This window comes from Exiguobacterium sp. s183 (assembly GCF_018617655.1).
Classification (GTDB): Bacteria; Bacillota; Bacilli; order Exiguobacteriales; family Exiguobacteriaceae; genus Exiguobacterium; species Exiguobacterium aestuarii_A.
In genome coordinates this window covers 229,981-343,379 of the sequence record NZ_JACSKN010000001.1, presented here as the reverse complement: position 1 = coordinate 343,379, position 113,399 = coordinate 229,981, and the positions used below count along the sequence as shown (strand labels likewise).

Sequence of the window (113,399 nt, the reverse complement as noted above, 5' to 3'; positions counted from 1 at the left end):
GTATGAATGACTCGCTCCACTTTGACACCGCGAACCTCCTCGATGTCCGCCCGCGTGACCGGCTGCTTATAAGCGATAATGACGAGCGTTTCCATCGCCGCGCGTGAAAGTGCCTGCTCCGCCATCGTCCCGACATATTTTTGAATGTAGGGAGACACATCTGGAACGGTCACAAGTTTGTACACACCTGCCGATTCCATGAGTTGGAACGGTCGGTTCGATGTTTTGAACGAAGCTTCTAACTTACTGAGCTGTTCTCGCGCAGCAGCCTCTGAAATGTCGAGCGTCTCTGCGAGCGCTCGGACTTCCATCCCTTCGTCCCCGACGACGAACAGCAATCCTTCGATAATCGTTTCATAGGACAGCAACCGCTTCATCCCCTTTCTTTGATGATTCGATGAACGAGATTTGAATGTCTTGGTCAAGTTGTTTCGTTTCGACGACCCGTAGCTTGATCAGCTCAAGAAGCGCCATAAACGTCACGACGAGATCTGAGACGTTCGGTTGTTCTACAAAGAAGGCGAAAAACGATGTCTGTCGCGTAGAAGAAACGTGTTCATGAAGTCTCGTCATCTGTTCCTCGAGCGTCCGCTCTTCACGTTTAATCGTCTTTTTGCGTCGTTCTTTCCAACGTTTCCGTTCAATCATTTTAGAATAGGCATGAAGAAGGTCTGAGAAGTTCAGCGGTCCATCGTACTTCGACACTTCCTCTGACATGTAGTTCGTCAAATCTTCTCCTGGTCGAGTATACAATTCAAGACGATGTTCTTCCTGTTCACGCATGAAAACGACTGCTTCTTTATATGCTTTGTATTCAATCAATTGACGAATGAGTCCCTCACGCGTCGGTTCTTCGCTGAAGTCTGGAACATCCTCATCCTCGACCTGAACAGGCGGTAACAACTGCTTGCTCTTTAACTGGAGCAACGTCGCCGCCATGACCAAGTATTCGCTGGCCACGTCGAGTTCAAATTTTTGCATCGTGCGAATATAGCCGACATACTGGTCAGTGACTTCTGCCACGGAAATGTCGACAATATCAATCTCCATTTTTCCGATCAAATGGAGCAACAGGTCGAGTGGACCTTCGAACGTATCGATTTTAACGTTATAGGCTTCCATAGAGACACCTGCCATTTTACATTTTTGCGCTTTAGTATAACATGTTTTATAAGACCGTGGACACGAAAGGAGAAAATTGATTCATGACCCCTTTTATTCATTATACGTTGCTTTTTGAATGTCATGCCGATTATTTCGAATGTCATGAGGTATTAGAAGAAGCGTGGCAGGCAGACGGACGTCGTCATCACGGCTATGCGGCACTGATCCAATACGCCGTCATTCACTATCATCTACGACGAGACAATCTCATCGGCGCGAAAAAGAGCTTGCGACTCTTACGTCGAAAGATGGACATCGCTTCCCCCTATTTGAATGAGCTCGGTCTGGATGTCGACTCCTTCATCGCACAGCTTGATGAATGGCCGTTAGCCACGAATCTCCCCTTACAACAGCATGTTCGTGACACGGTCGAATCACTAAAACCGACGTTCCCATCGACGGACCTGTCGTTCGAGGAATTGGTCCACAAGCATCTGCACCGTGACCGGAGTGAGGTCATCACAGAACGGGAGCTAGCACTTTTAAAAAGGCAACGTGCAAGAAGTTGACGTCAAGATTCAAGACGTCTCCTTTTCATAATCAATGATGATCTTTTTTAACTAAATCAGGCGAAAATTCTCCCTCCTCTAAGCGTCTCGGAGCGAAGCCCAGCGTTGGTGGGAGATGAATCGCCCGGTCTAACAGTCTTTTCCCCTGTGACAGATGTGACGAACAGAAGTTCGTGATCCCGTCAGATTTTCCCTCCCCCTCCACGGGTATCGGATGAGGAGGACACATCACGATCTTCTGAAGGGAGGAGGGACGGACATGCTGAAGGGCTATACATACAGGCTCCACCCGACGCCGGCACAGGCCGAGTTCCTGGTCCGGACGATCGGCTGCGCCCGGTTCATCTACAACAAGCTGCTCGAGGACCGCATCGCCATCCGCGAGGAGGCGAAAGCGGGGATCGTGACGAGACGGAAACCGGCGACACCCGCCTCCTACAAGCCCCTGTTCCCGTTCCTCGCCGAGGCGGACAGTCTCGCGCTCGCGAACGCGAAGCTGAACCTCGACACCGCGTTCGCGAAGTTCTTCGCCGGGACGGGCGGCTTCCCGGTCTTCAAATCGAGACGACGGTCGCGCGCCTCCTACACGACGAACAACCAGCACGGCACGATCCGCATCGAGGACGGCAAGGTGAGACTGCCTAAAATCGGCTTCGTGAAGTTCGAACAACATCGCCCGTTCGAGGGCGTCATCCGGTCGGCGACGGTCTCGATGACCAAGACAGGCAAGTTCTTCATCTCCATCCTCGTCAAACAGGACGATGAACCATGGATTCCAGCCGAGAACAAGGTCGGGATCGATCTCGGTTTGGAACATTTCGCCGTCATGACAAACGATGCGATGGTCTCGGAGAAGATCGACAACCCCCGACTCCTCCGGAAGTCCGAAGCGAAGGTCAAGAAGGCGCAACGGGCGCTGTCGCGAAAGAAGATCGGGAGCAAGAATCGTGAAAAGGCCAAATTACTTTTGGCGAAGAAACACGAAAAGATTGCCAACCAACGCAAGGACTTCCTTCACAAACTGTCGAGACGGATTGTTGACGAGAACCAAGTCATCGTCGTGGAGACATTGAAATCGAGCAACATAATGAAGAACCGACGCTTGGCCAAATCGGTTGGCGATGTCAGTTGGTACGAGTTCGTCCGGCAACTCGAGTACAAATCAAACTTCTACGGACGGACACTCATCAAGGCAGACCCTTGGTACGCATCCACTCAAATCTGCTCCACTTGCGGAGTAAAGGGCGAGAAGAAGGCGATGGATGTCCGTGAATGGACATGTGTCTGTGGCGCGCATCATGACCGTGACATCAACGCGAGCATCAACCTGTTGATGTTGGCCGACTGACAATCCTTCAGGGCAGGGACTGCCCGACGAGCTTGGTAAACAACCGTGGCTAGTAAGAGCACGGTCTTCGAAGCTCCCCCTTCAATTTGCGAAGCAAATAAGTGGCGAGTAGTTCACCTTCTTAAACGCCGTCACCCAACTCTCGAAATTGCTCCGATCATGTAAATATTCAGAAAGGGTTTCAAGTAAATCCATGCCAACTATCGTTTGTAAGCAGGACCAAACCAAACCACCTCGTCAGAAGCTGTCCAATCAAATCCATCTATATTTTCATACTGTTCCATCCACTGATATGCCCAGTCAGAAATTTCTTCTCGCGTTCGTTCTTGCCTGAGCACTTGCTCCAATCGATTGATTAGTTCATCGATTGTTACTCGATTCAAGAATCCACCTCATTTTACGAGTTTGTGATTTACTCCATGCAATATGCAAAACCCCCATAATCACAATCGTGATTACGGGGGTTTTTGTCATCAGACGACTAATTGATTCCATTTATCCAATAAATCGCCCGTCTTGCCTGTACCGGTTAACGTCAAATCAAGTGGAAGTACGTTTCTCACCTCGTCTAGAAGCTCGTAAGAACGTTTCTCGCCACGGAATGATGGCGACAGGGCGATATGGTCGATGACCATCGTCGTTCCTTGCTGCTCCATTCCAATGATGCCGACGAAGTCTTCACCGACTTTCCACAAATAGAGGAACTTCGACTCTTCCTCGTCATACGATCGGACGAGTTCAAGCAAGCTAAGCGGAGATTTGTCACTGCATGAGAATGCGAGTAGACCCATCGCCGTCTTTTCATAAGAACGTTTATATTTTACCAGCATCGCTGGGTTCACCACCTTTAGTCATTCAAGTTTCACGATGTGAAGACGTGAGAGACATGGTTCATTGTGCCATAACCTTCAGGCAAAAATCAATTCTCGTCCCAAACCTTCACTTCTGCCATCTTCGTTCCTTGACGAAGTTTGACGGCATGTTCAAGACCAGATGTCACTTTACCGAAAACTGTATGGACGCCATCCAAGTGTGGTTGTGGCTCATGGACGATGAAGAACTGTGAAGACCCTGTGTTACGTCCTGCGTGTGCCATCGAGAGTGATCCCGCTTCGTGTTTGTGTGGGAATGAAGTCGATGTCTCACATGGAATCGTATAACCAGCGCCACCCATTCCAGTACCATCCGGGCAACCGCCTTGGCTGACGAATCCAGGAATGACACGGTGGAATGTTAATCCGTTGTAGAACCCGCTGTTCGCAAGTTTTTCGAAGTTTTCGACCGTGATCGGTGCCTCGTTGTGGAATAAATCAAATTCAATCATTTCGCCATTTTCAAGTTTCATAGAACCTTTTTTCATGTTTCAAGCAACCCCTTTATTTGAATATGTATCCTGCTGTTTTACACTCACATTACCCATCTTATCAAAAAAACACGTCTGTCTCCACTTTTTTTGTGGAAACAGACGTTCTGCCTTATTGGATGACAGCGTGAACGAGTGGTCGAGCTTCTGGTTTCGTCGCACCGATTGTATACGCGTGATCTAAACGTTCGACAGCCGAAGACATGTCTTCCATGTTCGAGCGGAGTACGGCAATCACATCGCCCGCCTCGACACGGTCGCCAACTTTCTTCTCGAGCGTGATGCCTGCCGCGAAGTCGATTTTGTCTTCTTTCGTCGCACGACCTGCTCCGAGAAGCATCGCTGCGACACCGACTTCGTCTGCGATGATCGACTCGACATAACCCGCTTCTTTTGCGACGAATGTCGTCTCGTATGAAGCTTGTGGTAATTTTGTCACGTCATCGACGAGCGACGCGTCCCCACCTTGTGCTTCGACGAACTTACGGAACACCTCGAGGGCGTGACCGTCAGCAATTCGTTTTTCAAGGTCTGCATATGCTTCGTCAAACGTTGGATAGAAATCACCGAGGACAGCCATATGACCTGCAATCGTGAGCGCGATTGTTTTCAAGTCTTCTACTTCTTTACCTGAAAGAACTTCAATCGCTTCTTTTACTTCGTTCGCGTTCCCGATCTCAAAGCCGAGCGGTTGGTCCATGTCTGTGATGACAGCGACCGTCTTACGACCGACGTTCTTCCCGATTGCGACCATCTCTTCTGCGAGTGCTTTCGCATCATCGAACGACTTCATGAACGCACCTGAACCCGTCTTGACGTCGAGGACGATACTGTCAGCTCCAGCTGCAATCTTTTTCGACATGATTGAACTCGCGATGAGTGGAATCGACTCAACGGTAGCCGTCACATCACGTAGCGCATAAAGACGTTTGTCAGCTGGCGTCAAGTTCCCCGTCTGACCGATAATCGACATCTTAATATCGTTTACTTGTTTCGTGAATTGTTCTTCTGTCAATTCGACGTTAAAACCTGGGAACGATTCGAGTTTATCGATCGTACCACCCGTATGACCGAGACCACGGCCACTCATTTTCGCGACCGGGATCCCGATTGACGCGACGAGTGGTGCGACAATCAAGCTGATCTTGTCACCGACTCCGCCCGTTGAGTGCTTATCGACTTTCTTCCCTTCGATGTTCGAAAGATCGATCGTATCGCCAGACTTCACCATTTCCATCGTCAAGGCTGCTGTCTCGTTTTCAGTCATCCCGTTAAAATAGATGGCCATCGACAATGCCGACATCTGATAGTCAGGAATCGTTTCGTTCGTGAATCCTTCGACGACGAAGCGAATCTCCTCTTCGTTCAATTCTCCACCGTTACGTTTTTTCAAAATCAAATCGACCATACGCATAACTTTCGTCCTCCTAGAAATAAGTTACTTACATGCTTTTAATCGTGCCGCGCACGAGTGAAAGGAAGTCTTGACGAACACGTTCTGTCGTCTCGATGACTTCTTCATGGTTAAGTGGTTGATCTAAAATCCCTGCTGCCATGTTCGATACACACGAAATCCCGAGGACGCGCATATCCGAGTGACGCGCGACGATGACTTCTGGTACCGTCGACATCCCGACGACGTCACCACCGAGAAGACGTGCCATTTTCACTTCTGCTGGTGTCTCGTAAGTTGGACCTGTGTTCCCGAAGTAAACCCCTTTTTGGACAGTGAGTCCGAGGTCTGAAGCGACGCTTTCTGTCAATTTCACGAGTTCTTTATCGTACGCTTCTGACATATCTGGGAAGCGAGTTCCGAATTCACTCGCATTCTTCCCGATGAGTGGGCTTGTCCCGAAGAAGTTGATGTGATCCGTGATGATCATCAAATCACCAGGGTTGAACGACTCGTTACACGCGCCCGCTGCATTCGTGACGATGAGTGTCTCGACACCGATCAATTTGAGGACACGAACAGGGAACGTCACCTGTTCCATCGAGTATCCTTCATAGAAGTGGAACCGTCCTTGCATCGCGACGACGCGTTTTCCTTCAAGTTCCCCGAACACGAGTTGTCCCGCATGCCCTTCGACAGTTGATACTGGGAAGTGTGGAATCTCTTCATAAGGGATTGCAACCGGATTCTCAATTTCGTCCGCGAGGACTCCAAGGCCTGACCCGAGAATAAGTCCGATTTCTGGTGTAGCGCCCATACGCTCCTGCAAAAACGCTTTTGTTTCGTTCCAATTTACCATGAATATTGCCTCCTCAAATTTCGTTTAAGAAACTCTTTCCGTTTGATGGTGCCGCAACGTCAAAGTTGTCGGCCACTGTCGCACCGATATCTGCAAACGTACCTCGAATGCCTAAATCAACTGCTTTCGCTCCAGTGTGATGTACGATGAGCGGTACATATTCACGCGTGTGGTCTGTACCAGCATGTACTGGGTCATTCCCATGGTCTGCCGTGATGATGAGTAAGTCGTCTTCACGGAGACGCTCCATCACTTCAGGTAGACGAGCATCATATTCTTCAAGCGCGACGGCGTAGCCTTTCGGATCACGACGATGACCGAACAATGCGTCAAAGTCGACCAAGTTCAAGAAGCAAAGCCCTTCGAAATCTTCTTCGAGTGATTCGACCAACTTGTCCATTCCGTCCATATTCGATTTCGTACGGACCGCTTTCGTCACACCTTCACCGTCGTAGATATCACTGATTTTCCCGAGAGCGATGACATCTTTCCCAGCCTCTTCGAGCGTATTCATGACTGTCTTACCGAAAGGTTTGAGTGCGTAGTCATGACGATTTGCCGTACGTACCCATGCACCCGGTGTGCCGATGAACGGACGGGCGATAATGCGACCGAGCATATACGGGTCTTCACGTGTAATCTCACGCGCGTATTCACAAATCCGGTACAACTCGTCGATTGGCACAATCTCTTCGTGCGCGGCGATCTGTAGGACCGAATCTGCTGATGTATAAACGATGAGCGCGCCTGTCTCGACATGTTCTTCACCAAGCTCATCCAAGATGGCCGTACCTGATGCCGGCTTGTTTCCGATGATTTTTCGACCACTGAACTCTTCTAGACGATGAATCAAATCGTCCGGGAATTCTTCAAAAACGCGGAACGGCGTCTCGATATGAAGACCCATGATTTCCCAGTGCCCTGTCATCGTATCTTTACCAGCCGAGATTTCTTCCATACGACCATATGCACTTGGCGTCTCCGACACGTCGATTCCTTGAATCGGTTTAATGTTCGCGAGTCCGAGTTTTCCCATATTCGGCATGTTCAATCCGTTATGTTCACGAGCGATATGTCCGAGCGTATCGGCCCCTTTGTCACCGAACTGTTCAGCATCCGGTGCTTCACCGATACCGACCGAGTCCATGACCACTAAAAAAATACGTTTAAACTTCTTCACAAAAAATTCCTCCTTTTCAATGTCTAGGCACGAGGGTGATGCTTGCGATACACATCATGTAGCCGCGACTTATTGACGTGTGTATACACTTGCGTCGTCGCTAAATCCGCATGACCGAGCATTTGTTGAATGGCACGTAAGTCTGCGCCGTTCTCGAGCAAGTGTGTCGCAAAAGAATGACGGAGAACGTGAGGTGTGATCTCCTTATCAATTCCGGCAAGCTTGGCACGTCGTTTGATCATCTTCCAAAATCCTTGACGACTGAGCCGTCCACCTCTGCCGTTTAAAAAGAGCGCTTCGGTCTCTCTGCCGCCGAGTCCGTTTCGGGCTTGTTGAATATACCGCTCGACAAACCCTTGCGCGACCGACGAAACCGGAATGATTCGAGCGCGCTCGCCTTTCCCTTCACATTGTAGATACCCCAATTCGAACTGCAAATCATCCAAATCAAGACCTAAAAGTTCACTGACCCGCATTCCGGTCCCGTAAAGCAACTCGAGCATCGCACGGTCCCGAAGTGAGAGCGGGTCGGATGTCGGGACGCTATCTAAGAGACGCTCGACTTCCTGTTGCGACCAAGTATCCGGAAGTTGCTTTTCTGCTTTCGGCGTCTCTAGATACAGAGACGGATCAGTCGTCGTGACCCCGGTCATTTTTAGATGATGATGGAACATCCGGATTGAACTGACAGCTCGTCTCAAAGAAGACGAAGCACGTCCCGCCTGTGACAGTTCTTCGATATGCTTTACGATATGAGAACGTGTCACGTCGTTCCAATCTTTCACCCCCAACTGGTTTAAGGTCGATGCGTATTGCGTCAAATCGCTCGCATACGCCTGTCTCGTGTTGGCGGACATCCGCTTTTCAACCGTCATGTACTGAAGAAATGACTCGATATGCGAACGCATCATACCCTCCTCCTTCCTCGTTTCACCTGAATACGCTTACAGCATATCACTTATGTAAACTGTTGTGAAGATGTCTGACCTCATTTTTTAATCACTTTTTTGTGAACATAAAAGGTGATGTGTCATTGTTCTATTTTTTAATTTTTCTGGCATATTCCAATTCGGAACGATATACTACAAATGACTTATTAAAATATTTTAAAAAGTAGACTGGAGTGTGGTCGTGTTGAAAGATCCACAACATGAATTACTAGTTGATATCCGAAAGCAGATGGCTCTGTATAACGTATCGACAATCTCTGAATTGAGTAAAGTCACACACGTTTCATTCCCTACCATCAAAAAGATGATCGATGACATGATTGTACGTGGGGAAGTCATCGAACATGGTCAGAAGGCGCCAGAAGGTGGGCGCCCTGCAAAAAGTTATGGGTATAATCCTGAATTCCGTCACTGTTTGACGTTATATATCGAAGCGAGAGAGATTCGCTACCGCTTGATTGACTGTCAACATCAGATTGTAGAAGATGGAGTGTCCCTAATCACCGACAGTCATTTAGAAGCGTTAGGAGAACTAGTTGATCCGTTTATTGAGGACAAGACAAAAATCGGAGCGATTTCTGTCGGAGTCGCCGCTGCTGTTGACATGGGTCGGATTGTTTTCGCCCCAGAATACCCGTCGCTTGCGCACCTAGATTTAAAACACTGGTTGATGGAACGAACAAGACTTCCCGTCGTCATTGAAAATGATATGAATGCCGCCGTTTATGGATTTTCTAAACGAGATGAGACGACAACACATCAGTCCATCGTCTATCTCGGTCTCGGGAAGAATGGTCCTGGTGCTGGTATCTTGTTCGATGGACACGTCGCTCGTGGACAATCCGGGTTTAGTGGAGAAGTTTCATTTCTTCCGCTTTATGATGATGCATCGTTTTATGACCGTATTAAAGATAAGCCTTATGGACCAAACGTTCTGAAGAAAGAAGAAATTGATGCATTGGGACGTCTCGTCGCTACGTTTGCTGCGACACTCAACCCCCACGCATTTATTTTCTCAGATGTCGATCTCGTTCAAGAGGATTTGCTTCACATTAACCGTGCCTGCGAACGATACCTTCCCTCCCGTCACATTCCCGTCCTTCGAATCGGGCAATGGGAGGAAGATTATTTTTCGGGACTGGCCCGACTCGGCATTGAATTGACGCTCGAAACCATACAACGAGGTGACATATGACGATTTTATTATTGGCTGTAATTTATATCGCGTTTATCAGCCTCGGTCTCCCGGATGCCCTGCTCGGTGTCGGTTGGCCACTCATGCATCAAGAGTTTTCAGCCCCATTATCGATGGTCGGTTGGATTTTCATGACAATTGCTGGCGGAACGATTCTGTCGAGTATACTCAGCGGCAAACTATTAGAGCACTTTGACACGAAACAAGTCACATTCGGTTCAACGCTACTAACCGCGCTCTGTCTGTTCGGTTTCTATTGGGCGCCTTCAATTGGTTGGCTGTTCGCATTAGCCATTCCACTTGGTTTAGGGGCAGGTGCCGTCGATGCCGCACTGAATCATTACGTTGCAGAGCACTACGAAGCACATCATATGAATTGGTTACACTGTTTTTGGGGGATTGGCGCAACCGGTGGACCACTCGTCATGGCGGGAGTGTTGACGGAGAATGGATGGCGTGACGGCTATTTGATCATCGCTGCAGTTCAGTTCGGTTTGGCCCTCGTGTTATTGCTGTCCTTCCCACTCTGGAAACAGAAAGGTCAGTCAATTACACACCATCAAGAAACAGCCGTCACGACGCTCGAACGCAAGTGGCCACTTGGAATTTCTTATGCATTGGTCACGTTTTTACTTTATTGCGGGGTCGAAGCATTGATTGGCTTATGGACAAGTAGTTACCTCGTGCAGACGAAACAATTTTCGATCGCGACGGCTGCGGCATGGGTGTCAATCTATTACGGTAGTATCACGCTCGGGCGATTTGTGAGCGGGTTTCTCTCATTCCGATTCACAAACAAACAGATGATTCGGATGGGACAATCGCTTGCCCTTCTCGGTAGTATTTTCTTTTTCATCCCGACATCCGCGACGATGTTAGTCGGCTTGATATTGATTGGATTCGGATTGGCTCCGATTTATCCGAGTATGCTTCACGATACACCGAACCGGTTCGGGTCTGCCCAATCAAAACGATTGATGGGTTTCCAAATGGCATTCGCTTACACCGGAAGTACGTTTTTACCACCATTGTTTGGTTTGCTCGTCTCTCAAACGTCACTTGGCTTCCTGCCACTCGTGACAGTCATGATCATGATGGGGATGCTTTTTAGTACAGAGCGATTGAATCAAAGGATTAGACGAACAACATAGGAGGAGCCTACATGAGAATTGAGCATATTGCGCTTTGGGTCGAAAATCTTGAGAACATGCGCATGTTTTATGAGACCTACTTCGACGCCCAATCGAATGAGAAATATGAAAATCCATCGAAGCGATTTGAATCGTATTTTTTGACGTTTCCTGATTCAAGTTGCCGAATCGAATTGATCCACCGACCAGATCTTGTGAAGCATACGAAAGAAATGATCGGATATGCCCACATCGCCTTCTCACTCGGAAGTAAGCAAGCGGTAGATACGTTGACGGAGCGGCTTCGACTCGACGGATACACACACGTGGACGGCCCACGGACGACCGGGGACGGCTATTACGAAAGTGTCTGTCTCGACCCAGAAGGAAATAAAGTCGAGTTGACCATCTAATTTGAAAAGGAGCGAACAATATGATTCAGGCTATTTTACTTGATTTAGACGGAACGCTGTTGAATGACCTGAAATTGATTACCGAACAGACGAAGTGCACGCTCATGGCATTACAACGACAAGGTGTCAAAGTCGTTCTTGCCTCTGGCCGTCCGAAGCGCGGGATGTTGCCCTATGCCGAAGAGTTGAGACTAAACGAGTGCAACGGGCTGATCGTTTCTTCAAATGGAGCTTGTGTCACGGACGCTACGACAGGTGATACGTTGTTTGAACAAGCGATGCAAATCGAGGATGTTCGCTCGATTTTAAAGCATTTAGAGAATTTCGACGTCATTCCGATGATTAACGATGAAACCTATATGTATGTAAAAGATGTATTTGCCGGAATGATTGAGGTGAACGGACAACTCATTAACATCATCGAATACGAGTCGAGAGGCGGACGATTCCAACTACGCGAAGAGCCGAATTTAAGAGACATCATCGAGTTCCCTGTTCATAAAATCCTCGTCGCAGGTCAACCTGATTATTTACAAGAAGTCGCACCTGCCATGAAAGCCCCTTTTGACGATCGGGTCACGAGTATGTTCACGGCAGCGATGTATTACGAATTCACCGATTTAGGAATCGATAAAGCGAAAGCGCTTCGTCACGTCTTTGAAGAATTGTCGATTGACCGTGAACAGGTCATTGCTTTCGGAGATGGTCATAACGACCGTTCAATCATTGAGTACGCAGGAATCGGAATTGCCATGGGAAATGCAGTCGGGGCACTGATTGACATAGCGAGTGAAGTCACGACATCAAACAATGAAGACGGGATTTCAAGAGTTCTTGAACGATACATTACTCATTGAAAAAAGGACAGATGACCCGATTGGGCCGTCTGTCCTTCATCTTTTAACCGTTGATCACTGCTTTATGACCTTCGAGCGTGACGCCTTTTGCTTGGCATACTTTACAGATGCCGTGAAACGTCAAGCGATGGTCTTTAATGAGAAATTCGTATTTGCTCTCGACTTTTTTCTCGACATCGACGAGCAAATCTTCCATGATTTCTTCGACCGAGCCGCATTCGACACAGACGAGATGGTGGTGCGAATGATTCGCCCCTTCAGGACGCAAATCAAAGCGTGCGACCCCGTCACCGAAGTTGACTTTGTCGACAACACCGAGTTCAGTCAATAACTCAAGTGTGCGATACACCGTTGCGAGTCCGATCTCTGGTGCGATGCTCTTGACGAGCATAAAGACGTTCTCGGCACTCAAATGGTCACTCTCATTCTCAAGTAAGATGCGAACCGTCGATTCACGTTGCGGTGTCAATTTATATCCTTTGGCGCTCAATTGCTGTTTAATTCGTTCAATTCGCGTTTCCATAAGGCGCCCCCTCTTTACATAGTTCACTACACAAAGCATACCGAAGTTTTAATCAATTTTCAATTTAAAATCATTACTATGTAAGTTTACCATATAAAATTTCAGATTAGAATTATTTTAATCTAGACAATTGCCACCATTGTATCGCCATGATTGTCTTCGCATCGGTGATGACACCTCTGTCTAACAAATCAACCGCCTCTTCAAAAGAATATCGTTTCACGTTTAAAAACTCATCCTCGTCAAGATTCATTTCACCCGCTGATAATCCTTTCGCGACAAACACATCGACTCGCTCACTGCAGAAACCTGGGGCTCCGTAGAAAGAAAAAATCTTTTCGAGCGACTCCGCCGTATATCCGGTCTCTTCAGCTAACTCACGTTCGGCACTCGATACCGGTTCTTCCCCTTTTTCAAGTTTGCCTGCTGGGATTTCAAGCGACATCGATTCAAACGCTTTTCGATACTGCTCTACCATGACAATTTTGTCCGATTCATCGATGACGAGCACGGCAACAGCACCGTTGTGATAGACGAGTTCTCGCACAGACGTGTTTCCATTCGGAAGGGAGACGACATGCTTTTCCACATCGAAAATCTTACCTTCGTAGATGACTTCCCGCTCAATCGTTTTTTCTTCCATATGATTACTCCTCACTTTTCGATATACTCTGATTATGAGTCAAACCAACATTTCGAACAAGGAGGAATCCATATGAGTGAACTCGGACTCGGAACGATGTCCATTTTGAAACATGGAGAAATTGAGGCAAAGAAGATCCTCGAGACGGCCATTCAATCGGGGATTCGCCATATCGATACAGCAGATGTCTATGCACGACAAGCTGTCGAGCGCGTAATCGGGGAAACGTTAGGTCAGGAACGAAAACAACTCTTTTTAGCGAGTAAAGGTGGAAATGAACTGACTGAGGACGGGATGCGTTGGAATCCTGATCCGTCCTACTTAGAGGAAGCGTTACACGGATCGCTCGAGCGATTGCAAACCGATTATCTAGATTTATATTATATTCACGGTGGTACGCTCGAGGACGATCTCGACGCAACGATTGAATGGGCGCAAAAACAAAAGCGTGACGGTTTCATCCGACAAATCGGACTCTCGTCCATTCGACCGAACGTCATCAAACATTGGGTCGCTTCTGGAGCTCTCGATGTACTCATGACGCCGTATTCCCTTCTTGACCGACGACCAGAGACGCTTGATTTGTCGATTCCAATCGTTGGACGTGGTGTTCTTGCCAAAGGATTACTGACGGATGAATGGGAGACACGACTCGGGGATAAAGGATTTGAGGCGTGGCGAAAAGAGGAACTTGCCAGTGAATTGGCGATGATGCCTAATCCGATTCAGGCGTATGCACTCGAAGCCGCTAAGCGATTCTGTGACGTCGTTTTACCGGGTGCCTCTTCAGTGAAGCAATTGAACGAGACGATTCGCGCGTACGAGACTGAAACCGATGAAGAAGCGCTTGATCGACTACTCGCCCGTCTGCCAATCCATCCTTATACAAAACACGTGACCTGAACTATTTCAGGTCACGTGTTTTTCATTGCGCGTTTTAATCTGTTCGATTGCCCAGTCTGCCCATCCGGCATAGTTTTCCATCATCCGAATCGCATATTCACTCGTCAATAAATAACCGAGCGTATCTTCATCAGATTGATGTTCTTCCTGGAACATTCGAATTTGTTGGGCAACTTGTTCGTGATGGGCTTTTGTCTCTTCGATATATCGGACCGCTTCTTCGACTGGAAGCAATTGAAGCAAACTGACTCGCAAAAGGTTCTCATCTTTCATTTTTGGTTGAAACGATGTCGGTTGACGTAGCCAGTTGATCAACTCCTCACGTCCTTGGTCCGTGATCGAGTAGATTTTCTTATCAGGCAACTCCTGTTGCGAAATATGCTCCGCTGAGACGAGGTCATCTTCTTCCATCTTTAACAGTTCCCGATAAATCTGTGTATGGTGTGCGTTCCAAAAATGAATCATCTGCGCCTTGAACGTCGCGTTCAGGGCATACCCGGTCGCAGGCTGGTGGGTCAATAACCCGAGCAATGCGTGACGTAACGCCATATCCATCACCTTTTCCTTATCATGCTATTTTTATAAGTGTATCACATTCTTCTATGAATTCGAGAATGCCAATCTGTTGACGACTCGTTTAAAACCCGACAAAATAGATAGAAGAAAGGAGAGTTGTTTATGCAACCGATTCATTCATCACAACAATTTGATGAAGCCACAAAAGATCATGGAATGGTAGTCTTCACCACGTCATGGTGCCCGGACTGCAAACGTCTCGACATGTATGTCGACGAGCTCGTCAAAGACTATCCACAGTTTAACTGGCATGTCGTCGACCGCGACGAACTACCAGAATTATCTGATGCTCAAGAAGTTCGCGGCATCCCTTCACTTCTCTATTATAAAGACGGGGTAAAACAAGAACACCTCCACTCGGCAAACGCCAAGACGGAGATGCAAATCCGTTCATTCCTCGATACGATTCAAGCATAACCTGATTCCTGCAGACCTATCGGCTGCAGGATTTTTTTGTACACGCTTATGTCATCCTCGTCTATACTGTAAGAAATAACCAAACAGGAAAGGAGAATGATCATGATTCGAACTCGCCTTTTTACCGCACTTTGTTTCACTATCTTCATATTAATCGGCTGTACACAATCATCCACCTCATCACCTATACCACCGGATGATGAGAAAGTCATCATAAATCATGCAATTGAATATCTAAACAATATGGATTGGTTACCAATCGACGAAGATGGCAAACAGGCCACGATTCAATCTATCACAGTCGACGATCGTTTTGAATTAGTTGATTCAAGTTTTGAAGGAACACGGGCCTGGCTCGTCACGTTTCCTTCTGATTCACAGCGCACGGTCGAGATTCCACAAGTGCTCATTGAATCAAAATCGAAGGAAGTGATTGGGTATTTGCCAAGCGAATGACGCTTTAAACCTCCGACTACTTGTAGTGCCGAACATATCGCGAATCAATGAAACGCTTCACATAATACGGAAGTCGTCCATGCCAGGTGAACTGTCCAAATGTCAGCAAGGCACGACCTGGTGTCGTCAATAGTATATTCATCGATTGACGTCTTCGAAATGGTTGACTCGTCTCACCGAGTAAGCGCTTGGCGACAAAGCGCCCCGATCTGACAGCATCGACACCTCCATTTAAGCAGGATGCCATATCTCCTGTTATATATATATTTGTAAACTGATGATGACGTAAATATTCATCCGTCGCTATAAAATTGTCAGGTTTTGCAAGCTCGGATTCAGCCCACCATTCTACGGGAACAACGCCCGTCGCATCTAGCAGAAGCCCCTCCGATGCGTCATCTTGAAACTGTTGTTTCACGACCATAATGCCTGATTTCACTAGAAGACGTTCAATTTGTTTCTGTCTATGGAGCGGCACGTCTGGCAAAATCTTTTTCGCATACAGCGTCACGTCTTTCGTCTTTGCGCACGTAAACGCCATTTCTACACCGGCCTTGCCCCCACCGACAATCGTCACTACTGGACTCGAATCGATACGGCCAAGTAAAGCTTGTGACATCGGTTTAAGCGGTGTCCCAATGCCTCTACTCTTTGCACCAGTCGCCAGCACAAGTTGATCGTAGTGAAACAAGCCCTGTTCCGTTTGAACGGTTTGCTGATGAGGGTCAATTGAGATAACCCGTTCTGCGACCGGTTCAAGTCGTGGCAATTGGACTGTCGCGGAGTTCATGAGCCCGGCAATCACTTGTGGGAAGGCACCTGTATACACCGTCTGACGTCCTCCGATGAATTGAACTTCGTAATGCTCTCGAATCTCATCAAGACGGTCCAAAATTTCAAGCTGACCGTGACCGAGTCCTGCCAAAACCAATACTTGTTTCATCGCAAAATTCTCCGCGCCTCGATGAATCGTTGCGTGATTGTCATCACTTCAAGTACTAAAAAGATGAGCGCAATCACACCGACCCAGTTCGGGAAGAGAATCATCAATGTGAACAAGATGAAGCATTCCGTTCGTTCAATGATTCCAGGCTGATAATAAAATGTCTTCTCTGATCGCCTTGAACTACTTGCACCGACAGCCAAAAATAGCGTCATCGCAATGACAAATGATCCAATCAATATGAGAAAGATTGGCATGTATTCCGGATAGCGAAGTGCGAGGGCAATCACGACCGACAATTCGACGAACCGGTCCAAGACGAGATCGAGCACCGTTCCAAAACCAGTCGTTTTGGATTTTCGTGCCATCGTTCCATCCAAGACATCAAACAAACCAGATAGCCACAATAAGATAACGGCCGTCCAGTGCATGTCATTATAAATAAAGATTCCTGTCGAAACCCCTATGATTCCGCCTAAAATGGTTACTTCATTCGGTGTGAAGTTCCATTTGAGCAGTCGATTCGCCCCCCGTTCAATGACAGGTTGGACATAACGACTCCCGTACGTATCAAGCATGGTATTCCTCCTTTCGTTTGATTCGATACGTCAATCCGATTTGAAACCATTCATGCGTCGGTAACATGACCGACCTCCCATCCTCGAAATGATATTCTCCAAAGCACTGACCGAACCGATAAATTTTCTTCATCAATTGCACCGGTTCACCAATCGTTTCGGATATTTCCACCTCGGACAATGGTCGAAGTTTGCCATCGAGCATGACAAAGTCTCCGAATCCAGGTGCGGAGTCATATAACTCCTCTGCGGTCCCTGTCTGCGTCACCTTACCAGCTTCAAGCAGTGTCACTCGATCTGCCATGAGCATCGCCTCTTCTCGGTCATGGGTGACCAATACTGCCGTGAGGCCGAGCTCTTTGACTAAGTCACGGATGAAACGTTGCAAATCAAGTTTTAGCTTCGGATCAAGGTTTGTGAACGGTTCATCCAATAACAGAAGTTCCGGTTCTGCTGCTAGAGCCCGGGCAAGGCTCACGCGTTGCTGTTCTCCACCCGATAGTTCGTGTATTTCAGCATCGTACCGGTCAGCGAGGCGAACGACCTGTAACCAATGTTCTGCTTGTTTACGTGAACGCCCACGTGTCGCGAGTGTGACGTTCTCCCCTACCGTCAGATGTGGGAACAACAATGCAGTCTGCGATAGCATCGTGACGCGACGTTTATGGGCGGGAATGTTGTTTAAGGAGCGATGATTCCACCACACATCACCTCCATCAGCCGTCTCGAGACCTGCGATGATTCGGAGAATTGTCGATTTCCCTGAGCCGCTCACCCCGACGATTGCATGAATGTCATGAGGTGCGACTTTAAAATTGACACCATCTAATATGTGTCTTGATCCAAATTGTTTACGTAAATCGTGTACATTCAAACTCATTGTAGACGTCCTTTCAGCATACGCACCATCCACCGATTCCATCCGGAAAGCAAAAAATAGATGACTACGGGGAATAAAATGAGCATCCATGTGTTCGAGAGCGCGAGACTCCTATTGTTTCCCGCGTAAGATTGATACAATTCTGTCGTCACCGTCGGGATCAATCCTGCACCGATCAGCTGAATGAGTGCGAATTGACTGAGTAAAATGACGGTCGTGAATAACGCGATGGTCCGCATCATTCTCGAGAAGAGCGGATACAGTACATAGACGACTCGTCGACTCATCGGCAATAGTCGAGCCTGTTCTAAAAGTGGACGACCGATGACCGCCATTCCGTTATAAGCGAGACGGATTGAATATGGAATCGTCACGACGAGCAAGGCGATTATGACTCCGATATAAGTCCCGATTAGCCCAACTTCAGCTAAGATCAGATAAAGCCCAAACAAAGTGGCAAGCATCGGAATGAACAACGGTAAAAACACGAGCCATTCTATGACACTTTTCCATCTCGATTCTGTCCATAAGAGCCACCAGGCAAATGTCGTCGCTAGCCACACATTGATGCCAGATAGAATAATGGTTAATCCAATCGTATGAACAATGGACTCAACATTCCCGATTTCCATTGACGGAGCGACTAAAAATAAACTGACGAATGGGAATAGCGCAATAAGTAGGATGAATCCTTGACGAATCATCGCCTTACCCCCCGTTCAATCCGTCGTCGAACGGATGCGGTCATCACGTAAGACACAAATACACCGAATCCGACAAAACATGTCCAAAAAAGGGCGACGGCATACGGTTCTGTCGCCTCCAAATAGAGTCCCGTAGAGAGTCGTTCGTATGCGAGGACACCGATTAGTTTTGGATAGGTCACACCGAGCAGTGCCGGAACCTCATACGCAAATGAAATAAAAGCGATTAAGATCCAAGTCGAGTCGAGCAACGGTTTAATCAAGAACGGGAACTCTGCATGTTTGAATTGTGCAAAGGGAGAAAGTTGCAACGTTTTCGCCGTTTCTACGTAACCCCGATTCAATTGTTCGTACGTTCCAATCATCATTAAAAAGACAAACGGAGTCTCCTTCCATATGTATGTCAGGATAACCGTCACATAATCTCGCTCGTTCGACTCAATCCCCAAAAAACCATTGGACCCACTAAATAATAGCCAAAACAAATACGCCGCTGCGATGTGAGGAACGAACATCGGGATTTTCAAGATTGTCGATGTGAATCGCCATCGTTGATTTACAACCGTCCGTGCAACCCACGTTCCGAGGACGAGCGATACGATTGTCGACACACTGACGACATAAAGCGTAGTGAATAAACTATCTCGCCACGTTTCGTCTGTCAACAGTGCGCCCCAATCCGTCCCGAGCGCCTCCATTCCTAGAAAAAGGAGGGCAGCGAGCGGCAAAAAAGATACGAGAATCGTTAACGCGACACTACTTCGCAACACTCGGCCACTCCTCGCGTACGGCATCAATGATGTTCGGTCCATAATCTGGAATCGAGCGTTCGAGCAACTGTTCTGGATTTGGATACGTCACGCCGTCTCCTAGCTCTTCGAAGGCTTTTTGGTCGTTTGCATCAAGTTTTGTTAAATCGAGTGACGTCCCATCTCCCCAATAATCAGGACCTTGTTTCACGAGCTGAGCTTCTGGCGATAACAGTTCTTGAATGAGAACGAGCGCCCCATCTGGATTTGGTGAATTGAAGGGAATAGCCAAAAAGTGCGTCGAGGCAATCGAGTGATCTAAGAGAAGTGCACGTGTCTCTTTCGGGAAGATGCCTTCCTTCACTTCAGCTTCGGCTCGACGTTCATTGAAGCCCATCGTCATCCAAACTTCCCCTGATGCATAGAGTTGATCGAGTTGTTCAAGCGTCTTCGGATACGTCTGTCCTTCTTTCCATAAATTCGGGGACCACGCTTTCAAATCATCCCAGAACGTCTCTTCAACGGTCGCATTTTTGTTCAATTCATCACCGTAGCGCTCATATAAAAGATGGCGGACAAAAGCATTTCCAGTGAAATCTGTGACTTCAGGATACGTGAAACGACCTGGGTTGTCTTCGGTCCAGCGACGTAATTCCTCAAATGATTCTGGAGGATTGTCTACTTTCGCTGCATCGTAATGCAAGATAAACTGTACATTTCCCCAAGCGAGTTCCAAGTCATCTGTCGGTGTACCGGCATCTGATTGTTGAGCCGTTTCATTTAATAACGTGGCATTTGGGACACGCTCCATCAGTCCATCCCGAAGGAGTCCTGCTTCTTTCGCATTTCGGAAATTATCGCCGTTAATCCAGACGACGTCGATTGTTCCGACTTGTCTGTCCGCTTTTTTGTCGAGCGATAGCTGACGTACGAATTCTGCCGTATCCATCGCGACACGATTTAATTCGAGATCGTAAGATTCCTCAAGCCGGGGTGCCACATAGTCATCAATATAGCTATTGATTCCTTCATCCCCACCCCACATATATAGATTGACGGTCGATCCTTCCGCTGACTCAGCCGCATCTTCGAATGTGTCCGAAAACTCAACCGCCTCTTCATTCCCACATGCTGCAACGAAAGTGAGCATAAGCGTTGCGAGCAATACTCTCCATTTCTTCATCGTTCTCCCCCTTTTTTACTTTTTCTCAAATCCCCGTTTTGCGAGCATTTCGAACATATTTGGGCATATTGCATACACATTCGCACCGATATTCATCCACCACGGCGCATTGATCTCGCGTTTGCGCGTAAAACTCCCTTTGACAATCACGTCGGCTAATCGTTTCGGATCAAGCATGATTCCTTTAACGCTTTGGGCATATGTACCACTCTTATCGGCCCGATCAAAGAACGGCGTGGCAATCGGTCCCGGATTGACGGTCATGACATGGATGCCACGTGGCTTCAACTCGAGTCGCAGGGCGTTCGAAAACTGTAAAAGTGCCGCCTTCGATCCTGCGTACACGGCTGATTTCGGTGTCGGAACTTTTGCAGCTTGCGAACAAATGTTAATGATGACACCTCCACGTCCTAACACTCTGGCAGCGTTTCTCGATAACAACATCGGAGCGACGGCATTCACATGCATCGTTTCTTTCATCACATCGGTCGATTGATCAGTCACGAAATCAAATTCAGCCATTCCTGCGTTATTGACCCAAACGTCAAACTTCCCAAATCGCTCAATCACATCATCAACAAGAGCATCCGCCTTCGTGACGTCCGCGCGTATCCATTCTCCCTCACACATGGTCGCAATGGTTTTCAGACGTTCTTCATGTCTTCCAATCAATAACACGCTATATCCTTTTTCATAAAAAGAATGCGCCAATGCGGCACCGAGTCCGCTTGACGCACCTGTAATGACTACCCGTTTCATGACATCTCTTCTTTCTTTGTATAAATCCATTTTTGGTCATCTCGGCGTCTCTCGATGTCGCCACGCTCTTCGAGTAAACTGAGTCGTGCGAACACCTCGCTAAAGACGAGTGGCATACCACTTCGCATCTTTCTCCCATATAGTTTCATCGACCAATCAAAGACACTGAGTCCATCTTCCCATTCAGTGAGCAATTGTTCACTGCGCTCATACCGTTGTCGGATTCGACTCTCAATCAAATCGTTCGGATGATGAATCGGTTCACCATGTCCACTGACGACAAGTTTCAAATCGATTCCACGCAACTTTTTAAGTGAATCGATGTAGAGAATAACCGGTGAGGCAAACCCTTCATCCTCATACGGTTGTTCAATGAGTGGATTTGGTTCGACCTTATCAATCAAGTGATCTCCCGCAATCAAAACGCCTCCAGGACCGATCAATCCGAGCTGGTCACTCGCATGTCCCGGCAAATGAATCGTTTGCCACGCCCCGTCCGGTGTCACAGCTTGTCCGTCACTAAACGTCATGGTGACGGTCGTCGGCCCAATCCAACGTAATGCTTCCCGATAGTCTGGCAATTTTTCCACGAGTGGCGCCGGTGCTCCAAATGAGAGCGCCAATTCATGTAAAAAGTGGTTGCCCCTTTTTAGAAAATTCGGGGTTTGTTCTAAGTATCGAACGAGCTTCTCGTGCCCATACACCGGAATCGAGGCATCACGAAGTCGCCACGCCTGCCCCGCATGGTCGGCATGATGATGCGTCAAAAATAAAAAGTCGATGTCAGACAACGATAGTTCAAGCTCTTCAAGTTGCCGATTCAATGAAGTCCACGCTTCTTCCGTATCTGGTCCACAGTCGACCATAAAAAAGCGATTCTTATGTTCAACGATATATACGTTCACGTTTCCAACTTCGAACGGTGTCGGAATATCGAGTCTTGCCAGTTGGCTTGAAATCCAGTCCGCCACGTCATCACCACCCCTTCTTCCTGTCTTTCTCCATTATACCCGTCTGAAAGATGCGTTTTCAATCAAACAAAAAAGAGGGGGACATCTCCCCCTCACGAATGGTGAATATTATAAGTTGATAACCGTCACTTTATCGCGTGTCATCGTCTCGAGGCTACGCCCGATTCCTTGAACGCCAAGTCCCGATTGTTTCACGCCGATGAATGGGAAGTGGTCTGGACCACGTTCCGTACGTCCGTTCACTTGGACCGTACCGACTTCTAGCTTGTCAGCGACTGTAAAGGCGCTATTCACATTTTGAGTGAAGACACTCGCTTGAAGACCGAACTCAGATTCGTTCGTGAGTTCAATCATCTCTTCGAGTGATTTCACGCGGATGACAGGAAGGACTGGTCCGAACGGCTCTTCCCATGCGACACGCATGTCTGTCGTCACATGATCAAGTAATGTCGGATAAATAAGGTTTCCTTCACGCTCATTTCCATGAACGACCGTCGCCTTTTTGTTGACCGCATCGTCAATCAAACCTTGAACGTAATCTGTCGTTTTCGCATCGACTAAAGGAACGATGAAGCTGTTCTCTTCAGGCGAACCGACCGAGAGTTTCGCGACGCGTTCTTTCAACATGCCAACGAGCTCATCCGCTTGGTCTTCGAGGACGAAGACGCGTTTGATGGCTGTACAACGTTGACCTGAGTACGAGAATGCACCACTGACAATTTGATCTGCCGCAAGTGTCAAATCCGCATCCTCAAGGACGAGCGCCGGATCTTTCCCACCGAGTTCGAGCACGACCGGTACCATTGACGCTTGTTGTGACAAGTGTTGACCTGTACCTGTTCCACCTGTGAACGTGATCATGTCGATTCCTGGGTGAGACGTCAAATAATCTCCGATGACCGAACCGCGTCCTGTCACGAGATTCAAGAGACCTTTTGGAAGTCCTGCGTCATGAAGGGCTTCGACCATCTTGATTCCGCTGATTGCACCTTGAGTTGCTGGTTTGAAGACGACCGCATTACCTGTGACGAGAGCAGGTGCAATTTTTGCCGCTGCCAAGTTGACCGGGTAGTTGAACGGTGAAATCGCGAGCACGACACCAAGCGCCTCTTTCTTGATGATGGCCATCTTGTTTTTCGAACCACCAGGGAACGAATCACCTTGCATGAATCCACCATTGAAACGAATGCCTTCTTCCGCTGTGTAACGGATGATTTCAGCTGTACGAACGACTTCTTTTTTCGCATCGTTCAAGTTTTTCCCGACTTCTTGCATGATGATTTGACCGATCTCATCGACGCGTTCTTCGAGTTTCTCTGCCCATGCATACAACAATTCAGCGCGCTTGTTGACCGGAAGCGCCGCCCATTCTTGTTGTGCAAGTTTTGCGCCATGGATGGCTGCATCGACTTCATCGCGTGACATCGCCTGAACGCGACCTACGACTTCGTCTTTATATGGTGAAACGAGTTCAATCGTTTCCTGACTTGATGATTCCTGCCATTGACCATTTAATAAATATGGATATGTGTTCATACTCATCATCTCTATCTGCCTCCTGAGTAAGCTGTAATATCTCGTTGCCAACCCCATTGTATGCAGATTTTTTTGCATTGGACAACTATAACGATTCAGTTTATAAGATGTAAACGGTTACTATGAAACTTTTTGTGAATTCTGACGAGAGTTCAACAACTTTTCACTATAGATTTGATGATCTGAAACCGATAGTAAAGGAGAGAGTACGTGAAATAGGAGGGACAACCATTGAGCACTGATCATAATATTTTACTAGAGGCTGGAACGAACGAACTTGAAATCGTCATCTTCCAAGCTGGACCGTTTTTATTCGGTATCAACGTCATGAAAGTACGTGAAATCATCACGATGCTTCCATTGACACCTCTTCCGGGCACACCAGAGGCAATCATGGGACTGATTGAATTACGGGGCGAAGTCATGACCGTCATCGACCTTCCGATGGTCATCAATCATCCGCGTGAGGTCGGAAGTGACGATCGATTGATTGTCTGTGAGTTTAACGGGGAAAAATCAGTTCTTCGCGTCGACCAGGTGACGGAGATCAAACGCATCTCGTGGGAACAGATTGATACGCCTTCCGACCTTGCACGCGGCGTCCAAGGCATCACGAATGGTGTCGTCAAAACAGGTGACCAAATGATCATCTTACTTGATTATGAACGAATCGCACTCGAACTTTCTCGTAAAGACATTATGGCCCGCGAATCAGTCAAACGCCTCGGGGCTCGCGAACGTTCGAATAAAAACATTTGGATTGCTGAAGACTCTGAAATGCTCCGAACGCTCATCCTCGATACATTGGATGATGCCGGATACTTCAATACGACCATCTTCAACAATGGGAAAGAGGCGCTCGATGCGTTCGAACAAGATGGTGTAGAGTGTGACCTTCTCATCACGGACATCGAGATGCCACAGATGGATGGACTCCATTTGACAAAGCGTCTTCGAGAGATGGACCGCTATGCGTCCCTCCCAATCATCATCTTCTCGTCACTTATCTCAGACGACTTGAAGCATAAGGGTGAGGCCGTCGGGGCGAACGCTCAAATCACGAAACCTGAAATCGGGATTTTGATTGCGACACTCGACGAATTTGTAGGATAACAAAAAAGTTTGCGACTTCACGGTCGCAAACTTTTTTACGTCAACTGCTCAAAATGATGGTTCCATTCGACTAAAAAACGCTGACTATGCGACTCGATTGTCGCGAGTGTCTCATTTGCACCTTCAAGATGTGCATTCTCGCCTGCCACTTCAAGGTCATGAAAAAGAAGCGCTGTCTGTTCCAAGCCGACCGAATAGGACGCCCCTTTTAATAAATGGGCGAGTTGTTCGACCCGTGAATAGTCATTCGACTCGACAGCTGCTTGCAATTCAGGGTATTTTTCTTCGAATTGCTTAATATATGTGGTAGCAATTTTATTTAAAAAATCCATATTTCCATTTGCGATTTGGTGGAGCTCCGCTAATTTATCTTCATTGAACAGAGCGTCTTCGGGCATTTTTGTCAATATAACCCCTCCTCAATAAACGATTATCCAACCGTTCCCTCTCACTGTAACATGTTTTCTAGAGAAAACAAAAAATCTCCTGCTTTGGATTGCACTCTTCATTTTCGCTACCTATAATAAGATTGAGTTAAGGTAGGAGGAAGATGCATGCTGACGATTTACCGTACTGACGCATCAGGCCATGTGGATGAAATCGAAGACTTTGATAAAGGAAGCTGGATTCAACTCGTGAATCCGACAAAAGATGAGGCCGATCAAGTCATCGAGGCGTCCGGCATTCCAGAAGACTTTGTATATGACCCACTTGATATCGAAGAAAAACCGCGTTTTGAAAAAGATGATGAGGGTCTTCTCATGATCATTGACGTCCCGTACGTGGAGGAAGATGATACGGGGCGAACTTACAATACAATCCCGCTCGGTATCATCGTGACTGGACGACATTTCATCACCGTCTGCTCACGTGAGCTTGACGTCTTGAACTTGTTCGCAAACGGCAAAGCACGACTGTTCCGGACGAATTATCGAAGTCGTTTCGTCTTTCAGATTTTACATCGGGTGAGTATGACGTACTTACGATTCTTGCGACAAATCGACCGGAGAATGGACGAGCTTGAACAGGAACTACAACGTTCGATGCGAAATCAAGAGATCTTTCAATTGATGAACCTGCAAAAATCCCTCGTCTACTTCATGACCTCTTTGAAAGCGAACGATAGTGTCTTAGACCGAATCGTCAAGACACCAAGTTTGGAGAAACATGAAGAGGACGAAGAACTATTAGAAGATGTGTTCGTCGAACACCGCCAGGCCATGGAAATGGCGTCAATCTATAATGATATCATCAGCATTAAGATGGAAGCATTCGGATCAATCATTTCGAACAACGTCAACTTCGTCATGAAGTTCTTGGCGTCGATTACGATTGTACTCAGTATTCCAACGATGATTTCTGGAATCTTTGGGATGAACGTCCAAGTTCCTTGGGAAGGACAGCCGTTCGGATTCATCATGGCGATTACAATGATGATTGGATTTTCTGGTCTCGCCTTTTATATCCTATGGCGAAAGCGATATTTCTAAACGTACAAGAGCCTGACGCATCATACGTCAGGCTCTTTGTTATGAGATCTTGACCGTGACGAGACAAAGGTCATCCTCAATTTCAATTTTCGGGACGAGTTGCTCTGCAACGTGACGACTATAGTCGAGACCGTACGTGGAGACGTCCTTCTCAAGCCAGCGAATCCCATCGTCAATATCTTTGCTGTAACATTCCATGAGTCCATCCGTGTACATGTGAAGTGTCATGCCCGGAGCAATATCAACTTCTTTAGACTCATAATTTGGCTCTTCAAACATGCCAACAGGTACTCCCGTCGTCTCAAGACGACAATTGCCTTCTTCTGACGTCACAATGACTGGAGGATGCCCTGCATTCACATACTCAATTCGACGTTTCGTTGTATCGATATAGCAATACACCGCTGTAAAATAACTATGCATATCGTCACCCGAGAACAAGAACGTCATTTGACGATTCAACTCGGTCATCACGTCCACCGGATATTGAACATTTCCAACAAGTCCCGGAAGAATCGAGCGAATACCCATCGTAATGAGTGCCGAAGAGACCCCATGACCCATGACATCAAAGATGATGACACCATACCGATCCGGTGCGACCTGGAACCACGCATACATATCCCCTGCTAATTTTTTTGATGGAAGATAGAGAGCGCGCACGTCAATCTCTTCATTACTGATTGGTGGCGTGAGCGCACTTTGTTGGATTTTTTGCGCAAGATCCAAATCGTATTGGAGACGTGCCTCATAGATTTTCCGCTCATCGACGGCCGCTTTATAGCGAAGAGCAGAGCGGATACGTGCGAGCAACTCCGTCACCTTGATTGGTTTCGTCGTATAGTCTGACGCTCCTGCATCTAGTCCTTCAGCAATCTGCTTTTCATCTGTACGACCCGACACCATGATGACTGGCATTTCTTCGTAATCAGCCATCTGTCGAATTCGTTTACATGTCTCGATTCCAGAAATCCCAGGCATCTCGACATCCAACAGGACGAGATCATACAGCGATGCGGCTTGTGGGGCCATCAATAAATCGAGCGCTTCTTCTCCGCTCGAGACCGATATCGTCTCATAGTCGTGCTGGTGAAGCAGTTGCTCGAGAACGAGCGTATTGACCGGTTCGTCGTCCACAATCAAAATCGCCATGAATATCCCTTCCTTCTCTACGTAGTGTTCTACATCGTATTGTACCATATCTTTTCAATGTCACACGAAATTACCGTCTGTTCGTTCCAGTTGAAGAATCGACTCACTATTTGGCATACTGAAGAGAGAAAGTGAGGGGTTCTTATGGCCTGGATATTTGCCGTCAGCGGTTTAATTATTTTACTCGTCCTCATCGCATCCATCGTCGTCATTCAAAAAGGATATGCCTACAAAGATAACAAAGACGACATCGTTCTAGACTATGACGAAATCAATCGTCGCATCGAGGACGACCAGAAAAGAGAGAAGACTGACAAGACAGAAGGGCCGCTCTAAAACGCGACCCTTCTTTTATTTGAATTCGAATCGGAGCGTCCCTTTTTCAAGATATAAAGAAGCATTGAACGTCTTCTCGCCTTTTTTGAACGTATGCACGTTCGATTGACCTCCGTTGATCATTTGCTTCAACTCATCTTTGACAAGTCCGACGCCGAGCACCTGTTTGGAGACGGTGAAGCGACATCCTTCCCGATAACCACTACAACCGATGAACTTCGGATGCTCAACGAGGGCTTTGCCACAATTCGGACAGACTCCAAACGAGGGTTTCGGTCGAGTCGCTCCCTTTTTCCCGTAACGCTTCGCCTCAATCGTATAACCTTCCGGGTTTGCTGCCTCGACTCGCGACTTCGCCTCTTCAACCAAATGAATCGACATCTTTTTCGCTTGTTCTATGAATTCAGCGGCAGATGCCGATGCTTGGCCGATTTCGTGAAGGCGTTTCTCCCATTTCGCCGTCATGACAGGCGATGCTAAAATACTGTCCCCAAGCACATCAATCAAGAGACGTCCTTTGTCTGTCGGAACGAGCTCTTTTTTCTGAAGTTGAACATAACCGCGCTTTTTCAATCCATCGATAATGTTAGCGCGTGTCGCCTCGGTGCCAAGACCTTCGACTTCTTTCATGATATGAATCAGCTCTTCGTCATCGAGCTGTTTTCCTGCGACTTTCATCGCCATGATCAGTGAACCTTCCGTATACCGCTTCGGCGGCTCCGTCTGTTTTGACAATACTTCAATTTTCTTCTCTTTCAATTCTTCGCCGATTGTCAATGCAGGAAGCTCGACGTCTTTTGATTTCATCTCGACGACTTGACGATAACCTGGACTCACGACGACGGTCCCTTTTGCCCGATATAGGTCGTTTCCATCAATCAAATCAACTGTTGTCTTCTCGAGCTTCGCCGCAGGTGCAAATGCCGCGAGAAAACGTCGGTTAATCAAATCGTACAGCTTTGCCTCATCGCCGCCGAGACGTGTGACATCACCACAAGCTTCGGTCGGAATGATTGCGTAGTGATCACTGACCTTTTTCGCATTGACGTATCGACGATTTTTTGACGGATCCTCGGTTAAAACGTCGCGAAGACCCTCATAAGCGGCTGACTTCAGCAATCTCGCCTTCGTCTGAGGGAATAGCGTCGCTTCATCTGGGGTGACAAAGCCAGAATCCGTCCTTGGGTAACTGATCCACCCTTTCGTGTAAAGCTTTTGAGCGATATCGAGCGTCTTTTTCGCCCCGAAACCGAATCGTTTCCCTGCTTCTGCCTGAAGCCCGGATAAACTGAACCAAAATGGAGGTTGCTCTATCTTTTCTTCTTTGTCGATTGTTTTGACTGTTGCGGTGCCAGAAGCTCGTTTCACAACCGCATCTGCTTCCTCACGCGTTTTGAGCTTCGTCGTCTTTCCGAGTGTATATTTTGCTTTGAACGTGCCCCGACCTTTTGCAAGTGTCGCCTCGACTTCAAAGTAAGGTTCTGGAACGAACTGCTTGATTTCTCGTTCGCGATTGACGATCAAGGCGAGTGTCGGTGTCTGGACACGACCGAGCGAGAACACGTCCTCGATCCCGATTGTTTTCAACAAGGTCGTATATGCACGGGAAGCGTTCATGCCAACGAGCCAGTCGGCACATGCGCGACTCATCGCCTCATGATAATAAGGGACCGTTTGCTCACCCGGTAACAGTTGAGAAAATCCGCGGTCGACCGCTTGCTCCGTCAGACTCGAAATCCATAGTCGTGCTAACGGTTTTTTGTTTCCCGCGAGTCGAAGAATTAATCGAACAATCGCCTCCCCTTCCCGCTCGGCATCCGATGCGATAATCACATCGGTGATGGAGCGGTCATGAAGCCATTTCTTGATGGCGTAAAACGGTTTTGATTTCCCTTTCGAGATTCGATAATCGAACCGTTCCGGAACAATCGGAAGTGCCTCGTATTTCCAAGACTTCCATTCAGGACGATAGTGTGACGGCTCCTGCAGTTCGCAAAGGTGACCGACCGCCCAAACGACAATCGCCCCTTCCGGGAAACGTGAGCATGGTGAGATTTCAATCTCATCTTTTCTTTTTTTAGATGGATAGGGAGCCGCCAACTTTTGAGCTTGCGATGGCTTTTCCGCGATGATTAGTCTCATAAGAACTCCTTACTTTGCCTTAAGTTTCGTGGCAAGACGTACGTGGTGGGATTGCTTCTTCTATGTATTTTACTATACCAAGTCGAGGATGGACATATCGAGAGGGGAGCATTTGTTTGTATTCCATGAATCATAGCTTGCCACACGGCTGTTTTCCGATATGATTAACAGAGAACATACATATGTGAAGGAGTGTCGTCATGTCTTACCTCATTTTATTCGCTGCCGTTTTTTTCTTGTCGACGAGCGTCTTGTTCGTCAAATGGACGTCTGCTCCAGCTGAGACAGCTGCGTTTTACCGCATGCTGATCACATGTCTCATGCTACTTCCATTCGTCGATTTCAAATCACTCATCACAACGCGATTGATGACACGATATGCTTTGTTACTTAGCGGAACGTTGCTCGCGTTTCACTTTTGGCTCTGGTTTTTATCACTCGATTATACGACAGTAGCAAGCTCCACTCTTTTTGTCACATCGAGTCCGATTTTCGTCTTAATTGGAAACGCCTTGATCTTTAAAAAGAACCCGACGCGAAAAGGATTGGCATACGCGCTCGTAGCTGTCCTCGGTGGGATGCTTGTCGCTGCAGGTGATATTCAGCTCGGACGAGAAGCACTATTTGGTGACCTGCTCGCTCTGATTGCCGCCCTCCTCATCGCAGGGTACTGGCTCGTCGGTCAACATGTCCGGACATCGATGAACACGAATACGTACTCGTTTAGCGTCTATCTCGTCGCGACGGTCGTCCTTTGCTTCATGCTCCTCGTACGCGGGACGACGTTCACGGACTTTGAAATGGTCAACTGGTGGTATTTCCTCGCCCTTGCCTTCTTCCCGACGATTTTAGGGCATAACCTGTTCAATTATGCACTCGCTCGGGTCAGTGCGACCGTCGTCAGTATTACCATCCTTGGAGAGGCCTTATGGGGAATGCTATTTGGGTACGCCTTTTTCGGTGAGCGACTCGGTCCGTTCCAGTGGCTCGGCGCCATCGTCTTGCTAGGAGGGATTTACTTGTTCCTAAAAGAAGACGCCCGCTCGACACGAGCGGACGTTTGATTATAAGTTAGTCGCTTTCGGATTTACATCATGCGTTTCTTGATCTTCTTCTGAAGGACGGAACAATAATTTACGGTCCCAGAACGCCAAGGCGACCGCCGTCAAAAACGTCATCGCATCGGCAATCGGAAACGCCAACCATACCCCGAACACTCCGAAGAACGACGGAAGTATAAAGACGAGCGGAATCGTATAGAGCGTCTGACGTGAAAGGGACAAGAACATGGCGACTCGCGCTTTCCCGAGTGACTGGTAAATCCCATTGACGAGCATTTGAACACTCGGTAAAAACGAGACGGCGAACAAGATGTGAATCGCCGTCACGCCTCCTGCAATCAATGCCTCGTCCGTCGAGAACCATCCCATCAACGTATTCGGGAATACTTGCAAGATGAGCCAGATGATTACAGCGATTGCAATCCCAGCCCGCATCGCTGTCCATATGGTTTCACGCATACGATCGTATCTTTCGGCACCATAGTTATATCCGACAATCGGTTGCATCCCTTGGACGATACCCATGATTGGCATGCCGACGAGCGCCATGAACTTATTGATGATGGCGAAAATCGCCAACTCCTCTGTCCCACCATATGTTCCGAGCATCACGTTGACGCCAACGAACAAGATGGATTGGGACACCATCATGATGAATGAAGAGGAACCGATTGCCATAATCTCTTTCATCTCATCGAATCGTATCCGGAACTGTCGCCATTTGAAGCGCAGTTCCGTTTTTGGTTTTCGGGCGAAGAAGAATCGAAGCATCAAAATGGAACCGATGACTTGAGCGAGTGCCGTCGAAGTCGCTGCACCAAACATCCCCCAGTCGAACGTGAAGATGAACAGTGGCGTCGTCACGAGGTTGACGAGAACGGTCGTCAACATGACCTTCATTTGATACGGTGCCTGACCTTCGGCACGAACCATCGCACTCGAAGCAAGCGTGAACATAAAGAATGGTGAGCTGATCAAGACAACCGATAAGTACTGTCGACTGAGCTCCATAATCTCGGACGTCGCCCCGAAGACCATTAAAATCTCATCCAACATAAAGAAGGCGGAACTCACCGCGAGGGCAGCAAACAACCCGACGAGGACGAGCACGTTCAAAAATGTGACAGCCGCACCGGCATCGTCACCTCTCCCTAACTTCCTAGAACTGATGGAGGCGCCACCGAGACCAACAGCACTCGACACGGCCATTAAGATCATCTGTATGGGAAACGCAATCCCGATGGCAGCGACGGCCGAAGCTCCAATGCCACGAGCGACAAAAATCGTATCAATGATATTGTAGAGCGCCGTCACGAGCATCCCGATCATCGCGGGTAGCGATAACTTAAACAGGAGTCGGCCGATGGGCTCTGTCCGCAATTGCTCCGTATTTTGGTTCATCCTTCCATCCCTCCGTCTCTATCTCTTAGGGTAGCAGGATTAGACAGTTCGGGCGACTATGTTGGCTCGGTGGATGTGTCAGGCGAGGACGCGTGCCGGGACCCCTTTTCGCTTGCGCATGATGTAATCGGTCGCGACGGGTTTTTCCACTTTAACTCGAATCGTCATCATCGCTTGGTTGGCGGATTCAATCGGTTGACCTTCTACATCCTCAATCGTCTCGATGATTTGGGAGAAACGGACGAATCCAGGTCCGAAAAATTCAACTTCTTCACCGATTGAGAAGTGATTTCGTTGTTCGAGTGTCGCCATCCCGCTCGACGGGTCGTATGCGATGACACGTGCCGCAAATGCGTACTGAGGAATCGAACGCGGTTTCCCAAACAATTGTTCTTTCTCGGTCGGAATCCCGTAATAGAAACCACTCGCGAGTTCTCGCTGTGCCGCTTTCCAAATCTCTTCTTCCCAAGCCGGGTCGAAGACAAAGTTCTCAGGATCTTCACAGTATGCGTCAATCACTTGTCGATACACGTTACACACGGTCGCGACGTAGTGAATCGATTTCATTCGTCCTTCGACTTTCAAACTGTCGACTCCAGCGTCCACCAAGTCGGGAATATGTCGGACCATCGATAAATCGACCGAACTCATCGAGAACGGCTCTTCATCACGTGCCTCCATCTCTTCCGTCAAGAGATTACCCTCTTCAAAGAAGCCATATTTCCAACGACACGACTGGGCACAGCCACCTCGATTGGCATCCCGCAATGTCATATGATTCGACAGTGTACAACGACCGGAGTATGAGATACACATCGCACCATGGACAAACGTCTCGATTTCGACATCGACTTCTTGTTTCATTTGCACAATCTCATCCATCGATACTTCACGTGCCAATACAACCCGTTCGAGTCCTTCTTCTTTCCAAAAACGAAGCGTCTCGTAGTTCGTCGCAGAAGCTTGTGTCGACAGGTGAACCGGTAAGCCCTCCGCTTCTGTGAGACACGTCTCAATCATGGCAGGGTCAGAGACGATCACTGCGTCAATCCCGATATCACGGAGCGTGCGGAAGAAGTCACCAGCTCCTTCGATATCCCCTTCATGCGTCACCATGTTTGCAGCGACATATACTTTCGCCCCGCGAGCATGTGCGAAATCCACACCTTCACGCATCTCGTCATAGCTGAAGTTACCGGCACGCGAACGTAACCCGAATTGTTGACCACCGATATAGACCGCATCGGCACCATAATGAATCGCCATCTTCAGTTTCTCTAAGTTTCCTGCTGGCGCTAATAATTCTGGACGTTGTTTCATCTTGATCCCTCACTTGATCTCTTCTGGTTTACGTAACAATAATCCCGTTCCGAGTCGAAACGCTTGCGGTTGTAATTCTCTGAGGCGGTGTTCCATCTCGATTCGGTCGAATTGACCATTCAATAGATTCGCCCGCGCGATGGTAAACAACTGAACGATTTCAACAAACTGTTCTTCCGCGTGCCAGCCGTCAAGTTTCCATGTGTGAAGGCCGTTTTTGACTAACGTCGGTAGCTGACCCATAAGCGTCAAATCTTCTGAGAAAATATGCGTGCCATTCTCGTCCTCGTAGATAGGATAACGACTCGCCGCATCTGCTGGCTCACTCATATAAAACTCACGTTGTTTCGCCTCTTCAGAAGGACGTCCAAGCTCATTGAAATAGTTCGTCACGAGCGGTCGCTTCGAATGATGGATACACGTCGGACCGTACACTTGTACTTCAACAGGGAGACCGATTTGTTGCTGAATCAACACCAATTCCTCGAGAGTGACTTCTCGCGCAACGACGGCTCCGATGGCCTCACGTTTCCCCCAGAACTGAATCTGTTTGGCGGACGTGACGAGCGTTTGGGCATCGTACCAATATGGGATTTTCGCTTGACGGATTAAACGGATGGCCCCGGGATCCCCAGCTGTCACATCGTCGACGCCAATCGCTTTTAACATTTGTAAATAATCCGGCAATTCTTGAATGTGGTCGTTATGCATCAAATTGTTGACGGCCACCGTCACTTCTTTTCCGTATCGATGGGCAAGCTGTGTGACTTCCCTCACAGCATCGATTGTCCAGTCTCCCTTTTGTCGCAAGCCGAACCTAGAATTCCCGATATACAATCGGTCCGTACCCGCTTTAATTAACGCTTCTGCTTGTTCGACGCTTTGCGCCGTAGTGACGAGCTGAATCATCATATTTGTTCTTCTCCCTACTTTGTGAGTCTAATCACATTTTCTTGCTATACTTTAGCATAGGATTGAATGTGCAAACGGGGCAGGATTTTAACAACTCGTGAAGAATTCAGTAACAATGTATGACTTTTCATTAAAGGAGTGGATCACGTTGTCAAAGACAGCTTTAATCACTGGGGCCTCGATGGGCATCGGTTTAGACTTGGCCGTACTCGCCGCACGAGACGGGTACGACTGTATTCTCGTATCCCGAAACGAACCTCGCTTACACGAACTGAAAAAAGTCCTTGAAACGAGATATCGAATCAATGTACATGTCTTCGCGCTCGATTTGGCGAAACATGACGCTGCCAAACAATTGACCTCGATGATTGAAGAAGCCGGACTAACCGTCGACTTTTTAATTAACAATGCTGGATTTGGAACGTCTGGTGCGTTCGCTGACCTGGATGCCGAGACGGAGGCGGACGAAGTACGATTGAACGTCAACACATTGACGGAACTGACAAAGGCCTATCTACCGGGTATGCTCCAACGAAATCACGGCTATGTGCTAAACGTCGCTTCTGTCGCTGCGTTCCAACCCGGTCCGTATATGGCCGTCTACTATGCGACGAAGGCTTATGTCCTCTCACTTACCGAGGCGCTGCATGCCGAAGTGAAGGGGAGCGGTGTTCACGTCAGTGTCCTCTGCCCTGGCCCAACAGATACGAATTTCTTTGATCGCGCTGGTAGTGAATTGTCCTTCTCAAAAATGCCATCTCACCTCGTCGCCTTCTTCGGTTATAAAGGTGTCATGAATAATAAGCGCGTGATTGTGCCTGGCCTCTCGAATCAACTCCTAGTCGGGGTGGCTAAGTTGATGCCACGTGCTCTCAGTCTCGAAGTATTGCGTCGTGTCCAAAAACCAGCAGACGTGTCAGCCGCTGAATCAACGACATGAAAAAAGGAGCGACCGTCGCCGGTCGCTCCTATTAAGATTCTGAATGTAATCGCGAGACACTTACGAGCCGATATAAAAAGACACCTGCTGGAATCATCGTCATGAGTGCTGTCGATATGACGCCCCCCCACGCAAGCAAAGCATCTAGTGACCATTCACCAGAGGTCAATTGATCCATCACGCTCAACTGTTCTACTGATAGAACAATCATCAGCGCTGGCCATACACTTGCCGCTAGAATGCTTAGCATGGCGAAACGGGCCCTCGTATAACGTTTCACTAAAAGAACAAGGTTTAACAAGATAAACAACAACCCTACGAGTAGAAACATGCCGACTTCAGTAATGTTAATATATGCACTCATCCGTCGTTCACCTCACTCAATATGATAGGAATATTGTATATTTACCCGAGTTGACGAAGGAATATGCGCTCATATAACGGACGAATCATGACCAAGAAGACGACATTCGAAATACCGTGGGCCAGATCAAATGGAAAACTGAGTAACAACAACTTCACGACATCCGTACCGACCACTTCAATGAACGCCAAGTTTGTCGTCCACCCATATAAAAAACCTGATAGTAAACCAAAAAGTAAGAAAAGGGTTTTCGACCTCAGTAGGATCGGACGAAATAGATGGACGAGCACAACGACAAGAAGCCACCCTAAAAATTGAAAAAATACAAACGGACCAATCCCAAGCAATAGTCCTGACAAAATCGGGACAAAGAGTGTGAGGATGGCGGCTCCATTCAAACTGACCAGTAAGGCCGTCAACATGATTATGGCCGTCGTCGGTTGAACATTCGGTATCGTCATGAAGAGCCAGCGTCCAATGACCGCAAGTGCTAATAATTGAACGAGTGGTTGAATCGGGATTCTAGATTTTTCGAATCGGTACAACACGACGATTGCGATCAGGATGGCGAAGACGTATGTGACCATAAGGTGCTCCGATCTTGAAAAAGGTTCCGATCGCCTTGAAAGACGACTTGACCGCTCGCTAGATAAATCACATCCGTCGCAATCTGTATGAGGCCCATGTCATGTGTTGCACAGATGACGCGGGCCGACTTTGCTTTTTGTTGAAGCGCATCAAAGAACGCGTCCCGCTCTCCCCTCGTCAAATCCACGGTCGGTTCATCGAGTAAAAGGACACTCGACGGATTGTGTAGGACGGATTGAAGTTGGGCGACCCGTCGCTTCCCTTCTTGTGGGAACGGACCCACTTCTGGATTGGCAGGAAGATAGACTGCTCGTTCTCCCTTTTTCACTCGCCCCTGAAGTGGACGTCTACTTCTAGCTAATAGTTCGAGTAACGTTGACTTCCCACTCCCGTTCGTCCCGACACAAACTGTGAGTCCAGGCTCAGTCATCTGAACTGTCACATGATCAATCGCATAGGTCGCTTGCAGAGGATGCCGATAAGATACGTCGGTCGCATCGATGGAAGGTGTCGTTTCCGATTCGTTGAACGTGAACGTTATTTCTCCTGAAGGTTCTTTCGCTCGCTCGGTATAACCGATTTGTACCCCGATTCCAGAAATACGGCGGAGCAACATCTCTAAATGCTCTCTACGAAATTGATCGAGATGCCGAAATGGTTCAATCAGGACGATGGAGTCCGGTCGATTTAACAGGGCGTAGGCGACTCGAACAATCTGTTGTTCTCCACTCGAACATGCATCAAACCGCTTCGGATAAAGCGCGTCGATTTGTAATAGTGTAGCGAGTTCCGCCCCTCGAAAAGGATCGACACTCGAAAGTAAGTGCCCAACCTTTCCTGAGAACGATTGCGTCATCTCGATCACATACGGGCGGTAACGTTCGACGTATTGCTCGAACGAACCGTCAACGGTAGATAACCATTGCATCACGCATCCCTCCTTTCGTGAGATAAGGATAAATCAGCCAAAGTCCGACAAACAGATGAAGTGAGGAAAAACAAATGATTACGATGAGGACGATTTGCAACAAATCCTCTAAACGAAAGCGCCGTATCGGGTCAACCGCAAACTTCGGCTCAGTTTGCTGACTTTCAATCCCGATTTGCACACCCTCTCGCCAAGATGCCCTCGGATGACTCCTGACTGCCTGACGTACCGCATGCTCCATTGACGGAATGAGTGCCCATGCGCCGTATAAGAGTGAAGACGACCGTGGCCATTTCGATAAGAGCGGGAGCAATCGTTCGAGACGAATGATGCGTGCAATCCATAACATCCCGAGTAAAAAGGCAGCCAATTTCAAAAGCTGACGCCATATGTATGAATAAGAAATTTCCCATCCAATCAGGATGGGCATGATTGAAATCAACCCAAACGCAATCAGTATGGATAGCATTGACCAAGGGAAACGACGTTCAATGATAAGTAGCAAGAGGAGTCCGACCACAAAAAGAGTGACGTCTTCGACATTCATTAATATGTAAAGGTGACAGAAGAGATAGAAAAGGAGCGTGACAGGATGTCTCCGCTCCCAATCTGCCTCATTCGAAGAAAGCCACTGCATCTTCTTCGAACCGCCATTGAATGACATCCGTCGATTCCACTTCTTTGGCGCCCGCACCTTCATCCCCGGGTGCACCGTTGAAAGCAAATACCCATCCTGACGATTGTCCTTCAGATTTTTCTTCGATTCCTTCGATTGCCGTCACATAGGACATATCACCACTCCCTGTCACCTCAAGGTCGAGTCCTGTTGCTTTTAATGCATCGAGAACAGTCGCATCCTCTTCTAAGCAGACACTTTTCTCTTGATAGAGCGTTTCCTCAGTCGCTGCGTTATAGACTGAAATAGTCGGACTCACTCCGCACGATTCTTGCTGCGCCTCTTCCCCGCCACATCCGGCAAGTAGTGCGGTCGCTAGTAGAGCAATCGTTACATATGATTTCATTGGTCTGTCAAATCCTCTCGTTGGTGTATCGAATAATTGTAAAGAATCGCATAGCGTTCACCTGTACTACGACCCTCTTGCGTCAGTCCGACGAGCTGGATACTGTTAGCAAGGACGGGTTCACGTTGTAGCCAGAACTTAACGAGTTCATTGTCACGGTTGATCATGAGCATCGACTCATTTTCGAACGTATACATATCATACAGCCCATCGTAAGAGAGTTGTAAGATTGGGGCGGCTATGACATCTGTATATTCTTCCCATGAAGGTTCCCTTAAAGTAGACAACATATGGTCAAATTCGACGAGCTTTTCAAAGAATGCCTGACCAGATTCTTTTCGTAATTCATCGATCTGTTCATAAGATAATTGTCCGTCTGCGTACGTCACGCGAATTTGTTGGAACGATTCGGCTCGTTCGACCATCAGCAAATATTCAATCGTTTGGACGTCCCCATCCCGATGAATTTGAAGCTTACCTCGGTCAAGTTTGATGGAGTCACTGTTGACTCGTTGCAAAATTTTCTCTGTCATCTCGTCGAAAGATTCATCCGTGACGGAGACGACGCCAATTTGTTGCGATTCCGCACGAAATCCAGATTGGTCAAACAAGGGTACGAATAATAAGACGATAAAAAAGAAAAATCCTAAAAGCGCTCCATACCATTTATAGCGGCTGTTCTGTTTCGGGAAGAATAAAAAAGACAATAAAAACCCGATTGGGATATGAAATCCACCGATCGGAAACGAAACAATGCCAAGCAGTGAATAAAATAAGAACTTCGGAAAGAAATTGGCTTCCGGTTCTTTCAATTGGTTTAAGCGAACACCTAACAGGACGCTGATCACTAAAAACGCGGCCCAAACATAGAGTTGAATGGTCACATCAATCCCCCACTGTATATTCTAGAAAGTCGGTCGCAACTAAACTCGATGGAAAATCCGAAACGACCTCTTGTTCAAATTCTTCCTCTCGTCCGACATAGCGAGCGGAAATATGTGTGACAATCAATTGGCCGACCGCAGACGCTTTCGCAAGTGTAGTCGCCTCACGCGTCGTCGAGTGACCATATTTTCGTGCGAGCGGTTGTTCACTTTCCATGAATGTCGCCTCATGAACGAGGAGGTCGGCTCCTTCTGCTAACAATCGCGCGTTCTCACACGGTGTTGTATCCCCAAGAATCGCAACGACTTTGCCCGGAGTCGGTTCAGTGACGTATTCTTTAGAATCGTACCATTTTCCTTCATATTCGAACCGTTCTTGTTCTTTGATTGTTTTATAGATGGGGCCACTTGGGATTCCAAGCTCTCTCACCCGATCTACGCGCAACGTTCCCTGTTTTTCCGGACCTGTGACACGAAACCCATAAGAAGGGAACCGATGCTCTAATTTTCGCACAGTGATCGTATGACCGTCTTGCTCAAATGTGTCTCCGTCCGTGAATTCAATGACGTTCAACTCATAACCGAGATGAGAACCTGTGACGCGAAGTGTCGCTTCGAGCCATTTCTTTAATCCTTTCGGACCATAAACCGTGAGAGGATCCATTCCGTCTAACGCAGAACGGGTCGATAAAAATCCAGGTAAGCCAAATACATGGTCACCGTGCAAATGTGTCACCCATACCGCCGTCACTTTACGTGGTTTGACTTTCGTGTAGAGCATCTGATGTTGAGTCCCTTCTCCACAGTCGACCAACCAGGTGACTTTCGGTAAAACGAGCGCAAGACCTGACACGTTACGCTGTTTTGATGGCATACCTGATCCAGTTCCTAAAAACTGTAACTTCATAAATAAATTAGTCCTTTCTTCAAGTCCGTTCCATGCTATACTTGTGGTAATCGCTGAAAAGGATGTGATTTGTGATGACCAAGGCAGAACAACCCGAATCCATTTACGAGACGATTCGAGACCGTGCGGCTTTGATAAATCGCTTGCACCAACAGGAACAAGGCACCTCTATCCGCATTCACGACATAGCGATCGAACTTCATTGCACAGACGAGTTGATTTTGGAGTCTCTGGAGTTCGCAGCATAACGAGTACGAACACATACGAAGAGCCGACGAATGGTCGGCTCTTTTTTTATTGCTTAGGTGATGCAACTTCTTCGACGATTGTGACGACATACTCGACGAGTTTATATAGCTCTTCAAGTGGCATCCGCTCGTTTGTCGTATGAATTTCTTCATAACCGACCGCTAAGTTGACTGTCGGAATCCCGCCACCGGCGATGACGTTCGCATCTGAACCGCCGCCTGAGTGCAAGATTCGTGTCGGACGTCCGATTGTCGCCGCCGCACGTTTTGCGACCTCGACAACTTCATCGCCTTCTTCAAACTTGAATCCCGGGTACATGATGTCGATGTCGACTTCAGCACGACCACCGAATGACTCCGCCACTTCGATATAGGCTTGCTTCATCGTTTCCGCCTGTTTCTCCATCTTCTCATGAATGAGCGAACGAGCCTCCGCGAGTACTTCGACATAGTCACAAACGATGTTTGTAGCACGTCCCCCTTCGAAGCGTCCGATGTTCGCCGTCGTTTCTTCATCGATTCGACCGAGCGGCATCTTCGCGATGGCTTTTGCTGCGATTTGAATCGCTGAAATCCCTTTTTCAGGAGCGACACCCGCATGAGCCGTCTTTCCATAAATCTTCGCGTTCACTTTCGCTTGTGTCGGTGCCGCGACGATGATGTCGCCGACTGGACCGTCCGAGTCAAGTGCAAAACCGAACTTCGCGTCGATTTTTGATAAATCCAAGACTTTCGCCCCGACGAGTCCTGATTCTTCTCCGACCGTAATCACGAATTGAATCTGACCGTGTGGAATCTGTTTTTCGTTCAACACGCGAACAAGCTCGATCATCGCCGTGAGACCTGTCTTATCATCCGCTCCGAGAATCGTTGTACCATCCGTGACGACATAACCATCTTTGATGCTCGTCTTGATTCCCTTACCAGGTGTCACCGTATCCATATGAGCTGTGAAGTAAATCGGATCAACATTCTCTTTCGTTGCAGGCAACGTGATGATTAAGTTGTTACCAGAATGTGCTGTCTTCGTTGATGCATCGTCTTCATACACATCACATCCAAGCTCTGTGAATACCGCTTTCAAGTGTTCACAAATGACAGCTTCTTCCTTCGTTTCTGAATCGATGCCGACCAATCCTAAAAATGTGTCGAGCACACGTGTCTCGTTTACCATAAACAACATCCCTCCATCCAAACATTTCTTGACCATTATAACAAACTCCCTTAGATTGCACGAATCTTTTCCATTCTGTACAATGATGGCAAACACGTACATGGAGGCAAGTTATGAAGAAAAAGCAAAAAAGACGACAACGCATCATTCAAATTGGCGTCATCGTCATCGTCTCAATCTTTTTGATCAGCACGTTTCTCTCGAGCATGACCATGTTCTTTTAAGAGCAAAATATAGCGTTCTTTCAAGATCAAGTAACTCTTCACATCCGATAAAATATTCAACAAGGATGAACGTACCTCAAATTCTTCACGTGTTGTGGGGAGAGGTACGTTTTTTCGATAATGTTCAATCATTTCTTCAAGTTCTTGAAGAAAGACGGAAGCGTCCGCCTGCTCGTTCACATGATCCCCGACGCGACGCAAAAATGTTGCAACAGGTTTTGCTTCATTGACGACCATGGTGATTTCTCTTGCGTTATCAGCGACCCGCTTCAAAATATCGTATTGTCGCTCCCGCATTCTGAAGTATAGATAGTCCATGTCTTCATTCCGCTTCCCGATGGAGTTACCCATACGTCGAAGGGCCAAATCTTTCCCTTCTTTCAAATAGTCCCGTGTTTTGATGAGCATCATCGAATGATTGTTATACACACCGGTCTCGACACATGCGGCTACATCGTAAAAAAGTACGGCAAGCGATCGATCGATACTATCTTTGATTCGCTCGATTTCACGGTCTAGCGTCGGCATATACATGTTGACGACGAGTCCGACCCCGACACCAATCGCGATGAGCAATAACTCGTTGATGAACAATTCAAGCGAGAACTGCGCCTCGGTATAAAGATGCGTCAAGATCACGACACTCGTAATGAGTCCATCTTGCAGTTTCAGTTGTTGTACGAGCGGAATGAAGATGACAAAATAAAGTGTGAGCGTCACCGGTGAATAACCGAGTAACGTAAACATCGCGGCGCCCATCCCGATGGCGAGAAGACTCGCCATGACGCGCTCATACGAAGCACGAATAGATTTCTTGCGTGTCTCTTGAATACTCAAAATGGCGATAATGGCAGCAAATACAAAATAATCAAGATGAATCGTCTCGGAAATGAGCATTGCGATACCCGCTGCGACCGCGGTTTTTAACGTCCGCGTTCCAATTTTCATACTGATTTCCCCCTTCTCCATCAAATTGTTGACTAAATCAACTCGTTTGGCAATTCAAAAGTTTGGAAGTGATCTGATTGAAACGAAAGAAAAAACGTACGATTTGGCCGATGATTGCGACACTCGCTCTCGCCATCGCCGCATTTTTATGGATACAGACCGGTCGTGAAGACACATATACTGTCGAAACCGTCACGAACGGGGACCGTGTCACACGGTCGTTCGAATCTCTTGCTGAGGCAAAACGCTATATGGCAGCGGGAAACAACCGCACCTTATTCTCTCCTTCTGGAGAAGTTCTCGACTTCACAGGCACCGGTGTGGTCGTGACTCCAAGCGATGCCATCACGAACCTTTACGAAGATCAATCGTTTAAAAAACGTCAGTCTTATGTCGCTGGTGGTACAAGACTTCAACTCCTTGAACGAGGAGAAGACCATTTGAAAGTACGCATATCAGGCGCAGACGTCTACGTAAAACCGGATCAGATGGCATTGTTCCCAGAAGCCGTCGTGGAAAGACGTGGTTACTACGAGATTCGAGATGGTGATGTGTATCATTCCGTTGAGGCGAATGCGAATCTCGCCGGCACGTTTCTTGTCGGACCGACAGAAAAACGCTCAAATGATCGTTTTTATACGGAACGTGTCCGAGACGTCTTCGACTCTCCCTATCAATTCGCTTCGATCCGATCATCGTCACCGTATTCCGCCAAAGCGTTCGATCAATATTTACAATCTATCGACTCTCCACTCGCTGGAGAGGGCGACGCCTTCAAACGTGCGGAAGAAACGTATGGCATCAATGCCTTATTCCTACTCGCTGTAGCCGGTCATGAGTCGAGGTTTGGGACGTCCGACATCGCACGGGAAAAGCGTAACTTGTTCGGATTTCGTGCAACAGATGACGACCCGAGCGGCAATGCCACAACCTTTGAGACGGTTGAAGCGAGCGTTGACGCGGCTGCCGAACTGTTCGCCACAAAATATGTAAAAGGTCCATACGCACGCGGAGATTACCCTGGTAACAAACAAGAAGGAATTAACATCTTCTACGCCTCAGACCCGTATTGGGGTGAGAAGGTCGCCGGTACGATGTATGCAATCGATCGCGAACTTGGCTTGGAACAATTGAAACAAATGAAATGAACAATAGCCCGACTCAAATGAGTCGGGCTGATTGATGTATCATTGATTCATAGAGTATCCTTCACTTCTTTTTCGTAAAGCTCGATGAGTAGATTATTGTCGAGCACTTGCTCACTTGACTCTTCGTATCGTTCCGTGATGAGTGGGATCAGTCTTTCCCATACGACCCATTTCATATATTGATCTCGATCATAATTATGATTCAGCTCATATACACTCATTTCTTTTGCCTCGGCATACCGTCTTTGTGACTCGACTACCTCCGCATCAGGTCCTCGTTCAATCCAACCATCGACTTCTTCATCTGTTACGACGACCCCATACTCGTCTTTCGCATGAGTCAACCAAGCACGTTCAAAATCAGCTTGCTCTGTAGCGCGCGTTATGAGTTTGTTCACATCAATGCTTTCATCAAACAGTTTCATCTCCACATACATTCGTTCTGCCAACTTCCGTTCGAAATCGTTTTTGATTTGCGGGGCCACATTGCGTTGGAAATCAGTTAAAATACCTTTTAGTTCGCCCACAGTCATTTCAGGAACGGCCTTTGTTTCGACTTGAGAATTCGTCACCTTTTCAATCGGTTCGGGCAAATCATCATCTCTCATATTCGTAAAAACGAGCGCTATCACAACTAGAATACTGAAAATAGATATCCCCATCAGTCGCCTCATGGCTTAGCAGCTCCCTCCAATTGATTGACATCATCTTACGCACTTCAATCGTATCATATTCTATATACGCATCTTGTCGAAGAAATGATTCAACACCAAATGACATCTGATTGAAGGAATTTCAAATCAGAAGACGAATACATAGAATGAACGACCATTCATTTTCAAGGGGGAATCAATATGAAAACGATTTGGATTACCGGGGGATCGTCTGGTATGGGGAAAGCCATGGCATTAAAATTTAAGCAAGAAGGATGGAATGTCGCCATCAGTGGTCGAAACGAGGAACGACTACTAGAAGCGATGGACGAACTGAACGCTATTGAAGCAGGTCAAGCGATGAGTGTGCGGCATGATGTTCGTGATTATGAAGGATGCGCTCAAGCACTCGCTGACATCGTATCCGCTTACGGACCGGTTCACGCACTCGTCAACAACGCGGCAGGTAATTTCGTCTGTCCGACACTTGATTTGTCTCCGAACGGTTGGGCGAGCGTCATTGACATCGTCTTGAACGGCACATTCAACTGCACTCATGTTCTCGGGAAACATTGGGAAGCAGAAGAATTACGAGGCGGGTCAATCATTAACATGGTCGCCTCGTATGCATGGCAAGCAGGTCCTGGTGTCGCACCGAGTGCGGCAGCGAAAGCAGGCGTCCTCAATTTGACGAGAACGCTCGCAGTCGAATGGGGCTATCAGTTCGGGGCCCGTGTCAATGCGATCAGCCCAGGACCGATTGAACGGACAGGCGGCGCGGAAAAACTCGTGTCTCATGTGAAAGAAGTAGAGCGGATTCGCCGCAACGTCCCGCTCGGACGCTTTGGGACACCGGAAGAAATCGCCGACTTGGCCTTTTGGATGGCCTCTGACGAGATGCGTTATTTAAACGGGGATTGTATTTCTCTTGACGGCGGCCACTGGCTCAATAAACATCCATTTTAATCAAAAGGACGACCGAGACATGCATCCCGGTCGTCCTTTTAAACGTCTACTCCATCCCACTCTTCGTGAAATTGCACCAAAAAGCGCTCCATGAACACATGACGTGACATCGCCAATTGTTTCGCTTTTACGGTGTGCATCCTAGACGCCAGTTTCAACAATTTATCTTGAAAATGTTGAATGGCACTCTGATCTGACAAATCGAGCGGTGTTCCGCGAGAACCAGCGTATTGGAACGTTCGCGCAATCCCAATGGCTCCGATGGCATCAAGACGATCGGCGTCCTGCAAAATTTCACTTTCGCGAGTCGTTGGTTGCCTTCCTTTTGAGAAAGACACTTCATCAATTAAAGTCAGCACCAAGTTTGCTTGCTCTTCAGTGATTTCTAGAGAAGTCAAATGTTGATTGATGAGTCCTTTCGGTCGACCGAACTTATGGTCTTCCACGTCATGTAAATATGCAGCAAGGATGAGCACTGTCTCGTCGACAGGCTCATCCTTCATCAAGCGCTCCACCAGTCGGACGACGCGCTCAATATGAGCGGTGTCATGCCCTGTATGGTCTTCTGCATGAATTTGTTCGACGAACGTTTTCGTCGCTTGTATCATATCCACGCTTAAATCTCGATCGTCGTGTTCGGTTCAATCAAAAGACCACGGCGATGTAACTGGTCGCAGAATGCTTGAGCGTCCTGCTTGATTGGCGGGAACGTATCAAAGTGGATTGGGACGACCCGTTTGGCTTGGAGCCACTGCGCCGCGTCTAATGCATCTGCAGGTCCCATCGTAAAATTGTCTCCGATTGGAAGGAAGGCGACATCGATTTCGAAACGTTCTCCGTACATTTTCATATCCGAGAACAGGCTCGTATCCCCAGCGTGATAGAGCGTCAGCTCATTCGTCTCAATGATGAATCCAGCTGGCATTCCCATATAGATCGGTGTGTCACCCATATCGAAACTCGAGCTATGAAAGGCTTGCGTCATCGTGACGCGTCCGAACGGGAAGGCGTGTCCGCCACCGATGTTCATTCCGTGTACAGAAAAACCTTTTTTCTCATAATAGGTCGCGAGCTCATGCGTCGCCACAATCGTCGCACCCGTCTCTTTCGCGATCAATTCGACATCTTCGATATGATCAAAGTGAGCATGGGTGAGCAACAAATAGTCTGGGCGTAGTGTAGAAGGGTCTACTTCCGTATGAGGGTTACTCGTCAAAAATGGATCAATCAACACGTTTACGCCATCGATCTCAAATCCTACTGTCGCGTGTCCATAATAAGTGATTTTCATGTGCATTCATCCTTCCTTCTTAAGTTCAGATTACAACACTTTTTCTAAGAAACGTTTCGCACGGTCTGTCTGCGGGTTCAACAACAAGTCGGCAGGTTTTCCTTCTTCCATCAAAATTCCTTCGTCAAGGAAGAGGACACGGTCTGCCACTTCACGAGCAAAGCCCATTTCGTGTGTGACGACAACCATCGTCATCCCTGTCTCAGCTAACCCTTTCATGACATCGAGTACTTCGTTGACCATCTCAGGGTCAAGTGCCGAAGTCGGCTCATCGAATAACATGACATTTGGTTCCATCGCCAAAGCACGTGCGATCGCGACACGTTGTTTTTGTCCACCCGATAATTGGCTCGGGTAGGCGTCGATTTTCTCAGAGAGACCGACACGTTCGAGCAATTTTTTCGCACGTTCGAGTGCTTCAGTCTTACTAACTTTCAAGACGTTGACCGGTGCGTACGTCAAATTGTCCAATACGCTCATATGCGGGAAGAGGTTGAACTGTTGGAACACCATCCCGATATTTTGGCGAGCCTTCGCGACGTTCGCCCCTTTTTTCGTAAGTTCGAATCCATCCACACTGACCGTCCCGCTCGTCGGGATTTCTAGCATGTTCAAGCAACGCAGAAATGTCGATTTACCAGACCCAGACGGTCCGATGACGGCGACCACTTCACCACGCTCAATCGTCGTCGTGATTCCCTTCAATACTTCTAAGTCACCAAATTGTTTGTGTAGGTCTTTAACTTCGATCATCTTCCATCACTCTTTCTTAACCGTTTTTCTAGACGTTGTCCAAGATACGTCAAGATCATCACTATCGTAAAGTATATCACACCGGCGAATAGAAGCGGTTCGAAGTAGATCGCCTTCTGCCCACCGACAATCTGTGCGCGGCGCATGATGTCGAGTACGCCGACCGTCGAGACGAGGGCCGACTCTTTTGTCAACGTGATCATCTCGTTGACGAGGGCGGGCAAGATGTTCTTGAACGCCTGCGGCAAGATGATTGAACGTAATTGTTTGACGTATGGGACACCTAAGGCATCAGATGCTTCCCATTGGCCTTTATCGACCGCTTGAATACCAGCACGAATAATCTCTGAAATATACGCCCCTGAGTTTAATGAGAAGGCGATGACTGCCGATTGATACGGTGTCGTGATATAGCCAGTCAATTGCGGCAACCCGAAGTGAATGATGGCAAGTTGCAAGATGAGTGGCGTCCCACGGAATACAGCCGTGTATGCATGTCCAATAAAGTTGATGAGACGATTCGGTACGATTTTCAGTGTTGCAACGACAATACCAAGTGAGATCCCGATCAATGCCGAGACGATGACCACCTGGAACATGACTGGGATCCCCTCAAGTATGTAAGGGATCGAATCATAAATCCGGCTAAAATCCATTGTAAGTTCCTCCTAAAAAAAGGCTGACCGATTCATCTTCAGTCAGCCTCGTACGATTCATTATTCGGCTGGTGCAGCCTCTTCTTCAAACCATTTTTGTGCTAACTCTTCGATTTCTCCACTGTCGATCATCTTCTTCAACTCTTCGTTGAATTGATCGCGGAGTTCATCGTCTTTACGGAAGGCAGCAGCAGAGCCCGCTTCTTCTTCGTCCACGATTTCAAATGTTGTCAATTCGCTGTCTTGCTCGAGGTATTTCTTCGCGACCGTATCTTCGATGACCATTGCGTCAATACGTCCTGTCTTGATTTCCTGGATGATCTCAGGAATTTTGTTCAATGAGACGATTTCAGCGTCTGTGATTTGATCCTGTGCGATTCCTTCTTGAATCGAACCAAGCTGGACACCAATCTTTTTGCCTTTCAAATCTTCAAGTGATTGAAGCGAATCATCTTTTGATAAGATCAAGTTCACCGCTGTGAAATAGATATCCGAGAAATCAGCATTTTCTTTACGCTCTTCTGTCGGTGTCATACCAGCCATGACGAAGTCGACACGACCCGCGTTGAGGGCTCCGAGCAAGCTTCCGAAGTCCATATCTTCAATTTTCAATTCATATCCCATGTTTTCCGCCACTTTTTTGGCGATGTCGATATCAAATCCGACGATTTCGTCGCCGTTCGCTGTGTCAACGAATTCATACGGGAAGTAATCGGCACTTGTACCCATGACGATGACTTTGTCATCCTCACCATCGGTCGATGTCGATCCTCCTTCGTTCACGTCTGCCCCACATGCGACTGAGAACGCGGCCAGTCCTGCTAAACATAATGCTAGAAAACCTTTTTTCATCTTCATCTCCCTTTCATAGTTAAATGATAATTATCAGAACTTTAACAAAATTATGACATATGTGTGAACGTGGCTCAACTGTCCTAGGACACATCAGTTGTCCGACTTGTGTCTTCAACCACTATATACACATAATTATTACTTGTAAAGTATATTCATGCATTTTATACAAAAAAAGAAGGTCACATTCGCTCGAAAGCGAAATATGTGACCGTTCCATTGTCGCGAGACCCATATGGTTGGACTTGTTTAACGGATGACATTGGGATGGCACTATAAACGTGCGGATAACGTTCCCCATCCTCATCTAACTCATAATGTAACAGTTGCCCAAGACGATTGACGTAAAGGGAGACGAGCACGACCGCTTCTCCCGGATACGACGCTCTGACGACCTTTCCGATCTGTTGCGGTGTACAACATTTAATCGTCCCTTCCGATTGAAGCGACGGTTCATTGATCTCACCGCGTGACAGGGCAATCATATATTCTGCCTCTGTCATAATTTTGATGACTGGTTCCATATACACTGCCCCTTTTCACAAAAGCGCAAAGGCAGTGCCTTTGCGCCGATGCTTGATTATGCGAAGTAGATATCGAACAATGTTTTTAATTGGTCGACGAGTTCTTCCGCAGTTGACGACTCGATTTCACTACGCTCTACCATCGTCACGATGTTTCCATCCTCGAGGAGGGCAATCGATGGTGAAGACGGTGCATATCCTTCGAAATACTCACGTGCACGATCTGTTGCTTCACGGTCTTGACCTGCAAACACGGTCACGAAATGGTCAGGTTTGACGCCTTCCATCTTGTTTACGTAAGCCGCGGCCGGACGAGCGATTCCGCCTGCACAACCACAAACCGAGTTAACGAGTACAAGTGTCTTCCCTTCTTTTTTCAGTGCCCCGTCCACTTCGTCCGGTGTCGTGAGCTCTGTGTATCCTGCAGCACGCACTTCGTTACGCGCTTGTTCGACTACATCTTGAAAATATAATTGAAAATCCATGTTGTGTCCCCTTTCGACATTTCGTCTATACTCCCTTATTTTACGTCTTGTTCTACCTCGAGGACAAGTCTATCGCTCAATTCACGTTCTAAGAACGGATCTGCCTGTAACATTTGTTTAAAAGCGAGGTAACGAGCCTTCGTCTCATCACTCGCTACTCGATTCGTCAAATAGGCACGAATCATGATGTTCTTTGGCGTATGCTCGAGGTCGATGAACTCCAGTAATTGAGCTTCATAACCGACAAGTCCAAGAAGTTCGGCCCGAATCGAATCTGTTGCGAGCGAGGCGAACCGTTCTTTGATCAATCCGTGCTGGAGCATCACGTCTAGATTCGGTGCTTGAAGTTGACGATTTAACTCCTTCTGACAGCAAGGGACGCTCAAGATGACTTTCGCCCCCCACCGGACGGCACGGGCTAACGCCATGTCAGTCGCCACGTCACAAGCATGAAGCGTCACGACCATATCGACAGCTGTCTCCCCTTCATATTCATTGATGTCTCCAACTAAGAACTCGAGTCGCTCATATCCTAAGTCTTTCGCAATCGATGCACATTCTTCGATGACTTCTTTTTTCAAATCGAGACCCGTGATATGGACATCATACCCTTTCATCTCGTGTAAAAAGTGATAGAGCGCGAACGTCAAATACGATTTCCCTGAACCGAAATCCAAGATTCGGACGGTACGGTCTGTCGGCAAGTGTTTGAGCGAATCCTCAATGAACTCAAGGAAGCGGTTGATTTGTTTAAACTTGTCATACTTTTGTCGCTTCACTTTCCCATCACTCGACTGGATGCCAAGTCGAATCAAGAACGGGACCGGCTTATCGAGCGGGAGTACATACTGCTTTTCCCGATTATGGCTCAACTGAATTTCTTTTTGAGCTGTCTGCTTTTCTTTCAATGTCACTTTGAACTTTTTCGATAACTGGAATTGGAGATCAGATTCCTTTAACTGAAACTGTCCCTGTCTGAACGTTTCAAGAAGTTCGAGCAATTCTTCTACAGCCTCATCCGGCGGTAAGTTTTTATGGTTCATCACCCGTTCGTACTGATATTCGAACTGGATGTGGTATGCATTCCGAAGCATGACCGGTTTCAATTTGACGCGTCTGAGATCACTTGATTTTTGACGGGGTTGACTGATTGTCGCCGACACGAGATGATTTAATTGGATCACGTCTTCGAGACGTTCTTGTAACGCTTTATATTCCAATGGATTCAATCCTTTTTTAGAAATTTTGAAACATATCGTTTCACCTGTCCGTACATACTATTACACGAAGACGACGTTACGTCAAAGGAGGATACACATATGTTTAAAAAGATTTTATCATCAATCGGAATTGGTGCCGCAAAAGTGGATACACGTCTGAATGAAAGCCACTGTACGCCTGGTGGAGAACTGAACGGGGTCGTCCATATCGAAGGTGGTTCGGTCGAACAATCAGTCGACAGCATCTACCTATTCTTCAATACGCTGTACAAGCATGAGGTCAACGACAAATCGACATACTCGACCTTCACGATCGAAAAGATTTTATTGAATGAGGCTCCATTTATGATTGGACCAGGAGAAGTGAAAGAGATCCCGTTCACCGTCAACGTCCCGTTCAATACCCCACTCTCTGTCAGTCAATCGAAATCATGGATTGAGACCGGGCTTGATATCGCCCAAGCCGTCGACCCAAAAGATGAAGATGCGATTACCGTTCAACCGAACGCTTCACAACAAGTCATTCTAGATGCGATGGACGAACTCGGTTTCCGTCTCAAGAAAGCCGACACAGAGATGCTCCCGGCACGCCATCGTTCAGGTCGTCTTCCGATTGCACAAGAACTCGAATATTCAGCGAACGGCTCACGTTTTGTGCGTCAGTTAGATGAAGTCGAAGTCGTCATCTTACAAGAAGAGGATTCGATTGAATTACTCATACAAGTCGACCGTAGTGTCCACGACCTCGGAAGTCTTTTCGCAGACTTGACAGGAACAGACGAGTCAACGCATCGTGTCCGCTATGATGCTGCACGTTTGTCACCAGCTGAAGTTCGTCGCGACATCGAATCGATGATTGAACAATCGATATAAAGAGCTCACCGACACGCCATTATTAGAAATGGCGTGTTGTTTTAGACCTCGAGTTCACCCATCCAATATGTTACAATTATTATATGGAATTAATTGGAGGTGACGTCATTTTATTCGCGTGTATCTTAATCGGGAGTATCGGTCTTACGATGCTTGCTTTGCCCATTTTAGAGATTAACTTGTCTGACTCGCTCGCTTTCTTCACGCTTGGTGGCATCGGATTTTTCATCGGTATGATTGCAATCTTCGTCATACGTCATCCGTCTGCGTATGCCCGATCATTCATAAAGTTCGTTCCATATTTTATTTTTCTGTTTCATTTTCCAGCCTCACTCGTTCTTCTCTGGATTTCTTCGATCAGACATGATGGGGTTCCCGAATTTGCCTTAGACTATACCTTCGTATACTGGATGTTCCTTCTCGTGTTTGTTGTGACCATCAAATCGATGGATCAAGTCCATCTACGACAATTTGAGAAGATCCATGACTAGAAAGGACGATTCAACATTGGATTTACTTCACCTTCTTTACGGTCGAGCAATCCCGCTCACGTTATTCACGACGCTCGGCATATTCAGTTTCATGTTTGCGTATGCGCTCTACAAAACCAAACAACGACTCTCCAAAGGACTCGTCATCATGGGCATGTCCATGTCGTTCCTTCTCTTACTCATCTCAGCCGCAAGTTTCTTCTTCACGCTATTCTTCGGCTATAACTCATGAAAAAATGGAGGCACCCCACTAGGAGCGCCTCCATTTTTTATGAATCAATACACTGTATATGTGTTCGGGTCAATCGACTCGAGCGACTGCTTGATCGCTTGCAAGAACTGCCCTGCGACGAGACCGTCGAGGACACGATGGTCGACCGACATACAAAGGTTGACCATATCCCGTGCCGCGAACATTCCGTTCATCCAGACCGGACGTTTCACGATTGATTCGACCGATAGAATGGCCGCTTGTGGGTAGTTCAAGATTGGTGCCGATTGGATTGAACCAAACGCACCCGTGTTGTTGATGGTGAACGTCCCTCCACGCATCTCTTCAGCTTTCAAGCGATTCTCACGCGCACGTGATGCCACGTCTTGAAGGGCCACAGCGAGTCCTTTGATGTTCTTCTCATCCGCTTGGCGAATGACCGGTACATACAGGGCGTCGTTTGCCGCGACGGCCACAGAAAGATGAATGTCTTGGTGAACTTTGATGTGATCGCTTGCCCATTCCGAGTTCATCATCGGATACTTCTTCAATGCCTCGATGGCCGCTTTCATGAAAAACGGCATGAATGTCAATTTGACGCCTTCCCGCTTCATGAACTCATCCTTCAATCTCGCACGTGCCTCGACGAGATTCGTTACATCGACCTCAATCATGAGCCATGCGTGTGGCGCCTCATGCTTCGAGCGAACCATATTGTTCGCAATCGCTTGACGCACACCTGCTGTCGGAATCGTTTCGTATCGACCTGTAGATGTCGAGGCAGCTGGTTGTGAAGGCTCGACGGCAGGACGTGGTGCCTCAGTCGGAACATCCATTTTTGTTTGTACCATTGTCTCTTGGAGAGGTGCTTGTGTCACTTTCTCAGGAGTTGATGCAGGGCGTCCTTCTGATAAATAACGAAGAATATCTTTCCGCGTGATCCGACCGCCTAGGCCGCTTCCGCTCAATTCATTCAAATCGATGTTGTTCTCATTCGCGAGTCGGATGACGGCAGGAGAATATCGACCGTTCCCACTCTGTTTTTTCGGAACCGTCGCAACAGCTTGCTTCGCTTCAGATGGAACTGACGGTGCAGCTTCCGCGACTGGTTCTGTCTTCGTCTCGGTCACAGCTTCCTCTGCACTTTCGACTTCCATCGTTAGGACAGGTGTCCCGACACTGACCGTCTCACCTTCTGGAATGAGAAATTCTTTTACGATTCCTGCACTTGTTGCCGGAATCTCGGCCGTGACTTTATCTGTCATCACTTCGGCGAGTGGTTCATACTCTTCCACACGGTCGCCCGGTTTGACGAGATATGTCGTAATCGTGCCTTCCGTCACACTCTCACCGAGTTGGGGCATTGTAATCGTTTGTTCCATGGAGACGCCTCCTTAAAACGCGGCGAGCTGACGCGCCCGCTCGGCAATTTTTTCTGGGGATACGATAAAGAATTTTTCCATAGGTGGTGCATATGGCATAGCCGGAACATCAGGACCCGCTAAGCGTTCAATCGGCGCATCGAGTTCAAAGAGCGCCTTCTCTGCGATAATCGCCGCGACTTCTCCAATGATGCTTCCTTCTTTGTTATCCTCTGTCACGAGTAACACTTTACCGGTCTTCTTGACCGACTCGATGATTGCATCCTGGTCGAGCGGATAGACGGTACGAAGATCAAGAATATGCGTACTGATTCCTTCCTCTTCGAGTGTTTTCGCAGCTTCTTGTGCCATATGGACACAAAGACCGTACGTGATGATTGTAATATCGTCACCTTCACGTTTGACAGCAGCCTTACCGATTTCAACCGTGTATTCATCCGTTGGCAAGTCCGCCTTCAAAAGACGATAGGCACGCTTATGTTCGAAGAAGAGGACAGGATCGTTCGAACGGATTGCTGCTTTCAACAATCCCTTCGCATCGACCGGGTCTGATGGAATGACGACTTTAAGACCTGGCGTCGAACTGAACATCGCCTCGACAGATTGCGAGTGATAGAGTGCCCCGTGAATGCCACCACCGAACGGAGCGCGGATGACCATCGGACACGTCCAGTCGTTGTTTGAGCGGTATCGAATTTTTGCCGCTTCCGATACGATTTGGTTCACTGCTGGCATGATAAAGTCTGCGAATTGCATTTCTGCAATCGGACGCATGCCGTACATGGCAGCCCCGACTCCTACACCGGCAATCGCACTTTCAGCGAGCGGTGCGTCGATGACACGGTCTTCACCATACTTCTCAATCAAGCCTTGTGTGGCACGGAATACACCACCACGTACGCCGACGTCTTCCCCGACGACGAAGACGTTTTCGTCGCGCTCCATTTCCTCATGAATCGCTTCATTGATCGCTTCGATAAACGTTTTCATCATTTTTCCTCCTCATAGACGTAATCCAATGCAGATTCAGGTGATGCGTACGGTGCTTTGTCTGCATATGTCGTCGCTTCATTCACTTCAGCATCGATTTGTGCATCGATTTCGGCAAGTGTATCCGCCGTTGCAATACCGTCGTTCACAAGTCGTTGACGGAACAATTGAATGCCATCCCGCTCTTTTAATCCTGCCAATTCTTCAGCTGAACGGTATGCTTTGTCATCATCATCTGATGAGTGTGGGACGAGACGCTCGACTTCTGCTTCGATTAGCGTCGGTCCTTCTCCGCGAAGTGCACGTTCACGCGCTTCCTTCACGACCGCGTATACAGCAATCGGGTCTGTCCCGTCGACTGTCACACCTGGCATCCCGTAACCTTTTGCACGGTCTGATACACGCTCGCATGCCAACTGTTTCGTAAGTGGTACCGAAATCGCATATTTGTTGTTCTCACAGAACAAGATAACCGGTAATTTATGGACGCCAGCAAAGTTTGCCCCTTCGTGGAAATCACCTTGGTTTGATGAGCCTTCTCCGAACGAGACGAACGTGACGAGTTCTTCTTTTTTCATCTTCGCCGCAAGTGCAATTCCGACCGCATGAGGGACTTGTGTCGTAACCGGAGATGAACCCGTCACGATGCGATGTTCTTTCGAGCCGAAGTGACCAGGCATCTGACGACCGCCCGAGTTCGGATCTTCCGCTTTCGCAAATGCAGACAACATCAAGTCTCTTGATGTTTGACCGAAGTGAAGAACAACCGCCACATCACGATAGTAAGGCAATACGTAGTCGATTCCTTTCTCGAGCGCGAACGCCGCACCGACCTGCGCCGCTTCTTGTCCTTGACATGAAACGACGAACGGGATTTTCCCGGCGCGGTTCAACTTCCACATCCGTTCATCAATCTTACGGGCGCGTACCATCGTTTCATACATCGCCAATAAATCTTGTTTGGTTAAACCAAGCTCTTCATATGAGTTTACAGTCATCTGTTCCATTCTTGTTCCTCCTTAGGCGTGAATCGGTAATCCATCGACGGCAAGTGCCGCTTCTTGGAAGGCTTCGCTTAGTGCAGGGTGTGGGTGCACGAGTTGTCCCATCTCCCAAGCCGTCGCGTTCAAGACGAGCGCGAGTCCACCTTCTGTGATGAGTTCAGTCGCTTTCGGTCCGACGATATGAACACCGAGAAGGTCATCTGTTTCTTTGTCTGAAACGAGTTTGACGAATCCGTCGGCTTGTCCTTCAATCCGCGCTTTCCCGAGTCCATTGAAGCGATATGTCCCCGTTTTCACATCATGTCCGGCATCTTTCGCCGCCTCTTCCGTCAAGCCGACCGAAGCGACTTCAGGGACGCTGTATACACAACGTGGGATGAGCGCGTAATCGAGTGGTGTTGGTTCAAGTCCAAGAAGCGTTTCGACCGCCTTCACGCCTTCTGCAGACGCGACGTGAGCGAGTTGTAACTTCCCGATGCAATCCCCGATTGCGAAGATATGACGTTCTTTCGTCCGATACTGACTATCGACTTGAATGATCCCATTCTCTACGACGATAGAAGTGTTTTGAAGTCCTAAGTCTTCCGTGTTGGCAACTCGGCCAACCGAGACGAGGACACAGTCTACTTGTAACATCTCTTCCCCGACAGCAAGCTCCACTGTATTTTCGTGAATCAATGTTCGTTCGGCGTCGACCGTCACGCTCTTCTTCACACGGACGCCACGCTTCTTCAATAGACGTTCCACCTCACGAGAGACCGCCTTGTCCTCAAGTGGAAGTAATCGATCTCCTACTTCGATCAACGTCACGTTCACATCTAAATCGACGAGCATGGACGCCCATTCGACTCCGATGACACCACCACCGACAATCGCAATCGATTCAGGTAGTGTCTCAAAATTGAGGAGGTCGTCCGAGTTTAAGATACGTTCGTGATCGAACGGCAATCCAGGAAGTTCACGCGGAATCGAACCTGTTGCGATAATCAATTGGTTTGGCAAGATGAGTTCTGACTCACCGCTTTCATCTTCAACGGATACGGTCCCAGGTTGTGGCGAGAAGATACTTGGTCCAAGGATCGAGGCTTTTCCGCGAAACACTTCAATTTTCCCTTGTTTCATCAAGTGCTCGATTCCTTTTTCAAGACCAGCTACAAGATCGCGTTTATACGTTTGGGCTCGTTCCATGTTGAACATCACACTTCCCGTTTCTACGCCGTACGTTGCCCCCTGTTTCGCCGTTTGATAGACATGGGCAGCTTTTAGAAGAGCTTTCGTAGGGATGCAGCCTCTATGTAAGCAGGTGCCGCCTAATTTTCTCGCCTCGACGATTGCGACAGATTTACCAGCCTGTGCAGCCTTGATCGCAGCCACATATCCTCCTGGTCCTCCACCAATGACGACAACATCAAATTCTCGTGCCATGTGTATCCCCCTCATATTCTCTTGCGGTCTCTTCCTTCTCGATGACGCGAAGTGCCCCTTCTGCCAAGGCTTTCAATTCATCTTCACCTGGATAAACGTATACCGGCGCGAGGAATGCGACACGCTCTTTAATCTTGTCAGTCAGCCAGTCAGAATAAGCGATTCCACCTGTCAATAAGATGGCATCCACTCGACCACTGAGCGTCGCACCATGTTTTGAAATTTCTTGTGCGACACGGTAAGCCATCGTCTCATAAAGGAGTCTCGCCTCATCATCTCCCGATTCCATTCGTTGCTCAATCTCAATCGCATCGAATGTACCGAGGTGTGCGAACAACCCACCTTGACCGACAATTTTCTTTTTCATTTCCGATTCTTTATACCTGGTACTATAACATAGTTCTACTACCTGTCCAACAGGAATTGAACCTGCCCGTTCTGGAGCAAGTGGTCCATCACCGTCTAGTCCGTTGTTCACATCGATGACGCGTCCATGCTGATGCGCACCGACCGTAATCCCTCCGCCCAAGTGAGCGACAATCAAATTCAGCTCATTGTAATCGCTTCCATTTTCAGTCGCAAAGCGCTTGGCGACGGCTTTTTGATTCAGGGCATGAAAAATACTACGGCGATCGATGTCGGCCATCCCGGTCTTTCTTGCCAACTCATGCATCTCATCGACAACGACAGGGTCAACGATGAAACTTGGGATTCCTTCAATCTCTCCTATTTTGGATGCAATCAATCCACCGAGGTTAGACGCATGCATTCCGAATCTTCCGCTCGTCAAGTCCTCTCGCATCAAATCATTGACGGTATACGTTCCTGATGTCATCGGTGCAAGCAAACCACCACGACCGACAATCGCGGTCAAATCATTGACCGCGATGCCAGTCTCTTCTAACAAGGCACGCACTTCTTGCTCACGATGAGGTAACTGCTCAGGAAGGCTGAGACCGGTCACGTCAATCTCATGGCGGACCGTACGTGTCATCACTTCTTCCTTCCCATCAAACAATCCAACTTTTGTCGAGGTCGACCCTGGGTTGATCGCAAGAATTAGCCGTTTTGTCATCTTAGCGTCTCCCTAGAATACTTTTTTCAACTTTAAGGAACTGACTACGTGAACGTGCCATCATGTGAATCCGTTCTTCGGCCATCTTGTCAGCCGCCACGTGCGTCGGTACTCCATCACGCTCCGCGATTTCAAATACACGCATCATGTTGTCATAGATGAGTTCGACTTTCTTCATTGCCCGTTCACGGTTGTAACCTTCAAGTTCGTCCGCGACGTTGATGACACCTCCAGCGTTGATGACGAAGTCTGGCGCGTAGAGGATTCCGTTCTCGTCAAGCACATCCCCGTGACGATCTTCCGCCAATTGGTTGTTTGCGGCACCCGCAACGATTTGTGCTTTCAATTGTGGAATCGTTTTGTCGTTGATGACTGCACCGAGTGCACATGGAGCGAAGATGTCACACTCGACTGCATAAATCTCATCTGGTTTGACGACCGTCGCACCAAAGTCTGCTTCTGCACGTTTGAGCGCTTCTTCGTTGATGTCTGTCACAATCAAATGCGCGCCTTCTTCGTGGAGGTGACGACATAAGTTGTAGGCTACGTTACCGACACCTTGCACGGCAACCGTCTTCCCTGCGAGTGAGTCTGTTCCGAACTTCCATTTCGCAGCGGCTTTCATACCGCGGTAGACACCATACGCCGTTACTGGTGAAGGGTTACCACTTGAACCGAAAGCAGGGCTGACTCCTGTGACGTAATCCGTCTCCATATGGATGAAGTCCATGTCAGCAACCGTCGTATTCACATCTTCAGCAGTGATGTAACGTCCGCTGAGTGATTGTACGTAACGACCGAATGCGCGGAAGAGAGCTTCGGACTTGTCCGTCTTGGCATTTCCGATGATGACAGCCTTCCCGCCTCCAAGGTTGAGACCAGCCGCAGCATTTTTATAAGTCATTCCTTTTGCGAGACGCAACACGTCTGTGAGCGCTTCTTGCTCTGACTCATAATTCCACATGCGAAGTCCGCCAAGTGCTGGACCGAGCGTCGTATCGTGGATCGCAATGATTGCTTTTAGCCCAGAAGCTTGGTCTTGGCAAAATACGATTTGTTCGTAATCCTCAGATTGTAAGACATCAAAAATACGGAAGCGTGGTTCTGTGTTTGTTTCCATCATGATCAATTCCTCCTGTTAAGTACGATTAGTTTTTGGCATGTAACAAAGCGAATGCGAGGGAATAAAGTTTCGCCTCCGCTGTATCGGCACGACTCGTCAATACGACAGGGGCAGATGCGCCAACGACAATCGCCGCAACGCTCGCCTCTGCGAAATACATGATTGATTTATAAAGGACGTTGCCGACCTCTATGTACGGTACGACTAATAAATCTGCTTGCCCCGCCACTTCACTATTAATTCCTTTTTGTTTCGCTGCAACCATATCGACCGCGTTATCAAGGGCAAGCGGTCCATCTACGATACAGCCTTTGATTTGTCCCCGACGATTCATCTGACTGAGCAATGCGGCATCGAGCGTCGCGTTCATCTGAGGGTTGACAACCTCAACAGCCCCAATCGCTGCGACTTTTGGCGATTCGTAACCGATGTCATGCATCGCTTCTACCGCATTATGAATGATTTCGACCTTTTCTTCGAGCGTTGGCGCGATATGGATTGCAGCATCGGTCACACCAATCAATTTTTCCCGATTTGGAATTTGAAAGAGTGCGATATGACTGAGTGTACGGTTCGTCCGAAGACCGGCCTCTCGATTGAGGACGGCTTTCATGAATGTCGATGTCGACACCATCCCTTTCATGAGCACATCCGCCTCTTTGTTTTTCACGGCTAGTGCAGCACGTCTGGCAATCTCTACGTCACCTTTTGCATGTAAAATATCGACGTCTGACTCATCGATTCCATACTGTTCACATAACTTTCGGATTTCCCGGGCTTCACCAAATAAAATGAAACGTGACAATCCATGATCTGTGGCAAGTTTTACGGCTCGGATTACTTCTTCATCCGCTGCCCCCGCAATGGATACCGTACAACCCTCTAGTTGTTTTGCGTTCGTCAGCATCCGTTCAAAATTCATCATTGTCCCCCCTTGCTCTCTACAATATAACATAAGCAAGTTTGCTTCCTAAATTGTAAGCGCTTTATTATGCGGATGACCATGCAAATAAATGCTTACCATGCATAAAAGTTCATGCATTTTATTGCATGGTTTCTAATTTATTATATAAAGTCCGAATCGAAATTTTTAAACGACGAGCAGCTTCTGACTTATTTCCACCAGTTTCTTCGATTGTTCGTTCAATCAAATCGCGCTCATATTTCGCAACCGCCTCATGGAGCGTTCGAGACTCGACGACTTTCTGAGTTGGCGTGCGAGGTGATAATTGTAAATGATGTGGAGCAATCCATTGTTCCGCGCTCGCCATATAAATCATCGCCCGACCAATCACATTCTCAAGTTCTCGGACGTTCCCTTTCCAATGCTGACTTTTTAGAAGCATGAGGGCATCTTCATCCACCCCTTGAACACTCCGACCATATTCTTGATTTAACTTTCGAATGATCCGGTCACAAAGTGCCTCGAGTTCATTCAACCGTTCACGAAGGGGAGGGATATGGATGGGCATGCGATTGATGCGATAGTACAAATCTTCACGGAAGGTCCCATCTGCCACTTTCTGTTCAAGATCGGCATTCGTCGCAGCGATGATGCGGACATCAATCGGAATCGCCGTCGTCCCTCCGACTCGTACAATCTCATTTTCTTGAAGGACACGCAGAAGCTTCACTTGGACATCGAGTGGCAGTTCTCCGATTTCGTCCAAAAAGAGCGAGCCGCCGTCTGCCTCCTCAAAGTAACCTGTCTTTCCACCACGCTTCGCACCACTGAACGCACCATCTTCATATCCGAACAGTTCACTTTCGAGAAGCGTGGGTGAAATGGCTGCACAGTTTACCCGGATAAACTTTTTGAATTTCCGAGGGGACTCCCCATGAATGGCATGGGCGAACAGTTCTTTTCCTGTTCCCGATTCTCCGCGAATCAATACTGTCACCGGGGTCACAGCTGCCAATTTCGCTTGATCGATGACGAATCGCATCGTATCACTTGTCGCGATGATATCGGCAAACTGATATTTCGCCTCTAGATTTCGAATGCGTGTTTTCGCTTCTTGTAATTCATCACGCAGCGCACGTATTTGAGACACGTCTCGAATGACGCCGACCGAACCTCGCAATTTCCCCTCAACGATGATCGGTTCGGCATTTACAAGGATGTCACGTCGCGTCGCCCCGATTTGCATCCGAATATCTCGAACACCCTGCCCCGTCGATAATACTTTCAAATGTACACTCTCCTGCATCCCGATGTCGGCAGTGGCAGGCTTATCGACGACATCTTCCTTTTTGAATCCCGTCAATCGTGTGTAAGACGGATTGATCAATATGGTGTTGCCGTGATGATCGGCTACCGAAATCGCCTCACTCGTACACTCGATGATTGCCTCAAGCATCTGTTGATTCTGTTTCAATCGCTCGACAACGATTCGAATAAACTCTCCCGGCAACACAACTGCGTCTTGATAATGATCCTTCAACTCTTCAAACGTTTGATGCTGCCCTGTCGTCTCAATGACAAAGTCCAATGCTGCATCCGCATATTTTGTCCAATTGTCCGTCACGGCAATTCCATAACTTTTGGCAAGTGCGATTCCTTCAGCCGATGCATCGGAGTCCACGACCGCCACGATTGTAGCAAGCGGAGAGTCCATCAACATGTTCAGAACTTCCGTCCCCCCTTTTCCTGCCCCGACAATCATCAACCGTTTATTCATACGAATACCCCCATCTTTCTCTCTTCTCATCTTCATGCTACTGAATCCAAACATGATGCGCAAGCCGCCTAAAAATAGACAGTGTGGAATGAATGAATTTCTGTTAAAATAATGTATGGTAAAGGAGGAGATTGCATGCGTTTCATCGCGCTTCTAATCTTAATCGTCCCTGGTTTACTCGGTGTTTACGGAATCAAATTACTTCGTGATAGCTTCTTTTTGAAGACGAGTGGACCATTCACATGGATTGATTCACTCGCTGCCGCCTCCATGTTGCAGGGGACTTTTGGACTTCTGCTCGCCATGGGCGGGATCGGATTTGTAGCTGGCTATATATTTAACCGTGACAAAAAAACAGGTAAAGTTCAACGACTCGACTCATAAGCGCACAAAAAAAGGTTCCCTAACTTGACTTCATTTCAAGTGCGGAACCTTTTATTCGTATTGAATTGTGATCACTACGGATGATCTCCTTTCCAACTGCTTTACTTCCATTGACATGAGATCCAACGTCTTCTTAATGAAGAAGTATGAAAGAACTTTAGTAACTGCCGTCTTGCGTGAACGGAACACTTCCATTCGAGTTACTAACTTTTTTTGTTATCGGATCATGTCCAACCATCCATCGTGAAGTCGAACGCTTGCCATAAACTATTCAACGGTTGACAACACTCCTTTTGGTTAACTGAACGATTCGTTTTTCCTATATCAACCCCTAGCTTCGAGTTGATGATAGAATCGTCTCGCGAATGAGCGACTGTCGCGACCTCACGTCGGGACATTAACGACTTGAGATGTCGTTCCCACCTCTGAGCTATTGTCGGATAGCGAACCGAGATGATTTTGTTTCTTCAAACATTGCTCCGGAACAAGTTTGAAAAGCGTTCATCTGACGCTTGTCCAAGTAACTTGGTACACCTTAATTATAACAAAACACTCTCGTTTTGCAAGCGCTTTCTTTCATAAAGTAAATAAATTTTTTATTGATTATTTTACAAAAAGGACTAAACCATCAAACGGCTTAGTCCTTTTGAACGATTCAGTTGCTTTTAAACGACAAGTAGGTGACGAAATATGAAATGAACTCCGAGTTCTTCGGACTCCGCTCACGCTCAGGTCGCCCTTCAAACATCTCATGATCGCGCATGCCATTCTCCCACGCCGTCTTGATGGCGTGACGCATCGCCCGCTCTACACGTGACGAAGTCGTATCATGCTCTTTTGCGACCATCGGATACAATTCCTTCGTAATCAATCCAAGCAAATCTTGACGCTCGCGTACGTAAATGACGGCTTGGCGGATATACTTGAACCCTTTAATTCGAGGAGAAATCCCAAGCTGTTGGAGCAAGAGCGAAATTTCAATTTCGTCTGGAGACATTCCTTCGAATTCGCGATTCGCACCATCCGACAACTCACGAATTTTCGTCAATAGTTGTTGGATATTGAAAGGTTTGACGAGAAAGTAAGAGGCACCCAATTGAACCGCTTGTTTCGTCACTTCATCTTTTCCGAACGCACTCAACATGATCACTTCTGGCTTATCATCCCCGAACTCTTCATGTAAACGTTGCAATACTCCGATTCCATCCAAATGAGGCATAATAATATCGAGTAAGAGTACATCCGGTTGGTGTGTCTTGACGACCTCCAAGCACGTTTCACCATCGTGCGCTGTTCCAACGACACGGAGATCAGGCTCAGATTCTAGTTGTCGGCTCAACAAATCGACGATTTCTCGATTGTCGTCCGCAATACATAATGTAATCACTTATGACACTCCTTTGATGAACTTCTGTTTTACTTGCTGTGACATTTCGAGCAACTCTTCAACATGTTGCTTCGTCAAGTCTGTCATTTGAATACCAGCAATCATTCGACCTAGCTCGTCAATCCGGCTCTCGCGGTCGAGAGTGGCAACGTTTGTCTTCGTCCGGTCGTCTGTTTCCGTCTTCGTGATATATAGGTGCTGATCTGCCATTGCAGCAACTTGAGCTAAGTGCGTGATACACAACACTTGCGACCCGACAGACAGACGGAAGATTTTTTCTCCCATCGCCTGTGCGACACGCCCTGATACTCCTGTATCGACTTCATCAAAGATAATCGATGCGACTCCGACCGTGCGGGAAAAGATTGATTTAAGAGCTAACATGACACGGGAAAGTTCACCACCTGAAGCCACTTTTGCAAGTGGCTTGAATGGTTCCCCGACGTTCGTCATCATATAAAACTCGACATCATCAAGACCGTCTTGTTTTAATGGCGTCGTTCGGAATCGGACTTCAAACGCTGTTTTCTCCATATATAATTCTTTCAATTCTCGATGGATGTCGTGCTGAAGGGACTCAGCCGCCGCTTTACGTGACGCTGACAGTCGTGCGCCTGCCTCTTTTGCGACTTTCTCTAATCGCAAAAGGTCTTCTGACAGTGTTTGCAGCAACTCCTCACGATTCGTCATCGATTTCAATTCATCGGATACTTGTTCACCGTAAGCGATGACTTCTTCGATTGTCGTGCCATATTTCCGCTTGAGCTGTTGGAACAGCGCTAGACGCGACTCGATTTCATCTAACCGAATCGGATCGAACTCAAGTGAGTCGAGTTGGTCTCGTAACTGAAATTTCGCATCTTCGAGCAAATAATAAGCATTCGAGATTGTCTCTGACACAGATGCGAGGGAAGAGGACAATTGAGAAGCTTCTTCCATCTCGCGCATTGCGACCCCAATTTGGTCAAGTCCGTTCGAATCTTCCGCGACCGCCTCATAAGACATGCGAATGTGTTGATGAATGCGTTCAAAGTTCGCTAATTCATCCCGTTCTTCCATTAACGCCTGTTCTTCACCCTCTTTTAGTTCAGCCGCTTCAATTTCTTTCGTTTGAAACGATAATAAGTCCATGCGCTGTGCAAGCTCTTGTTCACTTTGACTGAGTCGCTTCAGTTCATCCGCGACTTGCTTCCAAGCTGCGTACGCTGTCTGATACTCCTCTAATAATGGAGCGATTTCCTTTTCGGCATAATGGTCGAGAATGCCTAAGTGAAATTCTGAGTCCATCAAGTGTTGATGCTCATGCTGACCGTGAATATCTACAAGCAAGCGACCGAATTCACGTAGCGTCGAGAGTGGCATCATCTTCCCATTCACACGGCAGACGCTTTTCCCGCTACTATGTAAGTCTCGGCGCAAAATAACTGTCCCGTCCTCGATTTCGATGCCGTATTGTTCGGCCGCCTCAATGACCGGATGATCCGATTCAACCATGAACATTCCTTCGATTTCGGCCTTATCCTGACCATAACGAACGAATTCGCTCGATCCACGTCCTCCAACAAGCAACCCAATCGCATCTAACAAAATCGATTTACCGGCACCTGTCTCACCCGTGAGAACGGTCATGCCCCGATTAAACGGAATGTTTAATTCGTCGATAATCGCAAACTGTTTGATTGATAGTTCTGCCAACATACGTACTTTCACCTCATAACATTCCGAGTAGTCGATCGATGATTTGTTTCGCTTTCTCCTCATCGCGAGCAATCATGAGAATCGTGTCATCTCCACAAACTGTTCCAATCAATTCGTCCCATGACAGATGGTCAATCAAGACACCGATTGCATCCGCGTTACCTGGTAGTACTTTCATGACAACCAAGTTTTGAGCTGAGTCGACCGAGACGAAGCTGTCACCGAGGATGCGCTTCATTTTTCCGTACGGGTTAAAACGCTGATCCGCAGGCAAGCTGTATTTGTATCGTCCGTCATTCAAAGGAACTTTCACTAAATGTAATTCTTTAATATCCCGAGATACAGTCGCCTGTGTGACGGGATATCCTAGGCGACGAAGTTCGTCTACTAATTCATCTTGCGTTTCGATTTCACGATTCGTCACGATGTCTCGAATTTTAATCAATCGCTGTCCTTTATTCATAAGCGCTGACACCTCATTCTTCGTTTCACATACACATTATCATTCTAAAGTATTGTCGAAAAAAGGTCTAGCATTCCAGTGGGTATTTCCACCATTCCCCATCTCTTCTTCGTCGATAAGAAAAAGCTACAGACAAATCTGCCTGTAGCCATTGCTTATCCCTTTAGTTTGGCATGTGCCGTATCCACCACGTCTTCGACTCGTAGGGATGGTTCGATCCCGCCTACTCCCGTATAACGGGCGAATAGGAGGAATTCAATATTTCCGTCTCCACCCGTGATTGGGGAGTAATCCAATCCTTCGACGAAGAATCCTTCCGATGCAAAATAGCGAACCATATCACTCGCCACACGCTCATGTACGTCACGGTCTCGCACAATCCCTTTCTTTCCGACGTCGGCTTTACCGGCTTCGAATTGAGGTTTAACGAGCGCCATGACGACCCCTTCTTTCTTTAAAATCGCTTTAAGAGGTGGCACCATGAGACGAAGTGAGATGAAAGAAACATCGATCGTCGCAAAATCAGGTTTGACCGGGAATTGATCGGCTGTCGCATGACGGAAGTTCATTCGTTCCATAACGATGACACGGTCATCGCTCCGAAGCTTCCATGCTAGCTGGTTGTACCCGACATCGACCGCATACATTTGTGTCGCCCCGTTTTGAAGCGCACAATCTGTAAATCCTCCCGTAGAGGAACCGATATCAATCCCCACGCGGCCTTGAACGTCGAGCGGGAATACTTGCAGAGCTTTCTCAAGTTTAAGTCCGCCTCGTCCGACGTACGGTAGAACTTGACCTTTCACTTCAAGAGGGATATCGTCAAACACTTTATCGCCTGCTTTATCCAGACGTTCGGTCCCGCTGTAGACAAGACCGGCCATGACAGCCCGTTTCGCCTTCTCTCGTGTTTCAGCGAGACCGCGTTCGACGAGTAGTACATCTAATCTTGTTTTCGTTCTTTTTTCCATAATCCCTCACACATTCTGTCGATTTGTCTCCATTACGAACCGTTCAATCGATTCCGCCATTTGGGCTGGTCGGAGACCAATCTCTTCTAAAAGTTGGTTGACGCCGCCGTGCTCGATATATCGGTCTGGAATCCCGAGGCGTTGAATCCGCGGGAACGCTCCTGTTTCAATCGCATGTTCTAACACACTGCTTCCAAAACCACCTGCGAGTGCTGCTTCTTCAAGTGTCACGAGCGGAATGCCCTCTGCATATAAAGAAGTGAGCATTGCATCATCGAGCGGCTTGATCGTGCGACAATTGATGACGCGCACACTGAGCTTGCCTTCTAATAATGAACGTACTTCTAACCCGTCTTGAACTTGTGGTCCGAACGTCAAAATGGCGACATCCGTTCCTTCCGCCTCGACTTCCCAATCATCGAGTGAGATTTCTTGGAGCGTATCACTCATTGGTACGCCAATCCCTTCGCCACGAGGGAAGCGGATTGCAATCGGTCCATCATCGTAACGAAGCGCGGAGTAAACGAGTTGTTGTAACTCTTCTTCATCTTTCGCCATCAAAATTCGAATGTTCGGTACGTGACGCATGAAGGCGATATCGAATACACCTTGGTGCGTCTCTCCATCTGCCCCGACAAGTCCTGAACGGTCAATCGTGAATACAACGTTCAAGTTTTGACGACAAATGTCATGGACGAGTTGGTCGTACGCACGCTGGAAGAATGTTGAGTAAATCGAGACGACTGGTTTCAAACCTTGTGTCGCCTGACCTCCTGCTAGCGTTACCGCATGCTGTTCGGCAATCCCGACGTCAAACATGCGTTCCGGGAATTTTTTCGTGAAACAGTCGAGTTTCGAACCGACACTCATTGCAGGCGTGATCAACGTCACCCGCTCATCCGACTCTGCCACTTTCGTAATCGTCTCTGCGACGACTTTCGAATAACTCGGTCCTTTAGGCTTTCCTTTGATCACTTCGCCTGACTCAATCTTGTAAGGTCCTAAACCGTGCCACGTTCCAACACCGTCTAACTCAGCGGGACGGTAACCCTTCCCTTTTTTCGTGATGACGTGAACGAGAACCGGTCCATCGATTTTTTTCGCATATTCGAGTGTCTCAAGCAAGTCTTTCAAATCATGGCCGTCAGTCGGTCCAAAGTAAGTGAAACCGAGTTCTTCAAAAAATGTGCCTGGAATGAGTGCAGATTTCAATAAATCTTTTACTCGCTCCCCACTTCGTTCGAGTGAATTGCCGACGAGTGGAATGTGCTTGATGATCGATTCCATCTCTTCACGTGCATGCTTCAGTTTACGTGACGCACGGATTCGACCGAGCATATTATGCATCGCCCCAACGTTCGGCGCGATAGACATCTCATTGTCGTTCAAGATGACAATGACATTCTGCTTCTCGGCACCGATGTGGTTCAATGCCTCGAGCGCCATTCCTCCAGTTAACGCTCCATCACCGATGATGGCAATGGCACGATCATTCGCACGTCCTTTTAATTCATTTGCGATTGCAATCCCCATTGCTGCTGAAAGCGACGTCGAACTGTGGCCAGTTTCCCATACATCATGTTCACTCTCACAACGTTTAGGGAACCCACACAACCCGTTGTATTGTCGAAGGGTATCAAACTGGCTCGTACGTCCTGTCAAAATTTTATGAACGTACGCCTGATGACCGACGTCCCATACAAGTTGGTCTTTCGGACTGTCAAATACACGGTGCAGGGCTAGCGTCAACTCCACAACTCCTAAGTTTGGCGCTAAATGCCCTCCCGTCACTGCCAATTTTTCAATCAAGAATCGTCTAATATCTGAGCCGAGTGATTCGAGTTCGGTTACAGACATCCTTTTCAGGAATGACGGGTCTTGAATGGATGTCAAGTCCATAATGACCATCCTTTCTCCTCACATTTTACTGATTCGTACCTTACATTTTACAAGAATGTGACGGTAGATGCCACACATTCCCCAAAACAAAGGTGACACGATGTGCTCATCGTGTCACCGGGATCAATGATTTCGTTTCACCACAAACGCCAACAAGTCTAATAATAGCGGAGCTTGAATCGAAAGTGACTCAATAGCAAAGGTCGCTGCCTCTACTTCTGCATCGAGTGCACGCTTCGCCCCGTCTAATCCGAGCAGTTTCGGATACGTCGTTTTTTCATTCTCTTCATCCGAACCGACACGTTTCCCGATTGTCTGTTCGTCCCCGACGACATCTAAGATATCGTCTTGAATCTGAAATGCGATGCCCAGATGTCGACCGAATTGTTTTAATTGTGTCCGATCTTCCTCCGACACACCGGCAAGGATCCCACCTGCTTCAAGCGCATAGACGAGCAGTGCACCCGTCTTTCGTTCATGAATCGACTGGAGTTCCTGTAACGTGACGTCACTCCGTTTCTCAGCGAGCATATCGTCCAACTGACCGCCGACCATGCCAGAGCTACCAGCTGCTAGACCGAAAACGCGAATGATTTCGACGATTTCTTCAGCAGGGAGCGACATTTGCGCAAGAATGCGAAATGCATCCGTCAAAAGCGCATCTCCTGCTAAAATGGCAGTCGCCTCATCAAACTGTCGGTGATTCGTCGGTCGACCCCGGCGAAGATCATCATCATCCATCGCCGGCAAATCATCGTGAATGAGTGAATATGTATGGACCATCTCGAGCGTCGCCGCTACCTCGCCACCTCGCTCGAGTGGAACACCGTACGTTTCTAGAACAGCATAGACAAGTGCGGGACGGATTCGCTTTCCGCCCGCTTCTAATGAATAGACCATCGCATCGCGAAGTCGCGTCGGCATGTCACTCGCCTCAATGAGCGAACGCATCGATTCTTCGACAGTTCGCTTCCATTTGTTCAAACCATCCGTGCGGTTCATGCAGACCCTCCTTTTTCACGAAGGGTACCGTCTAACTCGAGTATTTCGTCCATTTTCTTTTCAGCGGCCGAGAGTTTTGTCTGGCACAAAGCAGATAACCGGACACCTTCTTCATATAAAGTCATCGCTTCCTCTAATGGTACGTCACCAGTCTCAAGTTGCGCGACAATCTGTTCGAGTCGTTCAAGTGCCGCTTCAAACGTCTGTTCTTGTTTCGTCACCAACAATCCTCTCCTTCACTTCAGCGACAGCGTGACCGTCCCGAAAACGAATCGAGATGTCTCCATCGCGTAATTCTTTCACATTTTGCACATATGCTCCATCTTGTTCAATGAACGTGTAGCCCCGTGATAGGACGGCGAGCGGACTGACCGCATGCAATCTTCCTACCTGTTGTGTAAATTGTCGTTTCGATTGTTCTAATGGTTTCGTCCGATGAAGTCGATCGACCATTTGATTGACCTGTTCTCCTTGTTGCGACAAGGTTTTTGAGAACCGTTTCACATCAAGCTGTTGTGACAACTGACGGAGTTGATGAGTCGCTTCGGAAAGATGTCGCTTCATCCCTTGCTCAAGGCGAATCTCCGATTGTGCAAAACGTTCTCGTTTTTGAGAAATCGTATAACGTGGTGATTTCAAGCCATAACTGTTAATCATCCGGTCTACACGGTTCCGAGAATCATCGAGTTGAATCCTAACGGCTTTATGCAGATGGTTGTCTAGACGCTCTACATCTTTCCGCTGTGCGTCAATCATCGCTGTGGCGAGTTCGGCCGCCGCTGTCGGAGTTGCGGCCCGAACATCTGCGACAAAATCAGCGAGCGTATAATCTGTCTCGTGACCGACAGCAGAGATGATCGGGATGGTCGACGCATAGATGGCTTCGACCACGACATCCTCATTAAACGCCCACAATTCCTCAATCGAGCCGCCACCACGGCCGACGATGAGTACATCACAGTCGGTCCGTTCATTCATCCAACGAATGGCAGATGCCACTTGCGGGGCAGCCATTTCGCCCTGTACGGCCACAGGGGCGAATGTGATGGCAACGTGGGGCGCACGACGCCGAAGTGTGGTCGCGATATCATGTAACGCTGCCCCTTTCGGAGATGTGACAATTCCGATCCGCTCAGGAAACGTCGGAAGGAGTTGTTTTCGGTCTACATCAAACCAACCCTTCTCCTCAAGTTCACGCTTTCTCGCCTCATACTGTTCGTATAATAAACCGATTCCGTCTTGACGCATCAGTTCGACGTACAATTGAACGTCACCGGTCGCTTCATACATAGTCACTCTTGAGACGGCGATGACCTTCATTCCATCTTTCGGTTCGAATTGAAGCTGTTTCGCATCTCGAGAAAACATGACGGCTTTCATGCGGGACGCATCATCTTTCAAGGTGAAATAACAATGACCAGATGAATAGCGTTTAAAATTCGAGATCTCACCGATGACCGCGACTTGTCGAAGCAAGACATCATCATCGAGTTGTCGCTTCACATATCGAACAACTTCGGAGACCGGAAGTGGGTTAGCCACGTGACGCTACCTCGACCGTGTTGTGCATGAGCATCGTGATCGTCATCGGACCGACACCGCCAGGAACCGGCGTAATCGCACTCGCCTTCTCTTTGACGGCCTCATAGTCGACATCGCCAACAAGACGACCTTCGACACGGTTGACGCCGACGTCGATGACGAGCGCACCAGGTTTGACCATGTCTGCAGTAACGAGACCTGCACGCCCAACTGCGACAATTAAGATGTCAGCCTGTCTTGTCATTTCTCCAAGGTCTTTCGTTTTCGAGTGACAGTACGTGACCGTAGCAGATTCATTCAAGAACAACATGCCGACTGGTTTTCCGACGATTTGACTGCGACCGACGACCACGACGTGTTTCCCAGCAATCTCAGTTTGTGTCTTTGCGAGATGCAAAATGCCGTGTGGTGTACATGGAAGCAACGTATCAAGACCGAGCATCATCTTTCCGACGTTCTCAGGATGGAAGCCGTCTACATCCTTCTCAGGAGAGATGCGCATGATGACTCGTGATTCGTCAATGTGTTTTGGTAGTGGAAGTTGCACGAGAATCCCGTGTACTTCCTCATCCTCATTCATCAAGTCAATCAAGTCGAGCAATTCTTTCTCGCTAATCGTCTCATCAAAACGGAGCACTTGCGAATCGATTCCGATTTCTTGTGCTGCCCGTTCTTTCCCGCGTACATAGCTATGACTTGCTGGGTCATCCCCAATCAATACTACTTTCAATTTCGGTACGATGTTGCGTGCACGAAGTGCTGTCACACGCTCTTTTAACGTTTCTCGATATGATGCTGCCACTTGTTTCCCGTCGATCACTACTGCCATCTCTCTCATCCCCCGTTGTCTTTAGGTTTTTCTGTAGTTGGTCTGGTGTCTTATCTCTATTTTTTAGTCTTCTTTAATAATGTTGCCGAGTACGCCATTTACGAGCTTACCGGCTTCTTCGTCTCCGAACGATTTCGCGAGTTCGACCGCCTCGTTGATGGTGACGTTCTCTGGAATCGTTTCAACGTATAGCAATTCAAACGTCGCCATACGTAAAATCGTACGTTCGACATTGCCTAGACGATCCAAGCGCCAGTTTTTCAAGTTTTCGACGAGCAAAGCGTCGATATCCTCTTGATGCTCTAGCGTTCCTGTGACGAGTTGTTCGTAAAACGGATCAGACTCTTGCCCGTCCAATGCGAATTCGATGGCTTCGTCCACCTCTAATTTAGATACTTCGATTTGAAAAAGCGTTTGAATCGCTTTCTCTCGTGCTTCATGACGTTTCATTCAGTTACTCTCCTTTTACATGCTTTCATTGTGATAGTTTAGCATAAAGCACTCATAAATTCAGTACAAAAAACCAGGAAGCCGAAATAATGTTCGGGCTTCCTGGTTGTTGTTATTTCGCCAATGACATTTCTTTTTCGACAAATTTCGTGTCGAATGTACCGATTCGGAACTGTTCATGTGCCATCACTTGTTGATGGAACGGAATCGTCGTTTTGATTCCCGAAACCGTAAACTCGTCTAAAGCGCGTAACATTTTTAAAATCGCCTCGTCGCGCGTCGGCGCATGTACGATCAATTTGGCGACCATCGAGTCGTAGAACGGAGGAATCATCGCTCCTGCATATAGACCGCTGTCCACCCGAACGCCCATACCACCTGGGACGATGTATTGATCGATTTTCCCCGCCATCGGACGGAAGTCCATGAACGGGTCTTCTGCGTTGATCCGGCATTCAATCGAATGCCCAGAGAACGTGATGTCTTCTTGAGAGATGGCGAGCGGATGCCCGAGTGCCACTTCTAATTGTGCTTGCACGAGATCGAATCCGGTGATCATCTCCGTGACCGGGTGCTCGACTTGAATCCGCGTATTCATTTCCATGAAATAGAACTCATTGGATTCTGGAACATAGATGAACTCGATTGTTCCCGCTCCAGAATATTGAATCGCTTTCGCCGCTTTGACTGCCGCATCTCCCATCATTTGACGTGTTGCTTCGTCAATCGCAGGTGATGGCGCTTCTTCAACGAGCTTCTGCATCCGTCGTTGAATCGTGCAATCACGCTCGCCTAAATGAATCACATTCCCGAATTGGTCAGCGAGAACTTGCACTTCTACGTGACGGAACGACTCGATAAATTTCTCGAGATACACGTCTCCGTTACCGAACGCCTGCTTCGCCTCTTTGCGTGTCGCGACCAACCCTTGGATGAGTTCGTCTTCGTTTCGGGCGACCCGAATACCGCGTCCCCCACCACCTGCCGTCGCCTTGATGATGACTGGATAGCCCATCTCGCGCGCAAGTTCTACGGCCTCTTCATCCGTGACGACACCGCTAGAACCCGGGACGACCGGCACACCTGACTCAATCATCGTTCGTTTGGCCTCATCCTTGATTCCCATCTTGCGGATGGCATAGCTACTCGGCCCGACAAATTGAATGCCACACGCCTCACACATCTCGGCAAATTCAGCGTTTTCAGCTAAAAATCCATATCCAGGGTGCACCATCGTCGCGTCCACGGCACATGCGACCGACAAGATGTTTGGAATGTTCAAATACGAGTCTTTGGACGGATTTGGTCCAATACAGTATGCTTCGTCGGCCAAATGAACATGTAACGCTTCACGGTCTGCTTCTGAAAAAACAGCGACCGTCGGAATATTCAATTCTTTTGCAGCACGTATGATTCGAACCGCGATTTCTCCACGGTTAGCGATTAATAATTTCATAACGACCTCACTTCACGCTGAAGAGCGGTTGACCGAATTCGACGAGATCGCCATCTGCGACGAGCACTTCTACGATTTCGCCACTGATTTCCGCTTCGACATCGTTAAACAGTTTCATCGCCTCTAGAATACAGACGATTTGTCCTGACTCCACTCGATCACCTACGTTGACGAAGGCTTCTTTATCCGGAGCTGGACGGGAATAAAACGTTCCGACCATTGGAGAGGTGATTGTACGATAAGACGCTTGTTCTGGCGTCGATTGTTCTTGATGTTCTTCTGCTTGAGGAGCAGGCGCAGGTGGCGCGATTGCTTGTGTCTGCATCACAGGCGCGCTCATGACCGCTTGCGCTTCTTTCTTTAATGACAGTTTGAAATCAGATGTTTCAAGCTCCATTTCATGAACCGTTGACTGGTCCAATAGTTGAATGAGCTCTTTGATTTGATCGATTTGCATCTTTCTTACCCCCTGTTTATACCTGGTACTAATCTCCTCTTCACTATAACTGGTCAGACCAATGAATGCAACGAGAAAAAAAGAGTGCCCATTCATTCGAATGAACACTCTTTCAGATTAACCGTTGTAACGACCCATGAACTCTCCAGTACGTGTATCAACTGTCACTTTTTCACCTGGCTCGATGAAAAGTGGTACTTGAATCACATGACCTGTTTCAACTGTCGCGTTTTTCTTCACGTTCGATGCTGTGTCCCCTTTGACGCCTGGGTCTGCTTCGATGATTGTCAACACTACGCTCGTCGGAAGCTCGATTCCAAGAATCTCACCATTGTAGTCCGCGATACTGACTTCCATGTTTTCAAGCAAGTAAGGAAGCGCTGCTTTCACTTGTTCGCTCGTCAACTCAAGTTGCTCGTATGATTCATTGTCCATGAAGACATACGTGTCGCCCATTGGATAGAGATATTGCATACGCTTACGCTCGATGTGCGCACGTTCGATTTTTTCTCCACCGCGGAACGTTGTTTCTTGGATCGCTCCGTTGCGCAAGTTACGCATTTTTGTACGAACGAATGCTGCACCTTTACCTGGTTTTACGTGTTGGAATTCGATGACTTGCCAAATCGAACCGTCAGATGTTTTGACTGTCAATCCTGTTTTTAAATCGTTAACTGATACCATGTTGATTTCCTCCTAAATTCAGACGAGACTCAAGCCTCAATCGTAATTAACTCTTTTGGCGACTGCGTCAAACGGTAACATCCGTCTTCCGTAACGACGACATCGTCCTCAATTCGGCAACCGCCGACACCGTTGATGTAAATACCCGGTTCAATCGTGACGACCATCCCTGGCTCGAGTACTGTTTCCGAGCGGAATGATAATCCAGGTGCCTCGTGCACTTCCATGCCAAGACCATGACCTGTCGAGTGGCCGAAGTATTCACCATATCCTGCTTCTTTGATAATGTCTCGTGTCAATGCGTCAGCTTCAATCCCTGTGATGCCAGCACGTGTACCTTCCACACCAGCGAGTTGGGCACGAAGCACTGTGTCATAGATTTGACGCAACTCGTCCGAAATCGGTCCTACCGCGAGTGTACGCGTAATATCTGAGCAGTACCCTTTATAGTAAGCACCAAAATCAAGTGTGACAAGTTCGCCAGATTCGATGACCTTATCGCTCGCAACGCCGTGCGGAAGTGCCGAGCGGAGACCAGAGGCAACGATCATATCGAACGATGACGAATCAGCACCTTTTGAGCGCATGAACATTTCGAGTTCGTTTGCGACTTCTCTCTCGGTACGACCCGGACGAATGAATGTCTGGATATGTGCATACGCTGCATCAGCGATTGCCGCAGCTTCCTTCATAATCTTAATCTCTGATTCATCCTTAATCAAGCGCAGTTTTTCAACGATTCCAGACGTCTCAATCAGATTTGCATCCACTTCTTTTTCATAAGCGCGATATTGACCGACTGTCATCGCGTCTTGCTCGATTCCAAGGCGTGCGATTGACTCACGTGACACAACATCTGCTACCGATTTGATGAGTGACGTATCAAGTTCAATGATGTCATACCCTTTTACTTGATCGTTCGCCTGTTCCGTGTAACGGAAGTCTGTGATAAAGCTTGCAGATTTCGCCGTGATAACAATCACACCGCTTGATCCGGTGAAGCCTGATAAGTAACGGATGTTCTCCCGTTTTGTGACGAGCAATGCGTCAATCTCGTTTGCCTCTAACTGTGCTTGCAGTTTGTTTACGCGTTCAATCATGTCGATTCCTCCAATGTTCGATTAATGCATGCAGTGCCAACGTGTAACTCGTCAGCCCGAAGCCGGTAATGACACCTAAACAAACGCCTGCGAGTTTTGACTCGTGGCGAAACGTTTCTCTGGCATGCACGTTCGAGATATGTACTTCAACGACCGGGGCAGCGATTGCAGATATGGCATCGCGAATCGCGATTGATGTATGCGTATAAGCACCCGCGTTCAAAATGACACCTTCATAGTCGTAGGCATCATGTAGCGCATCAATCAACGCTCCTTCGTGATTGGATTGAATGAAAGTGAGTTCGACGTCATCCGGTGCAGCAAGCATCAATTCGGCAGCTAAACCCTTTAACGACACGTCCCCATACACGTTCGGTTCACGGCGACCCAATAAATTTAAATTCGGACCATTCAACACTAGAATCCGCAATCTTCTTCCCCCTCGTTCGTCAAGTCTTATCTATTGTAACAAATTTATCGAAAGAACGTGAATCGAGCCTTCCACCCTTTCGTTTTTTTTATAAATCGCGGTATAATTCAAGTACAACTCTGTAAGAATCGAGGAAAGTGAATGAATTCTAAACCAAACATTCCTGTCGGAGGACAGGCACTCGTGGAAGGCGTCATGTTCCAAGGCCGCTCCGAGAGCGCATCCGCCATTCGGCGAAAAGACGGTTCCATCGAAACGTTCGAGCAAGCGCGCATCCTCGTCCCGTGGGTCCAATCGTTGAAAAAGGTACCGTTTTTGAGAGGAATTGTCGCATTATATGAATCATTGAAGAACGGATCAGCGCATATGAATTTTGCAAGCGATCGTTATGACGTCGACCCGAGTGAAGATGTCAGTACGAACGAGGAACAGAAGCAGAGCATGTGGATGATTGCCTTCATTGCCATCATCGGTGTGATTTCTTATGTCTTTGGGAAGTTGATTTTTAACGTGACTCCAGCTCTTCTTGCCTCGATGTTTCAAGACGTGCCGTTATTTTCCGGACACGTGGTTCAAAACCTCCTTGAAGGGGGAATAAAATTAGTATTGTTGCTCAGTTACCTCTATTTGATATCGTTGACGCCACTCATTAAACGCGTCTTCCAATATCATGGGGCTGAACACAAGGTCATCAACTGTTATGAGTCCGGACGTCCGATTACGGTCGAACAAGTTCGAAAGAGCTCACGTCTTCATTACCGTTGTGGGTCGAGTTTTATTTTGTTCACCGTTTTCGTCGGGATTGGCGTGTACATGATCGTCCCAATCGATCCACTTTGGCTACGACTCGTCAGCCGAATTGCGCTCTTACCTGTCGTCATCGGAATCTCATTTGAAGTCCTACAATTCACCAACCGTTTCCGTGAACATCGCTTCCTTTCATTCCTCGGAAAACCGGGTCTGTCACTCCAACTATTGACGACTCGAGAGCCGAGCGATGAACAGATTCAAGTCGCAATCGAAGCATTCGAGACATGGGAACGCAAAGAGTTAGGAGAATCGGTCATTCATAGAGAGGGATAAGAGGAGGAAGCACCATGATCAGACAAAGAATTGGTTCGACCGCTGCAACAATCGTGTTTATCTTAGGCTTCATCGGGGTCGGGCATATGCTCGCCACCGATCCCGGTCGATTATTTAGACAATTGTTGTTCATCGGGATATTCGGGTTAGTCTTTTATGTGATCTACCGCGTTTTCATCGGACGACGTATGTCCCCAGAAGATATGCGCTATCGTAAAACCGCTCAAGCCTCTAAGAAACGGATGCAAGGGAACCGTGGACCTCAAGTCAAACCTTCCGCATCCGTGAAGAATAAGAAACACAAGAAGCCGGGTTCGAACGTCACGAAGTTGTCCAAACGATCGAACGGACATCGAAGCAATCCCCCGCACCTCACCGTGATCGAAGGAAAAAAAGGGAAGAAGAAAAAGAAAGCCAACATGTAAAAAGGAGCGCCGCGGCGCTCCTTTTTACGTTGTCTCCACATATCCGATGTATGGTAAGTTGCGATACTGCTCGGCATAGTCGATGCCATACCCGATGACAAACTCATCCGGAATCTCAAAGCCGACATAGTCTGCATCTAATTGCACGAGACGTCGAGCTGGTTTATCGAGAAGCGTACAGATTTTTAGCTGTTTCGGTTGATGGAGTTCCATATGTTTGCACAAGAACTTCAACGTCTGCCCTGTATCGATGATGTCCTCGATGATCACGACATACTTTCCTTCCACATCCAAGTCAAGGTCTTTACGTAGTTGTACACTCCCACTCGAAACGGTCTTTTTCCCGTAAGAAGACGTCGCGACTGTGTCGAGTTGTACACTCCCTTTCATATAACGCATCAAATCAGCAGCAAATACCATTGACCCTTTTAAGACCGCAACAATGACAATAGGCGTCCCGTTTGCGTCTTTCTCAATTTCTTCTGCTAATTCTTGTACCCGATTTCGAATTTGCTGTTCATCAAACAGCTTTCCTTTAATTTGAATGTCCATCAGCTCGGCGAATGTTCGCCGTCACCCCCTATTTAGTGAATCCACGATTCATCTTATCATATTTCCAACTTAAAAATATACATTAGTAGATAAAATAGGTGTTTTCGTTCGTATTTAAGTCCTGTTTACCCTACAAAAAAACGTCAATCGTAAGAAATTGACGTTTTCTATACATTATTCTTCTGCTGCTCGCTCTTGCTCACGAAATTCTCTGAATTGATCCATTAGTTCAGGTTTGTCTTCAAAAAATTCCACAAACTGCGTCATGCAATCGAGCGTATTTGAACTGAGGTGATGTTCGATTCCTTCCACATCCTCGTATACATCCGCTTCGTCGACTCCAATCAGACGTAAAAAAGACTCGAGCATCGCATGGCGCTCGACGAGTCGTTTCCCTACTTTTTGACCTTTCTTCGTAAGCATGAGACCGCGGTATTTTTCGTACACCAGATATTCTTCACGGTCCAACTTTTGAACCATTTTGGTGACAGAGGAGGGATGAACTCCTAAATGTTCGGCAATGTCAGAAACACGTGCATATCCTTTTTCTGACATAAGTAAATAAATCCGTTCTAAATAATCTTCCATACTCGGTGTCGGCATGGGCACGACCTCCCCTAATGTTCCGGTTTCCACTTTATATTTTATCCTAAAGAAGCTGAAATCGAAAGGGAAAGCCCCGATTCATTCAGTCAATCATTGTCTCGTGACCTTAAATTCATTATAATGAGATATGGTAACTTTGAAAGAGAAGGGAAGAACATCTATGGGAATCGAAACAATCCTCGTCATCCTCCTATGGGTTGCCTTGATCGCCTACATCGTATGGCGCTTCATGCCAGCTCGCGGGTTGAAAAAAATGAAACAAGAAGAATTCCGTGCTTCACTCCGCAAAGGGCAATTGATTGACGTACGTGAACCGAATGAATACAAAGGTGGTCACATCGTCGGTGCTCGAAACATCCCGGTCGGTCAACTCAAGATGCGTATGAAAGAATTACGTAAAGACCAACCGATCTTAATTTATTGCCAAGGAAGCTCACGTTCTAACCAGGCGGCCAAACTACTCATGAAAAATGGATATAACAATATCTACATGCTTGAAGGCGGCTTCAAGAACTGGAAAGGCAAAATTAAAAAAGCATAAAAATGGGCGGGTCGATTGAATCGACCCGCTCCTTTTATTTCACGGATGACGCCTCACGACGTTCATATTTTAAAACAGGCTTCCGAGCAGCGAGCGTCTCATCCATACGCTTAACGACCGTCGTATGCGGGGCCGTCTGTACGATTTCTGGATTTTCTTCCGCTTCTTTTGCAATTTGAAGCATCGCATCGCAGAACGCATCAAGCGTTTCTTTTGATTCGGTTTCAGTCGGTTCCACCATAATACACTCTTCCACATTTAATGGGAAATAGATTGTCGGTGGGTGGTACCCGAAGTCGAGCAATCGTTTCGCGATATCAAGCGTACGGACACCGAGTGCCTTTTGTCGCTTCCCTGACAAGACGAATTCATGCTTGCAATACGTATCGTATGGTACGTCGAAGGCCTCTTTCAATCGAGCAAACATATAGTTCGCGTTGAGCACGGCTTCACGCGATACACGCGTCAATCCTTCTGCTCCCATCGTTTTAATGTAGCTATACGCGCGAACATTGATCCCGAAGTTTCCATAGAACGGCTTGATTCGACCAATCGAGTGTGGACGATCATAGTCTAAGCCGAACCCTTTATCTGTCTTCGTGACGATCGGCGTTGGCAAGAACGGAATCAGATCACGTTTTACCCCTACTGGACCAGAACCCGGACCACCACCGCCGTGAGGACCCGTGAATGTCTTATGCAAGTTCAAGTGAACGACATCAAAGCCCATGTCTCCTGGACGTGCGATTCCAAGAATCGCGTTCGAGTTCGCACCGTCATAATAAAGCTTTCCACCAGCCTCATGAACCACTTTTGAAATTTCGAGGATGTCCGCCTCAAACAATCCGAGCGTATTCGGGTTCGTCAGCATGAGAGCAGCCGTGTCTGCACCAACTTTTGATTTCAAATCATCCAAGTCAACCAGACCACGCTCATCCGACTTGACCGTCACCGTTTCAAATCCAGCAACGACCGCAGAAGCCGGGTTCGTTCCGTGCGCCGAGTCTGGAACGAGTACTTTCGTACGAGCCGTATCCCCATTGCGTTCGTGGAACGCTTTGATCAACATGAGCCCTGTCCATTCGCCATGCGCCCCTGCTGCTGGTTGCAACGTCACTTCATCCATCCCAGTGATTTCCGCAAGTTGCTCTTGTAAGTCGACCATGAGTTCAAGCGCACCTTGAATCGTCTCAACGGGCTGCAATGGATGAATGTGCGCGAATCCAGGAAGGCGTGCCATATCTTCGTTCACTTTCGGATTATATTTCATCGTACAAGAACCAAGTGGATAAAATCCTGAATCTACTCCATGGTTTCGTGTAGAGAGCGCCGTGTAATGACGAACGACATCGAGCTCAGATACTTCAGGAAGTTCAGCCACTTCTTTTCGAATCATCGTCGCCGGCAATAATGACTCGAGGTCAACTTCCGGAACGGTTGGCGTCGGTAAGTTATATCCTGTTCGTCCTTCACGTGATACTTCAAAAATTAGCGTTTGTTCGTGTTGCATCATTTCATCCCCCCGACCACTTCGACAAACTGATCAATCTCTTCTTTTGTACGTAACTCTGTCGCACAGACTAGCATCTGTGACTGGCGCTCTTCTTCATACGTTCCGAGCGGAAGTCCACCAATCATTCCATGTTCAAGCAAGTGACGAGATACTTCTTCTGCATCGCGTCCGAAATCAACAACGAATTCATTAAACATTGGTCCCTCGTCAACCATTGTAAATCCTGCTGCTTTCAATGCTTCTTTCATGTAATGAGCTGTTTGGATATTCCGGACAGCCATGTCTCGAATGCCATATTTCCCTAAAGCGGACATCGTGATTGAGGCAGCCAATGCGTTGAGCGCCTGGTTCGAACAGATGTTTGAGGTTGCCTTGTCACGACGAATGTGTTGTTCACGCGCCTGTAACGTCAAGACGAATCCACGTTTTCCATCCTCATCTACCGTTTGTCCTACGAGTCGACCAGGTAGTTTACGCATCAACGACTTCTTCACTGCAAAATAACCACAAGACGGACCACCAAAGCTTTGTGGAATCCCGAACGGTTGAGCATCCCCGACCGTAATGTCCGCTCCAAGCGCACCTGGTGATTCCAAAATACCTAATGCAAGCGGGTTACTTGATACGACGAACAGTGCACCTGCATCATGCGCTTGTTTCGCCAATTGCTCCAAATCTTCAATACGACCGTAGAAGTTCGGATATTGTACGACTAGACATGAAGCATCTGTTAAATCGAGGTCAGTTACATCCGTCACCCCATTTGTGACGTTTGTATATTCGACAGAAAGTCCTGGACCATCCGCATATGTGCGAATGACATCTTTCGCTTCAGGATGTACCGCTCCAGAAACGACAACGCGTTTTTTTTTCGTCTGCGCACTCGCTAGGTAAGTCGCTTCAGCAAGAGCCGTAATTCCGTCATACATCGACGAGTTTGCGACATCCATCCCGGTCAACTCACAAATCATCGTCTGGAACTCGAACATCGCCTGAAGCTCACCTTGTGAGATTTCAGGTTGATATGGCGTATACGCCGTATAAAATTCAGAACGTAAAAGCATATGGTTCATCACGGTCGGTGAAAGATGATCATACATCCCGGCTCCGAGGAAACTTGGATATGACTTTGTATGTTTGTTCTTATCCGCTAGTTTCGTCATATGACGAACGAGATCCACTTCCGGAAGTGGTGACCCGATTGCTGCAAGCGACGCTTTTTCGCGAAGCGACTCTGGAATATCCGCGAGCAACGATTCGATGGAATCCACTCCAATCGTTTGAAGCATGTCTCGCTCATCTTGTTCGGTCATCGGTAAATAACGAAATTCCATTCTATTCATTCTGAATCCCCCTGTTTCATTTCGTTCGTTTATAGAAAGGTGTCGGTACGCGTTCGGCTTCAATCTTTTTGCCACGAATGTCGATAACAAATCGCTCTTCATCTTTATACCGTGCATCCACACGTGCCCAGGCGATCGACTCATTGACTGTCGGAGGCATTGTACCAGTAGTAACGACTCCAACGACGTTCCCATCAACTTCTACTTGCGCGCCTTGACGTGCGATTCCGCGACCAAGCAATCTCAAGCCCATCATCCGGTTCGGGATGTTTTCTTTTTGTGTGGCGAGCGCCTCTTTTCCAATAAAGTCCGTATCTAATTTGACCGCAAAATTAAGGTTCGCCTCGAACGGAGTAACCGACTCATCTAGTTCATGCCCATAGAGCGGAAGGCACGCTTCAAACCGTAGCGTATCTCGTGAACCTAACCCGCAAGGTGTAACACCCTCTGCTTCAAGCGCTTCCCAGATTGCTGAGATCCCTTCTGCCCGCGCATAAATCTCGAATCCGTCTTCTCCCGTATAACCACTTCGCGAAATGATCGAAGCAACACCCGCCACATCGCCGTTTATAAATTTAAAGAAACCAACTTCGTCAAGCGCTACGTTCGTAATCGTTTGAAGAACAGCTTCCGCATTTGGGCCTTGAATGGCAATTTGGCCATATTCATCAGACTCATTCGTCACCGTGACGTCGCCACTAACAAATTGACGAATGTGCGCCTCGTCTTTTTCGATATTCGAGGCATTGACGACGAGCCAATAAGCATCTTCATCTAACCGGTAAACGAGTAAGTCATCCACTACGCCACCATTCTCGAGACAGAGAAGGTTGTACTGCGCTTGACCGACTTTAATCTTTGAGACATCGTTCGTCACAAGATTCTGCACTTGTTCTAAAGCGTCCGGTCCTTCAACCCGAATTTCTCCCATGTGAGATACATCAAACATCCCCACGTTTTGACGTACAGCCTGATGCTCTTCTTTGATCGAAGAAAACATTATCGGCATTTCGAACCCCGCAAAATCAACCATCTTCGCCTTCGGTTCAATCAATTCGAACAAAGGCGTACGTTTCAAAGTAACCTTTTCCATAATATCCCCCAATCCCGAACATAAAATGCTTTTGTTTTTGAAATCTTTCGTTTTCCATTCCACTTTAACAATTTTTATTCTTTCTGCATAGTTAAAAAAGCGAAAAAGAAAAAGGATGAAAAACGAAAACGTTTTCATCCTCATTATTTCATATTTTTGTCTCGGTGGAAACGTCAGAGCGTTCGATTCCCGCTGTACGTTTGATTTCATGTGTCAGCCCGACTGTCGCCCGTTTCAATTCAATCGATTCGTCTTTAGCTTTGATGCCGAAATCTTTGATTTGCGTAACGGAACGGTTGACCGCGTCCACATGCCCTTTGATTTCAGTGACTTGTTGGTTGATGACGTCAGCACGAATCTTAAATCGTTCCGTCAAACGGTTTAGTCTTCCAAACGTCGGCTTCATCTGTTTTTTAAATAACAAATATCCATATACACCAAGTCCAATGATGGCGAATAAAAGAACTGCAAGGTTAATCCAAATCATACTTTTTCCTCCTTCATCCGGATAATCTGTTCTGCAATACACCGCGGTGTCTGAGATGCATCAATCGTCTCGTCAGCTTCTTGATAAAAAGTGGTCCGTCGGTTGTATAATGCCCGAACTTCTGACTCTCCTTTTTTCACCAGCGGTCGATCCGAATCTTTGATCCGTGCCCAGCATTCCTCAAATGGTAAGTCTAAATGAATGATTTTACCGTGTTCGCGCATCCAACGTATGTTTTCAGGGCGTTCGACAATACCACCACCCGTGAGGACAAAGTCAGCATCGATCCGCTGAAGAACTTTTGATTCTACGTCACGAAACGCTGACTCCCCGTATTGGTCAAAATATGTAGCGATGTCGGTTCCAATCCAGGCTTCGATTTCTTCATCAAGGTCCACGACGTCTCCATGTTCTTGCATAAAATTGAACAAGGTAGACTTACCTGTACCCATAAATCCCACGATATAAAACGGTTTCTTATTCATAAGCAATCACCTCTTTATGACGTTCACCAGATATCAACACCATCTCCACTTCCGTTCGATTCGGTGCAATCGGACGACACATCACCGTACCCGTCGGTTTGGTGAGCGTTACCGGTTGATTGCCACAGCGTTCTTTCGCCAATAACAAGTGGGATTCAAAACGTATGGCCAATATCTCATCTGAGATTCGTTTCGTCGTTCGTTCTACATCAGTATACCAAAATAATGCAATACCAAGTAACCACACGACGATTGTCAACGTAGTGATTAGAAAGAATCCTCTTTCATACACATGACGTACCGCTCCCTCTCGAAAGTTGAATCTTTCCAAGAGATTCGAAATCCCATACCGACCGTTTCGACGCGATACTGATCGATTCCTCTTAAAAATAACAAGTTCCCTCCTCCGTCTCCGACCATGACCAAGTTCCCGTTCAACTGTTTGATTGTCCATGGCCACACTTCTTCATCTACCTTAAGAAAATCACCTCTTAATCGCCCCTCATCGACGCGACAATTTTTGCTGTTCTGCAAGCGACGCACAATGAGTTGGGGAGTCGTATGGTGGTCCCACTTCGGTTGTTCGTAAAGGCGTTGACCAAGCGTGAGCAATTCGACCAACAATAATATAAAGATGGGAAGAATCAACAATACTGCCGTCATTTCTAACATGGTAAACCCCGGATCAAAGCGTCGGTAAGCAAAAACCCTTTTCACACACTTCTTCACACCCAGTCGGTTCAGCGGCTTCAAGCAGCACCTCTCCTTGTAATCGTTCATAAATGAACAACGTGTCACGCAACCTTGCGACTTGGTCATTTCCTTGTGTCACAAACGACGTCAAAATGAGTACCCAGCCCATTACAACCGCTAGGCTCACAATCACTTCCCATAACGAGAATCCTTTCTCATCCCCCTTCATGGATGATCACCTCCGGTTCATACGTTCCAAGTCGAAATTTAAACGTGACAGATGTTTTCCCACTGACAAATTTCCACTGTCCTGCATAGGAAGCTGTTGCCTGGGAGAAGGTGATGGTATTGTAGGTCGGAAGATAAACAATGATTCCTTCCGGTACGTCTACCCTTCGCACTAACGTCATTCCACACATGATCAAATACCTTCGCTGTTTAGCCACCCAAATCAACTTTGGCACGCAACTTCCATTTTCCGAAATGTACGGGTATTGTCCCGCTTCTTGAATATTCGTCACTAACGTATCTGTAAAATCAAATAGTTCAAGTCGCTCAAAAGGCTTCACTACAGGACTACTGATCAGTATGAGGAAGGAAATGATCACGAGTACCCACGCCATCTCGACAAACGTATAGCCTTTCATTGTTTCTTCAGCGAACCATCAAGTGGAGAATACGTGTAGGCTGACGATTGACAACTATACACTAGTGGATCCGTTTCAGAAGCACGTTTAATCACTTCTAATGTGGCAGGGTATGATTTATGTTCGGCATAGTGTAAATTGATTTCTGACTCGACGATTCGGACACTTCCCTCACAACTCACTTGGTCCGCCCGTGACTTTCCTTCTGTCAGCGTCGGCACGAGTAATAACAGTAAAATTGAAATAATGAGTAAGACTGCAGCCATCTCAACAAGCGTGAATCCTTGTTCTTCCTTCATGTGAATGTCCCCTTTCATAATTGAGCCATGATAAGTTTTACAGGCAAATAAAGAGTATAGAATAAGGTGCCAACCATGACGCTGAGCACTCCATAAAGTGCCGGCTCTACTTTTTCGATCAATTGACGACTATATTGTTCCATTTCTTCGAATACTAGTTCTCGATGAAGTGACATCAATTCACCGAGTTCTCCACTCATCGACCCTACTCCTAACAAGCTGACAACTTCATAGTCAATAAATCTTTCCTGTTTGACTGCCATTTCGATTCCTTCACCGGCAGACAACCGTTTGTGAATCCGATTTGCCATTTCAGCCATCTCCCCCTTTTCATTAGCGAGACGACTGATAATTTGCCTGATGTTCGTTTCCGTCTGTTGTAATAACGACAATTCGCTGACAAACAAATAAGTCAGGTACAGAGTTTTACCACGGTTCCATATGTAAAACGGTAGTTCTACACCTCGTCGATGCAGCATGTAGACCGTGATCCCAAGCATCACAAATACAGAAAACAGAGCTGGAAAGAACCATTTCGATAGTAAAATTGAACCTGCTCCCTCATATGTGGACACATCAACCATCCCCATCAGCTTTGGGAAAATGTACAACGCATAGACCATCCCAAGACCGAGCAGGATAAAGAAAATGATTAAAGGATACCGAATGAGTCGCTTCAATTCTTCCTTCAACCGCATCCGCATTTCTAAAACTAAAACGACTTGAGATAACCCATCCATAAACCGCCCGTTCCGATCGGCTGTCATCAATATTTCTTGCATTTGGCGATTTGTGATGATTAGCGAGAACACGTCCGCTAAAGAAGTACCAGATTCAAGTTGTGCCCTCATCTCTTGAACATCCGCTTTCCTGTTTCCTTTTTCATGATATTCAAGTGTTTCCATTGTGGCTTTCAACGATACACCTCGGGATTGAAGACGCAGAAAACGGTGAATCAATTGAATTGGTGGTTTTACTGAAGCGTTGCCCATTCACACGTCACCTCCTGATCACGCGTTAGTACACACCAATGTCTTTTTACTGACGATTTTCCGAGCAATTGTTCAAGCCGTTTCTCCCCATCCTGAATCGTCGCTGTATGAAACGTAGTAATCGTCAAATGCCCACTGAGTGCAGCATCGTAGGCGACGTTTAACTCTTCCTCTGTCCGTACCTCTCCGATTACAATGATGTCTGGGTCGGCACGTAACGTTTCTTTTAATAACTGTCGATGATTCAACCCTGCTTTTGCATTCACCTCGAGTTGAATCACCCCATCAATCTTTTGTTCTGGAGGATTTTCAATCGTGACGATCCGCTCACGCTTTAAGTGATTAAGAAGCGCATACAATATTGTCGTCTTGCCCGCACCAGTAGCACCTCCGATTAACAGGAGACCATGTCGCGATGCAGACATTTCTTGAAAACGTTCAACGTCCCCTGGTCTCAACAAGTGATGAAGCTCAAACACTTGATTTGGTACCCTCCAGGACATCAATGTTTGAGTAAATGATGGGAGAAATGTTACGCGGATGACTTCTCGATCAAGTTCATACACGCCTGACTGAGGCACACGTTGATTCGTGTCCGGTAACGAACACCAATATCGCATATGAAGTGTGAGACGGTCGTATTGATTGATATCCATCGACTGAAGATCAAGCAGTCTCATATCTGATCGGATTTGGATCTTCACTTCATGCGTACTCGGTATAAAATGAAGATCGCTTGCCCCCGCCTCTCTCGCCACAATCATCAGTTGTTCAATAAGCTCCTTCATTCCGCTCACCTCGAGAACAGCATAAAAAAAAGCCCACTCTATTGAAAGTGGACTTGTCTTATGAAACTTGTGTCGAAACGACATGATGACGACGTGCATATGTTTCGATTGAAACCTTGTCATAACCGACAATGACTTCTTTTCCGTCTGTTAAAATCGGACGTTTTAACAATTTTGGATTTTCACTCATCAGTTTGAGTAGTTCGCTCAGCTTCAAATCCTCAACATCAACGTCGAGTTGTTTGAAGGCTTGGCTTCTAGTAGCAAGAAGAGAATCTACACCTTCTTCACTAATCGCAAGGAGTTGTAGTAATTCGTCGACAGTCGGTGCATCTCTGAAAATGTGACGTTCACTCACTTGAAGTTCTTGTTCCTGTAAAAACGCTTTCGTCTTCCGGCAAGAAGTACAGCTCGGGTACGTGTAAAACATTAATTCTGATGCCATTTTATGTTCCTCCTCATTTCAACTTTTCACTTCGCTCATTTTGTATAAGTTGATTATACATCTCTTATACCCTGTTTGTACATATTTTGTACAACTTTTTTATAAATTTTGTACAACTTTATTTTCCGTATTGATTTCACATATTTTTCACGATTATTTTGCTCAATTCTCACGTTTCCATAGCATTTTTTCGAATGTGTTGGTAAAATAGTGAATGAGAATGGAATAATGCACGTATGGGGGGATTAACATGGCAAGAATGTTTCGTGTCCTAGGCTTCTGGACTGGGCTAGTGGCGGCACTTGCTTTCGTAGGCGCACTAGGCGGCGACCAAAGTAGTAGTGAACATACTGGTGACTTTATCGTTATGGGACTTGTCTTCTTAGCACAAACGATTTTCTTCGTCGCACTTGGCTACTTAAAGCTTACTGAAAAAACATATGTATACGTCTTCGGCGCGTATTTGACAATTTTCTTCGTTGTCTTTACGTATTGGAGCAACTTCCAAATGTAAAAAAGATTGTCTCCGACGAGACAATCTTTTTTTATTGCTTGAAGAATGGATTTGTTTGCTTCTCTTCTTCAAGCGTTGTTTTTGGTCCGTGACCTGGATAAAGAACCGTCGCACCCGGAATCAAGTGCTTCATGCGTTCAATGGATCCCATCAACGTCGCCTGATCGCCTCCGAATAAATCGGTACGACCGACTGATTGTTTAAAAATCAAGTCACCGCAAAACGCAATCTTTTCATCCGCCATGTATAACACGACGCTACCTGGTGAATGACCAGGGGTGTGATAAAGATCGAATGTAAAATTGCCGATAGTCAACGTATCGCCTTCATATACCTTTTCAGCCGGCTTCATCGCCGGTACAGGAAGATTGAAAGCGTGCGCTCCGTTCTTTTCTCCATTCGTCAACCAATCACTTTCGAGACGATGGACATATACTGGAACTTTATAGCGTTCACGGAGTGCATCCACTCCTCCAATGTGATCAAAATGGGCGTGAGTCAACAAAATCGCAGCGGGTGTACCAAGACGATCAATCACCTCGAAAAATCTTGGGTCATCCGTTCCTGGGTCGATGATGACGACACTACCTTCTTTTTCAAGGACGTATCCATTCTCCTGCGCTAAGCCTGACGTAATCTTCTTCACTTGCATATGATTGATCCCCCTCTCACTCAAAACAATATTGTGGCAAAATTGTATCGATGTCAACCTTTACTCGACAGCGCCTCAATAATCGGATAAAATAATAATGATATTTCAGTGAAATTTTTATGAATTTCATGACGTATAATTAAAGGGGGAACTCGTCATGCATTTGTATGAACCGTTCGGATGGATTTCTGTCATCGTCGCGATTGTGGCTGTATGGGGAATGATTCGTTCATTCAAAAAACGCCAATTCTTTCCACTCGCAGTTGCAGGTTTAACTGTACTCGTATTCGGATTCTTTGGTGTTGCCACGTTAATCTACGGCGGTATTCCAGGTTAATGGATTTGTATCAAGCAATCATCAAGCGACTTCGGTCGCTTTTTTTGTGCCTATAATTCCTCGATATAAAAAACGAACCAAATCACATAGTGGTTTGGTTCGTTTTTAGGTTATTCATTCGTTTGTTCTTTAAAGCGGAGAAGGTCGGAATAGATCAAATCATCGTTCATTTGTAAGATTTTTTCCGCTTCTTCCGTCATTGGACCACAAAGTGTTGTGTCCTCAACCACTTCTCCAGAAGTAGCATTGTAACAAGTTGATTGTGTCCATACATATTCATCCGTCACAACCGTACCATCTCGGAAGATTGCACGACTATTTCGGTTTTCAGAGAACAAGTCATTCCCGAATCCGATTGTGTCCGACGTGTCAATTCCAAGTAAATGCAAGATTGTCGGTTTCATGTCGACGTGACTTCCGATTGTTTCATGCACTTCACCTTTTTCTTGATCCGGCAAGTGAATCGCAAACGGCACCTGTTGTAACTTCGCCACGTCATATGGTGTCAACTCTTCTTTACCGAGCAACTCTGCCATCGCATTGTTGTGGTTCGTCGAGATACCATAATGGTCACCATAAACTACGAAAATCGTATCATCCCACATTCCGTTCTCTTTCAATTGATCGATGAAGAGACCGAGTGCATAGTCTTGATATGCAAGCGCCTGCGGGAAGTTATTTAACGTTGTTGAACTTGTCTCGAACTTCGGTACGAGTTCATAGTCTTCGCTTGGCATCGTATATGGGAAGTGGTTCGTCAATGTGATGAACTTCGCATAATACGGTTCAGGCAACTCTTGAAGCATTGGAATCGATTGTTCGAAGAAACTATCATCTAAGAGACCCCATTCTGTCATGTCTTCTGGATTTCCGAGATCGTAGCTCTTTTCATCAAAGAATTGATCGACACCGATATTTTTATACATTTGGTCGCGGTTCCAGAACGATTTATTGTTCGCATGGAAGACGGCCGAATAATAGTTATCTTCTTTAATCAACTCTGGAAGTGCTTGATATTCGTTGTCCGCGTTCGTAAAGTATACGGCACCACGCGGTAGGCCATATAGTGAGTTATCGAGCGCAAACTCCGCATCTGATGTCTTCCCTTGACCTACTGTATGGTAGTAGTTTGGCCAATAGTGAGACTCTTCAATCAGTTTGTTCAAGTTCGGCGTGATAAATTCACCGTTCGGCGCTTTCATGTTGTGTGTGAAGTTTTGTGCAGATTCGAACGACACAACAATCACGTTTTTCCCTTTATATTTACCGAACAAATCAGGGTTCGGTGCAGCATAGTTCTGACGAGTGAATTGTTCAATCGTTGCAAGCTCTGATTCGTCAGCCATCGCTTTTTGAGCAGATGTTTTCGTTTGAAGCATCGCGTCATACACATGGAAGTTAAACGTTCCGATGTTTTTCACTAATAGCTCACGGTCGAATGAACGAGTCAACAATTCCGGACGCTCTGTTTCCGCCAAAGAAAGGTTGAACAAGAATACCGATACAGCTGCAACGAATGTCACGAGTGCGCGACGATGTGAAGCAGCATTCTCTTTCATATTCATACGCCATAAGATAAACGGTAAGACAAAAACGTCACCAAGAATGATTAAGTCTTTCCATTCGAGAAGTGATGTGAACGATGTCGACAGCGTCTCCATGTTCGATGGTTGCATAATGACCGGCATCGTTAAATAGTCCGTAAATTCACGATAATACACGGCATCCGCAAACAAGATGAAGGATGCGAGCGCGTAAAGCGTGTAGAGCACCCATTTTTGTTTGTTTCCTTTAAAGAAGAAATGGAAGGCAAACAAGAATAATGTCGAACTGATCGGGCTGATCAGTAGGATAAAGGCTTGTGCGGTGTTTTCAATCGGAATGTTGAAGAAAAATTGATAGACGATATACGTCTTCGTCCAAAGCAATAACGTAAATATCCAAAATAGACGATATTCTTGAAACGAAGCGCGGACCGTATCGTTCAGTCTCGTCGATAGCTTCGAGAAGCGTTGAGATGAATTCATCTGACGGTCTCCTCCTCTTTTCAGTTTTCGGCATGTTTTTATAGCCATTTATTTTTATATTTGTTCATACATTGTACAATTCGATTTGAATAGTACACGTCCAGTATCAAGTCCAAATCTTACCCCTTTTTTAATAAAAAATCAACTGTGACGTTACAAATTTTACAATATCCCATACCCTTTCCCATAAGAAAACACGCCTGCAATGTGCAGACGTGTCAGTTTTATACGCGTGTCGGAAGGAAGTGTTTGCGTGCTAACCAGCCACAACCGATGACTCCGGCATCATTTTCAAGTTCAGCGATTTTAAACGTCGTCGACTCATAGACACGTTCGAGTGCGAAACGCTTGAACTGAGCATCAAGCGGTTCAAGCAATGCTGTCCCTGCTTTTGAGACGCCGCCACCGATGACGATCATTTTCGGGTTGAGTGTGTTGGCGATATTCGAGATTGTCAATCCGAGATATTCTGTCATCTCGTCAATCACTTCTGTCGCGATTGTATCCCCAGCTTTATAAGCTTCGAATACGTCACGTGCCGTCACTTCTTTCAATTCGTTCAACGAAGTATCTTGATTTTTCCGTTTTTGCAACGCTAAACGTGAAATACCTGTCGCAGAGGCAATCGTTTCGATACACCCTAATCGGCCACAGCCACATTTTACAGCTTTCGCCTCATCTCGTTCGACGGTGATATGACCGATTTCTCCTGCCATACCAGCCGTACCATGAACGATGTTTCCGTTCGTGATGACGCCACCACCGACGCCTGTACCGAGCGTGATGGCAAGTAATTCGGATGCACCTTCACCTGCACCCTTCCACATTTCCCCGAGGGCAGCGGCATTCGCATCGTTTTCGAGGACAGCGGGGAGTCCGACCGCTTTTTCGAACTCACTCACAAGAGCGAAGTCTTTCCATCCGATGTTCGGTGAATACTCGACAACACCTTCAGAGAAATTGATGAATCCAGGGGCTCCGATACCTGCACCTGCGAAGTCTTCTTTCTTCTTGCCTGACGTCTCTAAATACGTTTCAAATGAGGCTGCGATGTCTTTTGGTATATGTACACCGTTTTCTCGAATATCCGTTTTAACTTCCCACTTATCAGAAATGATGCCATTCATGTCTAAAACAGCCATCTTCACCGTTGTACCACCGATGTCGATCCCTAATAACCATTTCATACCGTTCACTCCTCATCTCAACTAAATCGCTTTCATTCAATAGTGTACACTATTATCCCCTTAGTGCAACCCTTTGCACTAAGGGGATTTCTGTCAATCTCTTGAATTTTTCAATTCGTGGGTCAAAATGATTTTCGCCGTATCGTATACACGCTGCTCGATGATGCCCCCTTCATACAACTCGTCGAGTTCCATCATCATCAGTGAGATTTCAGCATCCCGCTCCCCGATGTAAATAATGGTTCCGAACGATTTTAAAAACTGTTGGACATCATAAAAGTTTTTCATGCTTCTTCCTCCATCGTTGACAAGACATAACGATTTAACAATTCTCTTGTCGCTTCCATAGACGTCACATGTGTCCGTTCATAACTATGACTTGACTCAATTCCTGGACCAATCAAAGCGTGCTTCACATCGTAGCCTGCACGGATCGCAGCCGACGCATCCGAGCCATAATAAGGATAGATATCCACTTTATAAGCGATGTCATGCGCCTTACATAATGAAGTAAACTTACGGCGCAAGCTAATATCATATGGTCCAGATGAATCTTTGGCACAAATCGAAACCGTATATTCATCTGAATGTTGACCATCTCCGAGCGCCCCCATATCGACGGCAATGTATTCCACAACATTTTCAGGAATGCCGGCATTCCCCCCGAATCCGACTTCTTCATAATTCGAGATTAAGAAGTGGACCGTATGTGGCAAATCATCATTAACCAAATCTTTAGCTAGGTCTAACAAGATGGCCACAGAAGCCTTGTCGTCCAAATGACGAGATTTGATGTATCCGGAAGACGTCACCTTGAATCGTGGATCAAATGACACAAAGTCACCGATTTCAATTCCAAGTGCCGTCACATCTTCACGAGAATGGACTTTCTCATCCAATCGAACTTCAATGTTTGAAGCAGAGCGTTCTGCAGAGTTCGTGTCTTTATACACATGAACGCTCGACTGATGGACGAGGATGGTTCCTTCGATCGCCTCCCCCTCCTCGCGATGAATGAGACAGTTTTCTCCTTCGATCGCCGTCCAAGCGTATCCACCCACTTGCGTGAGACGTATGCGTCCGCTCGGCAAGATGTCCTTGACCATCGCCCCAAGGGTATCAACGTGCGCCGTCAAAAGACGCGCCTCGTCCGAACGTCCTGGGAACGTCGCGAGCAACGCCCCTTTATGTAAACGAGACGTCTTCACACCGAGTGTTTGGAGTTTATTTTCTGCAAATCCGATCGCCTCCTCCGTCATACCAGACGGACTCGGGATTTCAACTAATGTTTTCAGTGTTTCTATCATCATATTCTCCCCTTACCAAGATCCATACCCGTATAGTAGACCAAACAACATGGCCGTGAGCACAGAAAATAAGATGCGTTGTGTTCGATTTTCCTCATCAGGCAATCCGACGACACCAGAGACGACGAATCCACCTAGTAAACCACCCGCGTGTGCAAAATGATCCAAGTTCGCACCCAATACGAACGCGAGTCCTACATTTAATCCTAACATAATAAAGAGCGGAGGTCCGAGTGTCTTCATAAAGAGCGAACGATCCCGCAGTCCAAAATAGAGTAAGGCACCGACCAAACCAAATAAGGCTCCTGATGCCCCCGCTGAAATGGATTCACTGAACGCGTACGATGCTGTCGTCGCTAAAATCCCACCGACCACGTAGATGATGAAAAAGCGGAGGGAGCCGTACATTCGTTCAACGAGCGGACCAAGTGACCAGAGCGCAAACATATTGATGGCAAAATGGAACCATCCGATATGCAGAAACATTGGCGTAATTAACCGCCACCATTCCCCTTCTTCGATGAGTGGGTTCACTTTCGCACCGAATGCGATCAACGTGTTCGGGTCGAATGTCGAACCGACTGATTCAGCTAGCCACATGACTAAAAACGTGATGAACATCAAGCCGTAAACTACTTGCGGTTTACCAAAGGAGAATCGTTTCTTTAACTCCGCTTTCTTCTTTCGATCCATTGCAACCGCGAGCAGTCGAAAACGGTCGTCCTCCATCGTAGGTGTACAAATCGAGCGAGATACTGTCACTCTCGCTGGAATCGGGAACGTCATGGAGTCGACCCGCTCTTCATCAACGAGACGGTCACCATATATGTGAATCGTCAAACGCTTTCGTCCAATACGAGACAGACGAAAGGCGCTCAAGATTGCGTTAATGTCAGTACCGACATGATTCGCCCACGCTTTTTCAGTTTGAACGTATAAGTCATAGCGATCACCTGCTTTTGTATCAAACAAGATGACTGCACGGGACGGTTCTAATATCCCTTCGATTCGTCCACCGTTCTCGACCGCTTGATAAATGTCTTCCCAGAAGCAAGTCGCCAACAAAATCCCTCCTCTCTCATTCTATTGTAAATCACGTTGTACCTCACGACAAAGTCGTGGCTTGCCTCAAACGTACAAAAAAACCCGCAACCTTTACGGCTACGGGCACTCATATATCGCAATTACAAGACAGGTTCCATCGTTTTCATTAGGACGTTCGCAGAATGTTGCATTTTTTGATGTTCTTCTTCTGACAACTCAATCTCAACGACCTCACGCACGCCCTGACGGTTGATGATTGCCGGTACCCCGATATGAATATCGTGTAAACCGTATTCCCCATCAAGATGAGCACCGACTGTCAGCAACGTGTTCTCATTACGAAGGACCGCTTTGACCAAACGGAGTAATCCGAGTCCAATGGCATAGTATGTCGCACCTTTACGTTCGATGATGTGATAAGCCGCATCACGTACGTTCACATATATGTCTTCAAGGTCTTGCCAGTTATATTCATCATGCTCTTCAAGTAACTGCTCAACAGACTTTCCATAGATACGAGCATTACTCCAAGCAGCAAACTCAGTGTCACCGTGCTCACCCATGATATAGGCATGACAGTTACGTGGGTCGACATTGAAATAGTCGCCAAGCATGTAACGTAAACGCGACGTGTCGAGTACAGTTCCTGAGCCGAAGACGCGATGTTTAGGTAGTCCTGAATACTTCCAAGCCAAATGTGTCATAATGTCGACCGGGTTTGAGGCGATAATGATAATGCCATCAAAACCAGAATCCATAATATCTGAAATCATCGATTTCATGATCTTCGCATTTTTTTCGACAAGGTCAAGACGAGTCTCACCTGGACGTTGCGGTGCACCTGCAGTAATGACGACGATGTCTGCTACACCACAGTCTGCGTAATCCCCTGCCCATACACGCATCGGTGAAGACGCGAACGAGACGCCGTGGTTCAAGTCCATCGCTTCCCCTTCTGCTTTTGCCTTGTTGATGTCAATGATGACGAGTTCTTCACAAAGGCTTGCTGTCGTTAACTGGTACGCAAAGCTCGCTCCAACTGCCCCTGCCCCTACAAGTGCGACGCGCGTTACTTTAGCATGATTTAATGTTTCCATATTGATTCTCCACCCTTCGATCAATCTGTTTCACGTTTTTGTTATCTCTGTTACAACAAGATTGTAACATCATTCACAAACCCTAACTACAGTGGAAACCGTTTTCACTTTGGCGATATTGTGACAACATTCACATTCATTTGAAACATCTTCATTTTCTGTACTACCCTCATCCGAATACCAAAAAACAAATAGACGCCGCTCCAAGAACGGATAAAAAATTGACTGCATCATTCCCTAGCACACGCCACCCTGACACATATGTTGTAGGAACTTGATGATGAACTTTCTTTTCCGTCAGCTTTCCACAAACTGTACAGCGAAACTTCCGTTGAACCGTCGCCCCGAGCAATGTATCGATGACACTCCCACTCAGTCCGATTCCCCAAAGCGCCAACAGTAATGTCATATCCAATTCAACAAACAGGAGAGAAGAGCAAACAATCACGAATGCGCCTACAATCGACATGACCGTCCCAAATGTTGAAACGGCACCGCTCGTTCCCGGCTCAACTTCTCTAAACGTGAACATGAAGCGCGGTTTACGTTTTGCGAGGACACCGAATTCAGATCCCCACGTGTCACTCGTCGCTGCCGCAATGGACACGATGTACATATAAAGATAGACGAGGTCATCTGTCAGTAAGTAACCGAGGGCACAGAGAATCCCTACCCCACCGTTTGCTAACACTTGAATGGCGTCGCGCGCTCCCGTTTTTTCGACAATGTCATCTACATTTTGTTTATCACGAGATCGATATTTTGATGCAAGTGAAGATGTCGAGAAGAATACGCCGAGTAAATAGAGGCCGAACCAACCAAACGATAACCCGATCAATACCCCCGTCACCACTGTCAAGAAGGCTCCCGAGATCGTCAAGGAGCGTAACCGATACCCGAGAAAGGCGACGATACAAGTTACAACAAATATGGCGAACATTGAATCATCTCCTTTTCTGTCACAATCCACTGAACAGGTAGATCATGTGGTTCAGTCGGTACTTGATCGACCAATTGAACGGAGTACGCTAATGAAACCGTCTCCCCTTCATATGTACGTAAAAATCGGTCATAGTATCCTCCACCCCAACCGATTCGATATCCAGACCGGTCAAATACCCTTCCCGGGACAAGACAGAGGTCGATGCTTTTCGTCGTCGGCGGGGTCGTCGGCTCCAAAATATTCATGACGCCTGTCTCAAGGTCATCTACTGAATGAATAATATGAAACGTTAACCCCTGCTCCGTTACTTTCGGGACGCACACCGTTTTTCCTGCTTCAAACGCTTCATGAATGATTGGCGATGTATCGATTTCAAGCGGAAGTGACGATGTCACGGCAATCGTCTGGCTTTCTTTCCACATCTCTGTTGCGAACAACTGCTGATGGATGATTCGGTCAACTCGTTGGCGATTATTCATTTGTTTAATATACTGATGAACCGTTCGTCTTAACGCTGCTTTGTCTTCCACAACGCATTCCTCCTTACAAAAAAAGCCGCCACATATGTGACGGCCGGTCCCTCATTACTTCACTTCGCGGTAAAGCGTGTGACGACGGAGACGTGGGTTGTATTTGCGCAACTCAAGGCGCTCTGGGTTGTTACGTTTGTTTTTCTTCGTGATGTACGTGCGATCGCCTGTTTCTGTGCAAGCTAATGTAATTTTAACGCGCATTTCTTTCACTCCCATCTTAATGATGTTGTATCAAGTGCTTTTGCTTTACAGTCTAAGCATACTCAATTATCCTACCAAGTTTCTTATGAAAAAGCAAGGTTATTTCACGTTCTTTTTCATTGATTCCTGTCCGTAAGGAGAAGATTCAAGAGGTAGGCATGTGTTGACATTCTCGCTTACTTTATACCATTGTTTCAGGTCGTTCATCGAGAGCTCTTCGCCGACATAAACGTACTCCGCTGACGAGAACACACTGTTTTCAATACGATGGATCGCATCGAATAAACCACCGTGCCCGTGCGGGTTCCGTGTCGCTTCAAAGGACAACATAGTTGAGTATAACGGAAGCGCAAGTGATTGCGCAAGTTCTCTTGCAGCAGGAATCGTCATCCAATCAAAGTGATGAATCACTTTGAATGATACCCGTTTCGAAAGTTCATGAACGAGTTTGACATACGCAATATTTTGCGTGGCAACCTGATTCATGACGTGCTCTAAAAATGGGCTAGTCGGACGAACTCGATACACATGAACGTTTCCGTGTCGTTCGTATTCCGGTAACTCATCGTGATACGGCGTCAGCACATAGACGGTTTCTCCCTCATTTGCTCTCGCCTCCACTTCCTCGACGACACGATGACCAAGTCCACCGACGATATGACCGTGATATTCGGGTGTCAGCATAAGAATTGCCGACTCTTCTGCATCTCGTTCAGTCGTCACGTAATAGTCGTGCGGGGAGAGGAATGAATCGACATCAAGATCTTCGTCTTGAAGGAATGGATACGCCGCATAATGATCATCGAGCAACTTGTTCGAGACAGTGCCTTGATAAAGCGCCGTTTCAAGTTCGGCGAAGAGTCGTGTATGCTCTCTGAAGCGTTCAGCCGCATACTGAGCTGTCGTTTGCCCATCTAAGATAAACGCCCAGTCACTCGATACAGCCAACACATAATGGCGAATCAATTGCTTTAACGCACGATTCGTCAAATCCGATTGATCACGATAATCTGCTACGTCTTTGACGAGTTGCATCTCCATCATATGCAGGTGACGGAGCATCCATTCATTTCGTTCATTGATCCAAACTTCACCGTAGCCTTTTCGTCCCCATGTGTTCATGGAAACATGGACGGTTTGTAAATCTTTGAAGTGACGCTCAAGAAAGATTGCTGGCGTGATCGTTTCGATTCCAAATTCTTCGAGTCGCTCTGCGACTTTCCCAAGAAATTCAGGACCTTCAAACCACCAGTGGCCAAACAATTCCGCATCGAACGGTGCTGTGACCAAGAACGGTGGGAACGTTTGTCCGCCATGTGCCTCTAGGTGCCCTTCTAACGTTTGAGCGAAGTCTGTCGCATGGTTCTCGATTTGATGTTCAGCCCACTCACGTACATAAAAGTCTTTTTGATCGGTGTCACCTGTGATGCGGTGCATTTTTAATCCTGTGTCGAATCGAATGCCTTCCGGATGCATGAACGATTGAATATAGTCCCAATCTCGGTCGTAGGCCAAATCTCGATAAAACTCTCGATAGTCAGGGTGACCTGGATATCCAATCATCGAACTCCAGATTTTACCCGAGATGATTTGGTCTCGTGGGAACAATGCGACACCGTGTGGAGAATAGACCGGAGCACCAATGCCTTTTTCAGGAGTCGGGTCCGCATCGAGCAATGCATGTTCATCGACAAACGTGTATCGAATCCCTTCTTCGTAAAGAATTCGGTCCACGCCTGGTGTATATGCACACTCTGGCAACCAAATCCCTGTCGGACGGAACCCGTAGTGACGTTCGAAACAGTTGAGACCTGTCCGAATTTCAGCCCGTGCCGCCTGCTCCGTGAAGAGATGTGGGTTGAAGCCGTGGGTCGCCGTACAAGTCACCATGTCGATATATCCCGCTTCACGATATGTACGGAACGCTTCATTCAAGTTTTTATTCCAATGAAGGAACGTATTTTTCAAGTCGTGATAACGCTGTTCATAGAAATGTAACGTCGATGTCTCCTCGTCCGTTCTTCCCTCTGAGAGTTCTAACGCAATCAATTCGAGCATCTCATCGATGTGCTCGACATATCGGTCTTGGATGAGCGGGTCTGCGAGCATTTCCACCACTGGTGGCGAAATACTGACTGTCCAATGCAATGGCCGCTTCAAGCGGTCAACTTGCCAAAGAATTGGAATATATGTTTCTGAGATGGCTTCATACACCCATCTTTCTTCTAATCGGTGCTTCTCTTCATGCCTAACGTACGGTAAATGAGCATGAAGGACGAGTGAAAAGTATCCTGGTTTCATGTAAGAATGTCCTCCTTAACGTACGTGACGATATGCCGCATATTTTGGTAATGTATCTAATAACTCAGGAGAATCTACTTCCCCATACTGCCAACGTCTCACCGGTTCCGCAAAACGTCCGATGCCGGCTGGTTCTGCACGCGGTGTATCAAGCGGTGCTGATGCCACGATTGGTAAAAATTCTCCCTCCATCGTGCGAATCCCGAATTCGAACACATATGTCGTATTCGGATCGAGAGGACGAACGAACCAACTATTCGTCATTTCAGGTAGGTCGAACGTATATGAACGATTTGCATGACCGCTCGCATAATCCAATAAGGTCACGTCTAAAATACGGAATGCTTTCGGTAGCTCTTCCCATCGTCTCATAAACTGAAGCTCTAACGTCTCTTTGACCAAATCAGACACTTCCCAGCACACATAAACCGAGTTCGGTGATTGCACGACTGCATGTAAAAAGTCGACGTTGTATCGGTCTGGCAACTGCCAGTATCCTTCTGGTCCTTTCGTAAGAAGTGGCGATACGTTCACATCACTCGTTTCTTTCGCTGTGGCGACTTGTTTACGCGAAGTTGATCCTGGCGCTTTAGCTTTAGCTTTAGCTTTAGCTTTCTTATTGCTCTTTTGTTTCACAGGGACAACTTCCTCCACCTCTTGTTGCTGATTTCTCCATTTTCGCCATGCGTATTGGACTTTGCCAATCGGGACGTCTAGTTCTGCCGCAATCTGTTTCAACGTAAGTCCTTGTTGCTTCAAGGATACGATTTTCTCTTCCATCTCTGTATGGCTCCCTTCATGTAAAAATCCATGTAGACTAGTATTCGCTCATTCTTTATGAATTCCTGCCCAAAAAAATAAAGAACAACAGCACTGTTGTTCTTTACCACTAATCTTATTGATTCAAATCATAATGTTTCCCTTTTTCAAGAAAAATTAAATGTTCTCCGAAGTTTGTCACGTGATCGCCCATCCGTTCGAGATATCTAGCGATGTTTGAGAACTCGTATACATCGTTCGTTCCGACCGTCATTGCCGGAAGGGAACCGATGTATTGTTTAATCACTGTTAGATTGATTTCGTCAATCACACGGTCCATTTCATTGAGTTCACGGACACGACTCACTTCTCCTTTACGATACGCACGCGTCGCCAATTCGAGCATGTCAATCAACTGTTCAGCCATCTGTTTGAGTGGTTGAATGTCATGTAAATAAGGAACATGTTCAATTCGCGTCACAGCTTTGGCGATGTTCGTCGCGTAATCCGCAATGCGTTCTAAGTCCGTCGCCGATTTCATCGTTACAATCAGACGACGTAAGTCAGTCGCAACAGGCTGTTGCTTAGCAATCAATAAAATCGCTTCGTCGTTGATAGTTAATTCTAAATCATCTAGTTCATTGTCGTTGTCGATTACCGTTTGCGCCAACTCAAGATCATGTTTTTCTAACACTTCGATTGCCGTCGCCGTTTGTCGCATCGTCAAGTTTGCCAAACGGACTACTTTATCTTCTAATTCAGTTAATTTCGTATCAAAAAATGTGCGATTTTGTGCCATCAATCTAGTCTCCTCCTTAACCGAAACGGCCAGAAATATAGTCTTCCGTCCGTTTGTCAGATGGATTCGAGAAAATCTTATCTGTTACATCGAACTCGACAACTTCTCCATTTAAGAAGAAGGCCGTTTTATCCGAAACACGGGCAGCTTGTTGCATGTTATGCGTGACGATGATGATTGAGTACTGCTCTTTCAACTCTTGAACAAGTTCTTCCACTTTCAATGTAGAGATCGGGTCAAGGGCAGATGTCGGTTCATCCATCAAGATGACGTCAGGTTCGATTGCTAGCGTACGAGCGATACAGAGACGTTGCTGCTGTCCACCAGAAAGTCCGTATGCGTTTTCGTTCAGACGATCTTTCACTTCATCCCAAATGGCAGCGCCACGAAGTGAGCGCTCGACAATCTCATCGAGTACTTTTTTATTTTTGATGCCGTGCGTACGAGGACCGTACGCTACGTTATCATATACTGATTTCGGGAACGGGTTTGGTTGTTGGAATACCATTCCGACCGATGTACGTAAATCTTCTACTTTATATCCACGGTCGAAGATGTTCCGACCATGATACAAAATTTCACCATTCGTCCGAACAGATGGTACGAGTTCTACCATGCGATTCAACGTTTTAATGAATGTTGATTTCCCGCACCCAGATGGTCCGATGATGGCCGTAACTTCATTCTTTTTAATATCGAGGTTGACGTCAATCAAAGCTTGGTCTTCGCCGTACCATAAGTTCAAATTGTTGACGACATAAGCGCTATCTTTTTTCATCTCAGTAGTTGTCGGTTCTGTCGTTGTTGTGTTCACGTTTTGATCTCCTTTATTGAGCTCTTGTTGTTTCATCATCTCGAGCTTCCTCCTCATTCATCTGCAAGAACGACTTAATGTCGGTTCGTATATTTGTTTCGGATATAAATCGCTACAGAGTTCATCGCAATGAGCATCGTCATGAGTACGATGATTCCTGCCGCGGCCAAGTTTTGGAATTCTGCTTGCGGTCGGCTCGTCCAGTTATAGATCTGGATTGGGAGCGCCGTAAAGTCAGAGAAAATACTGCTTGGTGTTGTTGAAATAAATGTTGCTGCGCCGACCATGATCAACGGTGCTGTTTCACCGATTGCACGAGACACGGCTAGAATGATTCCTGTGATAATCCCAGGAATCGCTGACGGCAAGACGACATTGAACGTTGTTTGCCATTTTGAAGCACCTAGCGCTAAAGAAGCGTGTCGTAACTCCATTTTGACTGCCCGTAATGCTTCTTGTGAGGCTACGATGACAATCGGTAAACTCATGAGTCCAAGCGTCAACGCACCTGCCATAACCGAGTTGCCTAATTCCATCACACGAACGAATATCGTTAATCCGAGCAATCCGAATACGATCGAAGGCACACCAGCCAAGTTCGAAATATTGACTTCGATAAATGAAGTCATTCGATTCTTCGGTGCGTACTCTTCTAGGTAGATTGCTGCACCGACACCAATGACGAACACCATTGGTACGATCAATAACATTAACCAAAATGATCCGATCAATGCAGGATATAGACCAGCATCTTCAGGGCGACGTGACGGGAAGTTACGTAAGAAATCAAGGTCGACCCAGCCCGCCCCTTTTGAGACGATGTCATAAATCAAAGTCGATAAGACGACTAATGCAAAGACAAGTCCTGCCAAAAAGACGTATTTGAAAATTTCATTCAGTTGTAAGCGGCGTTTGATTCGTTCAGATACCGTCTCACGATCCATCAGGTTCTTCGTATTCTTGAACTCACTGTTCGGTAAAGCCATATTAGTACTCCTCTCTGAAGCGGCGCGTCACCCAGTTTGCGAGCAAGTTCATCAACAGAGTGAAGACGAACAACAACGCACCGACCGCATAGATACTGTAATATTCGATTGTTCCGTAACCTGCGTCACCTTTTGCGATTTGAACGATATATGCCGTCATCGTCTGAATCGCATTGAGCGGATTGAACTCGAAGTTCGGTTGCGACCCACCCGCAATCGTTACAATCATCGTCTCCCCGATCGCACGGCTCATTCCGAGAACGATTGAGGCAATGATTCCAGATGTCGCTGCTGGCATGACGACCTTTGTCGCCACTTCAAGGCGTGTTGCACCTAGACCGAGCGCACCATCTCGAATTTTCTTCGGCACCGCACTCATCGCATCTTCAGAAATCGAAGCGATCATCGGAATAATCATGATCCCGACGACAATACCAGGACTAAGCGCATTGTAAATTTGAAGTCCTGGAATCAACGCTTGCAAAATCGGTGTGATGAATGACAACGCGAAGAAACCGAATACGATGGTCGGGACACCTGCCAACACTTCTAAGATTGGCTTTAATACACGACGCGCTCGCTCCGAAGCGTACTCACTCAAATAAATCGCAGACGCCAGTCCAAGCGGTACGGCAACGATCATCGCAATTACAGTAATTTGGAGTGTTCCCATCACAAGTGCCCATACCCCGAAGCGCTGATCTGCACTAAGCGGGTACCATTCTGTCGACCCTAAAAATTCAGCGACAGGCACTCGTTCAAAGAACTTGAATAGCTCAAAGCCAAGTGTGAACGCAATACCAATTGTCGTGACGACCGATACGAATGCGCTCAAGAATAATAAGAACGGCATGATTCTATCAAACACGTTCGTCGTACTATATTTCTTTTGTTTATTTTGTTGAATCATCTCTCGAATCGAGAGCTCTTTGTTTGGTTCATTCATCTCGTGTATCGCTCCCTACCTCTTCATACTAGAAAGCATGGCGAGAAGGTGAGAGTTACTCTCACCTTCTGCCACGTATCATTTTATTCTCCAGCGATTTCGTCGATCATCTTCGCGTTTTCATCGTAACGCGCTTGTTCCATACCGACATATCCAACTTCTTCAGCAAGTGCACCAGCATTTTCATTCATGAAGCGTGCGAAATCGGCTACTTGCTCTTTATCTTTCAATGAAGCGTTGTTGACATACGTGAAGATTTCACGTGAGAGCGGGTAAGAAAGGTCATTGATTGTTTCTGGAGTTGGCTCTACACCTTCGACTGCCATGGCACGTAATGTGTCTTGGTTTTCAATGTAGTATGCGTATCCGAAGAATCCGATTGCGCCTTCCGTTCCTGCTACACCTGTGACGAGGACGTTGTCGTCTTCTGACAATTGCGCGTCTTCACGAATGTCTGTATCGTCAAGAACAGCCTCATTGAAGAAGTCGAATGTACCTGAGTCTTTACCTGGTGCGAAGAATGAGATTTCTTCATCTGGCCAGTCTGAACGAACGTCTTTCCACGTTTTCACGCTTGTATCTGTCCACATTTTATTTAATTCTTCAATCGTGATATCTTGAGCCCAATCGTTCGCCGGGTTCACAACGAGTGAAAGACCATCAAGTGCGACTGAGAGTTGTGTGAATTCCACACCATTTTTCTCCGCTTCAGCTGCTTCTTCTTCTTTGATTTCACGTGATGCGTTCGAGAAGTCTGTCTCTCCCGTCACGAAGCGTTTGAAGCCACCACCCGTACCAGAGACACCGACCGTCACTTCAACTTCTGGTTGTTCAGCTGAATATTCTTCTGCGACTGCTTCCATGATTGGGAATACAGTTGATGATCCGTCCATGACGACTTTTCCTGATAGCGCATCGCCTTCAGCAGCGCCACTTCCTTCTTCATTGTTCCCACAGGCTGCACCTACGAGTGCGACCGAAGTGATTGAAGCGAGTAAAGCTGATTTTTTCATCCAAGACATTTGTGACGTCCTCCTTGAGTTTGCTTTGATTTTTGTTGTGGATCTGTTGTTCTGTCCTACAATTAATATCCTAATGAACTTCTATTAACGAGAAATAAACGGAACGTAAAAGAATTGTAAAGACAAAAAAAGAAGTCACCGAAGTGACTCCTTTCATTGAAGCATTGCATTCACATCTTCTAAGTTAAAGTAAGCTTTCATAATATCGTGCGCGACCCGCGTGTTGATTCCTTCCGCCATAAGTCCAGGCATGATGATCGCCCATGCGATTTCGGGGTCATCATACGGTGCCCAGCCAACATGGTTCGAGTTAAACGTCTCAATCGGCTTCCCGCTTGCGTCTCGTTTCGCTCGGCCATCTTCGTCTTCAGCGATGGCCTCTGCCGTTCCTGTCTTCCCGGCCGCAGTCATCCCTGTCTGTTGCAAAATCCGAGATGAACCCGATGCAGATTCAACCCCTTGACGATATCCTTCACGAACACGTTCGATATACTCGTCTTGAATATCGACTTTATTCAACGCGTTCGGTTGGAACGTGCTGACGACTTGTTTATTGTTTTCATCGAGCGAACCCGGCTCAATGATTTCTTTCAGTAAATGTGGCTGAATGCGATAACCACCATTTGCTAACGTAGACGTATATTGTGCCAATTGGATTGGCGTGTACGAGATATACTGTCCGATCGACATATCCATGAGAAGCGTGACACGGTCGGGAACGCTACGGAATCCAGTCGACTCGAATGGTAAATCAATTCCCGTCTCGATTCCGAGTCCGAACTGTTTATAGTAATGTTCCATCGTTTCAAATGCCTGTGTGACGTTTTCCCCGACAATTTGTCCGGTCGAATAATAGTCAGCCAAACGTAATGCGATTTGGAACATATAAATGTTTGACGACATCGCAAGTGCATCTAAATCGTTTATGTTCCCCATGTTACGGTAAGAAGCTTTGGTCGACGATCCGATTTTAATCGGCGCGTCATAAATATATTCTCCCGGCTCAACGACGCCTTCTTCAAATCCATAAGCGACCGTCGCCCCTTTGATGGTTGACCCGATTTGGCTGGCACGGAGTACGGTCCCTGTCGAGACATCTTTGAACTCATTCGTCTCTAAATCAAGCTCTTGCCCTGACAAAGCTAGTAGTTCACCCGTTTGCGGGTTCATGACGACAGCGAACGCGCGGTCGAAATGAGGACTTCCCGAACGCCCGGCCCGAATAGCCTTCTTCAATATCTCGTCGACTTCTTTTTGGAATTCGATATCAGTCGACAAAACGATATCTTTACCCGGGTTCCCGCTCACGCGAGTTGGTTCCCCGACCGGTTCACCTTTATACGTTGTGAACACATCGTATGCAGGCGTCCCGCGAAGGACGTCTTCATATTGTTGCTCTAAGTAGGACGTCCCGACACGGTCGTTCAGTCCATATCCTTTCGCCTGATAAGAAGCTCGTTGTTCGGCCGGGATTTGACGATAGCTTCCTAAGAAGCTTCTGAACGTCTCATCGAACGGATAGTCCCGTTGATAGTATGGCTCGACGCTCACGCCTGGTAACATTTCTAAGTTTTCTTCAATGACCGCCATCTCTTTTGGGCTTGCGCCGATTTTGATGACTTGTGGGTCGAGGGCATAGCCGCTCTCCATATTATGTTTGATCGCGATGATTTCTTCTGTCGCATCATCGAACGTGATCTCTTCTTCTGTGATGGAGTCGAGTAAGAGCCGGTCTACGTCTTGGTTGGACAATGCAGCCCGCTCGTCTTCCGGTAACTCCTCTAACAATGCTTGCGTACGTTCTTGAGCGAGTTCTGGATTCGTTGCAATCCAGTAATCCTTGCGGTCACGTTCCGTCATTTTGCGATCTTCTTTCGGAATATCGACGATTTCCGACAACTTTTTGGCGACATCTAAGCGTTCATCCGCTTTCGTCACTTGCGAACGACGGTACATGATCGAGTAGTTTGAAATCGTATCCGCAAGCACTTGACCGTTACGGTCATAAATCTTCCCTCGTGGTACCTCGTATTTAATCTTACTCGACTCAGTTTTTTGAACTTCACGTGCAATCAATTCCCCATTCACAATTTGAACGACGCCTAATCGAAAGATTAGCGTTGCAAATAGAACGAAGACGATGAAAAATAACAAATTTAAACGTAACGGTAAGTGGTTTCGCCGTTTCTTCGGCACTTTTACACGATTTTTTGCCAAGTCCGTTATCTCCTTCCACAATCGATTCCTTCTATAGTATAGCGTACACGGTCATCTACTATTTTGTCCGTTTTTCACTATATCATAATTTGTTTACAAATTAATGAAAGACACAAAAAAACCCGAGACTCTATGAAGAATCTCGGGACAAACGACTTATTTTGCGTCAGCGTACAATTTCGCAACATAATCCCAGTCGATGACGTGGAAGAATGCATTGATATAGTCAGGACGACGGTTTTGGTAGTTCAAGTAGTAAGCGTGCTCCCAAACGTCAAGTCCGAGGATTGGCGTAACACCTTCCATGATCGGTGAATCTTGGTTTGGTGTAGACGTCACTTCAAGTTTGCCGTTCTTCACGACGAGCCATGCCCATCCTGAACCGAAACGAGTAGTTGCAGCTTTTGTGAACTCGTCTTTGAATGCATCAAAGCTACCGAATGACTCGTCGATTGCAGCAGCGAGATCGCCAGAAGGTGTCCCGTTCTCGTTTTTCTTCAAGAGTTTCCAGAAGAACGAGTGGTTCCAGTGACCGCCACCATTGTTACGGACAGCAGTTTGAATGTCAGCAGGAAGCGAATCGATTTTTTGAAGCAAGTCTTCTAGTGAAGAGTACTCCACGTCTTTTCCTTCGAGTGCATTGTTTACGTTTGTGACGTAAGTGTTGTGGTGTTTCGTGTGGTGGATTTCCATCGTGCGTGCGTCAATGTGTGGTTCGAGTGCATCATATGCGTAATCAAGTTGTGGTAATTCAAATTTAGCCATTACTAAAATCCCCCTTAAAAGTGTTTTGAACAACGTTCGTTATAAATGTAACAGATTTGTGACGGTCGACTCAATTGTAATGCCTCACTCTACATCTTCTTCTGGTAACGCCCAGACCGAAATAGATCCCGCCGCCACTTTAAATACCCCAAATCCTTCCTCATCAATCTCAATTTTATCTTCTCGAGTATTTGTCAAGTCGACCCATGTTTCGCCAGCTCGCTCTTCCCCGACGAACATTCGCTTTTCAGCCTCGTCCGAAGTTGAGATGAGAACGGCACATCCTGAACGCTCGATCTCCTCTACACCTTTGCGTACCCAGCCGATGACGTTTGCATCATCGAAGTAATCATCCTGTTCCCCGTAAGCTTTTTCCCGACGGGCATAAAGAAGTGTATCAATGGCAAGTTTCATCCCATCAGTCGGGTGAGGGCCGTCGATGCCGTAGTAATCCCCATAGAAGACACATGGATAGCCATCTTTACGTAGCAAAACGAGACCGTATGCGATTTGCTTGAACCAATCTTTTACCCATGACTCGAGTGCCTCTTCAGGTTGTGAATCGTGATTGTCTACAAACGTCACTGAATGAAGTGGGTGTGACTGGACGAGCGTATCATCAAAAATGGTGCGCATATCGAATGCGGCCCCTTCCTCTGACGCCTGATGTAATTTATAGTGGAGCGGAACATCGAATAGATCGACATGGTAATCGATGTTATCAAGAAATTCACGGCATGCGTCAAGATCAGACTTCCAGAACTCTCCGACGAAATAGAATTGATCGCTTTTCTCTTCACGCATCGTTTGACTGAACTCTTTCACGAAGTCATAGTTGATGTGTTTGATTGCATCCAATCGGAATCCGTCACATTTCGTTTCCTCAATGAACCATTTACCCCAGCTCAACACTTCTTCCCGAACTTCAGGATGATGATAATCGATGTTTGCGAACATCAAATAGTCATAGACACCGAATTCGTCATCGACATTGTCGTTCCATCTTTTATTCTCTCCAACGATAAAGAAGATGCCAGAACGGTCTGTCGCTGCATCATAGTCGGTGCCGTTAAAATGTGTGAAGTCCCATTTAAATGTAGAATACTTCCCATCACGAGCTTCATAATCAAACTTCGTCCATCCTTCGATTTCAAAAGGCTCGTCAGACAGCACTTTCGTGCGATCATTTTGATCCACTTCGAGCACGTCAAACTTCTCGGTGGCATCCGCGCCTGCTTTATGGTTCATGACGACGTCCATATAAATTTGCATCCCTAGCTCTTGCTGACAAAAAGTTGTCGCTTCAAGAAGCTCTTTTTTTGTTCCGTATTTCGTGGCAATCGATCCTTTTTGATCGAACTCACCTAAATCGTATAAGTCATAGATGCCATAGCCTGTGTCTTCACCGCTTTGCCCTTTTGTGACAGGTGGTAACCAAAGCGCCGTAATTCCAGCTTTATTTAAATCTTCAGCTCTCTCTTTTAACCGCTTCCAATGTTTTTGATCCGCTTCGACATGCCATTCAAAAAACTGCATCATGGTGTGATTTCGTTCCATTTTGTCCGCCTCATTTCATATTTTTCAAAAAACAAAATGCTAACGACTATTTACCCACGAAATTTAGATTGAAAACAAAAAAACAACTTTCACAAAATGAAAGTTGTTTCAAATGGACCCTGTAGGACTTGAACCTACGACCGGACGGTTATGAGCCGTCTGCTCTAACCAGCTGAGCTAAGGGTCCTTATAAGTAGCGGCGGAGGGAGTCGAACCCACGACCTCACGGGTATGAACCGTACGCTCTAGCCAGCTGAGCTACACCGCCATGTTGTTATACAGTAATAATATACTGAATATGCTCCATACTGTCAAGGGAAATTCCTTTCCATTGAAAAGAAAAGCACTCCAACGTGTAGTTGGAGTGCTTCATCTTTATACAGTCACTTCGTTTGCATCTTCGAGCGTGATTTCTGTGATGTTCATGGCATGGTCACCAATCCGCTCAAGGTTTGAGAGCATGTCGACGAAGAACATACCTGCTTGTCCATCACAAGCACCCGTGTTCAAACGAACAACGTGGTTTTTACGGAATTGACGCTCGAGCATGTCGAGTTTCGCTTCCATTTCGATGACTTTACGTGCTTCGACCATGTCACCGCTTGCTAACGTCTGAAGTGATTTCTCTAACGTTTCGCGTGTGAGGTCATACATTTCAGTCAATTCTTTTTGAGCATCTGCCGAAAGTGTTACTTTTGTAGCTGTCTTATAGTCAATCAACTCAATGATGTTTTCAACGTGGTCACCGATTCGTTCGATGTCGTTGATCGCATGCATGAGCGTCTTGTGCTCTTGTGATTCTTGCTCTGTCAAATCAACCGCAGCCAATTTGACGAGGTAATCTGTGATTTTCGCATTCAACGAGTTTAACGCTTCTTCGATATGCGCAGACTTTTCAGAATGTTTTTTATCTCCTGTTGTCAAATAGTTACGCGCTTCGTCGAGACCAAGTTTTGCGAAATCGCCCATACGGATGACTTCGTATTTCGCTTGTTCCACTGCAATCGAAGGAGATTGCTGAATGAAGATTGGGTCCAAGTGCTGTGCTTTCGTATCGACAATTGAATCCTCACCAGGCACCAGTTTCGTCACAATCCAAGCAATCGTTCCAATGAACCAGAACTGAATCAATGTGTTGACGATGTTAAACGTACCGTGAGCGAACGCAATTTGCATCTTGTCTTCAATTGCCAAGAAGTCTGTAATCCAATATATATAGTTTGTGAACGGAACTAACAAGATCATGAAAATCGTCGTTCCGATTAAGTTAAAGATAACATGTGCTGCAGCTGCGCGACGTGCGGCAACCGATGCACCAATCGATGCCAAAATGGCAGTGATCGTCGTACCAATGTTGTCACCAAACAATACTGGAAGAGCGGCACCTAACTCAATTGAACCACCCGCATAGAGCTCTTGCAAAATTCCGATTGTTGCAGAAGACGATTGGACGATGACTGTAAATACAGTACCAACGATGACTCCGAGGAACGGATTGTCACTCATTG

130 protein-coding genes and 2 tRNA genes (2 of these 132 only partly in view) are annotated in these 113,399 nt (G+C 47.0%); 26 read left to right on the top strand and 106 right to left on the bottom strand.

The genetic code is table 11. From position 1 onward, the window contains the following. Positions 1-377 carry the 5' portion of an SMC-Scp complex subunit ScpB gene (gene scpB / locus KNP62_RS01780; protein WP_214782533.1) on the bottom strand. Its footprint begins 193 nt before the window's first position, so only the first 377 of its 570 coding nucleotides appear in the window; the start codon lies at positions 375-377; its stop codon lies off the left edge, out of view. After that, positions 355-1,122, bottom strand: a complete 768-nt coding sequence (locus tag KNP62_RS01775) for a segregation/condensation protein A (protein WP_074033230.1) — start codon at positions 1,120-1,122, stop codon at positions 355-357. Before KNP62_RS01775 ends, scpB begins: the two co-directional genes overlap by 23 nt. 83 nt (positions 1,123-1,205) lie before the next feature. Between KNP62_RS01775 and KNP62_RS01770 the strand changes: the two genes are divergently transcribed. Then, entirely contained in the window at positions 1,206-1,673 is a 468-nt protein-coding gene (locus KNP62_RS01770; RefSeq protein WP_214782530.1) for a DUF309 domain-containing protein, read from the top strand. Positions 1,674-1,932: 259 nt separating this feature from the next. Next, entirely contained in the window at positions 1,933-3,021 is a 1,089-nt protein-coding gene (gene tnpB / locus KNP62_RS01765) for an IS200/IS605 family element RNA-guided endonuclease TnpB (protein ID WP_214782527.1), read from the top strand. Positions 3,022-3,221: 200 nt separating this feature from the next. On the opposite strand, the gene KNP62_RS01760 is transcribed toward tnpB, so the two are convergent. From KNP62_RS01760 to xerD, 7 genes are all read right to left on the bottom strand, one after another. Then, positions 3,222-3,404 carry a hypothetical protein gene (locus KNP62_RS01760; protein WP_214782524.1) on the bottom strand — a complete coding sequence of 61 codons (183 nt, stop codon included), beginning with the start codon at positions 3,402-3,404 and terminating at the stop codon, positions 3,222-3,224. A gap of 90 nt (positions 3,405-3,494) precedes the next feature. Further along, a complete protein-coding gene (locus KNP62_RS01755; RefSeq protein WP_031423428.1) occupies positions 3,495-3,851 on the bottom strand; it encodes a GCN5 family acetyltransferase in 357 nt (118 codons plus the stop codon). Between the two features lie 89 nt (positions 3,852-3,940). Further along, the gene (locus KNP62_RS01750; protein ID WP_074033238.1) at positions 3,941-4,381 is read right to left on the bottom strand and encodes a peptidylprolyl isomerase; all 441 of its coding nucleotides are present in this window, start codon (positions 4,379-4,381) and stop codon (positions 3,941-3,943) included. Positions 4,382-4,496: 115 nt separating this feature from the next. Continuing rightward, on the bottom strand, positions 4,497-5,798 hold the full coding sequence (locus KNP62_RS01745; RefSeq protein ID WP_074033239.1) for a pyrimidine-nucleoside phosphorylase: 1,302 nt from the start codon (positions 5,796-5,798) through the stop codon (positions 4,497-4,499). A 28-nt stretch (positions 5,799-5,826) separates the two neighbouring features. Beyond that, positions 5,827-6,636 (bottom strand): purine-nucleoside phosphorylase, encoded by an 810-nt coding sequence (locus KNP62_RS01740; RefSeq protein ID WP_214782521.1) that lies wholly within the window; start codon positions 6,634-6,636, stop codon positions 5,827-5,829. A gap of 13 nt (positions 6,637-6,649) precedes the next feature. After that, positions 6,650-7,816: a phosphopentomutase gene (gene deoB / locus KNP62_RS01735; protein WP_214782519.1), complete on the bottom strand. Its 1,167-nt coding sequence runs from the start codon at positions 7,814-7,816 to the stop codon at positions 6,650-6,652. A 23-nt stretch (positions 7,817-7,839) separates the two neighbouring features. Beyond that, on the bottom strand, positions 7,840-8,724 hold the full coding sequence (gene xerD, locus KNP62_RS01730) for a site-specific tyrosine recombinase XerD (protein WP_214748184.1): 885 nt from the start codon (positions 8,722-8,724) through the stop codon (positions 7,840-7,842). 223 nt (positions 8,725-8,947) lie between these two features. On the opposite strand from xerD, the gene KNP62_RS01725 reads away from it, so the two are divergent. From KNP62_RS01725 to KNP62_RS01710, 4 genes are read left to right on the top strand one after another with little or no spacing between them, the layout of a single operon-like run. Further along, positions 8,948-9,961 carry an ROK family protein gene (locus tag KNP62_RS01725; RefSeq protein WP_214782517.1) on the top strand — a complete coding sequence of 338 codons (1,014 nt, stop codon included), beginning with the start codon at positions 8,948-8,950 and terminating at the stop codon, positions 9,959-9,961. Next, a complete protein-coding gene (locus tag KNP62_RS01720) occupies positions 9,958-11,112 on the top strand; it encodes an MFS transporter (protein WP_214782516.1) in 1,155 nt (384 codons plus the stop codon). Before KNP62_RS01725 ends, KNP62_RS01720 begins: the two co-directional genes overlap by 4 nt. 11 nt (positions 11,113-11,123) lie before the next feature. After that, positions 11,124-11,504: a VOC family protein gene (locus KNP62_RS01715; protein ID WP_214782513.1), complete on the top strand. Its 381-nt coding sequence runs from the start codon at positions 11,124-11,126 to the stop codon at positions 11,502-11,504. Positions 11,505-11,524: 20 nt separating this feature from the next. Beyond that, entirely contained in the window at positions 11,525-12,361 is an 837-nt protein-coding gene (locus KNP62_RS01710; RefSeq protein ID WP_214782511.1) for a Cof-type HAD-IIB family hydrolase, read from the top strand. Between the two features lie 43 nt (positions 12,362-12,404). Here the strand turns inward: KNP62_RS01710 and fur are convergent, their stop codons facing one another. Next, positions 12,405-12,884 (bottom strand): ferric iron uptake transcriptional regulator, encoded by a 480-nt coding sequence (fur, locus tag KNP62_RS01705; RefSeq protein ID WP_012726507.1) that lies wholly within the window; start codon positions 12,882-12,884, stop codon positions 12,405-12,407. Between the two features lie 112 nt (positions 12,885-12,996). Then, on the bottom strand, positions 12,997-13,527 hold the full coding sequence (locus KNP62_RS01700; RefSeq protein ID WP_214692812.1) for an NUDIX hydrolase: 531 nt from the start codon (positions 13,525-13,527) through the stop codon (positions 12,997-12,999). 72 nt (positions 13,528-13,599) lie between these two features. Here KNP62_RS01700 and KNP62_RS01695 point away from each other — a divergent pair, with 72 nt between their 5' ends. Beyond that, positions 13,600-14,430 carry an aldo/keto reductase gene (locus KNP62_RS01695; RefSeq protein ID WP_214782509.1) on the top strand — a complete coding sequence of 277 codons (831 nt, stop codon included), beginning with the start codon at positions 13,600-13,602 and terminating at the stop codon, positions 14,428-14,430. 6 nt (positions 14,431-14,436) lie between these two features. On the opposite strand, the gene KNP62_RS01690 is transcribed toward KNP62_RS01695, so the two are convergent. Further along, the gene (locus KNP62_RS01690; protein ID WP_214782506.1) at positions 14,437-14,979 is read right to left on the bottom strand and encodes a PadR family transcriptional regulator; all 543 of its coding nucleotides are present in this window, start codon (positions 14,977-14,979) and stop codon (positions 14,437-14,439) included. A gap of 129 nt (positions 14,980-15,108) precedes the next feature. On the opposite strand from KNP62_RS01690, the gene KNP62_RS01685 reads away from it, so the two are divergent. Together KNP62_RS01685 and KNP62_RS01680 are read left to right on the top strand one after the other, a co-directional pair. Further along, a complete protein-coding gene (locus KNP62_RS01685; protein ID WP_012726511.1) occupies positions 15,109-15,423 on the top strand; it encodes a thioredoxin family protein in 315 nt (104 codons plus the stop codon). Positions 15,424-15,525: 102 nt separating this feature from the next. Continuing rightward, positions 15,526-15,879, top strand: coding sequence for a hypothetical protein (locus tag KNP62_RS01680; RefSeq protein ID WP_214782504.1), 354 nt, complete (start codon positions 15,526-15,528; stop codon positions 15,877-15,879). Positions 15,880-15,895: 16 nt separating this feature from the next. Here the strand turns inward: KNP62_RS01680 and KNP62_RS01675 are convergent, their stop codons facing one another. The 9 genes from KNP62_RS01675 to KNP62_RS01635 form a co-directional block, all read right to left on the bottom strand. Beyond that, positions 15,896-16,822, bottom strand: coding sequence for an NAD(P)/FAD-dependent oxidoreductase (locus tag KNP62_RS01675; RefSeq protein ID WP_214782501.1), 927 nt, complete (start codon positions 16,820-16,822; stop codon positions 15,896-15,898). Then, positions 16,819-17,400: a CDP-alcohol phosphatidyltransferase family protein gene (locus tag KNP62_RS01670; RefSeq protein WP_214692829.1), complete on the bottom strand. Its 582-nt coding sequence runs from the start codon at positions 17,398-17,400 to the stop codon at positions 16,819-16,821. The genes KNP62_RS01675 and KNP62_RS01670 overlap by 4 nt, the downstream gene beginning before the upstream one ends. After that, the gene (locus KNP62_RS01665; RefSeq protein WP_214782499.1) at positions 17,393-18,280 is read right to left on the bottom strand and encodes an ABC transporter ATP-binding protein; all 888 of its coding nucleotides are present in this window, start codon (positions 18,278-18,280) and stop codon (positions 17,393-17,395) included. Before KNP62_RS01665 ends, KNP62_RS01670 begins: the two co-directional genes overlap by 8 nt. Further along, the gene (locus KNP62_RS01660; RefSeq protein ID WP_214782497.1) at positions 18,277-18,984 is read right to left on the bottom strand and encodes an ABC transporter permease; all 708 of its coding nucleotides are present in this window, start codon (positions 18,982-18,984) and stop codon (positions 18,277-18,279) included. Before KNP62_RS01660 ends, KNP62_RS01665 begins: the two co-directional genes overlap by 4 nt. After that, complete coding sequence (locus KNP62_RS01655) at positions 18,981-19,754, bottom strand: ABC transporter permease (RefSeq protein WP_214782495.1); 774 nt, start codon at positions 19,752-19,754, stop codon at positions 18,981-18,983. Before KNP62_RS01655 ends, KNP62_RS01660 begins: the two co-directional genes overlap by 4 nt. Beyond that, positions 19,741-20,916 carry an ABC transporter substrate-binding protein gene (locus KNP62_RS01650; RefSeq protein WP_214782493.1) on the bottom strand — a complete coding sequence of 392 codons (1,176 nt, stop codon included), beginning with the start codon at positions 20,914-20,916 and terminating at the stop codon, positions 19,741-19,743. The genes KNP62_RS01655 and KNP62_RS01650 overlap by 14 nt, the downstream gene beginning before the upstream one ends. 15 nt (positions 20,917-20,931) lie before the next feature. Further along, positions 20,932-21,675 (bottom strand): SDR family NAD(P)-dependent oxidoreductase, encoded by a 744-nt coding sequence (locus tag KNP62_RS01645; RefSeq protein ID WP_214782491.1) that lies wholly within the window; start codon positions 21,673-21,675, stop codon positions 20,932-20,934. Beyond that, the gene (locus KNP62_RS01640; RefSeq protein ID WP_214782489.1) at positions 21,672-22,646 is read right to left on the bottom strand and encodes an MBL fold metallo-hydrolase; all 975 of its coding nucleotides are present in this window, start codon (positions 22,644-22,646) and stop codon (positions 21,672-21,674) included. Before KNP62_RS01640 ends, KNP62_RS01645 begins: the two co-directional genes overlap by 4 nt. A gap of 108 nt (positions 22,647-22,754) precedes the next feature. Continuing rightward, positions 22,755-24,191: an NADP-dependent glyceraldehyde-3-phosphate dehydrogenase gene (locus KNP62_RS01635; RefSeq protein WP_214782487.1), complete on the bottom strand. Its 1,437-nt coding sequence runs from the start codon at positions 24,189-24,191 to the stop codon at positions 22,755-22,757. A gap of 222 nt (positions 24,192-24,413) precedes the next feature. Here KNP62_RS01635 and KNP62_RS01630 point away from each other — a divergent pair, with 222 nt between their 5' ends. Next, positions 24,414-25,295, top strand: coding sequence for a chemotaxis protein CheV (locus tag KNP62_RS01630; protein WP_214782483.1), 882 nt, complete (start codon positions 24,414-24,416; stop codon positions 25,293-25,295). 35 nt (positions 25,296-25,330) lie between these two features. Here the strand turns inward: KNP62_RS01630 and KNP62_RS01625 are convergent, their stop codons facing one another. Next, entirely contained in the window at positions 25,331-25,693 is a 363-nt protein-coding gene (locus KNP62_RS01625) for an Hpt domain-containing protein (RefSeq protein ID WP_214784029.1), read from the bottom strand. Positions 25,694-25,849: 156 nt separating this feature from the next. Here KNP62_RS01625 and KNP62_RS01620 point away from each other — a divergent pair, with 156 nt between their 5' ends. Then, the gene (locus KNP62_RS01620; protein WP_074033258.1) at positions 25,850-26,785 is read left to right on the top strand and encodes a magnesium transporter CorA family protein; all 936 of its coding nucleotides are present in this window, start codon (positions 25,850-25,852) and stop codon (positions 26,783-26,785) included. Positions 26,786-26,824: 39 nt separating this feature from the next. On the opposite strand, the gene KNP62_RS01615 is transcribed toward KNP62_RS01620, so the two are convergent. Continuing rightward, positions 26,825-27,937, bottom strand: coding sequence for a PP2C family protein-serine/threonine phosphatase (locus KNP62_RS01615; protein ID WP_214782480.1), 1,113 nt, complete (start codon positions 27,935-27,937; stop codon positions 26,825-26,827). Between the two features lie 144 nt (positions 27,938-28,081). On the opposite strand from KNP62_RS01615, the gene ytzI reads away from it, so the two are divergent. Further along, positions 28,082-28,273, top strand: a complete 192-nt coding sequence (ytzI, locus tag KNP62_RS01610; protein WP_074033260.1) for a YtzI protein — start codon at positions 28,082-28,084, stop codon at positions 28,271-28,273. A 15-nt stretch (positions 28,274-28,288) separates the two neighbouring features. On the opposite strand, the gene KNP62_RS01605 is transcribed toward ytzI, so the two are convergent. After that, the gene (locus KNP62_RS01605) at positions 28,289-30,415 is read right to left on the bottom strand and encodes a DNA topoisomerase III (protein ID WP_214782477.1); all 2,127 of its coding nucleotides are present in this window, start codon (positions 30,413-30,415) and stop codon (positions 28,289-28,291) included. 200 nt (positions 30,416-30,615) lie between these two features. Between KNP62_RS01605 and KNP62_RS01600 the strand changes: the two genes are divergently transcribed. Further along, positions 30,616-31,479 carry a DMT family transporter gene (locus KNP62_RS01600; RefSeq protein ID WP_214782474.1) on the top strand — a complete coding sequence of 288 codons (864 nt, stop codon included), beginning with the start codon at positions 30,616-30,618 and terminating at the stop codon, positions 31,477-31,479. Here KNP62_RS01600 and KNP62_RS01595 read toward each other — a convergent pair whose 3' ends face one another. The 3 genes from KNP62_RS01595 to KNP62_RS01585 form a co-directional block, all read right to left on the bottom strand. Continuing rightward, positions 31,480-32,877, bottom strand: a complete 1,398-nt coding sequence (locus KNP62_RS01595; protein ID WP_214782472.1) for an MATE family efflux transporter — start codon at positions 32,875-32,877, stop codon at positions 31,480-31,482. A gap of 78 nt (positions 32,878-32,955) precedes the next feature. Further along, positions 32,956-34,197, bottom strand: coding sequence for a peptidase U32 family protein (locus KNP62_RS01590; RefSeq protein ID WP_214782470.1), 1,242 nt, complete (start codon positions 34,195-34,197; stop codon positions 32,956-32,958). A 9-nt stretch (positions 34,198-34,206) separates the two neighbouring features. Further along, positions 34,207-35,103, bottom strand: a complete 897-nt coding sequence (locus KNP62_RS01585; RefSeq protein WP_353047511.1) for a peptidase U32 family protein — start codon at positions 35,101-35,103, stop codon at positions 34,207-34,209. 154 nt (positions 35,104-35,257) lie between these two features. Here KNP62_RS01585 and KNP62_RS01580 point away from each other — a divergent pair, with 154 nt between their 5' ends. Further along, on the top strand, positions 35,258-36,049 hold the full coding sequence (locus tag KNP62_RS01580; RefSeq protein ID WP_251125552.1) for an SDR family NAD(P)-dependent oxidoreductase: 792 nt from the start codon (positions 35,258-35,260) through the stop codon (positions 36,047-36,049). A 31-nt stretch (positions 36,050-36,080) separates the two neighbouring features. On the opposite strand, the gene KNP62_RS01575 is transcribed toward KNP62_RS01580, so the two are convergent. The 7 genes from KNP62_RS01575 to rnz are packed head-to-tail and all read right to left on the bottom strand — an operon-like array spanning position 36,081 to position 40,742. Next, entirely contained in the window at positions 36,081-36,413 is a 333-nt protein-coding gene (locus KNP62_RS01575) for a hypothetical protein (protein ID WP_214782466.1), read from the bottom strand. Positions 36,414-36,454: 41 nt separating this feature from the next. Further along, on the bottom strand, positions 36,455-37,000 hold the full coding sequence (locus tag KNP62_RS01570) for a hypothetical protein (RefSeq protein WP_214782464.1): 546 nt from the start codon (positions 36,998-37,000) through the stop codon (positions 36,455-36,457). Next, positions 36,973-37,929, bottom strand: coding sequence for an ATP-binding cassette domain-containing protein (locus tag KNP62_RS01565; RefSeq protein ID WP_214782462.1), 957 nt, complete (start codon positions 37,927-37,929; stop codon positions 36,973-36,975). The genes KNP62_RS01570 and KNP62_RS01565 overlap by 28 nt, the downstream gene beginning before the upstream one ends. Then, complete coding sequence (locus tag KNP62_RS01560; RefSeq protein ID WP_251125551.1) at positions 37,907-38,593, bottom strand: hypothetical protein; 687 nt, start codon at positions 38,591-38,593, stop codon at positions 37,907-37,909. The genes KNP62_RS01565 and KNP62_RS01560 overlap by 23 nt, the downstream gene beginning before the upstream one ends. Beyond that, entirely contained in the window at positions 38,544-38,951 is a 408-nt protein-coding gene (locus KNP62_RS01555; protein WP_074033270.1) for a DUF4430 domain-containing protein, read from the bottom strand. The genes KNP62_RS01560 and KNP62_RS01555 overlap by 50 nt, the downstream gene beginning before the upstream one ends. After that, complete coding sequence (locus tag KNP62_RS01550; protein WP_214782461.1) at positions 38,948-39,835, bottom strand: hypothetical protein; 888 nt, start codon at positions 39,833-39,835, stop codon at positions 38,948-38,950. Before KNP62_RS01550 ends, KNP62_RS01555 begins: the two co-directional genes overlap by 4 nt. 1 nt (position 39,836) lies before the next feature. After that, on the bottom strand, positions 39,837-40,742 hold the full coding sequence (gene rnz, locus KNP62_RS01545) for a ribonuclease Z (protein ID WP_214782459.1): 906 nt from the start codon (positions 40,740-40,742) through the stop codon (positions 39,837-39,839). A 74-nt stretch (positions 40,743-40,816) separates the two neighbouring features. On the opposite strand from rnz, the gene KNP62_RS01540 reads away from it, so the two are divergent. Further along, positions 40,817-40,990: a hypothetical protein gene (locus KNP62_RS01540; protein ID WP_214748115.1), complete on the top strand. Its 174-nt coding sequence runs from the start codon at positions 40,817-40,819 to the stop codon at positions 40,988-40,990. Positions 40,991-41,036: 46 nt separating this feature from the next. Here the strand turns inward: KNP62_RS01540 and KNP62_RS01535 are convergent, their stop codons facing one another. Next, on the bottom strand, positions 41,037-42,164 hold the full coding sequence (locus KNP62_RS01535) for a M20/M25/M40 family metallo-hydrolase (RefSeq protein ID WP_214784020.1): 1,128 nt from the start codon (positions 42,162-42,164) through the stop codon (positions 41,037-41,039). A gap of 173 nt (positions 42,165-42,337) precedes the next feature. Next, on the bottom strand, positions 42,338-43,336 hold the full coding sequence (locus KNP62_RS01530) for an aromatic acid exporter family protein (RefSeq protein ID WP_214782456.1): 999 nt from the start codon (positions 43,334-43,336) through the stop codon (positions 42,338-42,340). A gap of 77 nt (positions 43,337-43,413) precedes the next feature. Between KNP62_RS01530 and KNP62_RS01525 the strand changes: the two genes are divergently transcribed. Next, a complete protein-coding gene (locus KNP62_RS01525; RefSeq protein WP_251125550.1) occupies positions 43,414-44,484 on the top strand; it encodes an N-acetylglucosaminidase in 1,071 nt (356 codons plus the stop codon). Positions 44,485-44,531: 47 nt separating this feature from the next. Here KNP62_RS01525 and KNP62_RS01520 read toward each other — a convergent pair whose 3' ends face one another. After that, the gene (locus KNP62_RS01520) at positions 44,532-45,146 is read right to left on the bottom strand and encodes a hypothetical protein (protein WP_214782454.1); all 615 of its coding nucleotides are present in this window, start codon (positions 45,144-45,146) and stop codon (positions 44,532-44,534) included. A 186-nt stretch (positions 45,147-45,332) separates the two neighbouring features. Here KNP62_RS01520 and fadH point away from each other — a divergent pair, with 186 nt between their 5' ends. After that, positions 45,333-46,103, top strand: a complete 771-nt coding sequence (gene fadH / locus KNP62_RS01515; protein ID WP_353047510.1) for a 2,4-dienoyl-CoA reductase — start codon at positions 45,333-45,335, stop codon at positions 46,101-46,103. 38 nt (positions 46,104-46,141) lie between these two features. On the opposite strand, the gene KNP62_RS01510 is transcribed toward fadH, so the two are convergent. The 8 genes from KNP62_RS01510 to KNP62_RS01475 form a co-directional block, all read right to left on the bottom strand. Then, positions 46,142-46,711 (bottom strand): HD domain-containing protein, encoded by a 570-nt coding sequence (locus KNP62_RS01510; protein ID WP_251125590.1) that lies wholly within the window; start codon positions 46,709-46,711, stop codon positions 46,142-46,144. A gap of 8 nt (positions 46,712-46,719) precedes the next feature. Next, the gene (locus KNP62_RS01505; protein WP_214748101.1) at positions 46,720-47,394 is read right to left on the bottom strand and encodes a metal-dependent hydrolase; all 675 of its coding nucleotides are present in this window, start codon (positions 47,392-47,394) and stop codon (positions 46,720-46,722) included. Between the two features lie 30 nt (positions 47,395-47,424). Further along, a complete protein-coding gene (locus KNP62_RS01500; RefSeq protein WP_214748098.1) occupies positions 47,425-48,147 on the bottom strand; it encodes an amino acid ABC transporter ATP-binding protein in 723 nt (240 codons plus the stop codon). Next, positions 48,144-48,803 (bottom strand): amino acid ABC transporter permease, encoded by a 660-nt coding sequence (locus KNP62_RS01495; protein WP_012726548.1) that lies wholly within the window; start codon positions 48,801-48,803, stop codon positions 48,144-48,146. Before KNP62_RS01495 ends, KNP62_RS01500 begins: the two co-directional genes overlap by 4 nt. Positions 48,804-48,863: 60 nt before the next feature. Beyond that, the gene (locus tag KNP62_RS01490; protein WP_012726549.1) at positions 48,864-49,655 is read right to left on the bottom strand and encodes a transporter substrate-binding domain-containing protein; all 792 of its coding nucleotides are present in this window, start codon (positions 49,653-49,655) and stop codon (positions 48,864-48,866) included. A gap of 182 nt (positions 49,656-49,837) precedes the next feature. Further along, the gene (locus KNP62_RS01485; RefSeq protein ID WP_214782449.1) at positions 49,838-50,179 is read right to left on the bottom strand and encodes a DUF952 domain-containing protein; all 342 of its coding nucleotides are present in this window, start codon (positions 50,177-50,179) and stop codon (positions 49,838-49,840) included. A 56-nt stretch (positions 50,180-50,235) separates the two neighbouring features. Beyond that, positions 50,236-50,664, bottom strand: a complete 429-nt coding sequence (locus KNP62_RS01480) for a BrxA/BrxB family bacilliredoxin (protein WP_214782447.1) — start codon at positions 50,662-50,664, stop codon at positions 50,236-50,238. A 35-nt stretch (positions 50,665-50,699) separates the two neighbouring features. Next, positions 50,700-51,884, bottom strand: a complete 1,185-nt coding sequence (locus KNP62_RS01475) for a class I SAM-dependent methyltransferase (RefSeq protein ID WP_214782445.1) — start codon at positions 51,882-51,884, stop codon at positions 50,700-50,702. A 99-nt stretch (positions 51,885-51,983) separates the two neighbouring features. Between KNP62_RS01475 and KNP62_RS01470 the strand changes: the two genes are divergently transcribed. The 3 genes from KNP62_RS01470 (at position 51,984) to KNP62_RS01460 (ending at position 53,480) form a co-directional block, all read left to right on the top strand. Then, positions 51,984-52,757, top strand: coding sequence for a sporulation protein (locus tag KNP62_RS01470; RefSeq protein WP_214782443.1), 774 nt, complete (start codon positions 51,984-51,986; stop codon positions 52,755-52,757). Positions 52,758-52,840: 83 nt separating this feature from the next. Further along, positions 52,841-53,248 carry a hypothetical protein gene (locus KNP62_RS01465; protein ID WP_214782440.1) on the top strand — a complete coding sequence of 136 codons (408 nt, stop codon included), beginning with the start codon at positions 52,841-52,843 and terminating at the stop codon, positions 53,246-53,248. Positions 53,249-53,264: 16 nt separating this feature from the next. Continuing rightward, complete coding sequence (locus KNP62_RS01460) at positions 53,265-53,480, top strand: hypothetical protein (RefSeq protein WP_214782437.1); 216 nt, start codon at positions 53,265-53,267, stop codon at positions 53,478-53,480. Positions 53,481-53,524: 44 nt separating this feature from the next. Here KNP62_RS01460 and KNP62_RS01455 read toward each other — a convergent pair whose 3' ends face one another. The 8 genes from KNP62_RS01455 to KNP62_RS01420 form a co-directional block, all read right to left on the bottom strand. Then, positions 53,525-54,841: a dihydrolipoamide acetyltransferase family protein gene (locus KNP62_RS01455; protein ID WP_214782435.1), complete on the bottom strand. Its 1,317-nt coding sequence runs from the start codon at positions 54,839-54,841 to the stop codon at positions 53,525-53,527. A 12-nt stretch (positions 54,842-54,853) separates the two neighbouring features. Further along, positions 54,854-55,831: an alpha-ketoacid dehydrogenase subunit beta gene (locus KNP62_RS01450; protein ID WP_214782433.1), complete on the bottom strand. Its 978-nt coding sequence runs from the start codon at positions 55,829-55,831 to the stop codon at positions 54,854-54,856. Further along, positions 55,831-56,838 carry a thiamine pyrophosphate-dependent dehydrogenase E1 component subunit alpha gene (locus tag KNP62_RS01445; protein WP_370148335.1) on the bottom strand — a complete coding sequence of 336 codons (1,008 nt, stop codon included), beginning with the start codon at positions 56,836-56,838 and terminating at the stop codon, positions 55,831-55,833. Before KNP62_RS01445 ends, KNP62_RS01450 begins: the two co-directional genes overlap by 1 nt. A 12-nt stretch (positions 56,839-56,850) precedes the next feature. After that, positions 56,851-58,260, bottom strand: a complete 1,410-nt coding sequence (gene lpdA / locus KNP62_RS01440; protein ID WP_214782431.1) for a dihydrolipoyl dehydrogenase — start codon at positions 58,258-58,260, stop codon at positions 56,851-56,853. Further along, a complete protein-coding gene (gene buk / locus KNP62_RS01435) occupies positions 58,244-59,335 on the bottom strand; it encodes a butyrate kinase (protein WP_214782429.1) in 1,092 nt (363 codons plus the stop codon). Before buk ends, lpdA begins: the two co-directional genes overlap by 17 nt. Before the next feature lies 1 nt (position 59,336). Continuing rightward, on the bottom strand, positions 59,337-60,458 hold the full coding sequence (locus KNP62_RS01430) for a Glu/Leu/Phe/Val family dehydrogenase (RefSeq protein WP_214782426.1): 1,122 nt from the start codon (positions 60,456-60,458) through the stop codon (positions 59,337-59,339). A 25-nt stretch (positions 60,459-60,483) separates the two neighbouring features. Beyond that, a complete protein-coding gene (yqiS, locus tag KNP62_RS01425; RefSeq protein ID WP_214748064.1) occupies positions 60,484-61,380 on the bottom strand; it encodes a phosphate butyryltransferase in 897 nt (298 codons plus the stop codon). 121 nt (positions 61,381-61,501) lie between these two features. After that, positions 61,502-63,139: a sigma 54-interacting transcriptional regulator gene (locus KNP62_RS01420; RefSeq protein WP_214782423.1), complete on the bottom strand. Its 1,638-nt coding sequence runs from the start codon at positions 63,137-63,139 to the stop codon at positions 61,502-61,504. Positions 63,140-63,274: 135 nt separating this feature from the next. Between KNP62_RS01420 and KNP62_RS01415 the strand changes: the two genes are divergently transcribed. After that, complete coding sequence (locus KNP62_RS01415; RefSeq protein ID WP_074033291.1) at positions 63,275-63,523, top strand: DUF2627 domain-containing protein; 249 nt, start codon at positions 63,275-63,277, stop codon at positions 63,521-63,523. A 655-nt stretch (positions 63,524-64,178) separates the two neighbouring features. On the opposite strand, the gene spo0A is transcribed toward KNP62_RS01415, so the two are convergent. From spo0A to aroQ, 15 genes are all read right to left on the bottom strand, one after another. After that, positions 64,179-64,910, bottom strand: coding sequence for a sporulation transcription factor Spo0A (gene spo0A / locus KNP62_RS01410; RefSeq protein WP_214782420.1), 732 nt, complete (start codon positions 64,908-64,910; stop codon positions 64,179-64,181). Continuing rightward, positions 64,911-66,608, bottom strand: a complete 1,698-nt coding sequence (gene recN / locus KNP62_RS01405; RefSeq protein ID WP_214782418.1) for a DNA repair protein RecN — start codon at positions 66,606-66,608, stop codon at positions 64,911-64,913. A 13-nt stretch (positions 66,609-66,621) separates the two neighbouring features. Next, the gene (gene ahrC / locus KNP62_RS01400) at positions 66,622-67,071 is read right to left on the bottom strand and encodes a transcriptional regulator AhrC/ArgR (RefSeq protein WP_214748051.1); all 450 of its coding nucleotides are present in this window, start codon (positions 67,069-67,071) and stop codon (positions 66,622-66,624) included. 155 nt (positions 67,072-67,226) lie between these two features. Beyond that, positions 67,227-68,042 carry a TlyA family RNA methyltransferase gene (locus tag KNP62_RS01395; protein ID WP_214782415.1) on the bottom strand — a complete coding sequence of 272 codons (816 nt, stop codon included), beginning with the start codon at positions 68,040-68,042 and terminating at the stop codon, positions 67,227-67,229. A 6-nt stretch (positions 68,043-68,048) separates the two neighbouring features. Then, the gene (dxs, locus tag KNP62_RS01390; RefSeq protein WP_214784014.1) at positions 68,049-69,941 is read right to left on the bottom strand and encodes a 1-deoxy-D-xylulose-5-phosphate synthase; all 1,893 of its coding nucleotides are present in this window, start codon (positions 69,939-69,941) and stop codon (positions 68,049-68,051) included. Positions 69,942-70,064: 123 nt separating this feature from the next. Further along, a complete protein-coding gene (locus KNP62_RS01385) occupies positions 70,065-70,943 on the bottom strand; it encodes a polyprenyl synthetase family protein (protein ID WP_214782412.1) in 879 nt (292 codons plus the stop codon). Then, entirely contained in the window at positions 70,940-71,164 is a 225-nt protein-coding gene (gene xseB / locus KNP62_RS01380) for an exodeoxyribonuclease VII small subunit (protein ID WP_074033298.1), read from the bottom strand. Before xseB ends, KNP62_RS01385 begins: the two co-directional genes overlap by 4 nt. Further along, positions 71,139-72,485 (bottom strand): exodeoxyribonuclease VII large subunit, encoded by a 1,347-nt coding sequence (gene xseA, locus KNP62_RS01375; protein ID WP_214782409.1) that lies wholly within the window; start codon positions 72,483-72,485, stop codon positions 71,139-71,141. The genes xseB and xseA overlap by 26 nt, the downstream gene beginning before the upstream one ends. Further along, positions 72,478-73,314 (bottom strand): bifunctional methylenetetrahydrofolate dehydrogenase/methenyltetrahydrofolate cyclohydrolase FolD, encoded by an 837-nt coding sequence (gene folD / locus KNP62_RS01370; RefSeq protein WP_214782406.1) that lies wholly within the window; start codon positions 73,312-73,314, stop codon positions 72,478-72,480. The genes xseA and folD overlap by 8 nt, the downstream gene beginning before the upstream one ends. A 63-nt stretch (positions 73,315-73,377) precedes the next feature. Next, on the bottom strand, positions 73,378-73,764 hold the full coding sequence (gene nusB / locus KNP62_RS01365; RefSeq protein WP_214692966.1) for a transcription antitermination factor NusB: 387 nt from the start codon (positions 73,762-73,764) through the stop codon (positions 73,378-73,380). 112 nt (positions 73,765-73,876) lie between these two features. After that, a complete protein-coding gene (gene accC / locus KNP62_RS01360; RefSeq protein ID WP_214748033.1) occupies positions 73,877-75,220 on the bottom strand; it encodes an acetyl-CoA carboxylase biotin carboxylase subunit in 1,344 nt (447 codons plus the stop codon). A gap of 7 nt (positions 75,221-75,227) precedes the next feature. Further along, complete coding sequence (gene accB / locus KNP62_RS01355; protein ID WP_214782403.1) at positions 75,228-75,677, bottom strand: acetyl-CoA carboxylase biotin carboxyl carrier protein; 450 nt, start codon at positions 75,675-75,677, stop codon at positions 75,228-75,230. Positions 75,678-75,794: 117 nt separating this feature from the next. Beyond that, complete coding sequence (gene efp / locus KNP62_RS01350) at positions 75,795-76,361, bottom strand: elongation factor P (RefSeq protein ID WP_214692975.1); 567 nt, start codon at positions 76,359-76,361, stop codon at positions 75,795-75,797. Between the two features lie 29 nt (positions 76,362-76,390). Continuing rightward, positions 76,391-77,458 carry a M24 family metallopeptidase gene (locus KNP62_RS01345; protein WP_214784012.1) on the bottom strand — a complete coding sequence of 356 codons (1,068 nt, stop codon included), beginning with the start codon at positions 77,456-77,458 and terminating at the stop codon, positions 76,391-76,393. Continuing rightward, positions 77,454-77,891, bottom strand: coding sequence for a type II 3-dehydroquinate dehydratase (gene aroQ / locus KNP62_RS01340; RefSeq protein ID WP_214782401.1), 438 nt, complete (start codon positions 77,889-77,891; stop codon positions 77,454-77,456). Before aroQ ends, KNP62_RS01345 begins: the two co-directional genes overlap by 5 nt. Before the next feature lie 141 nt (positions 77,892-78,032). Between aroQ and KNP62_RS01335 the strand changes: the two genes are divergently transcribed. Both KNP62_RS01335 and KNP62_RS01330 read left to right on the top strand, forming a co-directional pair. Next, positions 78,033-78,974, top strand: a complete 942-nt coding sequence (locus tag KNP62_RS01335; RefSeq protein ID WP_214748024.1) for a DUF1385 domain-containing protein — start codon at positions 78,033-78,035, stop codon at positions 78,972-78,974. A gap of 14 nt (positions 78,975-78,988) precedes the next feature. Further along, entirely contained in the window at positions 78,989-79,399 is a 411-nt protein-coding gene (locus tag KNP62_RS01330; RefSeq protein WP_214748021.1) for an SA1362 family protein, read from the top strand. 24 nt (positions 79,400-79,423) lie between these two features. On the opposite strand, the gene hpt is transcribed toward KNP62_RS01330, so the two are convergent. Together hpt and mntR are read right to left on the bottom strand one after the other, a co-directional pair. Next, the gene (gene hpt / locus KNP62_RS01325) at positions 79,424-79,951 is read right to left on the bottom strand and encodes a hypoxanthine phosphoribosyltransferase (protein ID WP_074033308.1); all 528 of its coding nucleotides are present in this window, start codon (positions 79,949-79,951) and stop codon (positions 79,424-79,426) included. 174 nt (positions 79,952-80,125) lie between these two features. Further along, the gene (gene mntR / locus KNP62_RS01320) at positions 80,126-80,554 is read right to left on the bottom strand and encodes a transcriptional regulator MntR (RefSeq protein ID WP_074033309.1); all 429 of its coding nucleotides are present in this window, start codon (positions 80,552-80,554) and stop codon (positions 80,126-80,128) included. 163 nt (positions 80,555-80,717) lie between these two features. Between mntR and KNP62_RS01315 the strand changes: the two genes are divergently transcribed. Then, positions 80,718-81,098, top strand: a complete 381-nt coding sequence (locus KNP62_RS01315) for a rhodanese-like domain-containing protein (RefSeq protein WP_083600098.1) — start codon at positions 80,718-80,720, stop codon at positions 81,096-81,098. Positions 81,099-81,132: 34 nt separating this feature from the next. On the opposite strand, the gene gcvPB is transcribed toward KNP62_RS01315, so the two are convergent. The 13 genes from gcvPB to KNP62_RS01250 all read right to left on the bottom strand — a co-directional run bounded on the left by gcvPB (position 81,133) and on the right by KNP62_RS01250 (position 89,883). Beyond that, a complete protein-coding gene (gene gcvPB, locus KNP62_RS01310) occupies positions 81,133-82,608 on the bottom strand; it encodes an aminomethyl-transferring glycine dehydrogenase subunit GcvPB (RefSeq protein WP_483299201.1) in 1,476 nt (491 codons plus the stop codon). Beyond that, positions 82,608-83,945 (bottom strand): aminomethyl-transferring glycine dehydrogenase subunit GcvPA, encoded by a 1,338-nt coding sequence (gene gcvPA, locus KNP62_RS01305; protein ID WP_214784009.1) that lies wholly within the window; start codon positions 83,943-83,945, stop codon positions 82,608-82,610. Before gcvPA ends, gcvPB begins: the two co-directional genes overlap by 1 nt. 25 nt (positions 83,946-83,970) lie before the next feature. Next, entirely contained in the window at positions 83,971-85,047 is a 1,077-nt protein-coding gene (gene gcvT / locus KNP62_RS01300; protein WP_214782397.1) for a glycine cleavage system aminomethyltransferase GcvT, read from the bottom strand. 148 nt (positions 85,048-85,195) lie between these two features. Continuing rightward, positions 85,196-85,534, bottom strand: a complete 339-nt coding sequence (locus KNP62_RS01295) for a hypothetical protein (protein ID WP_214782395.1) — start codon at positions 85,532-85,534, stop codon at positions 85,196-85,198. Further along, a complete protein-coding gene (locus tag KNP62_RS01290; RefSeq protein ID WP_214782393.1) occupies positions 85,531-86,019 on the bottom strand; it encodes a shikimate kinase in 489 nt (162 codons plus the stop codon). The genes KNP62_RS01295 and KNP62_RS01290 overlap by 4 nt, the downstream gene beginning before the upstream one ends. Beyond that, positions 86,012-86,311, bottom strand: coding sequence for a hypothetical protein (locus KNP62_RS01285; RefSeq protein ID WP_214782391.1), 300 nt, complete (start codon positions 86,309-86,311; stop codon positions 86,012-86,014). The genes KNP62_RS01290 and KNP62_RS01285 overlap by 8 nt, the downstream gene beginning before the upstream one ends. Further along, positions 86,287-86,691: a hypothetical protein gene (locus tag KNP62_RS01280; protein WP_214782389.1), complete on the bottom strand. Its 405-nt coding sequence runs from the start codon at positions 86,689-86,691 to the stop codon at positions 86,287-86,289. The genes KNP62_RS01285 and KNP62_RS01280 overlap by 25 nt, the downstream gene beginning before the upstream one ends. 13 nt (positions 86,692-86,704) lie before the next feature. Then, positions 86,705-86,941 (bottom strand): hypothetical protein, encoded by a 237-nt coding sequence (locus tag KNP62_RS01275; RefSeq protein ID WP_214782386.1) that lies wholly within the window; start codon positions 86,939-86,941, stop codon positions 86,705-86,707. Beyond that, complete coding sequence (locus tag KNP62_RS01270; protein ID WP_214782383.1) at positions 86,928-87,359, bottom strand: prepilin-type cleavage/methylation domain-containing protein; 432 nt, start codon at positions 87,357-87,359, stop codon at positions 86,928-86,930. Before KNP62_RS01270 ends, KNP62_RS01275 begins: the two co-directional genes overlap by 14 nt. Then, positions 87,356-87,658 (bottom strand): prepilin-type N-terminal cleavage/methylation domain-containing protein, encoded by a 303-nt coding sequence (locus tag KNP62_RS01265; RefSeq protein ID WP_214782380.1) that lies wholly within the window; start codon positions 87,656-87,658, stop codon positions 87,356-87,358. The genes KNP62_RS01270 and KNP62_RS01265 overlap by 4 nt, the downstream gene beginning before the upstream one ends. A gap of 14 nt (positions 87,659-87,672) precedes the next feature. Next, on the bottom strand, positions 87,673-88,650 hold the full coding sequence (locus KNP62_RS01260; protein ID WP_214760231.1) for a type II secretion system F family protein: 978 nt from the start codon (positions 88,648-88,650) through the stop codon (positions 87,673-87,675). Next, positions 88,632-89,438, bottom strand: coding sequence for an ATPase, T2SS/T4P/T4SS family (locus tag KNP62_RS01255; RefSeq protein ID WP_214782377.1), 807 nt, complete (start codon positions 89,436-89,438; stop codon positions 88,632-88,634). Before KNP62_RS01255 ends, KNP62_RS01260 begins: the two co-directional genes overlap by 19 nt. 58 nt (positions 89,439-89,496) lie before the next feature. After that, complete coding sequence (locus KNP62_RS01250; protein WP_074033321.1) at positions 89,497-89,883, bottom strand: Spx/MgsR family RNA polymerase-binding regulatory protein; 387 nt, start codon at positions 89,881-89,883, stop codon at positions 89,497-89,499. Positions 89,884-90,133: 250 nt separating this feature from the next. Between KNP62_RS01250 and KNP62_RS01245 the strand changes: the two genes are divergently transcribed. Next, on the top strand, positions 90,134-90,397 hold the full coding sequence (locus KNP62_RS01245) for a DUF2626 domain-containing protein (RefSeq protein ID WP_012726597.1): 264 nt from the start codon (positions 90,134-90,136) through the stop codon (positions 90,395-90,397). Positions 90,398-90,428: 31 nt separating this feature from the next. Here KNP62_RS01245 and KNP62_RS01240 read toward each other — a convergent pair whose 3' ends face one another. Beyond that, on the bottom strand, positions 90,429-91,049 hold the full coding sequence (locus KNP62_RS01240; RefSeq protein ID WP_214782374.1) for an MBL fold metallo-hydrolase: 621 nt from the start codon (positions 91,047-91,049) through the stop codon (positions 90,429-90,431). A gap of 157 nt (positions 91,050-91,206) precedes the next feature. Between KNP62_RS01240 and KNP62_RS01235 the strand changes: the two genes are divergently transcribed. Further along, positions 91,207-91,386, top strand: coding sequence for a DUF2759 domain-containing protein (locus tag KNP62_RS01235; RefSeq protein WP_074033323.1), 180 nt, complete (start codon positions 91,207-91,209; stop codon positions 91,384-91,386). 110 nt (positions 91,387-91,496) lie between these two features. Here KNP62_RS01235 and KNP62_RS01230 read toward each other — a convergent pair whose 3' ends face one another. The 22 genes from KNP62_RS01230 to KNP62_RS01125 form a co-directional block, all read right to left on the bottom strand. Continuing rightward, on the bottom strand, positions 91,497-93,413 hold the full coding sequence (locus KNP62_RS01230; RefSeq protein WP_214782371.1) for an LTA synthase family protein: 1,917 nt from the start codon (positions 93,411-93,413) through the stop codon (positions 91,497-91,499). A gap of 224 nt (positions 93,414-93,637) precedes the next feature. After that, positions 93,638-94,600, bottom strand: a complete 963-nt coding sequence (locus KNP62_RS01225; RefSeq protein WP_214782368.1) for an ROK family glucokinase — start codon at positions 94,598-94,600, stop codon at positions 93,638-93,640. A gap of 93 nt (positions 94,601-94,693) precedes the next feature. Beyond that, positions 94,694-94,888, bottom strand: coding sequence for a YqgQ family protein (locus KNP62_RS01220; RefSeq protein WP_214782365.1), 195 nt, complete (start codon positions 94,886-94,888; stop codon positions 94,694-94,696). Further along, complete coding sequence (locus tag KNP62_RS01215; RefSeq protein ID WP_214782362.1) at positions 94,885-95,907, bottom strand: M42 family metallopeptidase; 1,023 nt, start codon at positions 95,905-95,907, stop codon at positions 94,885-94,887. The genes KNP62_RS01220 and KNP62_RS01215 overlap by 4 nt, the downstream gene beginning before the upstream one ends. Before the next feature lie 12 nt (positions 95,908-95,919). Next, a complete protein-coding gene (locus tag KNP62_RS01210; protein WP_224861446.1) occupies positions 95,920-96,969 on the bottom strand; it encodes a rhomboid family intramembrane serine protease in 1,050 nt (349 codons plus the stop codon). A gap of 122 nt (positions 96,970-97,091) precedes the next feature. Beyond that, positions 97,092-98,048 carry an L-lactate dehydrogenase gene (locus KNP62_RS01205; protein ID WP_074033328.1) on the bottom strand — a complete coding sequence of 319 codons (957 nt, stop codon included), beginning with the start codon at positions 98,046-98,048 and terminating at the stop codon, positions 97,092-97,094. Positions 98,049-98,217: 169 nt separating this feature from the next. Next, positions 98,218-98,988, bottom strand: a complete 771-nt coding sequence (locus tag KNP62_RS01200) for a DUF92 domain-containing protein (protein ID WP_214782356.1) — start codon at positions 98,986-98,988, stop codon at positions 98,218-98,220. Then, positions 98,967-99,521, bottom strand: coding sequence for a 5-formyltetrahydrofolate cyclo-ligase (locus tag KNP62_RS01195; protein ID WP_214782353.1), 555 nt, complete (start codon positions 99,519-99,521; stop codon positions 98,967-98,969). The genes KNP62_RS01200 and KNP62_RS01195 overlap by 22 nt, the downstream gene beginning before the upstream one ends. A gap of 54 nt (positions 99,522-99,575) precedes the next feature. Further along, positions 99,576-99,740: a 50S ribosomal protein L33 gene (gene rpmG, locus KNP62_RS01190; protein ID WP_255313299.1), complete on the bottom strand. Its 165-nt coding sequence runs from the start codon at positions 99,738-99,740 to the stop codon at positions 99,576-99,578. 84 nt (positions 99,741-99,824) lie between these two features. Then, positions 99,825-102,026 carry a 1,4-alpha-glucan branching protein domain-containing protein gene (locus KNP62_RS01185; RefSeq protein WP_214782350.1) on the bottom strand — a complete coding sequence of 734 codons (2,202 nt, stop codon included), beginning with the start codon at positions 102,024-102,026 and terminating at the stop codon, positions 99,825-99,827. A gap of 15 nt (positions 102,027-102,041) precedes the next feature. Next, positions 102,042-102,806: a DUF4912 domain-containing protein gene (locus KNP62_RS01180; protein WP_214782347.1), complete on the bottom strand. Its 765-nt coding sequence runs from the start codon at positions 102,804-102,806 to the stop codon at positions 102,042-102,044. 115 nt (positions 102,807-102,921) lie between these two features. Continuing rightward, positions 102,922-103,584 (bottom strand): phosphate signaling complex protein PhoU, encoded by a 663-nt coding sequence (gene phoU / locus KNP62_RS01175; RefSeq protein ID WP_214693037.1) that lies wholly within the window; start codon positions 103,582-103,584, stop codon positions 102,922-102,924. Between the two features lie 16 nt (positions 103,585-103,600). Beyond that, a complete protein-coding gene (gene pstB / locus KNP62_RS01170) occupies positions 103,601-104,362 on the bottom strand; it encodes a phosphate ABC transporter ATP-binding protein PstB (RefSeq protein WP_224862754.1) in 762 nt (253 codons plus the stop codon). 110 nt (positions 104,363-104,472) lie between these two features. Continuing rightward, complete coding sequence (pstA, locus tag KNP62_RS01165) at positions 104,473-105,384, bottom strand: phosphate ABC transporter permease PstA (protein ID WP_214693039.1); 912 nt, start codon at positions 105,382-105,384, stop codon at positions 104,473-104,475. Between the two features lies 1 nt (position 105,385). Further along, positions 105,386-106,330, bottom strand: coding sequence for a phosphate ABC transporter permease subunit PstC (gene pstC / locus KNP62_RS01160; RefSeq protein WP_214782345.1), 945 nt, complete (start codon positions 106,328-106,330; stop codon positions 105,386-105,388). Between the two features lie 83 nt (positions 106,331-106,413). Further along, entirely contained in the window at positions 106,414-107,352 is a 939-nt protein-coding gene (locus tag KNP62_RS01155) for a PstS family phosphate ABC transporter substrate-binding protein (RefSeq protein ID WP_074033336.1), read from the bottom strand. Between the two features lie 153 nt (positions 107,353-107,505). Beyond that, a complete protein-coding gene (locus KNP62_RS01150) occupies positions 107,506-109,569 on the bottom strand; it encodes a peptidoglycan D,D-transpeptidase FtsI family protein (RefSeq protein ID WP_214782342.1) in 2,064 nt (687 codons plus the stop codon). Between the two features lie 156 nt (positions 109,570-109,725). Then, positions 109,726-110,334: a superoxide dismutase gene (locus tag KNP62_RS01145; protein ID WP_074033338.1), complete on the bottom strand. Its 609-nt coding sequence runs from the start codon at positions 110,332-110,334 to the stop codon at positions 109,726-109,728. A gap of 84 nt (positions 110,335-110,418) precedes the next feature. Next, positions 110,419-111,891, bottom strand: coding sequence for an alpha-amylase (locus tag KNP62_RS01140; protein WP_214782339.1), 1,473 nt, complete (start codon positions 111,889-111,891; stop codon positions 110,419-110,421). Between the two features lie 113 nt (positions 111,892-112,004). Then, a tRNA-Ile gene (locus KNP62_RS01135) sits at positions 112,005-112,078 on the bottom strand. 7 nt (positions 112,079-112,085) lie between these two features. Continuing rightward, positions 112,086-112,159: transfer RNA gene (locus KNP62_RS01130), tRNA-Met, on the bottom strand. Between the two features lie 107 nt (positions 112,160-112,266). Continuing rightward, positions 112,267-113,399: the 3' portion of a Na/Pi cotransporter family protein gene (locus KNP62_RS01125; RefSeq protein WP_214782336.1), read on the bottom strand. Its footprint extends 511 nt past the window's final position; only the last 1,133 of its 1,644 coding nucleotides appear in the window; the start codon falls outside the window, past its right edge — the gene reads right to left on this strand; it ends in the stop codon at positions 112,267-112,269.

Coding starts and splice junctions, on each gene's coding strand:
- KNP62_RS01315 (WP_083600098.1), top strand. CDS start 80,718: ATGGGAATCGAAACAATCCTCGTCATCCTCCTATGGGTTGCCTTGATC.
- KNP62_RS01570 (WP_214782464.1), bottom strand. CDS start 37,000: ATGGTCACATACGTCTTCGCCATCCTGATCGCAATCGTCGTGTTGTAC.
- KNP62_RS01255 (WP_214782377.1), bottom strand. CDS start 89,438: ATGAAGGAGCTTATTGAACAACTGATGATTGTGGCGAGAGAGGCGGGG.
- KNP62_RS01530 (WP_214782456.1), bottom strand. CDS start 43,336: ATGAAAATTGGAACGCGGACGTTAAAAACCGCGGTCGCAGCGGGTATC.
- lpdA (WP_214782431.1), bottom strand. CDS start 58,260: ATGGCACGAGAATTTGATGTTGTCGTCATTGGTGGAGGACCAGGAGGA.
- KNP62_RS01450 (WP_214782433.1), bottom strand. CDS start 55,831: ATGAAAACGTTTATCGAAGCGATCAATGAAGCGATTCATGAGGAAATG.
- KNP62_RS01260 (WP_214760231.1), bottom strand. CDS start 88,650: ATGGGCAACGCTTCAGTAAAACCACCAATTCAATTGATTCACCGTTTT.
- phoU (WP_214693037.1), bottom strand. CDS start 103,584: ATGGCACAAAATCGCACATTTTTTGATACGAAATTAACTGAATTAGAA.
- KNP62_RS01665 (WP_214782499.1), bottom strand. CDS start 18,280: ATGAGTTTGAATGTACACGATTTACGTAAACAATTTGGATCAAGACAC.
- KNP62_RS01510 (WP_251125590.1), bottom strand. CDS start 46,711: ATGATACAAGCGACGAAAACGTTCGTCGAACAAATTCATGCAGAAGAC.
- recN (WP_214782418.1), bottom strand. CDS start 66,608: ATGTTGGCAGAACTATCAATCAAACAGTTTGCGATTATCGACGAATTA.
- KNP62_RS01235 (WP_074033323.1), top strand. CDS start 91,207: ATGCATTTGTATGAACCGTTCGGATGGATTTCTGTCATCGTCGCGATT.
- KNP62_RS01335 (WP_214748024.1), top strand. CDS start 78,033: ATGAATTCTAAACCAAACATTCCTGTCGGAGGACAGGCACTCGTGGAA.
- KNP62_RS01445 (WP_370148335.1), bottom strand. CDS start 56,838: ATGGAACAGATGACTGTAAACTCATATGAAGAGCTTGGTTTAACCAAA.
- KNP62_RS01645 (WP_214782491.1), bottom strand. CDS start 21,675: ATGAAACGGGTAGTCATTACAGGTGCGTCAAGCGGACTCGGTGCCGCA.
- accC (WP_214748033.1), bottom strand. CDS start 75,220: ATGAAATTATTAATCGCTAACCGTGGAGAAATCGCGGTTCGAATCATA.
- gcvPA (WP_214784009.1), bottom strand. CDS start 83,945: ATGGAATTTCGTTATTTACCGATGACCGAACAAGATGAGCGAGACATG.
- fur (WP_012726507.1), bottom strand. CDS start 12,884: ATGGAAACGCGAATTGAACGAATTAAACAGCAATTGAGCGCCAAAGGA.
- hpt (WP_074033308.1), bottom strand. CDS start 79,951: ATGGACATTCAAATTAAAGGAAAGCTGTTTGATGAACAGCAAATTCGA.
- KNP62_RS01625 (WP_214784029.1), bottom strand. CDS start 25,693: ATGCCCGAAGACGCTCTGTTCAATGAAGATAAATTAGCGGAGCTCCAC.
- pstB (WP_224862754.1), bottom strand. CDS start 104,362: ATGAAAAAAGATAGCGCTTATGTCGTCAACAATTTGAACTTATGGTAC.
- KNP62_RS01415 (WP_074033291.1), top strand. CDS start 63,275: ATGCGTTTCATCGCGCTTCTAATCTTAATCGTCCCTGGTTTACTCGGT.
- KNP62_RS01670 (WP_214692829.1), bottom strand. CDS start 17,400: ATGCTTGATACGTACGGGAGTCGTTATGTCCAACCTGTCATTGAACGG.
- KNP62_RS01145 (WP_074033338.1), bottom strand. CDS start 110,334: ATGGCTAAATTTGAATTACCACAACTTGATTACGCATATGATGCACTC.
- KNP62_RS01535 (WP_214784020.1), bottom strand. CDS start 42,164: ATGGTAAACGAGACACGTGTGCTCGACACATTTTTAGGATTGGTCGGC.
- KNP62_RS01695 (WP_214782509.1), top strand. CDS start 13,600: ATGAGTGAACTCGGACTCGGAACGATGTCCATTTTGAAACATGGAGAA.
- efp (WP_214692975.1), bottom strand. CDS start 76,361: ATGGTATCAGTTAACGATTTAAAAACAGGATTGACAGTCAAAACATCT.
- KNP62_RS01430 (WP_214782426.1), bottom strand. CDS start 60,458: ATGATGGAAACAAACACAGAACCACGCTTCCGTATTTTTGATGTCTTA.
- KNP62_RS01755 (WP_031423428.1), bottom strand. CDS start 3,851: ATGCTGGTAAAATATAAACGTTCTTATGAAAAGACGGCGATGGGTCTA.
- KNP62_RS01205 (WP_074033328.1), bottom strand. CDS start 98,048: ATGGAAACATTAAATCATGCTAAAGTAACGCGCGTCGCACTTGTAGGG.
- KNP62_RS01690 (WP_214782506.1), bottom strand. CDS start 14,979: ATGGCGTTACGTCACGCATTGCTCGGGTTATTGACCCACCAGCCTGCG.
- KNP62_RS01620 (WP_074033258.1), top strand. CDS start 25,850: ATGCTGACGATTTACCGTACTGACGCATCAGGCCATGTGGATGAAATC.
- yqiS (WP_214748064.1), bottom strand. CDS start 61,380: ATGAATTTTGAACGGATGCTGACGAACGCAAAACAACTAGAGGGTTGT.
- KNP62_RS01215 (WP_214782362.1), bottom strand. CDS start 95,907: ATGATAGAAACACTGAAAACATTAGTTGAAATCCCGAGTCCGTCTGGT.
- KNP62_RS01495 (WP_012726548.1), bottom strand. CDS start 48,803: ATGGATTTTAGCCGGATTTATGATTCGATCCCTTACATACTTGAGGGG.
- folD (WP_214782406.1), bottom strand. CDS start 73,314: ATGGCAGTAGTGATCGACGGGAAACAAGTGGCAGCATCATATCGAGAA.
- KNP62_RS01565 (WP_214782462.1), bottom strand. CDS start 37,929: ATGCAATGGTTATCTACCGTTGACGGTTCGTTCGAGCAATACGTCGAA.
- KNP62_RS01575 (WP_214782466.1), bottom strand. CDS start 36,413: ATGAGTGCATATATTAACATTACTGAAGTCGGCATGTTTCTACTCGTA.
- KNP62_RS01270 (WP_214782383.1), bottom strand. CDS start 87,359: ATGAAAGGCTATACGTTTGTCGAGATGGCGTGGGTACTCGTGATCATT.
- KNP62_RS01700 (WP_214692812.1), bottom strand. CDS start 13,527: ATGGAAGAAAAAACGATTGAGCGGGAAGTCATCTACGAAGGTAAGATT.
- xerD (WP_214748184.1), bottom strand. CDS start 8,724: ATGCGTTCGCATATCGAGTCATTTCTTCAGTACATGACGGTTGAAAAG.
- KNP62_RS01560 (WP_251125551.1), bottom strand. CDS start 38,593: ATGTCATTCAATGGCGGTTCGAAGAAGATGCAGTGGCTTTCTTCGAAT.
- KNP62_RS01180 (WP_214782347.1), bottom strand. CDS start 102,806: ATGGAAGAGAAAATCGTATCCTTGAAGCAACAAGGACTTACGTTGAAA.
- KNP62_RS01155 (WP_074033336.1), bottom strand. CDS start 107,352: ATGTCTTGGATGAAAAAATCAGCTTTACTCGCTTCAATCACTTCGGTC.
- KNP62_RS01600 (WP_214782474.1), top strand. CDS start 30,616: ATGTCTTACCTCATTTTATTCGCTGCCGTTTTTTTCTTGTCGACGAGC.
- mntR (WP_074033309.1), bottom strand. CDS start 80,554: ATGCCGACACCGAGTATGGAAGATTATTTAGAACGGATTTATTTACTT.
- KNP62_RS01685 (WP_012726511.1), top strand. CDS start 15,109: ATGCAACCGATTCATTCATCACAACAATTTGATGAAGCCACAAAAGAT.
- KNP62_RS01615 (WP_214782480.1), bottom strand. CDS start 27,937: ATGGCGATTTTGATTGTGGACGACGAACCGGTCAATACGCTCGTTCTC.
- KNP62_RS01675 (WP_214782501.1), bottom strand. CDS start 16,822: ATGAAACAAGTATTGGTTTTGGCAGGACTCGGTCACGGTCAGCTTGAA.
- KNP62_RS01490 (WP_012726549.1), bottom strand. CDS start 49,655: ATGAAAAAAGGTTTTCTAGCATTATGTTTAGCAGGACTGGCCGCGTTC.
- KNP62_RS01720 (WP_214782516.1), top strand. CDS start 9,958: ATGACGATTTTATTATTGGCTGTAATTTATATCGCGTTTATCAGCCTC.
- KNP62_RS01555 (WP_074033270.1), bottom strand. CDS start 38,951: ATGAAATCATATGTAACGATTGCTCTACTAGCGACCGCACTACTTGCC.
- KNP62_RS01185 (WP_214782350.1), bottom strand. CDS start 102,026: ATGAAACCAGGATACTTTTCACTCGTCCTTCATGCTCATTTACCGTAC.
- ahrC (WP_214748051.1), bottom strand. CDS start 67,071: ATGAATAAAGGACAGCGATTGATTAAAATTCGAGACATCGTGACGAAT.
- ytzI (WP_074033260.1), top strand. CDS start 28,082: ATGGCCTGGATATTTGCCGTCAGCGGTTTAATTATTTTACTCGTCCTC.
- KNP62_RS01295 (WP_214782395.1), bottom strand. CDS start 85,534: ATGATTTGGATTAACCTTGCAGTTCTTTTATTCGCCATCATTGGACTT.
- KNP62_RS01650 (WP_214782493.1), bottom strand. CDS start 20,916: ATGAAGAAATGGAGAGTATTGCTCGCAACGCTTATGCTCACTTTCGTT.
- KNP62_RS01385 (WP_214782412.1), bottom strand. CDS start 70,943: ATGAACCGCACGGATGGTTTGAACAAATGGAAGCGAACTGTCGAAGAA.
- tnpB (WP_214782527.1), top strand. CDS start 1,933: ATGCTGAAGGGCTATACATACAGGCTCCACCCGACGCCGGCACAGGCC.
- KNP62_RS01465 (WP_214782440.1), top strand. CDS start 52,841: ATGGAATTAATTGGAGGTGACGTCATTTTATTCGCGTGTATCTTAATC.
- KNP62_RS01520 (WP_214782454.1), bottom strand. CDS start 45,146: ATGGGGATATCTATTTTCAGTATTCTAGTTGTGATAGCGCTCGTTTTT.
- KNP62_RS01420 (WP_214782423.1), bottom strand. CDS start 63,139: ATGAATAAACGGTTGATGATTGTCGGGGCAGGAAAAGGGGGGACGGAA.
- KNP62_RS01605 (WP_214782477.1), bottom strand. CDS start 30,415: ATGAGACTAATCATCGCGGAAAAGCCATCGCAAGCTCAAAAGTTGGCG.
- KNP62_RS01635 (WP_214782487.1), bottom strand. CDS start 24,191: ATGATGAGTATGAACACATATCCATATTTATTAAATGGTCAATGGCAG.
- KNP62_RS01745 (WP_074033239.1), bottom strand. CDS start 5,798: ATGCGTATGGTCGATTTGATTTTGAAAAAACGTAACGGTGGAGAATTG.
- dxs (WP_214784014.1), bottom strand. CDS start 69,941: ATGGACTTGACATCCATTCAAGACCCGTCATTCCTGAAAAGGATGTCT.
- nusB (WP_214692966.1), bottom strand. CDS start 73,764: ATGAAACGTCATGAAGCACGAGAGAAAGCGATTCAAACGCTTTTTCAA.
- KNP62_RS01140 (WP_214782339.1), bottom strand. CDS start 111,891: ATGGAACGAAATCACACCATGATGCAGTTTTTTGAATGGCATGTCGAA.
- pstC (WP_214782345.1), bottom strand. CDS start 106,330: ATGAATGAACCAAACAAAGAGCTCTCGATTCGAGAGATGATTCAACAA.
- buk (WP_214782429.1), bottom strand. CDS start 59,335: ATGACAAAACGGCTAATTCTTGCGATCAACCCAGGGTCGACCTCGACA.
- KNP62_RS01200 (WP_214782356.1), bottom strand. CDS start 98,988: ATGTTCGCCATATTTGTTGTAACTTGTATCGTCGCCTTTCTCGGGTAT.
- KNP62_RS01265 (WP_214782380.1), bottom strand. CDS start 87,658: ATGAAGGAAGAACAAGGATTCACGCTTGTTGAGATGGCTGCAGTCTTA.
- KNP62_RS01480 (WP_214782447.1), bottom strand. CDS start 50,664: ATGGATTTTCAATTATATTTTCAAGATGTAGTCGAACAAGCGCGTAAC.
- KNP62_RS01775 (WP_074033230.1), bottom strand. CDS start 1,122: ATGGAAGCCTATAACGTTAAAATCGATACGTTCGAAGGTCCACTCGAC.
- gcvT (WP_214782397.1), bottom strand. CDS start 85,047: ATGGAAAAGGTTACTTTGAAACGTACGCCTTTGTTCGAATTGATTGAA.
- KNP62_RS01290 (WP_214782393.1), bottom strand. CDS start 86,019: ATGAATAAGAAACCGTTTTATATCGTGGGATTTATGGGTACAGGTAAG.
- KNP62_RS01230 (WP_214782371.1), bottom strand. CDS start 93,413: ATGAATTCATCTCAACGCTTCTCGAAGCTATCGACGAGACTGAACGAT.
- KNP62_RS01660 (WP_214782497.1), bottom strand. CDS start 18,984: ATGATTCGTCAAGGATTCATCCTACTTATTGCGCTATTCCCATTCGTC.
- KNP62_RS01715 (WP_214782513.1), top strand. CDS start 11,124: ATGAGAATTGAGCATATTGCGCTTTGGGTCGAAAATCTTGAGAACATG.
- KNP62_RS01395 (WP_214782415.1), bottom strand. CDS start 68,042: ATGGAAAAAAGAACGAAAACAAGATTAGATGTACTACTCGTCGAACGC.
- rpmG (WP_255313299.1), bottom strand. CDS start 99,740: ATGGGAGTGAAAGAAATGCGCGTTAAAATTACATTAGCTTGCACAGAA.
- KNP62_RS01540 (WP_214748115.1), top strand. CDS start 40,817: ATGACCAAGGCAGAACAACCCGAATCCATTTACGAGACGATTCGAGAC.
- KNP62_RS01500 (WP_214748098.1), bottom strand. CDS start 48,147: ATGATCGAAGTTAAAGACCTACACAAACAATTTGGTGACTTAGAAGTA.
- KNP62_RS01590 (WP_214782470.1), bottom strand. CDS start 34,197: ATGAAACAACGTCCAGAATTATTAGCGCCAGCAGGAAACTTAGAGAAA.
- KNP62_RS01220 (WP_214782365.1), bottom strand. CDS start 94,888: ATGAAAAACTTTTATGATGTCCAACAGTTTTTAAAATCGTTCGGAACC.
- KNP62_RS01505 (WP_214748101.1), bottom strand. CDS start 47,394: ATGAAAATCACTTATTATGGACACGCGACAGTAGGATTTGAGATCGAT.
- KNP62_RS01470 (WP_214782443.1), top strand. CDS start 51,984: ATGTTTAAAAAGATTTTATCATCAATCGGAATTGGTGCCGCAAAAGTG.
- KNP62_RS01455 (WP_214782435.1), bottom strand. CDS start 54,841: ATGGAACAAACGATTACAATGCCCCAACTCGGTGAGAGTGTGACGGAA.
- KNP62_RS01750 (WP_074033238.1), bottom strand. CDS start 4,381: ATGAAAAAAGGTTCTATGAAACTTGAAAATGGCGAAATGATTGAATTT.
- rnz (WP_214782459.1), bottom strand. CDS start 40,742: ATGAAGTTACAGTTTTTAGGAACTGGATCAGGTATGCCATCAAAACAG.
- KNP62_RS01245 (WP_012726597.1), top strand. CDS start 90,134: ATGGCAAGAATGTTTCGTGTCCTAGGCTTCTGGACTGGGCTAGTGGCG.
- KNP62_RS01250 (WP_074033321.1), bottom strand. CDS start 89,883: ATGGCATCAGAATTAATGTTTTACACGTACCCGAGCTGTACTTCTTGC.
- gcvPB (WP_483299201.1), bottom strand. CDS start 82,608: ATGCAACACGAACAAACGCTAATTTTTGAAGTATCACGTGAAGGACGA.
- KNP62_RS01710 (WP_214782511.1), top strand. CDS start 11,525: ATGATTCAGGCTATTTTACTTGATTTAGACGGAACGCTGTTGAATGAC.
- pstA (WP_214693039.1), bottom strand. CDS start 105,384: ATGGCTTTACCGAACAGTGAGTTCAAGAATACGAAGAACCTGATGGAT.
- KNP62_RS01770 (WP_214782530.1), top strand. CDS start 1,206: ATGACCCCTTTTATTCATTATACGTTGCTTTTTGAATGTCATGCCGAT.
- KNP62_RS01740 (WP_214782521.1), bottom strand. CDS start 6,636: ATGGTAAATTGGAACGAAACAAAAGCGTTTTTGCAGGAGCGTATGGGC.
- KNP62_RS01280 (WP_214782389.1), bottom strand. CDS start 86,691: ATGTTAGAAATGACGGCAGTATTGTTGATTCTTCCCATCTTTATATTA.
- KNP62_RS01680 (WP_214782504.1), top strand. CDS start 15,526: ATGATTCGAACTCGCCTTTTTACCGCACTTTGTTTCACTATCTTCATA.
- KNP62_RS01275 (WP_214782386.1), bottom strand. CDS start 86,941: ATGAAGGGGGATGAGAAAGGATTCTCGTTATGGGAAGTGATTGTGAGC.
- KNP62_RS01595 (WP_214782472.1), bottom strand. CDS start 32,877: ATGAACCAAAATACGGAGCAATTGCGGACAGAGCCCATCGGCCGACTC.
- accB (WP_214782403.1), bottom strand. CDS start 75,677: ATGCAAATCGATCAAATCAAAGAGCTCATTCAACTATTGGACCAGTCA.
- KNP62_RS01240 (WP_214782374.1), bottom strand. CDS start 91,049: ATGCAAGTGAAGAAGATTACGTCAGGCTTAGCGCAGGAGAATGGATAC.
- KNP62_RS01330 (WP_214748021.1), top strand. CDS start 78,989: ATGATCAGACAAAGAATTGGTTCGACCGCTGCAACAATCGTGTTTATC.
- KNP62_RS01225 (WP_214782368.1), bottom strand. CDS start 94,600: ATGAAATGGTTATTAGGGATCGACATCGGTGGTACAACGGTGAAGATG.
- KNP62_RS01485 (WP_214782449.1), bottom strand. CDS start 50,179: ATGGAACCAGTCATCAAAATTATGACAGAGGCAGAATATATGATTGCC.